72 protein-coding genes, 1 tRNA gene and 2 riboswitches (2 of these 75 running past the window's edge) are annotated in these 115,343 nt (G+C 39.8%); of the genes, 53 read left to right on the forward strand and 20 right to left on the reverse strand.

Features of this window, described 5'->3' with window-relative positions:
• The 24 genes from J7E57_RS23035 to J7E57_RS23150 all read left to right on the forward strand — a co-directional run.
• On the forward strand, positions 1-218 hold the 3' portion of the coding sequence (locus tag J7E57_RS23035; RefSeq protein WP_215125689.1) for a FecR family protein. 895 nt of this gene lie to the left of the window's left edge; the window shows 218 of its 1,113 coding nt (coding positions 896-1,113); its start codon lies off the left edge, out of view; it ends in the stop codon at positions 216-218.
• Between the two features lie 209 nt (positions 219-427).
• The gene (locus J7E57_RS23040; protein ID WP_215125688.1) at positions 428-3,748 is read left to right on the forward strand and encodes a SusC/RagA family TonB-linked outer membrane protein; all 3,321 of its coding nucleotides are present in this window, start codon (positions 428-430) and stop codon (positions 3,746-3,748) included.
• Between the two features lie 25 nt (positions 3,749-3,773).
• Positions 3,774-5,207 (forward strand): RagB/SusD family nutrient uptake outer membrane protein, encoded by a 1,434-nt coding sequence (locus J7E57_RS23045; protein WP_215125687.1) that lies wholly within the window; start codon positions 3,774-3,776, stop codon positions 5,205-5,207.
• A gap of 13 nt (positions 5,208-5,220) precedes the next feature.
• Entirely contained in the window at positions 5,221-5,961 is a 741-nt protein-coding gene (locus tag J7E57_RS23050; protein WP_215125686.1) for a DUF4843 domain-containing protein, read from the forward strand.
• An 11-nt stretch (positions 5,962-5,972) separates the two neighbouring features.
• Entirely contained in the window at positions 5,973-7,397 is a 1,425-nt protein-coding gene (locus J7E57_RS23055; RefSeq protein WP_215125685.1) for a PKD-like family lipoprotein, read from the forward strand.
• A 41-nt stretch (positions 7,398-7,438) separates the two neighbouring features.
• A complete protein-coding gene (locus J7E57_RS23060) occupies positions 7,439-8,614 on the forward strand; it encodes a redoxin domain-containing protein (RefSeq protein WP_215125684.1) in 1,176 nt (391 codons plus the stop codon).
• Positions 8,615-8,653: 39 nt separating this feature from the next.
• Positions 8,654-9,871 (forward strand): thioredoxin family protein, encoded by a 1,218-nt coding sequence (locus tag J7E57_RS23065; protein ID WP_215125683.1) that lies wholly within the window; start codon positions 8,654-8,656, stop codon positions 9,869-9,871.
• A 433-nt stretch (positions 9,872-10,304) separates the two neighbouring features.
• Positions 10,305-18,545 (forward strand): LamG-like jellyroll fold domain-containing protein, encoded by an 8,241-nt coding sequence (locus J7E57_RS23070; protein ID WP_215125682.1) that lies wholly within the window; start codon positions 10,305-10,307, stop codon positions 18,543-18,545.
• 199 nt (positions 18,546-18,744) lie between these two features.
• Positions 18,745-19,920, forward strand: coding sequence for a type IX secretion system outer membrane channel protein PorV (porV, locus tag J7E57_RS23075; RefSeq protein ID WP_215125681.1), 1,176 nt, complete (start codon positions 18,745-18,747; stop codon positions 19,918-19,920).
• A 341-nt stretch (positions 19,921-20,261) separates the two neighbouring features.
• On the forward strand, positions 20,262-22,892 hold the full coding sequence (locus J7E57_RS23080; protein WP_215125680.1) for a helix-turn-helix domain-containing protein: 2,631 nt from the start codon (positions 20,262-20,264) through the stop codon (positions 22,890-22,892).
• 83 nt (positions 22,893-22,975) lie between these two features.
• Complete coding sequence (locus tag J7E57_RS23085; RefSeq protein WP_251030015.1) at positions 22,976-25,327, forward strand: TIM-barrel domain-containing protein; 2,352 nt, start codon at positions 22,976-22,978, stop codon at positions 25,325-25,327.
• Positions 25,328-25,684: 357 nt separating this feature from the next.
• Positions 25,685-27,244, forward strand: a complete 1,560-nt coding sequence (locus tag J7E57_RS23090; protein ID WP_215125679.1) for a glycoside hydrolase 43 family protein — start codon at positions 25,685-25,687, stop codon at positions 27,242-27,244.
• Between the two features lie 631 nt (positions 27,245-27,875).
• A complete protein-coding gene (locus J7E57_RS23095) occupies positions 27,876-28,985 on the forward strand; it encodes a family 43 glycosylhydrolase (protein ID WP_215125678.1) in 1,110 nt (369 codons plus the stop codon).
• Positions 28,986-29,156: 171 nt separating this feature from the next.
• Entirely contained in the window at positions 29,157-31,160 is a 2,004-nt protein-coding gene (locus tag J7E57_RS23100; protein WP_215166286.1) for an alpha-L-arabinofuranosidase C-terminal domain-containing protein, read from the forward strand.
• Between the two features lie 705 nt (positions 31,161-31,865).
• Complete coding sequence (locus J7E57_RS23105; protein WP_215125675.1) at positions 31,866-34,829, forward strand: SusC/RagA family TonB-linked outer membrane protein; 2,964 nt, start codon at positions 31,866-31,868, stop codon at positions 34,827-34,829.
• 34 nt (positions 34,830-34,863) lie between these two features.
• A complete protein-coding gene (locus tag J7E57_RS23110; protein ID WP_251030016.1) occupies positions 34,864-36,432 on the forward strand; it encodes a RagB/SusD family nutrient uptake outer membrane protein in 1,569 nt (522 codons plus the stop codon).
• 9 nt (positions 36,433-36,441) lie between these two features.
• Positions 36,442-37,659: a carbohydrate-binding protein gene (locus J7E57_RS23115; RefSeq protein ID WP_215125674.1), complete on the forward strand. Its 1,218-nt coding sequence runs from the start codon at positions 36,442-36,444 to the stop codon at positions 37,657-37,659.
• An 11-nt stretch (positions 37,660-37,670) separates the two neighbouring features.
• Positions 37,671-38,714, forward strand: a complete 1,044-nt coding sequence (locus tag J7E57_RS23120) for a DUF5007 domain-containing protein (protein WP_215125673.1) — start codon at positions 37,671-37,673, stop codon at positions 38,712-38,714.
• Between the two features lie 23 nt (positions 38,715-38,737).
• Entirely contained in the window at positions 38,738-41,893 is a 3,156-nt protein-coding gene (locus J7E57_RS23125; RefSeq protein ID WP_251030017.1) for a SusC/RagA family TonB-linked outer membrane protein, read from the forward strand.
• 25 nt (positions 41,894-41,918) lie between these two features.
• Positions 41,919-43,451 carry a RagB/SusD family nutrient uptake outer membrane protein gene (locus J7E57_RS23130; RefSeq protein WP_215125672.1) on the forward strand — a complete coding sequence of 511 codons (1,533 nt, stop codon included), beginning with the start codon at positions 41,919-41,921 and terminating at the stop codon, positions 43,449-43,451.
• A gap of 15 nt (positions 43,452-43,466) precedes the next feature.
• On the forward strand, positions 43,467-44,171 hold the full coding sequence (locus J7E57_RS23135) for a fasciclin domain-containing protein (RefSeq protein ID WP_215125671.1): 705 nt from the start codon (positions 43,467-43,469) through the stop codon (positions 44,169-44,171).
• Between the two features lie 46 nt (positions 44,172-44,217).
• Positions 44,218-45,879, forward strand: a complete 1,662-nt coding sequence (locus J7E57_RS23140) for a DUF5008 domain-containing protein (protein WP_215125670.1) — start codon at positions 44,218-44,220, stop codon at positions 45,877-45,879.
• Between the two features lie 28 nt (positions 45,880-45,907).
• Positions 45,908-47,656, forward strand: coding sequence for a LamG-like jellyroll fold domain-containing protein (locus J7E57_RS23145; protein ID WP_215125669.1), 1,749 nt, complete (start codon positions 45,908-45,910; stop codon positions 47,654-47,656).
• Positions 47,657-47,776: 120 nt separating this feature from the next.
• Positions 47,777-50,242, forward strand: coding sequence for a glycosyl hydrolase family 95 catalytic domain-containing protein (locus J7E57_RS23150; protein ID WP_215125668.1), 2,466 nt, complete (start codon positions 47,777-47,779; stop codon positions 50,240-50,242).
• A 148-nt stretch (positions 50,243-50,390) separates the two neighbouring features.
• Here J7E57_RS23150 and J7E57_RS23155 read toward each other — a convergent pair whose 3' ends face one another.
• A complete protein-coding gene (locus J7E57_RS23155; RefSeq protein ID WP_215125667.1) occupies positions 50,391-51,365 on the reverse strand; it encodes a helix-turn-helix domain-containing protein in 975 nt (324 codons plus the stop codon).
• Between the two features lie 293 nt (positions 51,366-51,658).
• Here J7E57_RS23155 and J7E57_RS23160 point away from each other — a divergent pair, with 293 nt between their 5' ends.
• Positions 51,659-52,156 carry a transposase gene (locus J7E57_RS23160; RefSeq protein ID WP_215125666.1) on the forward strand — a complete coding sequence of 166 codons (498 nt, stop codon included), beginning with the start codon at positions 51,659-51,661 and terminating at the stop codon, positions 52,154-52,156.
• On the forward strand, positions 52,149-53,321 hold the full coding sequence (locus tag J7E57_RS23165; RefSeq protein ID WP_215125665.1) for an FAD-dependent oxidoreductase: 1,173 nt from the start codon (positions 52,149-52,151) through the stop codon (positions 53,319-53,321). The genes J7E57_RS23160 and J7E57_RS23165 overlap by 8 nt, the downstream gene beginning before the upstream one ends.
• Before the next feature lie 142 nt (positions 53,322-53,463).
• Here J7E57_RS23165 and J7E57_RS23170 read toward each other — a convergent pair whose 3' ends face one another.
• The 4 genes from J7E57_RS23170 to J7E57_RS23185 all read right to left on the reverse strand — a co-directional run bounded on the left by J7E57_RS23170 (position 53,464) and on the right by J7E57_RS23185 (position 57,383).
• On the reverse strand, positions 53,464-54,354 hold the full coding sequence (locus tag J7E57_RS23170; RefSeq protein ID WP_215125664.1) for a winged helix-turn-helix domain-containing protein: 891 nt from the start codon (positions 54,352-54,354) through the stop codon (positions 53,464-53,466).
• Positions 54,355-54,809: 455 nt separating this feature from the next.
• Positions 54,810-55,742 carry a hypothetical protein gene (locus tag J7E57_RS23175; protein ID WP_215125663.1) on the reverse strand — a complete coding sequence of 311 codons (933 nt, stop codon included), beginning with the start codon at positions 55,740-55,742 and terminating at the stop codon, positions 54,810-54,812.
• 26 nt (positions 55,743-55,768) lie between these two features.
• Positions 55,769-56,716 carry a hypothetical protein gene (locus tag J7E57_RS23180; RefSeq protein WP_215125662.1) on the reverse strand — a complete coding sequence of 316 codons (948 nt, stop codon included), beginning with the start codon at positions 56,714-56,716 and terminating at the stop codon, positions 55,769-55,771.
• A gap of 4 nt (positions 56,717-56,720) precedes the next feature.
• A complete protein-coding gene (locus J7E57_RS23185) occupies positions 56,721-57,383 on the reverse strand; it encodes a hypothetical protein (RefSeq protein WP_215125661.1) in 663 nt (220 codons plus the stop codon).
• Between the two features lie 211 nt (positions 57,384-57,594).
• Between J7E57_RS23185 and J7E57_RS23190 the strand changes: the two genes are divergently transcribed.
• From J7E57_RS23190 to J7E57_RS23200, 3 genes are all read left to right on the forward strand, one after another.
• Positions 57,595-58,443 carry an AraC family transcriptional regulator gene (locus J7E57_RS23190; protein ID WP_215125660.1) on the forward strand — a complete coding sequence of 283 codons (849 nt, stop codon included), beginning with the start codon at positions 57,595-57,597 and terminating at the stop codon, positions 58,441-58,443.
• A 128-nt stretch (positions 58,444-58,571) separates the two neighbouring features.
• The gene (locus tag J7E57_RS23195) at positions 58,572-59,897 is read left to right on the forward strand and encodes an amidohydrolase (RefSeq protein WP_215125659.1); all 1,326 of its coding nucleotides are present in this window, start codon (positions 58,572-58,574) and stop codon (positions 59,895-59,897) included.
• Between the two features lie 105 nt (positions 59,898-60,002).
• Complete coding sequence (locus J7E57_RS23200) at positions 60,003-60,278, forward strand: hypothetical protein (RefSeq protein WP_215125658.1); 276 nt, start codon at positions 60,003-60,005, stop codon at positions 60,276-60,278.
• Positions 60,279-60,426: 148 nt separating this feature from the next.
• Here J7E57_RS23200 and J7E57_RS23205 read toward each other — a convergent pair whose 3' ends face one another.
• From J7E57_RS23205 to J7E57_RS23255, 11 genes are all read right to left on the reverse strand, one after another.
• Entirely contained in the window at positions 60,427-60,861 is a 435-nt protein-coding gene (locus J7E57_RS23205; RefSeq protein WP_251030018.1) for a DUF4833 domain-containing protein, read from the reverse strand.
• 197 nt (positions 60,862-61,058) lie between these two features.
• A complete protein-coding gene (locus tag J7E57_RS23210) occupies positions 61,059-61,238 on the reverse strand; it encodes a hypothetical protein (RefSeq protein ID WP_215125656.1) in 180 nt (59 codons plus the stop codon).
• Between the two features lie 80 nt (positions 61,239-61,318).
• Positions 61,319-61,419, reverse strand: a riboswitch (SAM riboswitch).
• Between the two features lie 4 nt (positions 61,420-61,423).
• Positions 61,424-61,494 (reverse strand) — tRNA-Cys (locus tag J7E57_RS23215).
• A gap of 1,029 nt (positions 61,495-62,523) precedes the next feature.
• A riboswitch (SAM riboswitch) is annotated at positions 62,524-62,621 on the forward strand.
• Between the two features lie 326 nt (positions 62,622-62,947).
• Positions 62,948-64,588 carry a TldD/PmbA family protein gene (locus J7E57_RS23220; RefSeq protein ID WP_215125655.1) on the reverse strand — a complete coding sequence of 547 codons (1,641 nt, stop codon included), beginning with the start codon at positions 64,586-64,588 and terminating at the stop codon, positions 62,948-62,950.
• A gap of 130 nt (positions 64,589-64,718) precedes the next feature.
• Positions 64,719-66,035, reverse strand: coding sequence for a TldD/PmbA family protein (locus tag J7E57_RS23225; protein WP_215125654.1), 1,317 nt, complete (start codon positions 66,033-66,035; stop codon positions 64,719-64,721).
• A gap of 2 nt (positions 66,036-66,037) precedes the next feature.
• On the reverse strand, positions 66,038-67,672 hold the full coding sequence (locus tag J7E57_RS23230) for a TldD/PmbA family protein (protein ID WP_215125653.1): 1,635 nt from the start codon (positions 67,670-67,672) through the stop codon (positions 66,038-66,040).
• 413 nt (positions 67,673-68,085) lie between these two features.
• On the reverse strand, positions 68,086-69,873 hold the full coding sequence (locus J7E57_RS23235; protein WP_215125652.1) for a hypothetical protein: 1,788 nt from the start codon (positions 69,871-69,873) through the stop codon (positions 68,086-68,088).
• A gap of 2 nt (positions 69,874-69,875) precedes the next feature.
• Complete coding sequence (locus J7E57_RS23240) at positions 69,876-72,008, reverse strand: DUF4175 family protein (RefSeq protein WP_215125651.1); 2,133 nt, start codon at positions 72,006-72,008, stop codon at positions 69,876-69,878.
• Positions 71,995-73,362, reverse strand: coding sequence for a BatA domain-containing protein (locus J7E57_RS23245; protein ID WP_215125650.1), 1,368 nt, complete (start codon positions 73,360-73,362; stop codon positions 71,995-71,997). Before J7E57_RS23245 ends, J7E57_RS23240 begins: the two co-directional genes overlap by 14 nt.
• 3 nt (positions 73,363-73,365) lie before the next feature.
• Positions 73,366-74,253 (reverse strand): DUF58 domain-containing protein, encoded by an 888-nt coding sequence (locus J7E57_RS23250; protein ID WP_251030019.1) that lies wholly within the window; start codon positions 74,251-74,253, stop codon positions 73,366-73,368.
• A complete protein-coding gene (locus J7E57_RS23255; protein ID WP_215125649.1) occupies positions 74,253-75,299 on the reverse strand; it encodes an AAA family ATPase in 1,047 nt (348 codons plus the stop codon). Before J7E57_RS23255 ends, J7E57_RS23250 begins: the two co-directional genes overlap by 1 nt.
• Positions 75,300-75,402: 103 nt before the next feature.
• Between J7E57_RS23255 and J7E57_RS23260 the strand changes: the two genes are divergently transcribed.
• The gene (locus J7E57_RS23260) at positions 75,403-76,032 is read left to right on the forward strand and encodes a DUF4159 domain-containing protein (RefSeq protein WP_215125648.1); all 630 of its coding nucleotides are present in this window, start codon (positions 75,403-75,405) and stop codon (positions 76,030-76,032) included.
• 138 nt (positions 76,033-76,170) lie between these two features.
• Here J7E57_RS23260 and J7E57_RS23265 read toward each other — a convergent pair whose 3' ends face one another.
• On the reverse strand, positions 76,171-76,638 hold the full coding sequence (locus tag J7E57_RS23265) for an Lrp/AsnC family transcriptional regulator (protein ID WP_215125647.1): 468 nt from the start codon (positions 76,636-76,638) through the stop codon (positions 76,171-76,173).
• A gap of 323 nt (positions 76,639-76,961) precedes the next feature.
• Between J7E57_RS23265 and serC the strand changes: the two genes are divergently transcribed.
• The 4 genes from serC (at position 76,962) to J7E57_RS23285 (ending at position 80,337) form a co-directional block, all read left to right on the forward strand.
• Positions 76,962-78,059, forward strand: a complete 1,098-nt coding sequence (gene serC / locus J7E57_RS23270) for a 3-phosphoserine/phosphohydroxythreonine transaminase (RefSeq protein ID WP_215125646.1) — start codon at positions 76,962-76,964, stop codon at positions 78,057-78,059.
• Positions 78,060-78,070: 11 nt separating this feature from the next.
• Positions 78,071-79,192: a DUF1015 family protein gene (locus tag J7E57_RS23275; protein ID WP_215125645.1), complete on the forward strand. Its 1,122-nt coding sequence runs from the start codon at positions 78,071-78,073 to the stop codon at positions 79,190-79,192.
• Positions 79,193-79,217: 25 nt separating this feature from the next.
• The gene (locus tag J7E57_RS23280) at positions 79,218-79,364 is read left to right on the forward strand and encodes a hypothetical protein (RefSeq protein WP_165456383.1); all 147 of its coding nucleotides are present in this window, start codon (positions 79,218-79,220) and stop codon (positions 79,362-79,364) included.
• A gap of 181 nt (positions 79,365-79,545) precedes the next feature.
• Entirely contained in the window at positions 79,546-80,337 is a 792-nt protein-coding gene (locus tag J7E57_RS23285) for a lacto-N-biose phosphorylase central domain-containing protein (protein WP_215125644.1), read from the forward strand.
• A 5-nt stretch (positions 80,338-80,342) separates the two neighbouring features.
• Here the strand turns inward: J7E57_RS23285 and J7E57_RS23290 are convergent, their stop codons facing one another.
• A complete protein-coding gene (locus J7E57_RS23290; protein ID WP_215125643.1) occupies positions 80,343-80,912 on the reverse strand; it encodes a DUF1543 domain-containing protein in 570 nt (189 codons plus the stop codon).
• A gap of 472 nt (positions 80,913-81,384) precedes the next feature.
• Between J7E57_RS23290 and J7E57_RS23295 the strand changes: the two genes are divergently transcribed.
• The 16 genes from J7E57_RS23295 to J7E57_RS23370 all read left to right on the forward strand — a co-directional run bounded on the left by J7E57_RS23295 (position 81,385) and on the right by J7E57_RS23370 (position 106,293).
• On the forward strand, positions 81,385-83,103 hold the full coding sequence (locus J7E57_RS23295; protein WP_215125642.1) for an FAD/NAD(P)-binding protein: 1,719 nt from the start codon (positions 81,385-81,387) through the stop codon (positions 83,101-83,103).
• A 960-nt stretch (positions 83,104-84,063) separates the two neighbouring features.
• The gene (locus J7E57_RS23300) at positions 84,064-87,054 is read left to right on the forward strand and encodes a SusC/RagA family TonB-linked outer membrane protein (protein WP_215125641.1); all 2,991 of its coding nucleotides are present in this window, start codon (positions 84,064-84,066) and stop codon (positions 87,052-87,054) included.
• Positions 87,055-87,072: 18 nt separating this feature from the next.
• Positions 87,073-88,668 carry a RagB/SusD family nutrient uptake outer membrane protein gene (locus J7E57_RS23305; RefSeq protein WP_251030020.1) on the forward strand — a complete coding sequence of 532 codons (1,596 nt, stop codon included), beginning with the start codon at positions 87,073-87,075 and terminating at the stop codon, positions 88,666-88,668.
• Between the two features lie 20 nt (positions 88,669-88,688).
• On the forward strand, positions 88,689-89,366 hold the full coding sequence (locus tag J7E57_RS23310; protein WP_215125640.1) for a hypothetical protein: 678 nt from the start codon (positions 88,689-88,691) through the stop codon (positions 89,364-89,366).
• Positions 89,367-89,372: 6 nt separating this feature from the next.
• Complete coding sequence (locus J7E57_RS23315; protein WP_215125639.1) at positions 89,373-90,398, forward strand: DUF5007 domain-containing protein; 1,026 nt, start codon at positions 89,373-89,375, stop codon at positions 90,396-90,398.
• A 35-nt stretch (positions 90,399-90,433) separates the two neighbouring features.
• Positions 90,434-93,589, forward strand: coding sequence for a SusC/RagA family TonB-linked outer membrane protein (locus tag J7E57_RS23320; protein WP_215125638.1), 3,156 nt, complete (start codon positions 90,434-90,436; stop codon positions 93,587-93,589).
• 18 nt (positions 93,590-93,607) lie between these two features.
• Positions 93,608-95,125 carry a RagB/SusD family nutrient uptake outer membrane protein gene (locus J7E57_RS23325; RefSeq protein ID WP_215125637.1) on the forward strand — a complete coding sequence of 506 codons (1,518 nt, stop codon included), beginning with the start codon at positions 93,608-93,610 and terminating at the stop codon, positions 95,123-95,125.
• Between the two features lie 4 nt (positions 95,126-95,129).
• Positions 95,130-95,849, forward strand: a complete 720-nt coding sequence (locus J7E57_RS23330; protein ID WP_215125636.1) for a fasciclin domain-containing protein — start codon at positions 95,130-95,132, stop codon at positions 95,847-95,849.
• Positions 95,850-95,881: 32 nt separating this feature from the next.
• On the forward strand, positions 95,882-97,585 hold the full coding sequence (locus J7E57_RS23335) for a DUF5008 domain-containing protein (RefSeq protein WP_215125635.1): 1,704 nt from the start codon (positions 95,882-95,884) through the stop codon (positions 97,583-97,585).
• Between the two features lie 24 nt (positions 97,586-97,609).
• Complete coding sequence (locus J7E57_RS23340; protein WP_215125634.1) at positions 97,610-99,376, forward strand: LamG domain-containing protein; 1,767 nt, start codon at positions 97,610-97,612, stop codon at positions 99,374-99,376.
• 15 nt (positions 99,377-99,391) lie between these two features.
• Entirely contained in the window at positions 99,392-101,317 is a 1,926-nt protein-coding gene (locus J7E57_RS23345; RefSeq protein ID WP_215125633.1) for a M60 family metallopeptidase, read from the forward strand.
• An 18-nt stretch (positions 101,318-101,335) separates the two neighbouring features.
• A complete protein-coding gene (locus tag J7E57_RS23350) occupies positions 101,336-103,033 on the forward strand; it encodes an alkaline phosphatase family protein (RefSeq protein WP_215125632.1) in 1,698 nt (565 codons plus the stop codon).
• Positions 103,034-103,221: 188 nt separating this feature from the next.
• The gene (locus J7E57_RS23355; RefSeq protein ID WP_215125631.1) at positions 103,222-103,686 is read left to right on the forward strand and encodes a hypothetical protein; all 465 of its coding nucleotides are present in this window, start codon (positions 103,222-103,224) and stop codon (positions 103,684-103,686) included.
• Positions 103,687-103,741: 55 nt separating this feature from the next.
• Positions 103,742-104,164: a hypothetical protein gene (locus J7E57_RS23360; RefSeq protein ID WP_215125630.1), complete on the forward strand. Its 423-nt coding sequence runs from the start codon at positions 103,742-103,744 to the stop codon at positions 104,162-104,164.
• Between the two features lie 9 nt (positions 104,165-104,173).
• A complete protein-coding gene (locus J7E57_RS23365; RefSeq protein ID WP_215125629.1) occupies positions 104,174-105,061 on the forward strand; it encodes a hypothetical protein in 888 nt (295 codons plus the stop codon).
• Positions 105,058-106,293 (forward strand): glycosyltransferase family 4 protein, encoded by a 1,236-nt coding sequence (locus J7E57_RS23370; protein WP_215125628.1) that lies wholly within the window; start codon positions 105,058-105,060, stop codon positions 106,291-106,293. The genes J7E57_RS23365 and J7E57_RS23370 overlap by 4 nt, the downstream gene beginning before the upstream one ends.
• 3 nt (positions 106,294-106,296) lie before the next feature.
• Here J7E57_RS23370 and J7E57_RS23375 read toward each other — a convergent pair whose 3' ends face one another.
• Both J7E57_RS23375 and J7E57_RS23380 read right to left on the reverse strand, forming a co-directional pair.
• A complete protein-coding gene (locus tag J7E57_RS23375; protein ID WP_215125627.1) occupies positions 106,297-107,616 on the reverse strand; it encodes an HlyD family secretion protein in 1,320 nt (439 codons plus the stop codon).
• A 19-nt stretch (positions 107,617-107,635) separates the two neighbouring features.
• Positions 107,636-109,879: a peptidase domain-containing ABC transporter gene (locus J7E57_RS23380; protein WP_215125626.1), complete on the reverse strand. Its 2,244-nt coding sequence runs from the start codon at positions 109,877-109,879 to the stop codon at positions 107,636-107,638.
• Between the two features lie 525 nt (positions 109,880-110,404).
• On the opposite strand from J7E57_RS23380, the gene J7E57_RS23385 reads away from it, so the two are divergent.
• The 3 genes from J7E57_RS23385 to J7E57_RS23395 all read left to right on the forward strand — a co-directional run.
• Positions 110,405-113,569 carry a glycoside hydrolase family 2 TIM barrel-domain containing protein gene (locus J7E57_RS23385; protein WP_215125625.1) on the forward strand — a complete coding sequence of 1,055 codons (3,165 nt, stop codon included), beginning with the start codon at positions 110,405-110,407 and terminating at the stop codon, positions 113,567-113,569.
• Positions 113,570-113,704: 135 nt separating this feature from the next.
• Positions 113,705-114,907, forward strand: coding sequence for a glycoside hydrolase family 27 protein (locus tag J7E57_RS23390; RefSeq protein ID WP_215125624.1), 1,203 nt, complete (start codon positions 113,705-113,707; stop codon positions 114,905-114,907).
• A gap of 282 nt (positions 114,908-115,189) precedes the next feature.
• Positions 115,190-115,343, forward strand: partial view of a M60 family metallopeptidase gene (locus tag J7E57_RS23395; protein WP_215125623.1) — the beginning only. It continues 1,109 nt past the right edge of the window; 154 of the gene's 1,263 nt are visible here — the first part of the coding sequence; the start codon lies at positions 115,190-115,192; its stop codon lies beyond the right edge, outside the window.

Here is a 115,343-nt window from a genome sequence, read left to right on the forward strand (position 1 = left end):
ATGAATTTGTAATCGAAAGTGAAAACATCGAAACAATCATGAAAATGATTAGTCGCTGGTATAATTTGGAGGTTGTTTACATCGGTGAAAAAACCACCCAGCGTTTCAGCGGCAAAGTTTCAAGATTTGATAAACTGTCAAAAGTACTTGAAATCGTGGAATCAACAGGGGAAGCTCATTTCGATTTAAAAGGGCGAACAGTCTATGTCTCAAAATAAACAAACTAAACTATTAATAGAATACTAACCTTAAACCAACAAATGAAAAAAAGATTACACTAACTCAAGACATGTTAAACGAAACCAGGCCCCGATTAGCCATCAGGACCTGGCAAAAGTTTGGAACATTCAATTAAAAATCAAACTAATAACCGCAGTCCTCCGTACGGTCCAACGCAAAAGAGGCTGCTTAACCAAACCGACTACTAATGTATCAAAATTCAAGGAAATTTGGTATGCCTAAACGGCTGTACCTTAAATTATTGCTAACTATGCGCTTAACCATCGTAATTATAATAGCGTGCTTTTTGCAGGTGAGTGCGTCGAGCTTTGCCCAAAAAGTGACTTTAACCAAGTCGAATGCTTCACTCCGATCTGTCTTCAAAGAGCTTAACCAACAGACGGGTTACAATTTTTTTTATACGGACAATTTGTTGGAAAATTCGTCGCCAGTGACCATCAACGTTAAAGATGCAGAATTGTCTGCTGTACTTAACCAGATTTTTGCAGCGCAAAACCTGGATTTTGTTATCCGTAACAAAACTGTGGTCATCAAAGCAAGTGAACTGACCAGGCAGGAAGTTATTTCGGGTTTTGTAGGCGATGCCAAAGAACACAAACCGATCCCGGGCGTTACCGTGTCGATTAAGGGAACAAAGTCTGCCGTTCAGACGGATAAAAATGGAAAATTTACCATCAGTATATCAGCAGGCGCAACCTCTTTGGAGTTCAGATTTATAGGTTATAAAACCGTTGATGTGCCCATTTCACCTAATTCGAATTATACCATTTACATGGAGGAAAATCAGGTTACGCTAAATGAGACGGTGATTACAGGGATGGTTGACCGGAAAGTTAATACCTACACCGGAGCTGCCAAAACCATAACTGCTGCCGAGCTTAAGGCGGTGAGTCCGGTAAATATTTTTGCCGGCATTGCTGCCCTTGATCCTTCTTTCAGAATGATTCCCAACAACAAGATAGGCGGGAATATCAACGCGCTTCCGGAAGTGACCATGCGTGGGCAAACGTCTTATCCAACCCTGGGTTCGGAGCTTGTTGGAAACCCCAATACACCATTATTCATTCTTGATGGATTTCAGGTTTCTTTACAGGCAATCGTAGACCTGGATATGAATCAGATTGCCTCGGTAACTTTATTAAAGGATGCTTCGGCCACTGCAATGTATGGCTCTCGTGGAGGCAACGGTGTGATGGTTGTTACAACAATTCTCCCACCGAGAGGAAAAGTAGAAGTTTCCATAACCAATAACTTCACTTTATCATCTCCTGATCTTTCTGTTTACCATATGCTGAATGCGGAAGAAAAGTTGGACTTTGAACGTCGTGTCGGTTTTCTTAACAGTTATAGAGGGCAAGCCATTAATGCCGAACGGTATAAAGCAGTGGTGAGCGGTGTTAATACAGACTGGAAATCTATTCCCGTTCAAACAGGAATCAACAACAGAACCAACCTTTCATTACGTGGGGGCGACCAGTCTTTAACTTTCAACCTTACTTTTAGTGGGAATTTTTTACAGGGCGTAATGAAAGAACAGGACAGGAAAAATTATTCGGGAAGTTTTACCCTGAGTTATAAAACCAATAAATTAACATTCCAAAACAATACGATTGCAACCCAGGTCATCTCTAATGATTCGCCTTATGGGGAATTTAGTCAGTACCTGGATCTGAATCCGTACTGGAAACCTTACGATGAAAACGGTAATGTAAACAAGTACCTGGAAAACATCGATTTGGGCTTCGGTGTAGGAAGTTCTGTGGTCTTAAACCCACTGATGGATATTAATTATAATACCATTAACAACAGAAATAAGAACTTTAATTTAAGAAACAATACCACAGTACGTTACGACTTTAGTAAATCACTATGGTTCAATGGCGCATTGGGAATCACAAAAGTAAACGGAACAATAGATAATTTCTATTCCGCTTTAGATAGCCGTTTCAATGGTATCGCAGATTTAAGTGCAAGAGGTACCTATTCGAAAGACAACAGTGATGCCTTTACCATGGACGGAACAGGTTCTGTGAACTACAACAAGAATTTTGGAAAGCACGGCATTACTGTATATGCAGGATTCAGGCTTGCCAGCACAAGCTTAAATTCATATAACGTATCAACACAGGGTTTCCCTTTCGACCGTCTGGACAACATCCTGTTTGCTGCGCAGTATTTAAACAGCAGGCCTACCGGAACTGAAAGCACAATTAACAATCTTTCCTATACAGGAAGTGCAAACTACTCTTATGATAACCGGTATTTTACCGATTTTACCTATACCAGAGATGGCTCTTCTGCTTATGGTGAAAATAATAAATTTGGTAATTTTTGGTCTGCAGGTTTAGGATGGAACATCAATAATGAACAATTCCTTAAGGATAGCAGAATAATTAACTTGTTGAGGATTCGCGGTAGTTACGGTTCTACAGGTACATCTGTACAAGATCCTTACGCCGCACAGTTCAGGTACAACCTGGGTACATCGACTGGTTATTTCGGCGAAGTAGGGGCTTTTCCCGGCGCACTTGGCAATCCCAACCTGAGCTGGCAGCAAGTACTGAAGTCGAACATTGGTATTGCTTCATCATTTCTAGATAACCGTTTGACTTTTAATGCAGAATTTTATAATGAAGTAACTCAGAATGCGCTGACTACAGTTTCGCTGGCACCTAGTACAGGTTTCCCTTCGTATACCGAAAATTTAGGTAAAATTCAAAATAGGGGATTGCAATTTGACCTCGGTTATACCATACTATCTGAACCTCGTAAAGGCTTAAAGTGGAATGTTTCTGTAAACGCCGCCACTAACAAATCTGTATTGAAAGAACTTTCTGGTAAACTTAAAGCCTTCAACGCCGCATTAAATACGAATAACGCCGATCAGACTTCCGAAAATGCACAGTTCATTGAGGGGCAGTCTACCACGGCCATTTATGCAGTGAGGTCACTAGGCATTGATCCGGTTACCGGCCAGGAAGTTTACCTGAAAGCAGATGGTACCCCAACATTTGTGTGGGACGTTAATGATAAGACCTATGTTGGTGATACCCGCCCCAAGTGGACAGGTGCCATCAATTCAAACTTCCTATATGCAGGTTTTGCTTTAAATTTTAGCTTCAATTATAATTATGGTGCTGATCTGTATAACAGTACGTTATTAAACCGGGTAGAGGCCGTTGATGCACGCAACAACGTAGACCGAAGAGCGTACGACCTGGGTTGGACTGGACCTGGAAGTTTGAGCCCATACCGTAGAATTACAACCTTCCCGACACCAACAAAGCTTACTTCACGCTTTGTTCAACGCGATAATAACATTCAGCTTAGCTCAATTAATTTGAGTTATCAGTTCAAAACCGCATTGGTAAAAAAGTTAGGCTTGCAGAACCTTAGTGTTAGTGCCACTACGAACAACCTGGGCACCTTTAGCTCCATTGAAATTGAACGTGGTACAGATAATCCTTTTGCCAGAGAATATACATTCGGCTTAAGTGCAAGATTTTAAATTCAAAAGATAAATTCATATCCCAATGAAAAGAACAATATTAATTATAGGAATTCTGGCAATAGGTGCGATGTTTTCCGGCTGTAAGAAATTTTTGGATGTACAGCCCAAAACGAGTCTGTCTGAAGAACAGCTGTTTACTTCAGAAGTTGGTTTTCAACAGGCTTTATCAGGTGTATACGGCCAGTTGGCTGGTAGCAATCTTTACGGAGATAACCTTTCTATGGGCTTCGTTTCTGCCCTGGCACAAAATTATTCAACACTCAATACCAACGCAGATGTTTCGCTGCAACAAACACAACTCCTGAACTATGCTTCAACGGAAGTAGCAGGATATACCAACGCCATCTGGTCTTCCAGTTACAGTGCAATTGCTGCAGCAAATAAAATAATTGCAAATTCAGAAACAAACCGTTCTGTACTAAGCAATAATTCATATGCACAGCTGCGCGGTGAAGCCTTAGCCTTAAGGGCGTTTATACATTTTGATTTATTACGTATGTTCGGCCCTGAATATACTGCAGGTGCTAGCTTAAAAGCCATCCCTTACAAAAAAGATGTAAACGAAAACGCAATTATGCCCGCTACAACCGCTGACGTGGTCAAATTTGCATTAGCCGATCTGAAAGAGGCTGCAGATTTGTTGCTGGCCGTTGACCCGATCGTGACCAGCGATTTGAGGAACAGACGGAATAAATTGAATTATTACGGCGTAAAAGCACTGGAAGCAAGAATAAAGCTATATAGTGGCGATAAATCAGGTGCGGCTACTGCTGCAAATGTAGTAATCGGCTCGGGTAAGTACGCATTCGTAACCCAGGCTGCGGCCGGTGCCATTAGCTCAGGATTGGTGGTACGCGACCGCCTATATTTCAATGAGCAGGTATTTATGATCAGGGTTAGAGATATATTGCCTACCGTACAACGTTATTTCAGGTTTAGAGGTGCTTTGGGTCAAACCCTTACACGTATTCCTGCTAATTTTGCTACGCTATATGAAACTTCATCGGGCGGTGGTACAGACATCAGGTTCGTTTACCGTTTAGAGCAGGATGGCGGAAACTTGTTTCCCTCTAAATTCTGGCAAGCCTCTACCGCTACCACTACAATTACCGATAATTTATTGGATCAGTACGTACCGGGCATACGTCTTTCAGAAATGTACTACATCCTGGCTGAAACTGCAGAAACACCAGCTGCAGGTGTGGGGTATTTAAATACGGTGCGCCAAAACAGGGGGCTTTCCAATCTGGCAACAACGCTCACAGCTACCGATCTTACGGCTGCAATCACCAAGGAATACCAGAAGGAATTTTATGCAGAAGGCCAGTTGTTTTTTTACTATAAGCGTATTAAAGCACTAAGAATGCAATTCCGTAACATCAACATGACCCCAGCGGACTACAAACTCCCAATTCCAGATGCTGAACTTCAATTTAATCCGAATTATGGAAACTAATCAAACTCGTATTATGAAATACTTATCATATATATTGATAGTAGCCTGTCTTTTTTCCTGCAAGAAAGAAGCAGTCGAGACCTATCAGGGAAAGGATGGCATCAGTTTCTTTGCCTACACTTACGAACTTTTGCATACCACCACAGTAAGAAGCTACTCTTTTGCCTTACAAGCTACTCAAAAGCAAAAGGACACACTATTTATACCCTTGCGCATTACCGGTAAGCTATCCGATCAGCCACGTACGGTATTGCTGAAAACGGCTCAGGGAACTACCGCAACTGCAGGCGTAGATTTTGAGCTGAAAGAATTTACCATTCCAGCAGGAGCATCGAAATTTAATTATCCGTTGATATTGCTCAATTCTGCCGGAATGGCCAGCAATGTGTACAGGATTGTGCTGGAGCCCGCAGAAACTAAAGACTTTACTTTGGGTACTTTCGGACAGACACCTGCTACGACCCTCAATCTTGGTACAGAAGAAAACTTCAGATATCTGAAGGTTGATGTAACCAGTCAGTATATCGAACCTGCTTATTGGAGCATCTATCTCCTTGCAGATTTTGGGGAATTCAGTGCCGTAAAATACAAGTTCATGGTGAAGACTTTGGGTATAACCGATTTTTCTTACGACAAGATTGGTTCTGACGGTTTACTGAACTTTCCGGTTACCTTAAGGAATGCACTGGCCGCTTACGAGGCTGCAAATGGTCCATTGTTAGATGAGAACGGTCAACAGATATCGTTCCCTTAATTTAAAATATTATGCATTTAAAATACTTTTTAAAACTCAGCCTGGTTTTTATTGTAATCATGATGGCATTTGCTGCCTGCAAAAAAGACAATCAACTGTATAAATATGATCAAATCAACGACATTAAGATTACAGATGCAATAACTGCTTTTACGGTTCCTCAATTGGATTCGCTGATCATCACACCAACATTGGCCCAAACAATGCCCGAAGGTGATTCATTTACGTATAGCTGGACAATTGATTCGACAACGATTGCCAAAACTAAAAATTTACGCATTAAAGTAACCCTGAGCCCCGGCACTTATTCCATAATTTACAGAGTAACGAGTAATAAAAATGGTATTTACACGCTGAAGCGTTATACCATCACAGTAAATGGTGTTTATCCGGATGGCTGGTATGTTCTCAACAGCAAGGATGGAAAAGGCAAAGCTTCTTTGATCCGCACGGATGATGTGATTTTTGACAACCCTATGGAAGTAGCCAACAATAAAACCTATCCGGGAAAACCATTGGCTTTATACAATTTTGGAAAAGGCGGTTTCTTTTATTATTTCACTGATCAAAATGTATATCGCTTTAACATGAACGATTGGTTAGAGCTTGGTGATAAAAGCTCGATACTGCCCGGTTTGGCAACACCGCTTCCATTTAAAACTGCGCCGGCATTTATAATGAATACCTCAAAATTTGAGCAGTATATCGTTGCAGACGGGAGTTTGTATGTTGGCGTTTCAGGAACAAATTCTGAGAATCTGAAACCCCTCTCACAACGCATTCCAGGCAATTATGATTTATTCCCGGGTGTTTTTCCTGGCAATTTTAATACCACCTATTTTTACGATAATGCAACAATGAGTTTTATGCAGATGGGAATTTTGTCAAGAGTCCTGGAGCCATCGCCTGCAACACCATCGAGATCTTTCGATATGGCAAATGTAGGTAAGAAAATGATTGCCTATGATCGCGGCGTAACTACGTTATCCCAGGAAGGTATTGAGTGGTATTACATCATGGAAGACAATAATGGTCGTTACCTGATGTCGTTAACAGGCGACTCAGACAACAGTTTCCCTGGCGTTAACCAAAAAATGACGAACAGTCCGGAAATAGGAAGCGCAACTAACTTCGCAACCTCATCAATTTTAAAACAACTTTACTACACTGTTGGCAACAAGGTTTATTTGTACGATATGCTTGCAAACGCCGCACGTCTGATTTACACTTTCCCATCAGGATACGTAATTAAAGACATTGAAATGTTGCGTAGCACCAGTAAACAATTGGTAATCGGTGTTAATAATGGTGCAACGGGTGAAGTTTATTATTTCAGTATTAATGGCCAGGGGGAATTTAATAATGGTACCTATACCAAGAAATTTACCGGTTTTGGTGAAATTATACAAATTGCCCCTGCCAGAGACAACCTATAGACACTCAAATGAATTATATTAATTATTTAACAAATACGATCATGAAAAAAATAGTCCTGCTCATTGCAATCCTGGTTATGGGAAAATCTGCATTTACTCAGCAGGCACAGCCTGCTTATAAGGCAAGTCTCGATTCTCTGAAGATCTTTATTGATCTTTCAAAAAAAGAAGCCATTCTTAACCGTTTGGTCAAAGCCCATCGGAACGACAATTTTGACCAATACAGAGCTAAATTGGCCGAAAACTTTGTGATCGCAAAAAACTCAGCCAAGGCCTTACACTATTTCAACCAGATTGAACAAACCGCAAGGATCATGTACGTTGAAACAGTTGCGACAGGTATTATGACCTACGATTTGAAAGCTGCTGAAACATTGGTTGGACAAGAATTGAATAACCCAAAAAATGCGAAAGAAGAACGTTTATTTTTGTTACAGCTATATAGTCAGGTGGCAGATAAAATGGGCAGCCATGACAAAGCTTTCGCTGCCATTAAGGAGTGCTATGAGCAGGCTACCAGAAAAAGTGCAGGATTAACTGCGCAATATTATTATTTGATGAGCAAAACAGGCAGGTACCAGGAAGCACTCCCAGAGCTGGAAAAAGCAGTTTTGTTAGGCTTGGCCGACGATGATTTTAAGAATGAACTGAAAAAGGCCTATATAAATGTGCATCCGGGAAAAGATTCAAATGTTTACCTGGCTACTTTAACCAAGCAGTTTGACGACAAATATAAAGCAGAAATAGCAGTCAAAATGATAACGGAACAGGCACCTGAATTTAAAGTCAAAGACATAAATGGTAAAGAAGTATCCTTGTCAGACTTTAAGGGAAAGACCATTGTTCTTGACTTTTGGGCAACCTGGTGCGGACCTTGTAAAAAGTCGCTTCCAGCGATGCAAATGATGGTTAATAAATATAAAAACGACCCGACTGTAAAGTTTTTGTTTATACACACCTGGGAAACGGTTCCAAACCCCAAACCTGATGCGGTGAACTATTTGCTAACCCACAACCTGGATTTGCCCTTGTATATGGATACTAAAGATTCCGTTACAAAAAAGAATCCTGCAGTATCGTCATTTGGCGTCTCAGGAATCCCTGCAAAGTTTATTATTGATGGCAATGGTAAAATTCGTTTCAAGGAGCTGGGATTGCTTTGGCCAAATGAGGTTGCCGTCAGGCAACTTTCAACCATGATAGAAATGTCCCGTTAAAATGTAATCACCCAAAGAAACTCATAGAAAACAAACTGTATGAAAAAATTATTTTTAATATTCCTGCTGCTACCTTTTATTGGTACGGCACAGGTTAAAGGCACACATTTTGAACATGGACTTTCCTGGCAGCAGGTAAAAGATAAAGCTAAAAAAGAGAACAAATACCTTTTGGTAGATTGCTTTACAACCTGGTGCGGCCCTTGCAAATACATGGCCAGTACCATTTTTCCTCAGGAAAAGGTCGGCGAATTCTTCAACAAAAACTTTGTAAATGTTAAGATACAGTTCGATCAAACCAAAAATGATAGCGAAGAAGTTAAAAGCTGGTATGCGGATGCCCAATCAATGAGCAAAGAGTTCAAGATAAATGCCTATCCTACCTTTCTGATCTTTTCTCCGCAGGGCAAGCTCGTACACCGTATTGTAGGCGGTGGTGAGGCAGATGAATTTATCGCCAAAGCGAAGATGGCACTGAACCCAGAAACCCAATATTACACGCTCCTGAAAAAAAGCGAGTCTGGAAATGCTGCTCCTGAGACCCTGAAACAGTTGGCAGTTAGTGCCGAGGCCGCCTATGATGAGGAAAACTCCGAAAAGTTTGCCAGTGCTTACATGGCTACACAAAAAGACCTGTATACCAAAGAGAACCTGGAATTTGTGAGCAAATACACCAAAAGCAGCCAAAGCAAGGGATTTGAGCTGATGCTAAAAGATCCTGAAAAAGTAGATGTCATTCTGGGAAAAGGAAAATCAAATGAAATACTGAGTGCCGTTGTTCTGGAGGAAAACATTTATCCCGGACTTCGAAAATCCAATGCTAATATAGATTCACTGGTTGCTGCTACACAGGCGAAATACCCAACAGTAGACATCAGTAAAGCCACCGAACTGATAAAGATTCAGGTTTTCCATGCCGAAAAAAAATGGGATAAATTTCAGCCGGCAATACTAAGCTATATGAAAAAATATGGTGCCGAAGTAACCGCTGATAGGTTGAATTTCTTTGCATGGGCGGTTTTTGAAAACTGTAAAGATATTGACTGTATTACTGAGGCGCTGAGCTGGAGTAAACGAAGCGTGGATGAGACCCAAACCAAGGAGCCTGCCTACCTGGATACCTATGCCAACCTGCTCTATAAGCTGGGCAAAAAAGACCAGGCGATTGCCATGCAGCAGAAAGCGGTAGACCTGGTTGCAGCCGAAAATAAAGCGAAATACCAGGTTACGCTGGAGAAAATGAAAAAAGGCGAATAAACCTTTAAGATTAAGTAAAAGGGATGCAGTTCATGATACTGCATCCCTTTTTTATTGTGTCCTGATATAAGCCTCAGCAATAAGGTTGTGCTGTAAGCAAGCATCTCCATGCCGAAATAACGCGGCCAATTTACCATATATAGAATAATGCTACATGTATAAATAGTGCGCTGTTACCGAGGCATAATATGTCTGGCCACAGTAGTAGGTGCAGCAGTCGTTAGTTTTATGCATTGCCGTAAGTATTGTCTGCTATTTCCTATATATTCGTCGGATAATAAATACAAAGCCCTCATGCGTCACAAATAGAGTACTTGATACAGTTATTTCTAAAAATATTTTTTAAATACCTAAGTATCAAAGTTGATATCATGTGTCCTTATGGAAATCAGCGCTCAAAAATCTGATTAATAACCAACTAAATTACATCCTTATGAAAAAACTTTTACTTTATCAGCTAAAACTGATGGCAAAAAAGAACCTGTTTTTTTTCTTTTTTGCCGTTCTGACGTTTATCGGCGCTCAGAAATCAAAAGCCCAGGTTCAGACCTTAGTCCACCCGGGTATTGCCCTAAACCAGGCTGACCTGAATCAGTTGAAAGTCAACATTACCCAGGAACCCTGGTTGTCGGCCTACAATGCATTTAAAAATGACGGCAAGTCTAAGTTGAGCTACGTAATGGCTGGGCCATATGCTACGGTAAGCCGTGCCCCGCACCTAAATAACAATGCATGGATAAACGATATGGTTGCTATCCGCAACCTGACCTTTATGTATGTTTTTACCGCGGATAGTGCCTATGCCCGAAAAGCAACCAACATGCTGGATTCCTGGGCAGTTACCAATACCTATTGGGGCGGCATTGAAAATAATCTGGACATTGGCGACCATGCCCAGGATTGGGGCGTAGCGGCTGAAATACTCCGCTATACGTTTCCCGGTTGGACCGCAGCCAATACACAACATGTGGAAAACTATTTCGCTAATATCTTATTTCCGACATCCTTTGTACCTAATCCCTTACGCGACCAGAATAAAGGCGCTATTCAGCTAAAAACAGCGCTGGCTGCATCGATTTTCTGTAATGATGTAACTCGGTTTAACCAGGCGCTTGAAGTGTACAGGATGGATGCCGGCGGAGGCATGCGCAACTCGCTGCCCAATGGCGAAACAGGTGATACCGGCCGAGATGATCACTGGGGAGTGCAGGCTACTGCCCTGGTATGGGGTGCAGAAGTTGCCTGGAAGCAAAGGGTAGATATGTTTTCCGAGTTAAACAACCGGGTATTGGCTATCGCCGAGCTATATCATAAATTTGCTTTTGACGGGGATACCATGACCTATATTCCCTTTGGGGGCTATGCCAGTTATTGGACCAACTGGGGAATTAAACCTGGAGGAAGACCATGGGGGATGACCAATATTATTCATAACGCTTATAACAGGCGTAAGGGAATACCTACTCCTCAAACAGACAGGATGCGGGCCGCATTGGGGGGTACCCAAGGGGAGTTCTTATATCTAAAATCATCTGATACTTCTACTGCGGTTAGTTTGCCACCTGTATTTTATCCTTCCGAGCACGTGCAGCCAGTAAGTAACCTGACCAATATTGATATCGGCAACCCCGGACTGGCAGGCAGTGCATCCTTCAATAACGGAATTTGGACCCTTAAAGGTGCCGGAAATTCCACGAGTAATGCTTTCAGTTTCAACTTTAAAAAAATTAGTGGTGATGCTGGCCTTGTAGTGAAAATTGAAAATATGTCGCTTACTACCGGAAGCTCAGGTGTTATGTTGCGCGAATCATTAGCGCCCGGTTCCCGTTTTTGGGATCTTGCTCTCGGGGCAAATGGCGGTGTCGGAAGGCATGGACAGCCGAAAGCCCCGTGGTGGTTAAAAATTGAACGTGTAAACACCCGCATATTTGCGTACCACTCACAGGATGGCGTTAACTGGACGAATCTTAGTTGCTGGTATTCAGCAACCGGTTTCCCGGCAGAACTGTACCTCGGTTTTTATACCATCTCTAATAATACATCGTTACATAATACAACCACGTTCAGTAATGTAGGCTATAGCCAATCTGCACCGGCGGGATCTCCGGAGATTAGTAGTGCTACCACTGCTACAACTACCATTGGCCAACCTTTTAGTTATAACATCAGTGCCAGTGCCAGTCCTACTGCTTATAGTGCCAGCGGTTTGCCTACAGGGCTTAGCCTGAATACGGCTACCGGTATTATTTCCGGCACGCCTACCGGATTAGGACAAAGCGAAGTAACACTAACAGCTACCAATACCATCGGCAGCGGCACCGCAACTTTGATTCTGAAAGTGCTCAACAACCAGGCTCCTGTAGCGATCGCTTCGGTTGTGGCATCGGTTATTAATAATACACAGATCAAATTGAGCTGGCCAGTTTCAGCAACCGCTACCGCTTATTCGGTAAAACGTTCGCTAACAGCGGGAGGCCCATATACCACTATTCAGGCAGCTATTACCCTCAACAGTTTTACAGATCCCGCTCCTGTACCTGAAGTAAATAACTATTATGTTATTACGGCATTTACAGGCGATATGGAAAGTGCTAATTCGAACGTAGTTTTTGCTAACGTTCCTCCAGGTATTCCGGGTCGCCCTGTAGTAACCAATCAAAGCGACCGGATTAGTCTTCTATGGGATGCTGCCAACGGTGCTTCTTCGTATAAAGTTAAACGGGGTACTGTAAGTGGCGGACCATATACTACGGTAGCAACGGTTAGTACGACCAGCTATACTGACACAAATGTTACCGGTGGCAATCCATACTTCTATGTACTTTCGTCAGTAGGGGCTACAAAGGAAAGTGCTAATTCGTTAGAAGCCTTTGGCTCACCAGGTGCGAATTCGGCAATATGGAGTCCAACACCGCTTACCGATTCATTGAATCTGGCAGCTAACTGGACGGGAAATGTCCTTCCTGCGAATCCGGCCATATTAACGTTTGGTTCGACCACAGATTCGTTATTAACTAATGACCTAACCGGCCTGGTAGCCTCAAGGATTCAATTTGCATCTGATGCAAATTCTTATACTATTGCAGGTAATGGGTTAACACTGAAAAATGACCTGGTTAACAACTCATCAGGAATTCAGACATTTACAACTCCCTTACAATTGACTGATCAGGTAAGTGTGAGTACAGGAGGCGGCGTTGTTTTGAACGGGGCAATAAGCGGTACGGGTTCTTTAAGGATGAACTCTTGGGGAAATTTTTATATTAAAGGAAACAATAGTACCTATTCAGGAAATACGACGATTATTAGTGGTAAGGTAATTGCATCGGGGGTAGGAACCGGAACGCCCAGCCACCCTACAGCAGGGCCATTGGGCACAGGTAAGATCATAATGAATGGGGGGCTGCTGCAGGCTCCGCCCGATGCGGGACTATCTTTATATAACGACATAGAAGTATTGCCCGGAACCAGGAGTAATTTGTATGAAGATTACGCTGCAATAAATCTTTACGGAAAACTAACAGGTTCAGGTAACATAGCACATGATGGAAATTACTATGCCGGTTTGAATTTGTACGGAGATAATAGTGAGTTTACCGGGACCTTTGTCTCGATATTTAGAAGTGGGGCCCAGCGGATCCGCTTCATGGTTCCCGAATCGGGAAGTGCAAAGGCCAATTGGTTGCTGGATGCCAATGCGCCTGATTGCCAGAATTTAAGTTTTAAAACCGGAACGATACATTTCGGATCCCTTAGTGGACGTGGTTATATCCGTACCGCCGGGAGTAATTCGCCGGTTATCAGTATTGGTGCCCTGAATTCAAATTCCGACTATGGAGGAACTATTGACGCTCTTGGTGGTAACCTGACCGTTGAAAAAGTAGGTACAGGTACTTTTCGAATGTGGGGAAATCAGCTCTACGGCGGAACGACTACCGTAAAAAAGGGAAAATTATTCATAGCTAATGATGCAGCCAGTGGAGTTTTTAATAGTCCGATAATTGTACAAGAAGGTACTTTGGGGGGCTCGGGAGTCATTCAATCATCGGCTACCATTGGAACCGGAAGCGGACCGGGTGCGATATTGGAACCTGGAGTGTCAGCAATCGGTACGCTTAAAGTAGGAGCACTTACCATGAAGGCTGATGCCACTTACACTGCAGAAATTAACCTGGGTACTGCAGAAAGTGATAAAGTTACAGCAACAAGTGTTACGTTGTTAAACAGTACAAAGCTTAAGTTAATTCCGATTGCTGGCGTCCTTCCATCGGGAACTTCATACACCATCGTTAACAATACAGGAACTAATCCAATTAACGGTACTTTTAAAGATCTGCCTGAATTATCTCTGATTTCGGCAGGAGCTTATAAGTTCCGCATTACCTATAAAGGTGGCGATGGCAATGATGTGGTCATTTCCGACAATCGTAGCGTAGTTACCTTAACAGCAACTAAAGACAGTCCGTTTAACTATACGCTTTCTGCCGGAAACAATCCGACAAGCTTTAGTCTGACTGGCCTTCCACAAGGCTTAAGCTTAAATGCCACTACCGGAGCGATTACGGGCACACCTACCCAGTCGGGCATTTTTATGCTTTATGCGAAAGCAACGGGTTCGGCAAGTACGGTAACAATCATAGCAGAACTTACAGTGAAGCCTAATGCCGTGCCACCTGCAACGGTTTTACAGGGACGCGCATTCAGCGCCTTCCAGGCAGATCTTAGCTGGAATACCCTACCAGCCTCCTGGTTTGTAAGTGGTTATACCGTTAAACGCTCAGAAACAGCCGGAGGTCCTTATGTAAAAATAGCCGAAAGCATTAAGGATAGTGTTTATTCAGATAAAGGCTTAAACGCAGAAACTTCATATTACTATGTGCTTTCAGCAAGTAACGAAGTTGGGGAGAGTGCCAATTCGGCGGAAGTAAGCATAACTATGCCTGCTCCGTCCATATCTCCAATGGTAAGAGTCCTCGTTGCAGTAGGCGGCAATGCCAAAGTAAGCCTTAACTGGCGGGGAGCTTATGAAGCCCTTACCTATAATGTAAAACGATCTCTTACCGCAACAGGTCCGTTCAGTACCATCACCAATCAGCCTGATACCACCTATACCGATACCGGTGTAAGCAATGGTACAAAGTATTATTACGTCGTTACTGCGGTAAACCCGGCAGGAGAAAGCGTGCCTTCAACGGTTGCCACTGCTGCCCCGGAAACGGCAACATTTGCCTATTGGCCGTTTAATGAAGCTATGGGGTCTTCCGCCACTGATATATGGAATAATAAACAGGTGGTTCTGGAAGGCACGGATGCCGGATGGGACAAGGGTATTTCTGGTTCAGGATTGAAACTGGGCGGAAATTCTTACGCCACTCTGCCTGCTGGAGCAGTTAGTACACTCACCAACTTTACCATTGCTACCTGGGTAAAACTCGATGAAACCAAAGCCTGGGAGCGTGTATTCGACTTCGGTACAGGTACCACTAATTATATGTTCCTGACCACGAATGTTAGTGGAGGGCTGCGCTTTACAACCAAAGTAAATGGAGGTGCGGAACAAATAATGGGAGCACCATATGCGATGCCGTTAGCACAATGGGTACACCTGGCCGTGACCCTTAACGGGACAACTGCTGTACTATACGCCAATGGCAATGAAATTGCAAGGAATAACAATTATACCTTAAAGCCTTCCATGCTGGGTAACACTACTCAAACCTGGATTGGTAAATCTCAATTTGCTGACCCTCTTCTGAAAGGGATGGTCGATGATTTCCGTATTTACAGCCGTGCTTTAAGTGCCGTAGAAATTGCTGCAATGCAAGAAAACAAACCAGATGGCATTCCTGAAATTACCAGTGCAACTACTGCTACAGGTATTTTAGGCAGAGACTTTGAATATGCGATCACGGCAACGCATTCTCCTTATTCCTATAAAGCCAGCGTACTTCCTGCAGGTTTAAGCCTGAATACAACAACCGGTGTAATTTCTGGTAAACCAACTCAGGCAGGTAATTTTATCGTGAACCTTACTGCTTCCAATACCAACAATGGTACAGCTTCGCTGAACCTGAATATCCAGAGTAACATTGTTAGCAATATCCGTGCAACAGCAGGTGATGCTCAAATCATCCTTCAATGGGACTCGGTTATGAACGCTAATTATTCGTATCGTATCAAACGTTCTCAAACACCAGGTGGCCCTTATACAACCGTTGCAACCATCAAAGGTTCAGAATATTTTAATGCGGGTTTAACCAATGGTGTTACCTATTATTATACAATCGCAACAATAGATGGTATAATTGAAAATCCCAATAGTGCAGAGATCAGTGCAAAACCATTTGTAAGTAAATACAGTTACTGGCCTTTTGACGAAGCCAATGGCATAACCGCTACAGATGTTTGGAGTAGCCGTACAGGTACACTGAAAACCGCAGCGACCTGGACTGCGGGAAAGATTAACAATGGACTTCGTCTTGATGGCACGGCCAATGGTTATGCGACACTTCCTACATCTGTTGTAAGCACCTTAAATGATTTTACTATTGCTACCTGGGTTAAAATGGATGGTACATCTAACTGGGCACGTATTTTTGACTTTGGTACAGGAACAACGAATTATATGTTCCTTACACCGAAAAGCAGCGCCGGGAACCCTCGTTATGCCATTAAAGCCGGTGGTGGAGAGCTGATTTTAAACAGTAGTATAGCCATAAAAACCGGTGAATGGACACACATCGCCGTAACGCAATCCGGTAGTGAGGCTATTATGTATATTAATGGGGTGGAAGTTGGGCGCAACAGCGCGATGACATTAAAGCCTTCCAGTTTGGGAAATACTACCCTGAACTATCTTGGCAAGTCTCAATGGCCTGACCCTATGTTAAATGGAACCCTGGATGATTTCAGGATCTACAGCAAAGCACTGACGGCAACGGAAATAAAGATGCTGAACGCAGTGCTTAGTCAAACCATCACGTTTAATGCCTTGGCTCAAAAAACGGTTGGTGATGCTGATTTTGATGCAGGCGCAACAGCAAGCTCGGGTTTAACCGTAAGCTATAGCAGCTCAGACCCTAATGTTGCAACAATAATTAACGGACAACTTCACATTCTAACCGCGGGTACTACAACAATCACAGCTTCACAGGCCGGAAATGCCCAGTACCTGACTGCAACCCCGGTATCGCAGGTATTAACCGTTAAAAATGTACAAACCATAAACTTCGCTGCCATTGCTCCGAAAGTTCTTGGCGATGCAGATTTTACCCTTGAGGCCTCTGCTTCTTCTGGTATTCCTGTAAGTTTTAGCAGTTCTGACGAGAGTGTAGCTACGGTTATAAATGGTGTGGCGCGCATCTTAAAAGCTGGAACCACAGTATTTACAGCTAGTCAGCCTGGAAATGAAACATACAATTCTGCCAGTGTTACTCAAAACCTAACTATACTGCCTTTAAATTTAAAGGTTTTATCGGCTGATGGTGATAACGGACAGCAATCGAACAATGTAATCAGGCCAAAGCTAAAGATCGTAAACGGGGATACCACTTCAACCAGTTACAGCATACTTACAGCCCGTTATTGGCTTACGGCAGAAAATTTTGCAGGAATTAATACCTGGATAGATTATGCGCAGATGGGCAACAGCAAGGTTAAAACCAAATATGTTGCGTTACCTCAGCCAAGAAACGATGCATATGGCTATATCGAATACAGTTTTGATGTTACAGCAGGAACTCTTAGCGCTGGTGCCAGTTCGGGCATTATCGAATCGGGCCTTGCCAACTCAAACTGGGCAAACTTAACCGAAAGTAACGACTTTTCTTATCGTACAGGTTCTACCTATACTGACAATAGCAAAATTACCTTATACCGTAACGGAACCCTGATCTGGGGAAATGAGCCAGCGCCCATAACCGAAACCAAAAGCGTTAAAGTACTTACAGAGGGTAAAAGTGCCGGAAGCAGCACAATCAGTACCTATTTAAAGCTAGAGAACACAGGCAATACTCCGGTAGATTACAAAGATATTTCCATCAGGTATTTCTTTACCCCTGAAAGCGCAGCGGGCCTGAACTTCTGGGCAGACTATGCCAATTTGGGCGCGTCTAAAATCCAGGGGCAGTTTGTGGCTATAAATCCGTCACTAAGCACTAATGGTGGTGCATACCTGGAACTGAAAGTAGATTCGAGTGCCGGTAAGCTGCATCCCTTAAGTGGAACAGGAAACATTCAGTACCGGATTGCCAAGTCAGACTGGTCAGCGTTTAACCAGTTAAATGATCATTCTTACCAACCTGGTAGTTTTGCTGAAAATAACCATGTGTGTGTGTACTACAGGGGAGAATTGATTTATGGCACAGTGCCTAACGGTACAAATAGCCAGTTGGCCATTGCAGCACCAAAAGAATCCAGCATTAATATAGCCAGCAGTATCGTAATTTATCCAAACCCGGTAACAAACAACAGGTTTAATATTACCACAACTGCAAACCTGTTAAAGAAGGATGTAGAAGTGAAGCTAGTAGATTTAACCGGACGCACCGTGTATTCAAAATCTGCCGTTAACAATTCAGGCGATATAGAAGTGCAGTTACAGCGGCAGGTATCTGCGGGGCTTTATATTCTGCTTCTCAATAAACAGTATGCAGGCAAAGTGCTTATCAATTAGTCTTTGATTTAATTTATATCCGTTCAGGAAGGGCGTTTTTAATTGATGCCCTTCCTGTTTTTAAATATGGTTAATGAGTGTCTTAACTTATCTATTAAACCCGGATTGATAGAGAGAATCCAGTAAAAAATGCTTTAACGATAATAAACGCTCATCGAAACTTAATGTGCAATCGATCCACATTTATATATCTAACACTATGAAAATACGATCAAACCAGGTGTCTACGAAAAAGTGGACTTTATTAATTCTGATTCTTTTGCATCAAACAGTCTCTGCGCAGTCCATAAACGGTATCCAGACAGATGCCAGCGCGAGGAACAATATTTACACTGCGGTACCATTCCTGTTGATTACGCCACAGCCAAGATCAGGAGCAATGGGAAATGCCGGTGTGGCCCTTGATCCTGATGCCAATTCCACTGTGATGAATACCTCTGCACTGGCATTTCTCACAGAGGGAGATTTCGGTATCTCCTGCTCTTATAGCCCTTGGCTCAAGCAGCTGGCCCCTGATATGAGTATTTCATACCTTAGCGGGTACTATAGGGTGAACCAAAAGAATACAATATCTGCATCCATTAGGTATTTTTCTATGGGGGATATTAATTTCAGCGACGATAATTTTCAGAATCTGGGTGTTTATAGTCCCAGTGAAGCAGCATTCGATCTTGGCTATTCACTCAGGCTTGGTCCGGATTTCGCCCTTGGCGGAAATATACGGTATATCAGCAGTAACCTTTTTGGCGGAGGAACAGTTAATGGAAACAGAGGCTCGGGAAAAGCCCTGGCTGCAGATGTTTCTGCTTTTCAGAAATCGGATATAATGCTGGCAGGCACTCCTGCGGTTTTAAGCTTTGGTCTTAACCTGTCCAACATAGGCACAAAAATGACCTATCGCAATACCGCTCAGTCTTACTTCCTCCCCGCCAATATGAGGATAGGATCTGCACTTAAAATAGGCGAAGGCCAGAACAAGCTTACATTATTGCTTGATTTTAATAAACTGATGGCTCCAACGCAACCGATTTACGGTGCGGATGGGAATATCGTAAGGGGACGGGATCCCGACCGTTCGGTACCATCGGGTATTTTAGGCTCATTCAGTGATGCCCCGGGAGGCTTTCGAGAAGAATTAAAAGAAGTTGGCATATCAACGGGCGCAGAGATGAGCTTCAAAGAGACGCTGTACCTCAGGGCAGGCTACTTGTACCAGCACCCCGAAAAAGCCAATACCTCTTACCTTACCCTCGGCCTTGGCGTCCATTATAGCAGTCTTTCCCTCGATTTTTCATACCTCGTAGGATCGGGTTATAACCCACTTCGAAATACCCTGCGGTTTGGTATACAAACAAAGTTCAGGAAGTTTAAGTAAACCTAAAGTCTTTAAGGGGATTTTCGGGATTCCCATATCTTGGAAATGTTACGGCCTGTTGGTTGGATAACCAAAAGCTAATTGGGAGACTGTCTATTGGCTTTGGACATGGGTAGAGCTAACTAAAATATTTTAGCGCAATCGATTGCTTAAATCGATTATTTTACGAAATTCGTGTAACCAAATATTAATTTTTAATTCACCCAAATATGTGGGGCATTAAAGAAATCAATTGCGCTGGTGAAGATGATGCAAAGATTAGTGAACACTTCGTAAATACCATTTTTTGTCTCTTATTTTGCTGATCGCCAGAGGTAAATTATTTTCTTATTCAACTAAAATTGTTCATAATTACACCGATATTTCATGAGAACTTTGAAGCCAGAATGAAGCGAACGATCTTCCTCATTTCAATCTTTCTTTTCTTGTTTTCTTGCGCTAAATCACAAGAATTTGTATTTACACCACTTAATGTTCTTCACGGGCTGAGTGACAACCAGGTTCGTTACATGCTTCAGTTGCCTGACGGACGTATGGTTTTCAAAACGACCGGTAATATCAATATCTATGATGGGGCGGGGTTTAAGTATATTCACCGGGATTCTCAGCGCAAATATCCGTTAAAAACATATGATGGTTTTTACAGGATTTATCTGAGTGGCGATTCCATACTTTGGATAAAGGACTATAAGGAACTTTTGCGGGTTGATCTGCGCAAGGAGAAGTATACACAAGATTTAGCGGGCTATTTCAAAAAGATAGGTTTTCCAAAGCCAATAGATAATTTCTTCATGGATACAAAGCAACGGCTGTGGTTGCTAATTGGTGATAAACTTGTGCTTAGCGATCATACTCAAGAATTCGATCTCTCTCAGAATCAGGGTAGACTGCAGGATGTGAGCGCTGATGAAGAAAAGCTATATCTTTTCTACAGTACAGGAAAGGTGATCTGCTACGATCTGAATTCGAAACGTAGGTTGTACAGTGCAGCTGCATATCCCGATATGCATTACGCTAGGTTTGGCAATACTTCCCTGGTGGTCAAAGGACGCAATGGTTTTTATCAGTTGAGAAATGGGACTCACGGCGGATTCTTTTTCTTTGACCTTCAAAAACAGGCCTGGAGAAAAATCCTTGAGACAGCATATACCTTAAATACCTTAGTGGTGGATGCTAAGGGCAAAGCATCTATCAGTTGTGCTAAGGGGATTTGGATAATTGATTGTTTTAGTAGTGAAAAACGGTATTGGCCGCTGCTAAACAAAACCGATGGAAGTAAACTTAATACAGAGATCAGCACACTGCTTTATGATAAACAGGGAGGCTTCTGGCTGGGGACCGTAAATCAAGGAATCCTCTATGATCATCCCGAAAGGTATATTTTTAAGCATATCGGCGCAACTTATTTTCCAGGTGCCTTATTAGGCGATATCATGGTGAAAGCATTTTCGGAGGACGTATCGGGCAACATTTACCTGAAATGTAAATCGGGCTTTTATCGTTACAAAGCCGCTTTAAGTAATGGTAATGGACTTGAGAAAGTTGATGTTTTTTCGATCCCGTTACCGGCACGCCGTAAATTGGAATACCCTCAGATATTGATCGATTATAACATTGACCATACTGCAGAACTTATCGATTCGAGAGGCTGGAAATGGACAGGAACCGGAGACGGGCTGAGATTATTAAAACCTTCCGGGGAACAGCATGTGTTTTATACTAAAGATGGGCTGTCAAACAATTTTATACAGGCGATATTACAAGACAGCCACAACAACATCTGGATCACCACCAGTTATGGCATTAACAAGTTGCAGATTGATTCAATCAGTGGAAATGTTCATTTTACGAGTTTCGATTCAAGTGCTGGCACGTTAGACGGTGAATATACAAATCAGGCTGTTTACGAAAGTTTGAGTGGCGACCTTTATTTTGGAGGGATAAATGGATTTAGCATTTTGAAACCCAGTCGCCTTTTGCAACGTAAGCTGCCCTTTAAACCTGTTTTTACCAACCTGTTCTTAAAGGGAGAAAAGGTTGAACCGGGCAAAAGCTACGGTGATCGTGTAATTTTAATTAATAGTGCACCCTATGTTAAGAAGATACAGCTTGATTATGACCAAAACTTTCTCACTTTTCAGTTTTCAGCGCTTAACTATCAGAATCCATCCCAAACCTTTTATCGATATCAGTTGATGGGGATAGACAAGTCTTGGCGAGAAACCTTCAGCCGCAGGGAAGATGGCGTAAACGGGCATGGCGTTCTCGAAATATCGTATACCAATCTGCCTCACGGTAATTATAAGCTAAGGGTGATGGCTTCTAATAACAATAAAGAATGGAATGGACCGGTTGCTGAAATTGATCTAACTATTGATGCACCCTGGTGGCAGACTTTGCCCGCAATTATCTGTTTCTTAGTATTGGCTTCAGTCTTGATATCAGCAGCAATATTTGCTTATATTTCTCACACCAGAAAATCACTGGAACGCACTCATCGGGAAGAGCTTTTATTACTCAGGATTCGTAACTTAATTGATCAGCAAAATGTTCTTCTCGCAGAAAAAGAAAACCTCCCTGCAACAGCTGAGGAGCGTAGCGATGCTTCAGAATCCAAAACCGGTCTCAACCAGGCCGAATCTGAATTTTTAGAAAGGGCGATGAAACTCGTAGAAATGAATATTGAGGTTACAGATTATTCAGTAGAGCAGCTCAGCCGTGATCTTAATATGGACCGTACCGGACTTTACCGAAAACTTATCACACTCCTTGATAAATCGCCATCACTGTTTATTCGCAATGTTCGCCTGGAAAAAGCGGCGCAATTAATTTTAGAAGGCAAACTCAATATTTCAGAGATTACTGAAAGGGTGGGGTTCAGCAGTTCAAGCTATCTGGGTAAATGTTTTTTTGAACAGTATGGCTGCAGACCTTCGGAGTATGCACGCAAGGTGAAAAATCAACGCCATTGATACTTTTTGCAACATAGTTGTTGTCTCAACATCACCGCTCAGCAGTATGTTTGTTACGATCAAATAAAAACTTTATGATGCTTATGAAATTTTACAACAAAGCCGGTGGTTTGTTTATGCTTTTTACATTTTTGCTAACCATGAATGGTTGGGCACAATCCATACAAAAGACTACACAAGGCCTGAAGTTTGCAGCCGGGCAAATGGATATCTCTGTTGAGTTCTATTCAGAAAATACGGTAAGGGTTTACAAAACACCCATTGGCAAACCTTATCTTAAAACCAGTCTTTCGGTTGTTGCGGTACCCAATAAAGTAGCTGTACGGTATGCAAAAAAAGGGCAGAATGCGATAGTAAAAAGCAGCAAAATTCAGGTAGAGGTAAATGTAGAGACCGGAGGGGTTTATTTCTATGATGCTTCGGGCAAGGAACTCCTGCAGGATAAGGACGGAGGCACGCTGTTTTCGCCTGTAATTGATGCCGGAACCCCATCATTCAAGATCAGGAATGCTTTTTCGCTGGATAAAGATGAAGCTATATATGGTGTAGGCCAGATCATGGATAATAAATTTAACCGTCGCAATTCCTCTCACCTGATGAAAAATGAAAATATGTCAACTTATTCGCCATATTTTCTTTCTGTAAAAGGTTATGCGGTATTCTGGGACAATTACTCGATTTCTAAGTTTGAGGATAAACCAGAGGAGCTATCTTTTGAAAGCCTTGGTCACTGCGCTGACTATTATTTCATGTTTGGTGCCAATACGGATGGAGTAATTTCAGAACTGCGTGGACTAACTGGTAAAGCCCCAATGCTTCCGCTATGGGCTTATGGATTCTTTCAGAGCAAGGAACGTTATCATACACAGGATGAAAGTCTGAATGTGGTTAAAAAGTACCGTGACCTGAAAGTTCCATTGGATGTAATCATTCAGGATTGGCGCTATTGGCCGGAGTATAATAAAACGGATAGCGCCTGGAATTCACAAACCTTTGATAAAGAACGTTTCCCAGATCCAAAAAAATGGGTTGATGAGATTCATAGTTTGAATGCGAAGCTCCTGATTGTAACATGGCCGGGCTTTGGTCCGAAAACACCTCAGCGCAAGGAGTTCGACAGTGAGAATATGATCATTAATTTTGATACCTGGCCCCCGAAAAGTGGCGCAAGACCTTATGATGTATTCAATCCAAAAGCACTTGATATCTATTGGAAATACCTCAATAAAGGAATATTCAGCTATATTGGTAACGATGGTTGGTGGCTTGATTCAACAGAACCTGATCACATAAACGTTAAAGAATCTGATTTTGACCTCCCTACCCATCTAGGCAGCTACAGAAGTGTAAAAAACGGGTTCAGTTTGATGCATAATAAAGGGATTGCAAGTAATCAGCGCGCTTCAAATCATGATAAGCGTGTGGTGATCCTTACCAGATCTGGCTTCATCGGCCAGCAGCGTTTTGGATCCAACACCTGGAGTGGAGATGTTACATCTAGCTGGGAGATGCTTCAAAAGCAGGTACCGGCAGCTTTAAACTATACCTTGATGGGAATCCCTAACTGGAATAGCGATATCGGTGGCTTTTTTGCCGGGCGCTGGCGAGATAATGGTGGTAATAAAAACCCTGAATTTCAGGAATTATATGTTCGCTGGATGCAATTCGGGGCTTTCAGTCCAATGATGCGTTCTCATGGAACCGATCTGCCACGGGAGATCTGGAATTTCGGTGAACGTGGTTCATGGTGTTTTGATGCCCAGGAGAAATCCATAAAACTCCGTTATAAGTTATTGCCTTACATATATGGTACATCATGGGATGTAAGCGAAAATAACGGAACCTTTATGCGCCCATTGATCATGGATTTTATCGCCGATCAGCGTACGCATGAGATTGGCACTGAATATATGTTTGGCCGCTCCATCCTGGTTGCGCCGGTAACAAAATATCAGGTAAGAAAATCTCCGGTTTATTTACCTAAAGGAAGTGGCTGGTATAACTTCTGGACGAATGAGTACAGCCTGGGAGGACAGACTGTTGAAACAGACGCTCCTGTTGACATCATTCCATTATATGTGAAGGCTGGCGCTATCATTCCATTCGGTCCTGATGTACAGTATTCTACCGAGAAAAAATGGGAAAATCTTGATATTCGGGTTTATGAAGGTGCAAATGGAAATTTTACACTTTATGAGGATGAAAATGATAATTATAACTATGAAAAAGGGGCCTACACTGCCATTGTATTGAAATGGGATCAAAAATCAAGGACATTAAATATTTCCGATCGAAAAGGAAATTTTACCGGAATGTTGGCAAAGAGAAACTTCAATGTTGAGCTTATCACTTTGAACGCTAATGCAAACGGCGCCAAAACAAAAAATGCCAGATCAGTTGAATATAAAGGAGAAAGGATTTCTATTAAATTTTAATCGAATCTTATCCGAAGTACACAAGCAGTAGAAAGCCGTTGTTATTGTTAACACGGCTTTACTTCCAATTTTCTCTTTTTAAATTTAAAGAGTATATCTATTGGTATTTATTGTCAATAAGCTATACACATTACCTTGAAATATCGTCATTTCGACCGTAGTGGAGAAATCTTTTAAATTTGATCTCAATAATTTGGTACAAAGATCTCTCTCCCGAAAGTTCGGGACTGCGCTACAGATGACGACCATTCTATTGGGGTCTGTCGAATGTATGATACTGATTTTACAAGGCTATGTTAACCCGAAATATAATAAATGAGAGAACTGTTAAGAATACTGAATTTTTGGATAATTATAATGTTGGTTTCACTATGTGCTCTTGCACAGGATGGACCTGAAAAAGTAAAATGGGGAGCATGGGATAAATGGGGGGATATGGGAGATGGAACTTATAGAAACCCCTTGCTGCCCGGTGATTATAGCGATATTGACTGTATTAGGGTTGGAGCTGATTATTATGCCATTTCTTCTACTTTTCAATTTTCTCCGGGCGTGGTCATTCTCCATTCAAAAGATCTGGTAAACTGGACGATAGCCGGCCATGCTGTAAATGATCTTACACAGATCTCTGCCAAACTCGGATGGGAGCGGATGGACAGTTATGGAAAAGGGATCTGGGCAGGGGCCATCAGGCATCACTTAGGAAAATTCTGGATCTATTTCGGAACACCTGATGATGGATATTTCATGACCTCCGCTAAAAGTATAAATGGACCTTGGTCACCCTTGGTAAAGGTTTTGGCAGCAAAAGGCTGGGATGACTGCTGTCCCTTTTGGGATGATAACGGCCAAGGTTATCTGGTAGGAACAAACTTCGCAGATGGTTATAAGATACACCTGTTTAAACTATCTGCTGACGGAAAAGAAATTATTACCGGATCAGATCAGGTAATCTATCAATCAAAAGGGAGCGAGGCAAGTAAACTTTATAAAATCAACGGTATGTACTACCACTTTTTTAGTGAGGTAAAGGATGATGGGCGGGTAGTGATGATCAGGAAGGCGAAAACCATAACAGGACCATACGGACCCGCGAAACAGATCGGGCATGCACAAAAGGATTTTCACGAACCCAACCAGGGCGGTATAATAGATGCTCCTGGCGGGAAATGGTATTTTCTAACCCACCACGGTTCAGGCGACTGGTCTGGCCGGAATATGAGTCTCTTACCCGTTAACTGGGTTGGTGGCTGGCCTATACTTGACAAAGTAGGTACCGATACCATTGGCAGTATGATATGGGCTGATAAAAAGCCCGTTCGATCTTCAAATAAAATTTTGCCGCAATCAAGCGATGAATTTAATCAGGGTAAAATTCAGCCCCAATGGGAATGGAACTATCAGCCACGCATAGAAAAAATATCGCTAACAGAAAGGAAGGGCTGGTTAAGGTTAAAGGCTTTCAGGCCTATCGAAAAAGATAATTTACTTAAGGCCGGAAATACCCTTACCCAACGTTCCATGCGTACCGTTAAAAACGAATCAGCTGTTAAACTAGATCTGAGCGGGATGAGTAATGGCCAAAAGTGCGGCTTAACCCATTTTGGATCTCCCTTGTATGCTGCATTTGGTGTAGCTCAAAAAAACGGTAAGAAGGTGCTCGAACTGAATTTAAAAAAGAATATTTCTACCGGCCCCGAAATTAAGGGCAATATACTTTGGCTAAAATCTACCTGGGGCCTGGATGGGTTAAGCCAATATTACTATAGTACAGATGGGCTGCAGTTTATCGCCTTTGGTGCACCATACCAGTTAAGCTGGGGGAGTTATAGGGGCGACCGTATCGGTTTGTTTAACTACAATAACGATAGCGACTCGGGATATGTTGATATCGATTATTTCAGATATACATACTAATCTTATCTCTTGGTTGGTAATCCAGGTCTGATTGGAACAGAATAAGGAGGCTGTATCATAAATATAGAATTGTCATCTTGAGGGATAATTTATTGTATAAAAATCAATATTAATGACATATGGATAAAGTAGGTGAATGGTTTTGAAGTATCGTCATTTCGACCGCAGTGTTCCAAAGGAACTCCTTTGGAGGAGAAATCTTTTAAATTTGATTTCAATAACTTGGTACAACGATCTCTCCATTTCACTGCGCTACATCCGATAGCTATCGGATCGAGATGACGACCATTCTTTTGGAATCTGTCAATGCTAGCCTTGCCGAAGAACCTGCCATAACACCGTCGTCTAAGTCGTTTCGACACGCTCTCCGAAGGAGTCCTTTGGGCAACGTGACAAACTTAGATAGAAATTTGTTTTATGATACAACCTCATCGTATAATAGGATTATAGTCCACTAACTCACAATCATGACTCTTGCAAAATTATATTTTTTGCCACAGGGAGTATGCTCCCACTTTTATTTTGTCGTTTCCATACTTACAATTAACTAATGAAGTTTGGCAACAGGGGAGATGGTTTTCTGTTCTGTAGCTTAAACAAAAAATAAAATTAGTGGCAGACAATTAAGCTTATGACTATTAAATTTACACTTATACTCACTACGCTGGTGTTATCGCTATCGGCACTGCGAAGTAATGCACAGCAAACTTCAGCGGTTATTAAAAAGAGGCAGGAAAATAAATCGCATAAAGGTGTACTTGCACCAAAGCCTCTTTTTCGCGATCCTATTTATGACGGTGCTGCTGATCCCATAGTGATCTGGAATCCGAAGGTGTCTAGGTGGTGGATGTATTATACCAACCGCCGTGCTACTCAGATGGATCTTCCAGGGGTAAGTTGGGTTCATGGGACACAGATAGGAATGGCCGAATCCCGTGATGGTGCCAATTGGAAATACATTGGCACGGCTGGTTTTCCAGATCTTCCTGCAGAGGCCGGAGGAAAGGATGCAACTTTATGGGCACCTGATATCGTTCTTGGTGAGGATGGTAAATGGCATATGTACCTGACAGTTGTTCCGGGCATATCCAATAAGTGGGGGCTACCAGGCTTTATCGCTCATCTAACCAGTACTAATATGAGAGAATGGAAATACATCTCTAAACTTGGGCAGCTTGGTGTTAAGGCAATCGATGCCGACATCCTCAAAATGGACAACGGAAAATGGAGGATGTATTACAAACATCAGTTGGAAAGTTCTTTCATCAGAATGACTGAAAGTAACGACCTTTATACCTGGTACGATCCGGTAGATGTACTCAAAATAAATGGAGAGGGGCCTATAGCGTTTAAATGGAAAGACTACTATTACCTAATGATCGATACCTGGAACGGGCAGACAGTCCACCGCTCAAAAGATGGCGAAAAATGGGAAAAACAGCCTGGTCCTCCTTTGCTTGAAGATAATACTGGTACGGGAAAAGATGATGGAACAAATGGCCTACATGCAAATATCGTAATCAATAATGACCGTGCATATCTTTTTTATTTTACGCATCCTGGAAAAATCGGGGCGGATAGGAAAAAAGACGGATTTGAGCAAAGGCGGTCTTCAATCCAGGTTGTGGAACTAGAAGTAACCAAGGAAGGATGGCTTATGGCTGACCGTAACGCTCCCACCTACATAAAGTTGGCGCCAGCTAAAGCACAAACGGCCAAACCGAATTCAACAGATAAATAAAAACGATGAGTTATGAAGGTATAAATTGGATTTTCGTGTTCATAAAATGGAGTTTACAGAGTATTATATGAAGATTTGTATGTCTATAAAATATAATAAAACTACCCCTGCTAAAAGAACAAATGTTGTGACGATATTTATTATGATGTATACCCTTACAAATTAAACCATATGAAATTAAATTACCCTGTAAAAAGTGTGTTTTCGGCATGCCTGGTGTATGCAGCAATTGCAATCGGGTACACTTCCGAAGTACAGGCACAAACTGCAAAAGTGATCAAAGTTAAAACAGACCATTCCATTGCCAAGGTTCAACCCAATATGTGGGGCGTTTTTTTTGAAGACATCAACTTTGGCGCCGATGGCGGCATTTACGCCGAACTGATCAAAAACCGCTCTTTCGAATTTGCAAAACCGCTGATGGGCTGGACTTTCCAACCTAAAAAACCACAGGAAGGCGAGATATTGGTGGTGAACCGAAAAGAGGTGAACACCGCCAATCCACGATATTTACAGGTAAAAAAACAAACCGACGATTTTGAACTCGTAAACGAAGGTTTTAAAGGCATTGGTGTAAAAAAGGGCCTGCGTTACGATTTTTCAGTGATGTACCGTCAATCGAAGCCAGGTATTAAACTTGTGCTATTACTAAAAGATGCGAACAATAAAGTTATCGGACAGGGAAGATTAACCCCAGATCAGACCGGTGGCGATTGGAAAAAGCAATCAGCAAGTTTTACCGCAACAGCAACCGATCCAAAAGCCAGATTTTCGATTGTGTTTCAGGGAAATGGCAATATTGATCTGGATATGATTTCTCTATTTCCAGGCGACACCTGGAAAAACCGCCCACAGGGCTTAAGGGCCGATATGGTACAGTTACTTGCCGATATGAAACCCGGTTTTATCCGTTTCCCGGGTGGCTGTATTGTAGAAGGCACCGACCTGGCCAACCGTTATCAATGGAAGAAAACCATCGGCCCGATCGAAAACAGGCAATTGATTATGAACCGCTGGAATATTGAATTTGCTCACCGCCCCGCACCTGATTATTACCAGAGTTTTGGTTTGGGTTTTTTTGAATATTTCCAGCTGGCAGAAGATATAGGCTCTGATGCGCTACCAATACTAAATTGCGGCATGGCCTGTCAGTATAATTCAGCCGAAGTAGCGAGCCTTGATGAACTCGATCCCTATGTTCAGGATGCTTTAGACCTGATCGAATTTGCCAATGGCGATGTAACAACCAAATGGGGGAAAATGAGGGCAGATCTTGGCCATCCAAAACCTTTCAATTTAAAAATGATGGGGGTTGGAAACGAAAACTGGGGGCCACAGTATTTGGAAAGGCTAGCAATTTTCACCAAGGCCATAAAAGCCAAATATCCGGATTTTAAACTGATCAACAGTTCTGGTACCGGTCCGGATGGCGACCGTTTTGACTTATTGAATATTACTTTAAGAAGCAATAATGCCGATTTTATTGATGAACACTACTACCGCCCTGCTGATTGGTTTTTGAAAAATGCCGGCCGTTACGATAACTACCCAAGAAACGGATCGAAGGTTTTTGTTGGCGAATATGCGGTCCACGCAGACAATAGTATAATTGGAAGCAACCGCAACAACTGGCAAAGTGCTTTAGCTTCGGCATCGTTAATGACAGGCTTAGAGCGCAATGCCGATGTGGTACAGATGGCCTCATATGCCCCGCTTTTCGCTCATATCGATGCCTGGCAATGGGCACCCGATATGATCTGGGTAGATAACCTAAAATCGTACGGAACACCTGATTATTATGTACAGAAACAGTTTTCTACGAATAAAGGAACCGATGTAGTTTCGGTTACGCTTGATGAAAAGAATATTATCGGCCAGGATGGCCTTTACGCATCTGCGGTAACCGATCAGGCAAAAAAAGAACTGATCATTAAAATTGCGAACAACTCCGATCAGGCACAAAATATTGATTTCGACCTGGAGGGGAAAATGAAACTAAAAAGTAAGGCCACCAACGAGGAAATAGCGAACAGTAACCTAAATCAACTCAACTCTTTCGAAAATCCTGAAGCGGTTAGCCCACAAAAAAGTACTATTAATCTAAAAGGCAAAAAGCTCAACATCACTTTAAAACCTTATTCTTTTAACGTTATCAAAATTCCATTTAACCAATAGATTTAACGAGACTGTCTCAGAATTGATTTTGGAGATTTTTGACAGAATAATATTTTGAAAGGTCGTCATTCCCGTGAAAACGGGAATCTTAATACGATAGAACGGCAAAAAATAAGTCCCTACCAAAGCATTAAGATGCCCAGTCAAGCTGAGCATGACGACACCGCCAAATTTAATTCTTTTGCTATTTCTGAATCTGTTATTTTGAGACAGGCTCTGATCAGATCTTTGGAAAGATTGTACAAAAGAAAATAAACCCATTCATACCAGGTTAGTATTTAGTTAGCAAAGGGATATCCCGGATGAGGATATCCCTTTATGTTAATTGCCCTTTCTCCTCTAACCAAATTACAATGTGCTAAGCCATAACTGAGCACATATTCATCCTGAAATACTAGACAGAAATAAATTTTCAGAAATAACCGGTTCAGGAGAGTATAAGTTAGACCGCATTGTGTCTTACTACTAACCAACCAACTATAAACCAAATTTTATGAAGTCTTTATACCTAAAGAATCCTAAATCCGTGCCTTTAAATGTCTCTGTGACGTTTAATTTTTTTCTGGTTCAGGCAGAAATCCATCGACGTTTTGAACTGTACTTTTCAAAATCGATGTGGCTTCTTCCCAAGATTTTCTGATCGACCCCAACTGTTCCATTAAAGGAACATTCATTTGAATCAATTGCACTTATAACACATTTATTATGCGTTTTGTATTTTTTTTATGCCTTTGTATTTCTTCAGTTTCAGTGTCTGCAATGGGGATTAATCATTACGAGTGGATCAGGCAGGATACCACAGTAATCCAGAGGAGCTCAGCCCATATTTCCGCTAAAGATTCGCTCCAAAAGAAGGTAGCCAATATTGGCGGACTAAATAAGAGTGTGGTGAAATCTGTCCGGATATCTTCATTTCCTGGGGTTTCCCTACAACAATATTTAAAAGGACAGGCTGCCGGGGTAACTATTCAGGAACCAAGCGGTGAACCTGGAACAGAACAGCATATTTTTATACATGGCACACCTGTTCCACTCTTTTCGGCGAAAGATATTTCTTCATCGCAACCTTTGATTGTGTTGGATGGAGTACCATTGATTTCCAAGGACCATCCTTTTGCTTACGATATCCAACAGTATGATTACAACCGCATCGGTCCTGCTACTAATCTGCTTGCCGGTGTTGATCCAGAGAATATCGAATCTATAGAAGTGATTAAAGACCTGAGCGAGGTAGCCAGATATGGCCCAAGGGCAGCTAATGGCGTTATTCTTATCCGTTCTAAAAAACCGCAGGCGAAGAAGACCATTAGCTTCAACTCCTATATTGGCCTGGCAACGCGTGATGGGGTTAATACCCTTAACGGAGCATCCGAGAGTAATTTCAGAAAACCGGTTTATAGCCAATATGCTACAGAAGAGCAAAAGCAGAATACTCCGGCTTATTTGCGCGATTCTCTGTATAGCATTTATTACGGGCCAGCCAACTGGACGGATCTATATTATAAAAATGCCTTAATATATTCGGCAAATGCAAGTCTTGCCGGAGGCTCTGATAAAACTAATTTTAGGGCATCACTGGGAAATCAAAGGAATAACGGGGTGGCAGACGGAACCGGACTGAGCCGTTATAGCATTGCCTTTGTAATCAGTATGAAACCCCTGTCATGGTTAAATATAACCACTTCAATTAACGGCAGTCAATTGGTACGCGATAGAAACAGGTACCAACGTGACCGTTTCGCCGAAGAAAGGTATCTCCCGAATTTAACCAATCCAATTTCACCGAACAAAGATTTCTATGCCAACTACTTAAGTGAGTATGATAAATCATTTGACAAGAACAAAACCAATATTTTTGATGGTTATACAGAATTTGATTTCAGTTTTGGTAAACTAAATATCACTTCCAGGTTTTCGGCCGACTATAATGAGGGGTATAGGGATATATTTTATCCCAGTACACTGCTTGAAACGAATAGTTATGTATCCAATTACTTTGGATATAACCAGCGCCTGACAGCAGAAAATACAATAAGCTATTCATTTGATTGGAATAACGTTCACAAGCTAGATTTACAGGCAGGCCAGACATTGCAATGGGATACTTACCATTACAACTATGGATACGCTTACAGAGGTTCCAGTGATTACATTAAGATCAATTTACTTAATGACCCTAAAAATCCGCTTACCGCTTTCTTTTCATATAACCCCAACACCGGATTTCTTAATACGTTAATGTACAGGTTTTTGGATAACATTCAAAACAACCTGATATCCTTTTATGGAAAAGGGACTTATAGTTTTAAAGATAAATATAGCCTATCATTAATGCTTAGAACTGATGGCTCTTCGGCAGCTCAACCTACAAGCCGCTGGCTCTTTTCGCCGGTGGTTTCTGCCGGATGGAACCTGAAGAATGATCTGTCACTTCAGGGCAGCAAAATATCCGAACTGAAATTACACGCAAGTTATGGCCGTATAGGCAGGATGCAACAGGATGATCGTTATGCCGCAGGCCCTCAATATACCGTGGATATCGGTTATACTGGTGAACCCCGTTTAGGAACATACTCTGGTGTGGCAACGCTAAACAGGCCTTATAGTTCAGGATGGGTTGGATATAACATTCCATGGGCATACAGCGAACAAATCAATATTGGAGCAAACATTGGTTTTTGGGACAATAGGTTAATGATTGCTGCCGATGTATACAGTAAAACAGATAAAGATCAGCTGATCGGTGTGCCTGCCTTTGCAGAATATGGTTATACGCAATCTTACCAGGCTGGAATGAATATCAACAATGCTGGCATTGATGCTACCATCAACGCCAATATATTCCCCATTTCCAAAAAAATTCAATGGAACTCATCATTAAATATCAATTATAACAGGAACAGGCTAAAATCATTACCTGGCGGACTTCGTGAACTTGTAGTGGGAAACCGCTTGCTACAGGTGGGAAAAGCTGTAGATCAATATTGGCTGCTGGATAATGGTGGCATTTACAAGAGTAATGCTGAAGTTCCTGTAAATCCTAAAACCGGTCTGCCCCTTAATTTTCAAGGGATTCCGCTTAAGGCTGGCGATGCCATATGGAACGATCGCAATGGCGATTATACCATTGATGATGCGGACCGTATACTCACAGGACATTCTCTTCCATTAGTGTCGGGTGGGTTTAACAATGATTTTAAATATGGTAACTGGACACTTGGGCTGAACCTTTACTATAATCTTGGCCGGAATATCATCAACCAGGACATGGCAAAAAGATTCGATTTCATCAATCAGGAAAGTGCCAACGACATAAATTCGGTCAAAGAAGTTACATTTTGGGAAAAACGGGGCGATTATAACAAATACCCGGCTTACAATCCCTGGAGTAGCGCAGTACCATACCGAAGCGATCAGAATCTCTTCCTCGAAAACGCGGCTTTCCTCAAACTACGCTCAGTATCTGTAGGCTATGATCTAAAGGATCTGCTAAAAGCTAAACGCTCTAAAATTGACAGGCTATATGTTTATGCTACGGCCAATAACCTATTCACCCTTACCCCTTATACAGGGCGCGATCCCGAACTGACAGATTATGCAGGCTACGATACTGGCTACGGACTGCCTATTCCAAGAACCTTTACACTTGGAGTGAAAATGGAATTATAGCAATTGGAACTAATAAAGACTTAAAATTAAAGAAATGAAAATTCGCATTTTAATGGTATTGATTGCCACCTTAACTATATTCGGTGCCTGTAAAAAGATGCTTGATGTTCAATCGAGCAGATTGGTCGACGAGGCCAATATGTACAGGACGGTTGAGGATGCCCGTGCAGGCCTGATGGGCGCATACGGACTGGCCAGGGCAGCGTTGTGTGACAATGACAGGCACTGGATTTACGGCGATCTTAGGGCTGTAAACGGAGCTGGAGGTGATTTTAGGAGTGCTAACCGTTTGGATATGAAGTCTATAGCTGATAATAATCTTCAGGCGACTTTTCCGGTCGTACAGGCCTTGTCAAACTGGAGAAGATTTTATGCTGTAATCAATGCTGCCAATATATTTCTTGAAAGGGCGCCGGGAATCGTTGAGTCGGATAAACGCTATCTGCCGCAGGATCTTAAACTAGATGTAGCCCATGCAAGATTTCTCAGGGCTTTCATGTATTTCTACATGGTCAGGATCTGGGGAGATGTACCTTTCATCATCAGTTCGCATGATGGACAATTTGAAAACAAACCCAGAGAAAACCAACAGAAAATACTTGCTTTTGCAGAATCAGAACTGTTGCTTTCGGCACCAGATTTACCCGTAGCCTACAACAAGAACCAACCCGAGCAGACCCGGACTCCCTACTATACTATTGAGGAAGAGATGGCTAAAAAGCATACAGTTTATGCTGTTCTGGCACATGTATATGCCTGGCAGGGTAAATACGCAGAGTCAGCCAAATGGGCTAAATGGGTATTGGATAATATGGGCCTTGCAGAGATGGGAAATGAAAGGATGTTCTTTATGAATGTAGATCAGACCCGACAGATGTTTAGGGGTGAATTTGGTAATAATCAATACAATATTATTGCCGGATTTAGCCATATGTTTCTAAATGCGGAGAGTGGTACTTCAGGTTTTATGGAAGAGCTTACGCTTGCTGCCCCTTATGTCATCAACAAAAGCTTACCTGCAATTTACGTTCCCAAAGATTCGATCCTATCCATATTCAGCCAGGAAAACGACGCGCGGTTCGGTATTGATAAGATTACCTCTACACCAACTTCCGACCGTTATTTTGGCGTTTTTGATAGACCTTTCCCTGTTTTTACCAAAGTATTTATCATCCGTGATAATAATCCGCCTTTAAATACCATAAACGGTGCCGGATCTGACGGCTCGATGACCCAATATGCAAGTTCTCTTGTTTTTACCAGACCAGAAGAAGTTGCGCTCTTACTTGCCGAAGCCAAAGCAGTGCTCGGAGATGTTTCTGGTGCAATCGATCTGTTAAATGCAAGGCGGATCAATCGTGGCCTTCTCGCATTTGATCAGACTAAAGATGGGAGCCTGATCGATGCTATATTCCTCGAGCGGAGAAAAGAACTTATGGGAGAGGGATGGAGATGGTACGACCTGATCAGGTATAAAAAAATTAAAAATAACGATCCGGCGTTCAATGCGCTCATTCAAAACGGAGGTATTTATTGGCCCATAGCAAAATCTCTGCTTACCCAGAATTCATTATTAACTCAAACGACGTATTGGAACAGATAATTTATGGTTATGAAACGTATACAAATGATATCTAAATACATGAGCGTGCTCCTTCTGGGATCAATGCTTGTTGCCGGGTGTTCAAAGGATAAAGGGGACTATAATTACATCAATAGTACAGTAGCCTTTCCGGGAACTACATACGATTATTTGAAAAGTAAGAAAGGGATCTTTGATTCGCTCTTATTTGTGATCGATCGCCTAAAATTAACCGATACGCTAAGGAACAACAATGTAACCTTATTTGCAGTTACCAATCAGAGCTTTCAGCAGGTAGTCGATAAACTGAATACCACCAGGAAATTACGGGGAAAAGCTCCGGTTTACCTTAAAGATATGGCAGATGAGTCGCTCGACAGTATGATCTGCAGGTATGTAATCAGGGGAAGTTATACAGCAGATTCGCTGACACAGACTGATGGAAAAATGCTTAAGGCCGTTAGGTATGCTTATCCCATGAATGGTAAACTGGCCACTGCTAATGCGAGTGGATACAAGGGTGGTGGGCCAGCGGTAATTAAATATTTCTTTACCAAAAAAAGCAGTTTCGTTAAAGACTGGGTTTTAGCTACTGCTGATGCAATTAACATCCGTACCTCCAACGGTATTGTGCACGTACTGGAAACTACCCATCCCTTTGGATTCGGAGAATATACCAAGCCTAAGGCCGAACCCTATGATAAAAGTACATTCAGACCAGCAGGTTACAATGGGCCGTTCATTTTGCCTTCGGTGGTCGGCGAAACTGTGTTGATCGAAGCGGAAGACTATGACCTGGGAGGAGAAGGTGTTGCCTATCACGATGACTTAACTAAAAACGGGGGCAATTACAGGCCAGCTGAATATGTGGATATTGATGTTGCATTCGGGAGCCTTGGTCAGATGTATACCGATGCCGCTGGTACTTATACAGCCAGTTATTCCCTGGGATGGACAGTTGCCGGCGAATGGACTGTTTACTCTGTAAATGTACCGGTAGAAGGAGATTATAAAATTACTTCAAGGCTCGGCAATGGCAATGCTTCAACTCCTTTAAAGTTTCACATAGAATTTGATTATAAAGACGTAACAGGATCCCTGACTTTTCCAAACAATAAAGGCTGGTGGGTTTGGCAGTTGGTCGAGAGCCCTGTATTTCACTTGAAGGCAGGTAATCATGTTATGCGGTTTTTTCATGAAACCAAAGACATACAGGTGAACAATTTTGTCATCAAACGGGTCAACTAAACTATACGGATATGAAATTTAGAACAATATATATATATCTTGCTTTTGCAGCGGTTATAATAAGTACAGCAACGGGTTGTAAAAAATGGCTGGATATCCCGGCTGATGTAGATTATTTCAGCGAGAAAGTAGATTATACCACGAAAACTTTTTCGCCAGTATTGGGGCGTACAACCGTAATAACCAATATTTTTAACTACGACAATTCAAGTTTGCCCTTAACTTTTCAGCTGCTGAACGTCAGAAAAGCAGATGGAACCCCTGCCGATAACCTCACAAAAGTACAGCCGGTCTGGGTATGGTCTACCGCTTATGATGGCAAAGAAGCCAGTCTGCAGCAAATTCTCGATAAAAGAAAAAAAGAGGACCACCCCTTGTGGGAACTGAGAAAATCGGGTGATCTGATTCTCTGGCAGAGTGCAACCAATGCATCGGTGCCTGCGTATCAGGGTTCTACTAATCCCGGTGGCTATCTTTTCGATGTCAAAGTTTCCAATTCCGGAGGAGAGAAAACCATTAAGGATCTGTTACTTAATCCACTTAGGGAAATGCCCTATGAGCCTACCAACATGGACGTGGTTTCAAGTCTGCCAAAAGATTCTATACTACCTTCTGAACTAAGTGGAATGATCGGCCAAAATACCAGAAAACCACTTTCTAACGATAATAAAGATGTTTACATCTATTTTAAAAGAACGGGTAACGGCAATTCTTTAACCTTTAAGTTTCTGGACAAAAATAAAAACCCGATGAATGTAGATGCTTTTAAAGATACGAAATGGGCCGGATTGATACACGGCTTTAACATGCAAAAAACGGGTGATTATGTCCGGTATGATGTGGCTTATCCTATTCCCCTGGTTAAACTTCCAACAAAATATACCAATGGCGATGGTTCCAGGGCCATGGTAGAGTTTAGCTACAGCCGGATCGGGTTTAATGGGATAAGGGAAACCGGAAAGCTGAAATTTAATTTCAGCATCTTCCGCGAGGGGGATTGGGAAATAGATTTTCACTTCCGTAATGACACACCCAGGTTTCAGGACGAATATTAATGTGTAGGCTTAATATGATACAAATGACAAAGAGAATATTATTGCTCGCGGTTTTTATAACTGGCCTGTTGGTTCCGGGCTACCTGGCAGCACAGGTGCAAAAAGTAATTGTTAAAGGAACTGTTATGGACAAGGAAACCAGACAGGGCATACCAGATGTAACCATTTTATTAGACGGTAAGCCACCAAAACCGACTTCTTTTACAGATCGTGATGGCAGATACACCATTGCAGTAGCTCCAGAATCAACCCTTATTTTTAGGTATATCGGCTATAACGAGAACCGGGTTAAAGTTAAATCCGGACAGACTTTGTTGAACATTACCTTAAGCGCAAGTTCTTCTGATATGGAAGAGGTGGTTGTTCGGGGTTATCAGAAACGGTTAAAAGAAACCAGTACGGGATCTTCCTATGTGATCAGCGGAAAAGAAATCCAGGATATTCCTGTTTCCAATGCAGAGCAGCTGCTACAGGGTAAAGTTCCCGGCCTTAATATACAGGTAAATACCGGGGCACCCGGTTATCGTGGATCTGTAGCAATACGCGGTGTATCCGGAATTGATATTTCGGGTTCGGGAACCAGTTCGTTTTTAACGCCTACTTCTCCACTTTATGTAATAGATGGCGTACCAGTAGAGGCTGATGCAAATTTCGAATACGGCTTCAATTCTGCAGGACCGGGCGTTAGTCCGCTCTCGCTGATCCCTCCTGAGGATATTGGCAGTATTGAAGTGTTGAAAGATGCTCAGGCTACCTCACTTTATGGTTCAAGGGGCGCTTTCGGTGTTATCCTGATTACCACAAGGCGTGGTAATTCTAAAGTGCCAAGAATCCGCTATACCGCTAATTTTTTCGTTAACAAAAGTCCAAAACTCCGTGAAACCCTTGGGGGCAAATCTGAACGGGATGCCAAGATCAATGAAATTTTAACCATGGGGAATTATGTAGATGTGATGAAAATTTCCACTACACCCATCCTGGCAGACAGTTTAAATCCATATTATAACAATTCTACCGATTGGCAGGCGGTATTTTACCGGACAACCTATAATACCACACAGAATCTGAACATCGATGGAGGTAATGATAAATTCAATTACAAAACCAACTTTGGATATTATGGAGAAAAGGGAATTATAGAAAATACAGGTTATAAACGCTACAACCTGACTACAAACATGAACTATAAGCCAAATGATAAGTTTGGTGTATTTATAAATCTTGCCGGCGGTTTGGGGAAAAAAAATAAAGGCGATGGACAGGGGCTTTTTCAAACAGGCGTAGCAACCAATGCTTCGGTCTCCTCCTTGCTTCCTGGCCCATCTTTATTTCAGACAACTAGCGGGGTATTATCAGCGCTTACCATCAAAAATGACAATGTTGCCAAAAACCTGCGCTCCAATGTTGATGTGAACTTTCTGGTGTTTCCTGGCTTTAGGGTTTCTTCAAGCGGTAGTTACGATTACGCGGTAGGAACAGAAGAAACATTTACACCAGCTGCTGCCAATTATTTGTACTCAGGTATTTATTCCTATAACGAACGGAATTCGACCTTGTATAACAGGAGCGGGTTCACTTATTCTAAGAGTTTAAAAGACGGTACGCATAATTTCTTTGTAAACTCGTTTGGCGAGGTTTACCTCAAAGATTATCAGGCGTCGTTTATTATACAGCAGCGTACACCCAATGATCAGTTTCAGGGGCCGTTGGGTGCAAGTAGTTTCGCTTCCAGGGGAGGAGGAGTGCTCGGAAATTATAAAAACGAACATGTGGTATCTTTCGCCAGTGCTTTTTCTTACGATTATAAGAAAAAGTATGTGCTCGATCTTACCTACCGGCTTGATGCGTCATCTGTTTCCGGTTTTGATAATCCTTTTGCTAAAAATCCTTCTATTGGATTTAGATGGAATTTTAACAGAGAAAACTTTTTGGCTAACTCCAAATGGTTGTCATCCGGTGATATCCGCATGAGCTGGGGCAGGAATATCCAGCCTACCGGAAATATTTATTCCCTGTACGGAACCTACGCCCCAAACGGCAATTATGTAGGCGTTCCCCGTATCGGTATAAACTATGGCAGTTTACCCAATAGTGTTTTACAGCCATCGACCAATACTACGTATAACTTTGGTGTAGATATGGGCTTCTTCGATAGTAAAGTAGAATTTATGTTCGATGCTTACTATAAAAAAGTAACCAATCTCAAACGTGACATGGCCCTTTCGAGTATGACCGGTTTTGGACAGGTATCCAGCAATGATGCCGGTCTGATCGATTATGGTTATGAGCTGTCAGTAGTGTTGCGGCCTCTGCCTAAAAATAGTCCTGTAAATTGGAGTATTTCTGTAAATGGCGCCATAAACCATGATGTGTTAACCCGCCTGCCCGGTAATATAAACCAGATCGTGATCGATGGAGACCCGACAAAGAACAACCCTGCAACCGTGCTGCGTGTTGGTCGGAATACCCTGTCAAATTTTCTGTTGAACAATCAGGGGGTTTATGGCAGCAATACTGCGGTTCCTGTTGATCCGGCCACGGGGCTCCTATACCGCACCGATAACAGCTCTACTGCATTTTTTAGGGCCGGAGACCCGATCTGGCAAGATTTGGACGGAGATTATGTATTAACGAACAAAGACCGGATGGTGTTGGGTAACTCACAGCCGATTGTAACGGGAGGATTAAATACCTATCTGTCCTACAAAAATTTCTCGCTGAATGTGAATGGTTCATTTACCTTAAAAAGAGATATCATTAACGATGCATTGGCCTCCAGGTTAAGGTTGGTTAGCAATCCTTTTGGATCGAGTGTATACTTGCCACTTTCGGATGTCAATTACTATGGTTCCTCAGGCGCAGCGGCGGCTTATCCAAATCCGTTTGATTATACCAGATCGGGCATAATAAATCCTTTCCGGTCTAACCAGTCACTTTTCCAGGAGGATGGCAGTTATTTTAAGTTGAACAATGTAACCTTTGGTTATACCCTGGGAAAACAACTTGCAAAGAGAATGGGGCTTAATATGGCCAGGGTTTACCTCTCGGCAAATAATGTGGTTACTTTTTCTTCATATTCAGGGCCAAATCCGGAGAATGTTACCGCTTTAGGTTATGATTCTTCTGCAGGTTACCCCGTTTCCCGCACCTATAACCTGGGTGTCAATGTAGAATTTTAATGATTTAACCCACAATCCAAAGAAAATGAAAACACACTCCTTTTATATACTACTTCTCGCAGTTTGCATCTCAAATTCTGCCTGCAAGAAATTTCTGGATGTAAAGCCCCTGGATAAATTAAGCGGTAATGTCTTTTGGCAATCACGGTCTGATGTCGAATCATTTACCAGCGATCAATACGCAAACCTGAGAAACAAATTTACCAGCACTTCTTTTATTCCCGCTACAGGCGAACTGCGTTCGGGATACATCCTGCCTACTATATTAAATAATTCCAATTCTGTAGGGGAAAAAAATATCCGCCTGGTTTATACACAGTTTGCAACGAATAACCTGAAAACAAATACAGGTGTACTGTCATCTACCCAGCCCTGGAACGGGCTTAGCTTTGACTCGATCACCAAGTGGTATGAGTTTTATTCTGTTATACAGGGAGCCAACATCCTGTACGAACGGGTTAATAATGGCGTTCCCGGCCTTTCAGGTGATGATAAGAAAAGGTATCAGGCAGAGGCTGTGTTTCTGCGCTGCCTGACTTATTTTTTCATGGTCAGGCTATATGGCGATGTGCCATATTATACCAAAGCTTATCAGCAGGCTCCGTTGCCCAGGGAAAAAGCTGTATCTGTGATCAACCAATGTATTGCTGATCTTAAGGCAAACCTGGATAATTTACCATTGGTTTACCCTGATCCCGCATTAAGGGCTGTTAGGGCAACAAAAGGGGCAGCGCTTGATCTGCTGATGAATATGAACATGTGGAATGCAGGCTTTGATAGTGGTAATAAGTTGAAATATTATCAACAGACAGCAGATTTGGGCAGTGAATTAATAGGCAGCAACGTATACCAGTTACTTCCCCTTGATAACTTTAGTGAGGTAATGAAAGGCAGGAGCAACGAAGGGATCTTTGAATTTAACCAAAGTATAAATTATGAGTCCGCACCTAATTTCAGGGCTTTTTTTGGAGAGATCATGCTTAGATATCCGAATAAAAATAGCGGAACAGACAACAGCTCAAGCCATGCTTATTTTAGGGCAGATTACCTGCTGCGTTTGTATCCGGCAGGTATAGCAGATAAGCGTAAGGATCTTTGGTTTGACAACAGTATGCTCAGCCAGGATGGGAATTTTCAACTGCTCAAATTTAAAGGCAACCTAGCATCTAACCAGAGTAGCCCGGAATGGGGCCTGATCATTTTTAGATTCGCCGAAGCAATTTTGCTCAGGGCTGAAGCGCTTGCAGAGCTGGGTGGACAGGATGAAGAAGCGATAAAAATGCTGAATATGATAAGACGCAGGGCCGTTGCACCTGAGTATATAGGAATTGGTGGACAAGACCTGAAAAATGCAATCTTCAATGAGCGCTGTAAGGAACTGATGGGTGAAGGACACCTGTATTTCGACCTGATCAGGACCGGACGGATCTTAAACCCGCAATGGACACTCAACCCGCTTTCAGCTGATCAGTTTGCCAGGGGCGGATGGACCTGGCCGATAGACGTTTCCGCACTATACAACAATCCATACATGAAATTAAACGAGTACTGGCAATAATAAATGCTAAGCGATATGAGAAATTATTTTAAAAAAATAAGATGGGGGCTGGGATTATTTTCTTTGATCCTGTTATTATTGGCTTCCTGTAAAAAAGATAAATATTATTTTGACGGTGGTAAATCTGATCCCAATTTCAAAGGGACCATGCTTCAATACCTGCAGTCAAAGCCCCTACAATTCGATACAATTGCACAGATTATAAAAATTGCTGGTCTTGAAAAGGAGTTTCAGCAGGATGAACTGACATTTTTTGCGCCAACAGATCTGTCGGTCAGGTCGGTTCTAAAAAATGTCAATAACTACCTCTACCAAAGCGGTAAAGACACGCTTAAAGTGCTGACTGACATTCAGCCACAGATCTGGCGTAAGTACCTGATGATGTATATGTTCAAAGGTGCAAACAGGATGAAAGATTATTACCAGCTGGATATCAATCTTAAATCGGTTTATCCCGGACAGAACTATTACTCTTATAACAATGTGATTTTTAACATCGGGGTGATATTTGAAGATATCAATGGGATCAAATATGCAGGGTACAGGCATCTTACGATTGGTTATATCACAGATCTCAATAAACCTACTGATAGCTGGGTTAGTGCCGATATTTCATCATCAGATATTAAACCGCTTAATGGGGTGGTACATACATTGAACACCAATCATATTTTCGGATTTGATTACGGATTTGTTTATGATGTTTATGCCGGTAAATGATGAGGATATTAAAATTTTATAAAACGGATTATTTAAAATTAAGATAATGAATTCAAAATATATCAGTTTAACACTGGCTTTTTTAACCATACTTTTTATTACGGCCTGTAAGAAAAGTGAAGTTTATGAAAATCCCTATGAGGGTGGAAAGCAACCCTTGGGGATTAGCCTCAGTCTCAGCACGGCTCCAGTGCCTCAGGAAGCAACTGGCGGAAGTACGGTTACATTTGCGGCAACAGGTTTATTGCCGTATAAAGACCTGGCTGTATTTTCCTTCAATGGGCAGAAGGCTGAAATACTCAGCATTACGGCAACGGGCATTACCGTCAAAGTGCCTGAAGATGCCAGTACGGGCGTTGCTACCTTATCTATAAACGATCAGGTGTTTTTTGGACCAAGGTTTAAGGTCGGTGGAAAGATTAGTATCGATCCGGAGTTTAGGGTTAGCGGTGGCGCAAACAGGGACATTTTTGCTTATTATCCATTAACAGATGACCGCTTTATTTTTCTTGGAGCATTTACCGATTATGATGGCAAAGGCATCATTACTCCGATAAACCGCATTGTACGTGCATTTAAAAATGGGGGCGCCGATATTTCTTTCCGTTCAGGCGGTGCAGACGGTTCATTGTACGGCATTGCTCCCCTGGGGGATAAATATATAACCGCAGGCAGTTTTTCGGGCTTTTATTTTAATGCCGGAAGATCCATTTTGACAAATATTAACAATATTACCCAGCTTAGCGCCAGTGGCGAAGTAGATTCGGTGCTTGTAGATACTTATAGTACCAACCATAGCCTGGCTCCGGGTATTCCGGCTACAGGAAAGAAAAAGGCCGTTCCTGCTTTTAATGGAGGGACTAATTCTACCATTGGAAAAATTTATAATTACCAGAATAAATTAACAGCAACCGGTAATTTCAAGTATTACATCAGCAAACGATATGATATTTCCAGGAAGCCTGTAGTAATCTCCGGTGTAACCCTTTATGCCGATAGTATTGTTATCGACAGTATGGAGACCCCTCAGGTTGTGCGTTTCAATGCCGATGGATCACTGGACAAAACGTTCCGGTTCAATAGTGCAAATAACATGGGCCTGCCTGCCGGAAACGGGTTTGTATCCAGCTCCTATATGCAGGCTGACGGAAAACTGATTGTGGTTGGATCTTTCAATAAGTTTGATGAGCTTCCTGCCGGCCGGATTGTCCGGTTAAATTTAAATGGAACAGTAGATCCCGTTTTTAATTCGGGCACAGGCGCAGATCAATCCATTGGTTCGATAACCTACAATCCGCTTAACCGGAAGTATTTAATTACTGGTTCTTTTACCACCTACAACGGCATGCCAGCCAAAGGAATCGCCCTGCTTAATGAAGATGGTTCCATCGATCAGTCATTTGTATCAAAAGGATTTTCTTCGGATGGCGGTGCCACTTTTGCCAAACAGCTCTCAAACGGTATGATCGTAGTGAGCGGTGTCTTTTCCACTTATAATGGGATCAGGCGATCAGGCTTTATGGTGTTAACACCTACGGGAGATCTGGCTAGGGGGTACAATGCGATCGGAAGCATCAAGGGATATGTGAATGATCTTTATGAAACAACCAATTCAACCGGGCAGATGGCTGTTATGCTTATCGGATCTTTTAGCCAGATCGATGGTACGGGAGCAAACAATATTACCCGCTTAGTATTTGAAAAATAGACCTGAAAATCTTTTAATAGTTAAGAAAATGAAGAATTATAGATTGACAACAGGCATGATGGCACTTTTTACCCTGGGTATTGTGGTATTATCATGCAATAGTGGATTTGATAAGCTGCTGCCTTCAAAGGAGTACAGCGATTCGACAACGGCGGTAGCAAAAAGCAGGAAAGTTTTATACCTGATTGTGGATGGGGCAAGAGGCTGGTCGGTACGGGATGCGCAGGCTCCTAATATTACTGCATTGACTAAAAATGCGACCTATTCGTGGAATTCGCTAAGCGATAGTCTGTCAAATAATGGCAATGGCTGGGCAGATTTACTTACGGGTGTTAATAAAGCAAAACACAAAATTATTGACGATTCTTTTACCGGAAATAAACTGGATCAGTATCCGGAAATCTTTCAGCGGATTAAATCTATAAAACCAGATACAAGAACAGCCGCATTCGCTGCCTCGGCATTGTTTAAAGATAAATTAACTACAGGTGCCGATATCAGTCAAGCCTACAACACTGATGCAGAAGTTAAAACCGCAATTATTTCTGAACTTGGAAACGATGCCTCTGCTTTGATAGTAGGGCAGTTTGGAGCGGTTAACGCAGCCGGAATCCAATTTGGGTACGACAATTCCTTTCCGGCTTATAAAAGTGCCATTTTGCAATTTGATCAATATCTTGGAGAAATCCTCATGGCATTAAAATCCAGAAAGAACTACGCAAAAGAAGACTGGCTGATTGTGCTGACTTCCAATCACGGCGGACAAGCAGTAATCCCGGTCGAGCAAGATGACAAAACCATTTTTAGCTATCCTAAAGCCAATACATTTACAGTTATATCCAACATCAGTTATAAGCCGTATCTGCTTGATAAACCGTTCACCGGTAATAAGTATACGGGTAAATTTTTGCGCTTGTATTCCAATCCCGCCAGTTCAGCTGCAACTCCGGCGACCTCGGTCCGGGCTGAAGTCAAGAACAACAATAACATTTATAATTTTGGAGATACCATATCTTTTACGATCGAATTAAAGGTCAAAAAAAATATTCGCGGTACCAGTTATCGATATGAATGGCCGGTATTTTTCTCTAAAAGATTTGATAAGACCAAAAAGGTCGGAAATGGATGGGCATTTGGTTGGGAGTCGGATAGATGGCGGTTTTTTATGGGAACACCCGGCCAAGATCATCAAGCGGCTGACGATCCAACGAATCTTATCGATGGAAATTGGCATAGTCTTGCTGTTGTGATCTTGAACCGCGATTTTAAAAGAGTAATCCGCTATTTCCGCGATGGCAAATATGTGGCAGAGAAAATATTGCCAGACAATTTCGGAACAATGAATAACTCCGCACCCTTGCAAATGGGCCTCATTCCAGTTGATCTTAATAATCCTTTTGATGGTTACCTTAGTGATATCCGCATCTGGAAAGCTGCACTACCGGATGCTGTGATTTCCCAATTTTCCTGCGATACGAGAGTCAATCAATCACACCCGTACTGGAACCGCCTAATTGGTTATTGGCCGGCAAATGATGGCAGTGGCTTAATTATTAAAGATGAAAGCCCGGCCAAAAACGATTTTCATATTTCCGTCGGTACCGGTACTACTTTACAGTGGGATACTTTAAATGATATCATCTGTCCACCCCCCACAGGCGATTTGGCCTTACTGGTTCCAAAAACAACAGATCTTACACGCCAGATCCTGAGCTGGCTGGCCGTTGCGCCGCCTGATAGCTGGAAACTGGATGGCAGGGTCTGGTTAAATCAATAGGATCTTTATCCGCTTTGATGAGAACGAAGAAATTCCGTTCATCATCAAAGCAGATTTTAAACGCATTTAAAATCAACTTGGCCAGTCCTGATAATGGCCGCGCATTAATTTAATCACAATATGAAGTATTTATTGACCTGCTTTTTGTCTTTTTTCTCTCTCTATGGTTTTTCTCAGCATAACAATAGTTTAAAATTGTGGTATAACAAACCTGCAGAGAAATGGGTAGAGGCTTTGCCGGTTGGGAATGGAAGAATCGGGGCCATGGTTTTTGGAGGAATAGAACAAGAACTTTTGCAGCTTAATGAAAGCACATTGTGGAGCGGTGGCCCCGTAAAAAAGGACGTAAACCCCGAAGCTAAAAATTACCTTCCCAAATTACGCGAAGCATTATTGAAAAATGAAGATTATACACAGGCAAACCGACTTTCAAAAAAAATGCAGGGACTGTATTCAGCGTTCTATTTGCCAATGGGCGATATAATGATCAAACACGATTTTGGAAGCTCGAAAGCCGATAATTATTACCGGGATTTGAATCTGACAAACGGACTGTCTACTACACAGTTTACTGTTAATGGTGTAGAATATACGCGGGAGATTTTTACTTCTGCCCCAGATAACATAATGGTAGTCAGAATCAGGGCAAATCAGGTTGGTAAACTCAAATTTACGGTAGCTGTAAATAGCTTGCTTAATTACCGGTTATCCACGCAGCTTAATAACGAACTAATTGTAAGCGGCAAGGCTCCGGTCAATGTAAATCCGTCTAATCCTAAAGGTGTAGAGCCGCTTATTTACGGAGATACGGGCGGATGCAACGGGATGCGGTTTCAATATCGGATAAAAGCGATAAGCAAAGATGGAAGTGTGAATACGCAAAACGATCGTTTGCTCATATCTGGTGCTACAGAAGTATGGTTATATGTAGCTGCGGCGACAAGCTATAATGGCTTTGATAAATGTCCGGATAAAGAGGGGGAAGATGAAAATAAACTGGTTTCCGATTTGATTGATAAAGCCTCCAAAAAGACTTATCTAAATGTTTTTAATGCACATGTTGCCGATTTTAAAAAATATTTTGATCGGGTGTCTTTCCATGTTAAAGATACGCTGGTTAATAATCCTAATGCTAATCTGCCCTCCAATGAAAGGTTGAAGGGGTATGCTTCGGGAATTTATGATCCAGGCCTGGAAACATTATATTTTCAATATGGAAGGTACCTGCTGATGTCCTCATCCCGCCCCGGTGGACCGCCGGCTAATCTTCAGGGAATCTGGAACAAGGAACTGCGGGCACCATGGAGATCAAATTATACCATTAATATCAATACCGAGATGAATTACTGGCCTGCAGAAATAACCAATCTTTCAGAAATGCATATGCCGCTTTTGAACTGGATACAAAGTTTGTCAAAAACAGGAAAGGTAACTGCAAGGGAATTTTACAACGCAAACGGTTGGGTTGCACACCACAATTCAGATTTATGGGCTTTAAGCAATCCTGTAGGAGACAAAGGTGCCGGCGATCCCTCTTGGGCAAACTGGGCAATGGGTGGAAACTGGCTTTGCCAGCATTTGTATGAACATTACCGGTACACAGGAGATAAGAAATTCCTTGCAGAAAAAGCCTACCCCGTGATGAAGGAAGCTGCACTTTTTACATTAGACTGGCTGGTTGAAGACAAGGATGGTTATCTGGTTACAGCGCCTGCAACCTCTCCTGAAAATAAGTTTAAAGACATGGCAGGAAATCAACAGTCGGTGTCTGTAGCATCCACAATGGATATGTCCATCATCAGGGATCTTTTTGCAAATGTGATTGACGCTGCAAATGTTATAGGTACTGATAATACTTTCCGTGATTTACTGATTTCAAAACAGAAGAAACTCTATCCATTAAAGATCGGAAGTAAAGGACAGATCCAGGAATGGTATAAGGATTTTACTGAAACAGATATCCATCACAGGCATGTTTCTCACCTTTTTGGTTTATATCCAGGCCGCGAGATCTCACCCTTAACACCAGAGTATTTTGCGGCAGCACGAAAATCCCTCGAAATACGGGGAGACGACGGGACTGGCTGGAGTAAGGGCTGGAAGATTAACTGGTGGGCAAGACTACAGGATGGAGACCATGCTTATAGCCTGATCCGGCAATTGTTAAACTATGTTGAAACCACTGGAGGCAGTGTTAAGGGCGGTGGTACCTATCCGAATTTTTTTGATGCACATCCGCCGTTTCAGATTGATGGCAATTTTGCTGGTACTGCCGGAATGGCTGAAATGCTGATGCAGAGTCACCTTGGCTTTATTCATTTATTGCCAGCATTACCAAAAGCCTGGAATGAAGGTGAAATAAAAGGCCTTAAAGCCCGAGGAGGATTTGAGATATCGATTACCTGGAAAAATATGAAGTTGCAGGCCGGGTCAATAAAATCAATAAATGGAAACGAATGTATTTTGCAGACAGATCTGCCAATAAGGATAAATGGAGTGAAGACCAGTTCCAAAAAAAATACCGGAGGTTACGAGACTAAGTTTAAAACCAGTAAAAATAAAACCTATCAATTTACCGCTTTATAGCAAAAAAAATGCGATAGGTGAGGCCTTACCTTTAATTTGAAGACTAGCGCAAGAGACCACTGACTAAATTAGGCCATTTGCCATATCGTTTTTTCGAATTTAACTGCGTATTTTATTTAGAACATTTTTATCCGATAGTTCTTTGTCTTTAACGTCTCACCTGACTTGGAGGAATACCAAACTTTCTCTTGAATGCACTACTAAAGTGCTGCAATGAACAGTAGCCTAATTCAAAAGCAATTTCGGTAGCTTGTTTTTTACCTTCGAGCAGATCATTTTTTGAAAGGTCTAAACGTAAGTCGGATAAATAAGAAAAAGCCGTCTGATTAAACATTTCTTTAAACCCCCGCTTGAGTTTATATTCATTTATTCCCACTATTTTTGCCAATTCTACCAGCGTTGGTGGCGATTCAATGTTTTTAACCAAATAATCGCGGGCATATACAATCCGTTCTTTGTCGTAATCATGTTTTATATATTCAGATTTTGAATTTTGAAAGTTATTAAACGATTCGGCTTGCAAAACAAGTAGTTCAATCGTTTTCGAAAGAAGAAATAACCGCTTTAACCCATTTGTATAATCACAATTCAAAATTGAATTAATACAGGTTTGTAAGGGTAGATCAATATTTAGATTAGCATTTGAAAAAGCTACAGGTGTTCCCGAAACTATTTTCTCGGCAAACTGCTTAAGGGAATCATTCCCATCTTTTGACATCGTTAAAAAAGAATCCTTTGCAAATTGAATCATAAATGATTTCATCCGCAACTCATCAAACTTCATTTTACCTTCAGCACTGGTACCATAGAATAAATTATGCTGATTCCCATTCAACTCAAAAGAATTGCTCATCCCATCCTGTTTTATTGAAGTCCTTCCCTGCAAATTAAAGTGCATGGTTACCAATTCCGTATCTCCCCTCCAATCCAGTTCGGTTGGTCTATCCAGATCGGTTTCGGAATATAGAATCTTGATACCATCAAAAAGCCACTGTTTTGCCGTTAATTGTCCAAAAGGGATGTTTATTTTAAAGGTATCTTCTTTAAAACCGTGATTATTAAAGTCATTTTCATCAAAGACCGTTTTGAATGTCTTTTTATCATTTCTTAATTCAAATCCCATTGCTCCCTAATATATCAGTTTAACTCCTTTTTTTACAAGCTCATCTTTTGATCGTGCGATAATTTTGCATTATAAGGTATGTACGGAATATACAAAATCGAAGTTAGAAAAATTACATAACCTGATGATGGCCCAAATGATAAAATGGAAATATAAGTACATGCCAACAAAACAATTGAAATTAATCAATTGGGAGATGGGCCTATTTATTACTCCGGAAATGCTGTGCTGTGTGATATAAATAAAAGAGGAAAGGTGAAGTCGAACACATTTAGCAACGATAATTTTTAAACATGGAAAATACACACCAATACTCGAAAGCCACCCAATGGCTATTTTATTCCATCTGTGCTTACTTTATAATGAACGGAGCTCAGGTGTGGGAAACCGCGCTAATGGTTCCTGCGTGGACAGCAGCCCCGCCTTCCTCATTAATTTTTTTTCAAAAACCCTATGGCTTGGATTTTAAAGTGTTCTGGATAATAACACATGGGATACATGAAATAATATTTATTACAGCTTTAATTTTTAACTGGAAGATAAAGAAACGCAGAAGATTGATTGTATTGGTTCTTGTCGGACATATTGCAGTCAGGGTATGGACATTGATGTATTTCGCGCCAACTATCATGGCATTTCAGCGAGTGCCCTATAGTGATACTGTTAATATATTCCTGCAAGAAAAAGCAGTACAATGGCGCAATTTAAATTATTTGAGAGTGGCGATATTTTTTGTATTAAACTTTTTACTGATACCAGGATTAAAAATAAAAGGGAAAAACAATGAATAAAAAAGCAATAATAATTGGTGCAGGTGTTGCAGGACCAATACTGGCTTTACAACTGAAAAAAATAGGTTTTGATGCTGAAATATTTGAATCGAGACCAGAAGACAATACAAAAGAGGGGGCCTTTTTGGGACTTACTCCCAATGGCTTGAATGTATTGAAAGAATTTGTTGATTTGAGGATGCTCGAAGATGACTATACGCCTGGCTACATGAAATTTTTCAATTCAAAAGGAAAACAGGTAGCAGAACTGGGTACAGCTTATCAGAAACAGCAATACGGTGTAGAAACATTACAGTTAAAACGGACAAATCTTAATAAATATGCCCGGATAGCAGCAGCAGACGCTGGCATAAAAATAGGATATGATAAGAAATTTGTCCGTTTTGATGAAACAAATGACAAGATAACAGCATATTTTGCTGATGGAACTACGGCGACTGGTGATATTATGATTGGCTGTGATGGAATGTTTTCCGAGGTTAGAAACCAGTTGTTTCCGGAAGTTTCTGCAATCAAATACACAAAGCTTATCTCTACTGGTGGTTATGCCAAGATACCCGAACTTTCAGCACCCCTGGATTCAATACGAATGACCTTTGGGGAAAGGGGATTTTTTGCCTATTCGGTTTCTGATAAAGGGGAAGTCTGGTGGTTCAATAATTATTTTAGAGAGCAGCAGCCAAAGCCACAGGAAATAGAGAAAACATTAAAAACTGAAATTCAGGACCATTTAATAAATGTTCATAAAAATGATGATCCTTTATTCTCCAAAATAATCAGAAACAGCCACGAGATTATTGCCTATCCTATTTATGATTTACCCAAACTTTCGCATTGGTATAAAGGTAGAGTCTGCCTTATTGGAGATGCTGCACATGGTATTTCTCCACATATTGGTCAAGGAGCATCACTGGCATTAGAAGATACTGTTGTAATTGCGGAGCTGTTAAAATTACATGAAGACTATAGGACTGTATTTCAGATTTTCCAATCCAAACGCCAGCCCAGGGTAGAAAAAGTGATAAAAAGCGCCAGAAAAGTAGGCGATACTAAAACAAAAACTAACCCGATAGCAGCGTGGTTCCGCGACCGCTTAATTGGGTTCTTTATTGGCAAACAAATTCAACAGCTTGATTGGATTTATGGCTGGACTTATTCAGATTGATTTTTATACAATAAATTATTCCTCAGGATGATAATTCTATCCGACATGTATGATTTTTTAATGATAAATCATATTAGTAGTTCCCGATAAAGTTTAAAAATGCCAAATTGAATGCTAAAATATCACATCAGGAAGATTCTTCTTAAGCGTTAATTTCAAGCTTATATCCTTTAGCCCTTATAACAACAATGTTGATCTTGGGATCGAGCTCCAGTTTTTTTCTAAGTTTTGATATGAACATATCCAAGCTTCGGCCCACAATAACACCCTCGTCTTCCCATATCTCTTTTTGTAACCGGCTTCTGTCTATAGTTTCATTGGGTGACAATGCGAAAATAAGCAATACACGGGTTTCCGTTCCGGTTAGTTCTATTGTTTTTCCATGTATTGTAAGCTTCCGATTTTTCGCATCGAACAATACCGAGCCCAAAGTGAACAGGTCAGTGTACTCCCCTTTAGGTAAAGTTTTTCGCCGCTTAACAGCGCTCAAAAAAATAAATCCAACAAAGGCTAAAAGTGGCAGGCCAGCCAGAAGATATCTATTTTTGGCTGTATTTATGCCCGTTGGTTTGAATTTAATGTTGATCATGTAACATGCCTTAGGCTGTTTTCTTCCTCTGCAGGTTACAATATCATCTTTTTTGTTTTTGGATATGGCATATCCATAAGCTACACTGGCATTGCCACAGTTTAGTACGTTAACAACATAATCACTTGTGAGCGGATCTTTGGTAAACAAACGCTGAGTGGTATTCACCAGGGAGTCGGGTTGAAAAGTTAGCTCATCCTCAAATGTGATCTGGTATTCATTTTCAGCGATCTTTTTTACCGGAAGAACCCTTGATATACTGTCGCCCGACTGTAGGAGTAGTTCATGCCCGATCCGGCGGAGCAAAACTTCTCTTCTGGAGATATCAAAGTCGTCACTGCCAGTCATACTGAAAGCCACGCAGATTACAGAAATAAACGAAAGTAATATTAATCCGAACAGGTATTTGTGCTTCCCATAGACGAGATTTCGAATAAGATCCATTTGTCGAGTTTTTATTTACAAAGTTTACATTTTTATTTGCAATCCTGGTTCTTCAGACGGAAAGAAATCAAAGTAATTTCGATGAATCAATTTTATAGGATATGAACAGTCAAAGAAACGTTTTTTTGCAGCCTGCCAGAGGGTCAGGGAAATACCATTACCAGCTTTAATGGTAAAGAGGGGAAGAAGTAAAGTGTTGCAATTCGAATCCATCCAACTTTCCTCAACATGCTTTAGAATCACTTAAAACAGCAATTTTATTTTTAAATCTTCAATAAAATATTTCTGCATTAGTACAACTCCAGGGATCTTAGGAATCTCAACCAGGATCCCTATTTCTTTTAGATCAACAATGACATACTAACCTAATCTAAATTTAATAGTATCTCATTTTACAGCTGCATGATAATGTTTTTTAAGCCAGATATGCGGATATTAAAGAGTCTTAACTATATCTATTTACCGCTTTTTCCTATTTCCTTAAATAAATCTTTTATATCTCCTGATTTAAGATTATAAGATAATGATTTTGACGTCGAATAAATTGTCTCACCGGTTTTCGAATTAATCACACAAATAATCTTACTTGAACTGTCTTTAACAAAAATTAAATAGTACGCAGTTTGATCTGAATCGATAATCAACTTGTCAAGATCAGTTTTACTGATTACCTTGTAAGGAAATTTATAATCTTCGAACAAGCGCTCTTCATCAGCTGCTTTCTCTAATCTTCCAGCAAAGGGGCTAAATCTCAATAGGTTAAAGTCTGGTATGTATAGTGTCTCTTTTGTAAGTTTTGCCAATTCAGCTTTGTTCGTGATATCATCTCGTACACTAATGTTTTTTCCAGCTTTAAGTAAACTGGTCATTTGATCAAGGTAGTTTTTTAACATACCTGGGCTCCAGTTGTAGAGAAGGCCACCACCGTCAAAGTCATATTTCTTAAAAAATGCATCCGTATTAAAGGCTTTTTCATCAACAGATAATGCCACTTCAGCTACGGGTTCATGATCAGATTTTCTAAGTAGTCGGTTGCTCGTGAAATATTTTTCCTTGCAAGTCCAAAGAGACAGCGCATAGTAGATATTGTATGTATTGCCACTTCTCATGGTTATTGCCTGAAGACTTAAAAAACTGTCGTTTGGCCTCAATGTGCTTTCATGATCTGGTGATAGATAATCGATCGCTTTTGATAAAGTCCAGTTTTTTCTAGCCTGTTCAAGGTACTGTGCTGCACCTGGAAATTCGATGCTTTGAACCATAATATAGGTCCTCCCTTCCTTGATCTTGCTTAGTTTCTTGGCGTCAAGAATACTAACCTGTGCATGAACATTAAAGGCTACAATTAGTAGCGCTATAAGCATAAAGAGTTTTAATTTGATAGTCATGAATTATTTTTTTTTGATTAATGCAGTTACTTCCAATCGGTATATAATACGTCACCATCAGAAGTATATGTTTCACCAATTATCTTTCTTTCAGCTTGCTTATTAAAACCGATTGCTAAAGGGTAGATCTTTACTGGCGTACCTGATGCATAAGCCGTTACTGCAAAAGATTTGCTCTCATTGAATAGTGGAGTAATCATGCCAGCATCACTACCAAAATCATAGTCTCCACTTCTCTTAAAGTTCGTAAAAACATAGGCTTGATTGATATGATTAGGTTTTGTACTGTTTGTAATATACCCAAGAACCAGATCTCTTTTATTATTCGAAAATGCAACATATTGCATTTTCGGGTAGGTCGAATTATCTTCAAATACAACATCAGCAGTTTTGTCTGCTGGTTTTATAATCATTTTGTACTTATCTCCAACCAGATAATTATATCCATGGATAACGTAGGCAAGATCACCCTGAATGGAAATCGATGCCGATAAAACCTCCATGCTCATCCCTGAAACTAATCCATTATAGGTAATTTCAGGCAGTTTCATATCAGGGCCGTAATAAACGATTTTATTGCCATTTAATATATAAAGCGTTTTATCATCAGCGCTCCAATCAAATGATTTAATGTCAGTATACTGATTAATCCTAGCGGTTACCTCACCATTTAAATCCGTTATAGCGATGCTCCCTGAGTAATACTCCAAATAAGCAAACTTTTTGTGATCATGAGACATTTTGATCAATCGCTTGGTAATATTCGGTGTATTGGTTATCCTCTTCCCTGGCTTAGAAAGATTCTCCAGGTAATAAACATCGTTTTTATAAATTATGGCAACATGTTCAATATCTGGGTTCTTAAGTTTGATCAATTCCTCAATAACGTTTTTGTCAACATATGGGTTTATAGCTTTTTTACAGGAAGAAAATAGCGTAATCAATAAGCATAATAGTAAAAATATAGGTCTCATATACTTAAAATTTATAAGAAATTCCCGTACCTGCTGACAAGGTTGTATACACAGTGCCTAAATCCTTGTTGAATACCGCAGGAGCCAAATTGTCATTATTTCCGGTGGGAGAAAAAAGATTGTATTTTACCAATACATTCCAGGCTATAGATTCTGTAATGTTAAATGAGAGCCCCAGCTTTGGGCCTATATATACATTTCTATCAGCTACTCCAGATATTGACGACTGTTGACGATCGTTTGAAGTTGTTTCATAATCTGTCTTGTAAATGCCAAAATTTAAACCAGCAAGTCCTTTAATGGTTTCGGTAAAAGGGATATGGTACAAAAAGCCTAAGTAAGCTGATTTAACTTTGTATTCGCTAAAAGTATCAACACCGTAATTTTCGCCATCATCGATCAAGTAATAAAATTCTGCTGCTTTAGGCTGGTAAACGTGATAACCTACTGTGATATTAATGGAAAACCTTTCACTTTTCGAAAGCAACAAACTAACGTTAGGAGAGATTGCAGGCTTGTAAGTAAAACCGAGTTTCCCCAAAGGGAAATCATAATCAGCACCAATTTGGACACCAAAGCTAAGTCGGTCATCCTCATAATAAGGGTACTGAGCTTTCACAATATTGCATAGCAATATCATGAAAAAGAATAAGAGCGTTTTTTTCATTTTTGTTTGGTCTGCGAAAATACATTTTTTTTATATCCTTGCAAGCCTACTCATTATTTTTTGTTCAAATTATTTACAGGCAATTAAACGTGACAGGTTCGAATGGAATCACAAATATGATACAGCCTGGCAGCCTGCGTAATAATATTCCTTCATTCACTTTCTATGTTCTTTTTTCGTAACTTTTATACAAAAATGGTATTTTTCGCCGATGGATGTAATTGCAAATTTTCCTATACTCGATATCAGTGAATTCTGGCCCGAGCAAGATTCGGGAAATAACTTGCTGTATCATGAAATAATTGGAAAAAGGCATATCGAAAAACCACATAAACATGATTTTTTCCTTTTTATGCTTTTTGAGGAGGGAAGCGGTATACATACCATCGATTTTATAGATCGCCAGGTCACCGGGAGCCAGTTGCACTTATTGTTTCCCGAGCAGATCCATAAATGGGAGCTCGGCGAAGAAACCCACGCCCATCAACTTATGATTAGTAGGAGCATATTCGAAACGCTGGCCAATTCTTTACGCTTTTCATTAATCTTATACCAAAATTATCCGGTAATAAACTTAAGTGCCGAAGCTTATGGAAAAATCCTGTACGAATTTCAGCGCATCAGATCTGAGCTCCCAAAGCCTGCCATACTTTGGGAAATTATCAATGCCAGGATCAGGCTTATTGCGCTGATGGTTAGTGAAGAGGCAGAAACATTGTTCAATAACCAAACGGTTTACCAAACCAAACCGATGCTTTTTAAATACCGCTCGCTGATCGATATGCATTATAAGAAGGAAAAACTTGTTGGGTTTTATGCCGATCAGTTAAGTATTTCCGCAAACTATCTGAACATGCTCTGTAAAAAACATTTTCATGTATCAGCCACAGCACTCATTCACGAACGTTTAGTCCTCGAAGCAAAACGGATTTTACTGACTACCGAAAGGCCCATTAAAGCGATTGCCTTCGATCTTGGGTTTTATGACGTAGCTTATTTCTCTAAATTCTTTAAAAATCAAACCCGAATTACCCCACGTGCATTTCGCGAACAGTTATGAATTGAGCAGGATATAGGCTGTAAATTCGATAAATAAGTATAGATAGTTATAAATGATACAATTTTTAATATAAATCCTACTATTCATAAACATAACAGAAGGTTATTTTTGTAGTAAAGAATCCTGTTATGATAAACCCAAATTCGATCTCGAGAAAAGATTTTATTAAAAGCTCATCTATTTTGCTTGCAAGTACCTGTTTACTGTCAGCAGAACAGGCCATTGCAAATGAAAATGCAAGCCATTTCTCAGGAAAAACTTTGACGTTAAAAAATGTTAGGCTAGAAACGGGATTCGAATATGATCAGGATGAGGTAATCAAAACAAAAACCGAACTTTTCATTATTGAGATTGAAGACGGTAAGGTGAAGCGTGTTCTTCCTAATAATCCTGATGCAAAAGCAATCGATGCAAAGGGATTGTTAATGCTCCCGGCTTTCAGGGATATGCACATCCATCTGGATAAAACCTATTATGGATTGCCGTGGCAGGCGCATTTGAAGAAGAATAGATCTGTAAAGGATATGATTGCTTTCGAACAACAGATAATTCCTGAGCTGTTAAAAACTTCTATACCACGTAGTGAAAAATTAATTGAGTTACTTCAATCTTACGGAACAAGTTATGCAAGGTCGCATGTAAATATCGATCCTACCTCTGGATTAGACTCGCTGAAGCATTTAGAAACGGCATTATTGCATAAAAATAAATCTTTTCAGGCAGAGCTGGTGGCTTTCCCACAGCATGGTATATATTATACTAAATCTGCGGAACTGCTGAAAGAAGCAGCCAAAATGGATATAGACTTTATTGGTGGCCTTGATCCAACTTCAATTGATGGCGGTATTGAAAAACACATGGATTTTGTGGTACAACTGGCATTGGACAATGGAAAGGGGATTGATATCCACCTCCACGAATCAGGCGAATCTGGTTTGAAAACAATCGAATACCTGATTGATAAAGTAATGGAAAACCCAGTGTTGAAAGGAAAAACCTATGTGAGCCATGCTTTTGCATTGCGGTATCTCGATAAAACAAAAACCGAAGAAATTGCTGAAAAACTCGGCGCTGCAAAAATGGGAATAGCTTCAACCATTCCGCTTTCTGGTAACCCAATGCCCATCCCTGCACTGTACAAGTATGGCGTAGAAGTGGTAGCGGGTAATGATTGTATCGTTGACCATTGGAATACTTTTGGCACAGGAAGCATTTTGCAAAAGGCCAATATAGCTGCTCAAATTTATGGCTATCGTACAGAATTTGAACTTTCAAGGATATTGAAACTGGCTACGGGTAATATCGTTCCGTTAGATGATAATGGAAAAAGACAATGGCCCAACACAGGCGATAAAGCCAATCTGGTACTTGTTGACGCCAGTTGCTCCGCAGAAGCCGTATCAAGGGTATCACCTGTTAAATTACTCATCCATGCTGGAAACCTGGTTTTCTGATTAAATGAAAATGAATTGAAATATTTCTGATAGAATAAGCTTATGACCTGTGTTTTTTGTGAAAAAATCTTATCTTGATTTTACACACAAATAAATCTTAAGGATATGAAAATCACATTAGACACAAAATCCCTTTTATTGGGGTTTTTGGGCGCAGGCTTAATGTTTACGGCCATCAGTTTTAAAAACGGACAGGATCAAACCGGTGGAAGGTACCGCACCGAAGTAAACGCCAACAATCTTGTCGTTATCCTCGATACTGAAACTGGAAATTATATCATTGGCCCGGGCATGCAGTCGTTTGGAAAAGTGCAATGGATAAAGGGAGAGTTTGACAAAACATTTAGTACCGCAGTAGACAATAAAAAAGAGCCGAAATAATCAACTGTATCATAAACGAGGTGAATCCATGGTCTGTGTCTCACAGACCATATTTTTGTTTTTTACCGAAGGAAAAGTCTCATGAAGTTGTCATCCTGAGTGGAGTCGAAGGACCTTATTACAATTAACTAAAGATAATGAAGAATAGTTACTTCACACTTATCCGTTCCACTACTGGTTTACCTGTCGATTCTTCGGTGCCTTCCACTTCCGCATATTTTACATTCGGAAGCCAGAAACTGCCACCCTGTATCCTGATAAACAAGCGCGTAACCCTGATGGTTTTGTTGTTTAGGGTTACCGAAACGTGATAGCTTTTATCACTATACCTCTGCAGATAAAAAGCTAGTTTTTTATGCGATACAAACCTGAATTCATATTTATCTGTTCCCAGTTCCTTCGTATCGATACCATATGCAAACTTCCGTTGGATATAGCCCAGGTCTTTTTTCTGTCCTTTTTCACCATAGCGGATCCAATAAACCTGAATAGGAGCACTAGCATTGATGCTGCCATTTTCTTTTAGGTTTAGTGCATAGATCAGGGTGTTGGTATTCGGGTCACGTTGAAGATAAAATAACATATGATCTACATTTTTAGGCGTGGGAAAACTGATAGGGGATGGATCTTTCGATTGTGCCCATGTTTCGGATGAAAAGAGGAAAAAGGTTAAAACTATAGTGAATAAGGCTTTGAATATAATGGGTAGTCTGGGTGGTGTTGAATACATTTTAGGCTTATTATTTAAAAGAGCGTTTAAACTAAAGGTTTGAATAATTTTTACGTGTCGGTTTTGGGTTGATGATGTGGAATTTCTTCATTGATCTTATTAAGTTGTTCATTATAAAGCCGGTCTGATTCTGCCTTACAATGTTCATAATCATCTAATTTTTCGCAAGAAGTGTTTCCGTGGATCTCGAAAAAATCCCTGATGGATGGATAATCAAAATAAACTGACATATTATTAAATTTAGGTTACCAATTTTTGGAAGGGATAGCCATTGATCGTTCGCCGAAAACAGTAAAGGGATCTGCTTTCAAACTCATCTTTTCTGCCATTGCAGAAGGAATTAGCACCTTGTTAATCAAACAGGTTGCTAAGACATCAAAGGGCCATTCCCTACGTCTTTCTTGATAAGTATTAGACGTCATGGACGGAATCGAACCGCCGTACTAGGTTTTGCAGACCTTTACCTAACCACTCGGCCACATGACTATATGATCTTTTCAAGCAGCTTTAGATTCACCTTTTGAAGAAGACTTAGCAAAAGTAAAAATTAATTACTATAATTTCTATAGAAATAGTAGTTTATTTTTGTTGGGTTTGTGATTCGTTAGCTTATTTGTAATTTAATTTGTTGATTTTTAGTTGTTTGTGTCTATAAAATAATTACGGATAGATGCTTAAACAAATCCGATAGCTATGGATCAGGATGACGATTATTCTCACAGGATGCCATCCAGAGAGACAATTTATTGCAAAAAATCAATATAATTGATTTGGTTTTAAGAGAATGATAGCCTCGGGGTATCGTCATTTCGACCGCAGTGTTCCAAAGGAACTCCTTCGGAGGAGAAATCTTTGAACCATGATAAAAGATTTCTCTCCCGAAGGTTCGGGACTGTGCTTCAGTCAAAATGACGATCCTTTTTATTAAAATTTGTCATTAAAAGCTAGTCAAATGATTAATTAGCGATGTCTTCGAGAGTCAATCACTAATGTAACTTAACTCTATAGGCCCTTCGACTACGCTCAGGGTGACACAGCTCGGTCTCCTACACCACGCGCTCTGCTCAAATCCCTTTGTCCCAAAAAGATATCTATCTTAATTGCAAACTATTCTTCTGTAAATCAGTTTTTTATAAATAAAGTATATAAAATCTATAGGAGTACTTGTTTAAATTAAGCGAAGTTTATACTTTTACAAAAAAATAAAATAATTCACTAGCAAATTTACGTTCAATATGAAACTCCGCAGACCACCTCAGCCATATTCCCTGATCAATTATTCAGATCAGTATAACTGCTGTTGCCGCTAATATAAGCTAAGATACGGATCACCTGTTAAAGGTTTTCATTCAGATATTCTTATTTGAAAATCCTGGTACCCCGGGGCCTTTTGATAGAATATTATGGTGGTCATGTATTTCAGTCAATAAGTTGCCGGGGTATCAGGAACGGCCTAACTAATCACCACCACTAGTTTAGGTCTTACTCTAATTAATTCACCACCATTAATTAGTTGATTTATACAGAAGAAGAGAGAGTCAGTACTCGTTGAACTTCTAGCAACTTTCCATAGGAAAAAGTGCTCAAACGGATCTAGCAATAGATTATAAATTAACCAATAACAAGTAAACTCACGTTTCCTGTTAGGGATTTCATTAAAGCATAACAGTTGTTTAAACAGCCTGTACCCATGCTATATGGTTTTCTGTGGGCTAGTGTTAACATGCATCATTAACATCGTCAAGATGTATAAAGAAACTCCTGGTTCATAACAGGTTTATATTTGGTTAGAAAAAGGGGCATGTCTGGATAGAATGCCCCTTTGTTTCTTAATAGTGGTCGTCATTTCGAGCGTAGTCGAGAAATCTATGAATTGAATATAGCTTATAGATCTCTCCATTTCGCTGCGCTTCAGTCGAGATGACGTTTCTCTAGAAGTTTACCCCAATTTCCTTCCTGTATTAATCACATTAACTCCGTTAAAACGGGTAGTGGCACTTCCGTGTGAAACGGCACTTGCTTGTCCTGGCTGACCTTTTCCATCCGAAAATGTCCCACCCAACCTGTAGTCGTTTTTATCGCAGCGTTGTGCACAGGAGTTCCAGAATTCTTGTGTATTGGCTTGGTAAGCAGCATCCTTAAACATGCCTACAATTTTGCCTTCCTTAATTTCGTAGGCCAACTGTGCGCTAAACTGGAAGTTATAACGCTGTTGATCGATAGAATAAGAATTCCGACCAAACATATAAATGCCTTTCTCTACATTTTTAACCATATCTGCCGCGCTTAAAGCAGCATTTCCTGGTGCTAATGAAACGTTTGGCATTCTTTGGAACTGAATACTATCCCAGCTATCAGCATAGCAACAACCCTGCGATGCTGCCAAACCTAAAATATGTGCCTGATCTCTTATTGTCTGATAATTCACCAAAATCCCATCTTTAATAATATCCCATTGGCCACATTTTACGCCTTCATCATCATAACCCACTGCGCCTAATGAACCCACTTCTAGTTTATCGCCAATGATGTTTACCTCTTTACTCCCGAAGTTGAATTTTTTGCTTTCCCATTTATCTAGTGTTAAGAAACTGGTTCCTGCATAATTGGCTTCGTAACCTAAAACGCGGTCTAACTCTGTCGGGTGACCAACAGACTCGTGGATGGTTAGGAATAGGTGAGAAGGATCTAAAACCAGGTCGTATTTGCCAGGGGCAATAGGTTTGGCTTTTAGTTTTTCATCAACATGTACAGCTGCTTCGCGTACATCCTCCAAAATATCGTATCGTTTTTTGTAAAGTGTTACTGGGCCACCTTTAATTTTTTCTTCGTCATTTGGTTTAAGATATTCAAAACCCATACCCATTGGTGCACTTAAGGCATTTCTGGTTTCGAACTTACCACTGGCCGCATCTGTTTTGGTTAGGGTAAAGGTTGGCCATATCCTGTGGATATCCTGATCGATATAAGAACCATCAGTTGACGCAAAATATTTCTGCTCATTGATCATAAACAGGTTGGAACTGATATATTTTGCACCGCCTTTCATCGCCTCGCTATTTACCTTTAAAAGTAGGTCAACTTTGTCGGCAATGGGTACCTCAAAAGCATTGATTTCGATTGGTGTTTTCCAACTTACCTCCCCATATCCTTTTTGCGCTGTTAATTGAACAGGTTCTTCCATGAGTTTAGAATTTCCTTTGGCAATGGCTACGGCAGTTTCTGCAGCTTTGGCGATGCTGGCATTATCCATGTTATTGGTAGCGGCAAAACCCCAGCTTCCATTGGCGATAACACGAACACCTAAACCATAAGATTCGGAATTGGAGATGTTTTCTACCCTGGTTTCTCTAGTAGCCACTACCTGATTTAAATACCGTCCAATGCGTACATCGGCATAAGTTGCACCTTTGCTTTTTGCAGCGTTGAGGGCAACATCGGCCATTTTTTTCTTTAGGGCAATATCGACAGGCGTTAAGGATTCTTCAATAAAAATAATTTTGCCAAAGGCAGGTATATTGGGCATCATGCTGGTACCAAGGCCAACACCTGTCATGTATAAAAAATCTCTTCTTCTCAATTTTTTGATTTTTATTAATAAAAAACGTCGTCATCTCGACTGAAACGCAGTGGAATGGAGAGATCTATCTAGACAGATCTCTCGACTTCGCTGCACTTCGCTCGAGATGACGGTATTTAGAGGGAATTCCTTAAATCGCATCCGATAAAGAAGTAAACGTAAAATCGCGAATTTTCATTGGCGGAATCAATCCACTCCCTGTTCTCACCGGTTTACCCAAAGCTTCAACATTGTTGAGCATAATTACCGGACTCTCGTTGAACCTGAAATTCTTGATCGGAAATTTAATCTCACCATTTTCGATGTAAAAAGTACCGTCACGCGTTAACCCGGTAAGTAATAATGTTTGAGGATCTACCGAACGGATATACCAGAAACGGGTAACCAATATGCCTTTTTCAGTACTTTTGATCAGATCTTCCAACGATTGTGTTCCACCTTCTATGACCATACTGCGGCTAAAAGGAAGCGGTTGAACATTTTTTTGAGCAGCCCAATATCTTGAATAAGACAGGTTTTTAACTACCCCTTTTTCAACCCATTGCGTTCTTTTTACTGGTAAACCTTCGCCTGTGAATGTAGAAGATGGGATTTCAGTATTCATTGGATCAGAGTAGATATTTACGTTTTCTGAGAACAATTGCTCTCCTAAACGGGTACCACCACCCTTTTTGCTCATAAAACTCCGGCCTTCGTCAGCACTTCTGGCATCAAAACCCCTAAACATATTGCCGATAATATCGCTGGCTGCAAGTGGTTCTAAAATAACAGTATATTTTCCTGGTTCGACGGCTTTTGCACCTGCAGAACCATTGGCTTTGCTTGCTGCAATTTTGCTAAGTGCCAGGGTATCCATTTTGTCGAGATCATTAAAGCCTTGCTCAACGTAGCCTGATCCTGTTCCTTGCTTGTTTCTAACAGTTACCGAAAAAGAAACATCGGTGCCTTTATTGTAGGCGAACAAACCTTTAGAGTTCATGATCGCGTTAAAACGGGTTGAGTTCTCTAAGAAACCGGCCGCATCTAAACCAGCTGCCTTTGATACACTTAAACTTTTTCCTACCATTTCGGCCCTGGTATCAGGAGTCATGGCAGCAGTTTTAGCATTGTATGTATTCGATTCTGGAAAAGTCTGTGGACCTAGTGGAGGCATAAACTCAGGGTTTTCTGGTGCCAGCATGGCCAGTTCTTCTGCTCTTTTTACCACCTTTTGTAAGGAAGCATCATCAAATTCATTTATCGTTGCCGAACCAGTTTTTTTACCAAAAGTGGAGCTTACACCTAAACTCATGGTACTGATCTGCCCTGCGGTAGAAACCGCATTGCGGGCATAACGGATATTCCCGCCATCAGAACCGTTTAAACCTACTTCGCAGAAATCGGCTTTCGAATAACTGATTACTTTTTTTAGTATCGCCTGGGCTTCTTCTTTACTTAATATGGCCATAATTATATTTTTCTTGCTGTATTGATAACATTAACTCCATTAAACCGGGTAGTGGCACTGCCATGCGATACGGCACTGCTTTGAGAAGGCTGTCCTTTTCCATCATTAAACGAACCGCCTAAACGGTAATCACTTTCATCGCAAATGGCATTGCACGAATTCCAGAACTCTTGCGTATTGGCCTGGTAGGCTACATCGTTAAGCATGCCTGCAATTTTACCTTCCTTAATTTCGTAGAATATCTGTCCGCCGAACTGAAAATTGTAACGTTGCTGATCGATAGAAAAACTTCCGTCGCCAATGATGTAAATGCCTTTTTCAACATTTTTGATCATATCATCAACACTCAGTTTTTCTTTTCCTGGCTGTAGCGAAACATTTGGCATACGCTGAAACTGAACATCATCCCAGCCCTGCGAATAACAACAGCCATTTGATTCTGTTAAACCGATAATGTGTGCCTGATCACGGATGGCCTGGTAGCTTGTGAGTATCCCATTTTTGATCAGATCCCATTTTTTGCATTTTACGCCTTCATCATCGTAGCCAACAGCACCTAACGAACCTACCTGGGTTTTATCAGCTACAATATTTACTTTATCACTGCCAAATTTGAAATTTTTTGATTCCCATTTATCTAAGGTAAGGAAGCTGGTGCCTGCATAATTGGCTTCGTAGCCTAAAACACGGTCTAATTCTGTAGGGTGGCCAACAGATTCATGGATGGTTAGCCAAAGGTGTGAAGGATCTAAAACCAGATCGTATTTACCTGGCTCAACCGATTTTGCTTTTACTTTTTCTGTTGCTACACGGGCTGCTTCTTTAACATCTTCCAGCATATCATAACGGCCTTTATAACGGGTTACAACACCAGTAACTTTATCTTCAGGGCGGGCATGCATGTATTCATAACCTTTACCCGAAGGTGCACTCAATGCATTACGTGTTTTAAATTTACCCGATTCGCGGTCTACTTTGGTTACATTGAAAGTCGGGTAAATGCGGTGGACATCCTGATCGATGTAAGAACCATCAGTAGATGCGAAGTATTTCTGCTCATTAACCGCGAAAATAACGGAATTTACAAAATTGGCTCCATTCTGCATGGCCACGTCGTTTACATTCAAAAGCAGGTCTACTTTCTCCTTTACCGGAACTTCGAAGGCATTAATTTCGATTGGTGTTTTCCAGCTTACCTCGCCGTAACCTTTTTGCGGAGCCAGTTGAACCGGTTCGCCCTGTATTTTGGCATTGGCTTTTGCAACGGCAACCGCTTGTTCGGCTGCTTTGGCAATGGCATCTTTGGTTACATTGTTTGTGGCAGCAAAGCCCCAGCAGCCATTGGCTAAAACACGAATGCCTACACCATACGATTCGGTATTGGCTACGCCTTGAACACGTTTTTCGCGGGTGGCTACAAACTGGTTTAAATAACGCCCGATGCGGATATCGGCATATGTTGCACCTTTTGATTTTGCCGCATTTAGTGCAACATCAGCCAGTTCCTTTTTAATTTTAACATCTACTCCATCTAAGGCCTGTAATGGGTCTATAGGAGTTCCGAATGCAGAAAGGTCGGGAAGGAGTAGGGCACCCATACCCATTCCGGATAAGTAGAGGAAGTCTTTTCTTTTCAATTGGTTGAATTTAGTTAGTTTACGTTCTCAATATAGCCAATTGTGAAGCGAAAATTGGAAATTGATTATAACATTTTAGTTTCAATGCTGAAAAAAGAATAATTTTTTGTCTAATGGTGTTTTTAACTAAGGATGAACATAGGTAAACATAGATTCTGGATGTTCTGGGAAGTTTTAGCCATACCTGCAAAGATGTTTTGCTACAGAAAAATACGGAAAGCACGCAATATTTACTCAATTGTCATCCTGAGCGAAGTCGAAGGATCTTTCAGTCGTGATTACTATAGTTCTTAATGAGCGTTAGCATTAATGGGGTTTGTCATTCTGAACGCAGTGAAGAATCTTTATCAGATTGCACTGTTTCATTGGAGGAGGATTCTTCACTGCGTTCAGAATGACAGTAAGCGCGCGACTTATTTAACGGCCAATATCCTCGATTCGTACCATAAAAAGCCGGCTGCAAGCAGAAACCCTGCAAAAAACCACCAGAGTGATACTTCTTCCTCTACAATAGTATCTGTTAATTTATTTTTGGCTTTAGTAGTACCCAGGTTTTTGATAAACTGATGGGTTCCATCTAGCTTTTGTTGGTTTTTGAGTGCTTCCCAATCTGTTTTTTTGTAGATATATACTGGCTCAATGGCTTGATTTACTTCTAAATTAGTCCAGCCTGATTTTTGAGGCCAGTATAAAGCATCCCATTGGAAAGGAAGCTCCATGTTTTGTCGTGGACTGAGTAAAATACTATCGATTTTTAATTGTGGGATCCTGTCTGATGCTACCAGATCTGCAATAATCCTCATTTTTTGGTGGATAACAGGGAATTGAGGAATGATGTTTACAGACTGAATATCGTTTCTTTTCCTGGCTGCATTGGCCAAAATTTTAGACCAATAAGTAGCATAATCAGTTTTTTGCCCTGAAAGTAACCAATTATAGGTGGCGGAAAGTGTAGAGACTAATACTTTGCCATAACCGCTGATGCTGCTATTAACTACTGTTTTACCGCTGGCATCGGCAACAATGGGCTGGTCAGTTTGGTTAGACTTTAAAAATACAGCTTGTTCAAGTGGTAACGGATTAAATTTGTGATGATCTTCTGTCACGATTAAATTTAAGGGTTTTCCTTTTAAAACAGGAGATTCAAAACGGCCAAATTTACCACCGAGTGTTGTCAAAGCTTTTGTATTTGTAACCCTGATCAATAATCCCATTCCGTTATTAACCCCAAGCGCTATTGATGACCTTTCGTTGGGGCTAATAGCTGCTAATTCTTCTTCATCGATGATCAGGATATCGAATTTTTTTAAGGATGATGTATTAATTCGATTAAGGTTTATGCTATCTATGTTAAGGAAATCGAAAGCAAATTTATTTTTACTGATCTGACTTCTGAAAGCCAATGGATATTGATTTTCATATAGCCAGTTTTTTAAAAATTTATATTCGAAGTCGGGAAAAGAGGCTAAAATCAGCACTTTCATGGGTGTCTGATCGCTAACCTGAACCGGCACGGGTTCTTTGGCCAGGGTATCATTTTTTTGTAACGCAATTAATTCGTAAATGGCTTTTCCTGTTTGTTTGGGATTCGTTTTAAATGAAAAAGATTTATTCGATTTTGCCCCGATAGCGATCGAATCTACTGCTTTACCTAAGCCCTTGAACAAAAGTTTAACCATTTCGCTCCCTGAGTTTTGATAAGTTCCCTGAACTTGAAGCGGTTCACTGGTTTTTAATTTGGCTGGCCAGTTGGCAGAAATGATCCCGCCAGGATTTGCCGAAGGATGAAAGGTGATCTGGTATCCTTTGAGGTTTTTCAGTTCAGCTGCACTTAAGCCATAACCGTAAATATTCAGTTTTCGGATATTTGGATTCGATTTTAAGAAATAGGAGAGATCGGAAAGGGTTGTGGCCTTCGTATTTTTTAAATTTACTGATGGAAATGCATATTTTTTCCTCTTTAGTTTTGCAACAGAATCGGTGTTTGTGCCGTCGGTGAGTAAAATAATTTCATCAGGATTTTGTTTTACATGTGTTTCGTATCTGATCGGTACAATTAACAGAATAAAACAGCCCACGGCAACGATATTCGCTAAAATTCGCCATACCAATCGCGCTCGATTTGTCCGGGTTACCTCTTTGTAGAGCAAAAAGGCCAATAAAACCAAGCTAACCAGAATAGCGATGTATTTAAATTCCATATCTACTTGCCGGTTTTGTTGAGGTTGTTAAAATAGTTTTGATACAATGCAGAAGCTGGACCAGTACTTTGTGTCTGCGGTTTTGCTGCTTCGGTATTGATCATTTTTTGTATAGCCTGTTCAACCAGATCAATATCGCTCATTATCAATTTATTGCCTGTGCTTAATTTTCTTAAACTGCTTAAGGCATTTAAATAGGTAGAAGGATGATCGGCTGCGGCTCCGATCATGTATTTCTCTGTTTTGCCAAGTAAGAATTGATCTTGTTCGATGAACTTTTTCCCTGTTTTTCTGCTCTCCAGTAAGGCGAGCGCTGCTTTTAAAAAGGCCGTTCTTTTTTCTTTTTGCTCAAACGACATTTTCTGAACCGGCTGTGTAATCTTATCCAGTTCCCCGGTTAAACGTTTCTCAGGTTTTAATGCTGCCGTTTTTACAGTAGTTTTAGCCACATAAGCCCGCGACTTTTGTTGCAGATCTTTCAGTAACCTCAGCGCTTTATATTCGTAAGGTAATGCTTCCTGGGGTTTATAAGTTCTTAAACGGAGTTCGGCATTCCACATTTCAGTTAAAACGGCCTTTAGCTGTGCCTTCATTTCTGGTTCGAAGAAGGTGGCGTCCTCTGCGATATCATGTTTATGGGCATATTTGTCCATAATGGTGCTCACATCACCAAACTTTTCGCCCTCATTCTTATGTTCCGCATGCTCGTCGTGATCATCATGATCGCCTCCTATTTCATTTTCGTTTTCTTCTCCCAAAAACTGTCCGTAACGTAATCTCAATAACTTTTGATCGATACCTAGGTCATTACTTCTGGTTTTAAATGTCTGCACAGGTATTGATGATTGATCTTTTATTAATTTCTCGGTATCGATAATGATCTGCCTTTCGCTCCTGAAATATTCTGGAACCAGGTTAACGCCATTGGTCATTCCTGCTAAACTCATTAACTCGGCAGTATCTACAATTGAAACGAAATAGACATCCGAACGGCTCGATTGACCATGATTATCCATCGCTTTGATGAAAAAGTAAAGTTCATCGCCTGGTTTCATGCCAAGGCTTTTTAAGTCAATCTGTTTACTTAACGTGAAGTTCCTTTTATTATCAAACCCGGTATTAAACGATAGTTTTTTCTCGGTGAAACTCACCCCTTCACCTTTACCACTGGCCATGGTTGCCGATATATAGGCGTCGTTGATGCCATAGTCATCTGTAAGTGATACGTTCAGGTTAATCTTTTGCGGCTGACCGATATCAATCGTGGTATGCTGTTTGGGTTGCGTAATTTTAATCGTAACGGGTAAATCAGGAATGATCTCGATCTGGTAGAGATCTGATTTTTTACCGTCCAGATCCAGTTGATAAAAGCCTGATTTGTTGACGGTTTTGCTATATGTCCATTGCGTATGTGATGCATTTAAGGCTTTTAGTGGGGCAATTTCGTTATCGTTAAAGATGATTTTCAGTTTTTTAATACCAATGTTTGTTTCGATTTTCCAGTTTGTTTTGGCGCCTGTTTCGGCAGTAATAGTAAACTGCTTTTGTTTACGCTCAGCTTTTTGAGTGTAGGCAGGCGGAATGATGGTAGCGCTGAAATCGGAAATTTCTGCGGGAATATTTTCTTTGATTGCCGGAATTTGACTTGCTTTTTCGTGAAAATTTAAAGGTTCACTTTTATGTAAAGAGATTTGGCTAATGCCGATGCTGATGAGCAATCCTACAAGAAGGATAATCAAGCCTAAATATAATTTCTTCACAGGCTCTTTTGGCTGCGATAGGTTGGGGATTATATTTTCGATTTTGTTGCGCTGCAGTTGTTGCAGTATAGTCAATTCATCTTGATTTTGCAGCAGGAGATCAGCACTCTCTTCCAGTTCGGGATACTGGTTGTTTACAAAACGCGAAACATCCTGATCGGTGGTTTTCCAAATGGGTTTTATGAATAAGAAGATGCCCAGAATAACAGGAAAAACAACTGCAAAAAGCCATGGAGAAAAATGCAGCAAGTAAACGCTCATAACCGATAAAACCAAAGAAATGGCCAAAGCAATTGCAATAATGCTAATCAGATAAAAGTTAATCCACTTTTTCCTTAGGTTACGGATCCAATTTTGTCCTTCAGCTTTTAACATAATTCGGTTTTTTTCTGAATGATAAAATACGTTCGGTAACAAAAATCAAAAGGGCAGTTATCCAAAATAAAGTTACAAGTTCTTCATTTTGAGTAATTTGTGTAGATTCTGCTTTGGTAATCTCGGTAACTTCTTTTTGCTGAACTGATAAGCTCCGCTGATCGGCAGGATTGTCTTCGAAACCGAAGTCTGTTGAGTTTTCCGCTCTGATCACAATCGGCATCAACGCTTTTACAAATAAGCCATCCCAAACCAGTTCGTTCCATTGCGGGTTAAAACGGCTGTAAAAGTGAAAGATATGTAAGGAATCAGCCTTTTCATTTGTCAATACTGCATTTCCAAAACCATCGGTCCATATTTTTTCAGCTTGGCTGGTTGAGGCAATTCTTTTACTCAATTTAATATGACGACCATAAATGTTAATAGTAGATGGTGTGGCAACTACTTTTCCTTTTTCGTATTGAAATAATGCTCCATCCAATGCAATTGATGATTTGAAATCTGATGAAACCGGATTATCAGATAACCAAAAACCAATGGTTGCTTTTCCTGCAACTGCATTGATGATAATTTTCCGTTTGGTGAAACTTTCAATGGCTTTTAAGGCCGCAATGAGATATTTACTGTCTGTAATACCCGAAGTTTCGTGTATGGCGACGTTTATTGGCGATTCGTCTGCCGAATTTAAAGCCTGATAAGTGGTGCTTGAGGGATTGGACTTTGCTTCATATTTCTTACCTGCATATCCGGCAATCCAGCTGCTAAGCGTATCGGTTTGGTTTAGCGGAATGTATTTCAGTTTATAGCTAACAGTTGGCAGTTCGTTACCAAAACGGTTTAAGCGCCGATCGGCAAAAAAATAAACTTCAGCTCCAGGAGGAACAAATTGATTAGCTGCACTCAATAAGACTGTATAACTTAAATTATCGTCCTGTTTTGTTTCATTAAGAACGGTATCTTTTAAGATTAATGGTTTAAAACCCACATTAAAATCGTGGATTTCGTAACCCTTTTTCAGTAATGAATCTATCGTTTTTTTATTAGAATTGAAAACCTGTTGGAAAATAGTTTTATCAACCAAAATCCATCCGGCTTTATTTTTGCCCGAGATTATTTTTTTAAGATAAGGTTGTGCCAGAAGAAATGCCAGCAGCACCAAAATCAAGCAGCGTAAAACCAATAAAAGCCAATCGTTAATTTTAAAGCTTTTTGAGCTTGCCCTCGAACTTTCGCCAAGCAGCGCAATGCTGCCGATCTTAAGGGTTTTACCCTGTTTAACATTCCACAGGTGTATAATGAGCGGGATAATTAAGCCTGCAAGCGTCAGTAAACCTATGGGATATAAAAAATGCACGGCTTAAATTCTAAGTTTACTTCTTTGTTTTAAAAAATCCCTCAATGCCTGGTCTAAAGGTTCATCGGTTGTAATTGTCCGGTAAAAAATCCTTCTATCAAGCAGCTTTATCCTGGTTTCTTCCAGGTAAGCATTAAGCTTGTTTTGATAATTGGTCTTCGCTTTGGTTTGATCAATCTGAATGGTTTCTCCTGTTTCCAGGTCTTCGAAAGTGCTGTAACCTTTAAAATCAAGATTCAGTTCGTTTCTTGATAACACGTGAAAAACCACGATCTCGTGCCTTAAAGTATTCAACGTATCCAATAACTTGATAATTTCATCTTCTTTTTGATAAAGATCGGTGACGAAAATCAGCAATTCGCGTTTTTGGGCTCCGGCAAACAATTCTTTATAATGAATGGGTTTAGTGAATGCTCCATTGGGATTGATCTGCTCTAACTGGTAAAACAATCGGGCCAAATGCTGGTAATCCTGCTTTGGGGTCATGGAAAAGATCCCTGAATTTTTCAGCACGTATAAACCAATGGCGTCGCCCTGTAAATTAGCGAGGTAAGCTAAAGATGCACCAAGATATTTTGCATAATCTATTTTGGTAAAATCGCCATCACTGTGGTTCATCGAGGCACTGGCATCTATTAATATCCGCACGGCAATATTCGTTTCCACCTCCGATTCGCGGATATAATAACGGTCGGAGCGGGCAAACATTTTCCAGTCGAGCGACCGTAAATCGTCGCCAGGTTGATAACTTCTGTATTGACTAAACTCCAATCCTGGTCCCTTTACGGTACTTTTATTAATGCCGTTCATAAAACCATCAATCGTCATTTTTGCCGATAATGAAAGGTCTTTAATGGCCATTAATACTTTTGGATCGAGCAGTTTACTCATTAAATATTGGCTTTTGGTTTCGAAATGGCTTTAATCAGTTCGTCTGTAACTTTATCGGATGAAACATTTTCGGCTTCTGCCTTAAAATTCATCAATACCCGATGGCGAAGTACCGGATAAGCCATAGCCTGTAAATCTTCCGTTATCACAGCATACCTGCCCTTAAATAAGGCTCTTGCTTTTGCTGTTAAAATCAGTGCCTGTCCGGCCCTTGGTCCTGCGCCCCAACGCACCCATTCTTTTACGAAATTTACAGTCGTGGTATCAGGTCGGGTGGCGCGGATGATTTCACTTACATAAGTAATTAAATCATCGCTGATGCTTACTTCGCGGGTAATGGCTTGCAGTGCTGCAATTTCTTCAGCGCCAATAATCGGGTTGATCACTGCTTTTTTGCTTCCAGTTGTGCTGCTTAAAATCTGAGTTTCTTCGGCTGCCGTTGGGTAACCGATTTTGATGTATAAAAGAAAACGGTCTAATTGTGCTTCTGGCAGAGGATAAGTTCCGGCCTGTTCAATCGGGTTTTGTGTAGCCAGAATGAAAAATGGCCGATCTAAAGGATAAGTTTGTCCGCCATAAGTTACTTCAAATTCCTGCATGGCCTCTAATAGTGCCGATTGGGTTTTTGGGGGCGTCCTGTTCACCTCATCTGCCAGGATAATGTTGGCAAACAAAGGGCCTTTGTTAAATTTAAAAAAACGTTTTCCCGTTACGTGGTCTTCTTCCAATATTTCGGTACCCACAATATCGGTAGGCATTAAATCGGGCGTAAACTGAATTCTTCTAAAAGAAAGATCTAAAGCCTGCGACATCGTTCTTACCATTAAAGTTTTAGCCAAACCCGGTACACCTTCCAGTAAACAATGTCCGCCGGCCATTAAAGCAATCAGCATTTCTTCAATGATCACATCCTGACCCACAATTACTTTTTGTATTTCGCTTTTTAAAAGGGAGATCTTATCGATCAATATTTTTAGGTTGCTTTCTGAACGCTCCAAAACGGTTGATTTTTTAGTATAACGATATTGTGTTTCAATATAGGGCATATTGATAGATAGTTTTAGCCTAATGGAAAAGAATATCAAAAAATTTACACGATAATTAGGATAAAAAAGCAGAATAATAAAAAATGGAGGTAATTTTAGGGTGATGCAGAGAGCTAAATTTACATTTGCGAGGTTAAAATATAATTCAGGCGATTGGGATACTGATCAGCGCATGCCATCCAACCTCTTAAATTCCCTTCTCGAGTATACAACCATTCCTTTGGATGAAGAAGAGAAAATTGTAGAGCTGAGCAGCCGCGATTTATTTAAATATCCTTTCTGTTATTTAAGTGGGCATAAATTGGTTCAATTTAGTCAGCAAGAAGCAGTAAATTTTAAAACCTATGTGCATAACGGAGGTTTCGTTTTTGTAGATGATTGCAATCATGATATTGATGGTTTATTTGCCCGTTCATTCGAAACACAGATGAACAACCTTTTTGGTTCTCAGGCTTTGAAGAAAATCCCTAATAACCATGGTATTTATAGTTCTTTCTTTAAGTTTGACAAAGGACCGCCAACCACTTCTTTCGAGTTAAACGGTTGGGGTGATGATATTGTGCACGATTACCTGAAAGCAATTACCATTAACAACAGGATAGGAGTGCTTTATAGCAATAAAGATTATGGCTGCGAGTGGGATTACGATTTCAGGAACAAACGTTTTTTAGCTGAAGACAATACCAAGTTCGGGGTAAATATTATTCTGTACGCCATGGGGATCAATAGTTAACAGTTGACAATTTTCAATTGGCTGTTTTTTCGTGCTGTCAGATGTTACCGTCTGACAGGTTTAGAAATTCATTGATTAAGTTTTAATCGCAGCAGATGGTAACACCTGCCGCCACACTTAAATTGCTGGTTAACCAATCTACAAAGCATACGCGGTTTCGGCTTTAGATTGATTAAGCACCAAAAAGCTCTGAATATTTCCAACATAAGCCAGTGCACCTATATTATCTCGCAGAAAATTGTTGTAAGACACCATATCGGGCATGGCCACTTTAAGCATAAAATCGAAATGCCCGGTAAGGTGATAACATTCCATCACTTCTGGGTATTTTTCCATTTCGGTCTTAAATGCCCTTACAATATCTTCCGAATGTGTGGTAAGCTGAATGTGCGGAAAGGCTATAAAATGCGACCTCAGTTTATCGATGTCTACAATGGCAACTGTTGATTTGATGTAGCCATTTGCCCGCAGTTTTTTAATGCGGTCTACAATGTGGGTCATGCTTTTTCTAAGCTTTCCCGAAACTTCTTTATAGGTTAATAATCCATCACGTTGTAAAAGATTTAGGATTTCGATATCAGTCTGATCAACTTTTTGAGGTTGCATGTAAATACTTAGTGTATAATTGTTTCTTTTTTGTTCGCTTTTGTGAAGACTAAAAATAGTTAAAATAAGGTATATTTATTTAATTTATTGTCGTTATTTAAAAATGTACTTAGTGTATATATTACAATAATGGTAAAAATTATGGAGTGCAAATAAAAATTATATTCTGTCAGCTTATTTTCCTGCTATGCTAAACCAAACTTTTAGGATGTTTAGGGTTTGATAAAAAATAATTTTTACCAAAAAAATAAGTTGTTGCAGTATAATTTGCTTAACTACTGATCTTTACGCTGTAATTAATTTAACCGAATATTATTTTTCTCATGCATAAAAAACACAATTTTGGTGCCGGCCCATGCATATTGCCGTCATCTGTAATGGAGCAAGCTGCTCAGGCCGTAATCAATTGGGGAGGGATGGGTTTATCTATTTTAGAAGTTTCTCATCGATCGCCAGAATTTGAAGATGTGGTACTTAAAACCCAGCTTTTGGTGCGCGAGTTATTGTCTGTTCCCGATCACTATTCTGTACTTTTTTTACAGGGTGGGGCCAGTACACAATTTGCTATGGTTCCGATGAATTTTTTGAGTGAAGGAAAAAAAGCTGCTTATCTTGATACAGGATATTTTGCACAAAAAGCCATTAAAGAGGCCAAATTGTTTGGCGAAGTAGCGATCGTGGCTTCTTCGAAAGATAAAGATTATGCCTATATCCCGGTTGATTTTAATAATGATAAGCAAGCTGCGTATCTGCACTGTACTTCAAATAATACGATTGAGGGGACAGAAATATTTGATTTCTCTACTGCGGGTGCGCCGTTGATATGCGATATGTCATCAGATATTTTTTCCAGAAAAATTAACATCACCGATTTTGATCTTATTTATGCTGGTGCCCAAAAGAATATGGGGCCAGCTGGGATGACCTTGGTCATTGCTAAAAATGAATTCCTTAACCAGGCAAAAAAAGAAATCCCATCAATGTTGGATTATCGGGTATTCCGCGATAATATGAGCATGTACAATACACCACCAGTTTTTTCTATTTATGTGGCCATGCTTAATTTATTGTGGCTGAAAGACCAGGGTGGTGTAAGTGGGATGGAGCAAAGAAATATAGAAAAGGCAAAATTATTATATGCCGAAATAGACCGTAATCCGCTTTTTTACGGTACGGCCGATGTTGAGCATCGTTCTCGAATGAATGTTACTTTCTTGGCCATAAATAAAGAGGTAGAAAGCGAGTTTTTAAAGTTTACAGCAGATCAGGGAATTGTAGGTATAAAAGGCTATAGAACAGTTGGTGGATTTAGGGCTTCACTTTACAATGCGCTTCCATTATCGAGCGTTGAAGTATTGGTAAATGCAATGGCCAGTTTTGAAAAAATTTACAGTGATAAAACAGTTCTTGAACTCGAATAATCCGTTAAACGATGATAAAAATCTCTCCATTAAATGCATTACAGCCAGGTAAAGACATCTTTGATCTGATGATTTCTGATCAGGTAAACGGTAAGGTGCATAAAAATGAGCAGCTTTCGTTTGAAGACCTGCTTAATCTATTCGGATGTCCTTTGGATGATCGGCCTGCTATTTATGTTTACGAGTTCCGTAGCGAATTTGGTATGATGCGGGGGATTTGGGCAGCTACCGATCTCTCTCAAACACCGGTAAATGCAATTAAAAGGCACGAAGAAACAGTATCGTCGAAAGTAGAATCACTTAAAATAGATCGTAAAAATAAAGCAACGCAAAAATCGCCGATCTTATTGGTCCATAAAAAAGATAAAACTTTAGATGCGCTTATTGATTTTGTGGTGCGTACGCGTAAACCTTTAGCAAGTGAATGGTCGCAAATGGGGCATTTCCTTTATCAGGTATTGGAAGAAGATGTTATTGAAAAATTTGTAGAAGCGTTTATGAAACTTCATGCGGTTTACCTTGCCGATGGTCATCATCGCTTGGAAGCAGCCTGTTCGTTGCAAAAAAACACAGCTCAGCAGATCAGTTCGCTATTTGTTTCTGCCGATGTAATTTCGATAGGTGCCTTTCACAGAATGGTTTCGGGTGTAGATATTTCTTATTCGCTGCTCATGGAAAAACTGAAGGCGTATTATTATATCTCAAAAATTCCCAATAACAAAGCTTATAAACCTGATCAGAAGAACAGGTTAGGCCTTTGTTTTAAAGGTGAATGGTACCAACTGGATTTAAATAAAGCTTCTATTGCATTGTCAGAAGTGCCAGATACGGTGATTTTACAAGATAAAATCCTGTCGGCCGTGCTGGGTATCAATAAACCAAAGGAAGACGAAAGACTAGTCTGCTTTCCGGATTGCAAATGGTCTCAATTTCTTGAAGCGCTGAATCACGATGAAACGTCAATTGGTTTTTCTCTTTTTCCGATGACAGCGGATGCATTTATTACTGCAGCAGAAAAGGGTGAGTTTTTGCCGCCCAAATCTACCTGGATAGCGCCTAAGATCCCTCAGGGATTTATGGCGAGTAGCCCGGTGGCCATAACGGCGAAAGGAGAACAGGTAAGGGTAAATTAATAGATAAACCTATAAAACAAACGATATGTTCGATCTCGATTTAGAAAGTATAGCGCAGATAGGCGCTACCTTTCTGATAATTGCTTTCTTTTTAGTGGCTTTGTACAAAAAGCGCCTTAAAGTAAACAAGAAAAAGAATGATGGAGAGCAAGATTACCTGCATTGGCTCTAAACCTGTTATATTGATTTTAACGGTGGCACGGTATTTTTTTTGTTGTGGTAAATCAATTTAGCTTTACGTTGAGTAAATTTTATAGTTAATTATGCTATAGCGGTTGATTATAGCAATTTGATTATAGTTAAATTTTATACTTTTGGGTTATTGATATTTACAATTTAACCTGATATATTTTATGAAAATGCTTTTTAGAGTTTGCACATTTGCTATTTTAATCTGCTCATCTGTTCTGGCGAGTGCACAAACCGTTACTTTAGATTATTTTTTTAATCGCGAAACCCGAAAAAATAAAGCTGGAGACGTAGAGCGTTTTCATTATTTATGGGGCAAAAGCGATTATGGGAATTTCTTTATTTTAGGAAACATCTTTAAGAAACAAGGCTTTAAGTTAGATTCTTTAGAAACGGCTCCTACTACAGCCAAGTTAAAAGGAACTGATGTATATCTAATTGTAGATCCTGATCGACCAAAAGAAAATCCAAAACCAAATTATATACAGGCGGCAGATATCACTGAAATTTCTGCATGGGTAAAACAAGGAGGTATATTGGTAATGTTTGCTAACGATAGCGCAAACGTAGAGTTGCCACACTTTAACAAACTAGCGAATGTATTTGGTATGCACTTTAGCAATGAGATGCAAAACCATGTTATTGATGATAAACATTTTGAAGATGGTGCCATTTCTACCAAAAACAATCCTGTATTTAAAACGGCGCAAAAAATATTTATGAAAGATGTTTGCGCTATTGAAACCAAGAATGGTGCAAAACCTGTTTTGAAAAATGCAGCTAATGCAACAGTTATTGCTTCGGCTAAATATGGTAAAGGAACAGTAATTGCCATTGCCGACCCATGGTTGTATGACGAATATGTTAACGGACGTTTACCAAAAGAAATGGGTTTCGAAAATGATAAAGCAGCTGCTGATGTAGTGGCATGGTTAAAAAAACTCTCGAAAAAATAAAGCTATTAAAGTTTATCTAGTTTAAGATAACCCAAATGAATTTCATCTTCAGGTAAATCGCCTGAAGATGTTTTTATTTCAATATGGTATTTTTTTTTTGATTCTTCGCTTAAAATATCTTCAATTTTATAAATATCATCTACATCAATGCCATACTTTTCATCAATATGGGCATTGGCGCCTTTTATCGAATTGGTTTTAAAGAATACCGTTTTCTTTGCTTCTTGTATAGCCTTCGCCCTTTCATCATGTACAGATAAAACAATATAATGTTGTTCGTATAGTTGGTTCGATTGGTAGCCACCAAGGTTAATGAAAAATAGTTTATTAGCAGAAAGGGTAGTATGGTTCTCTCTTAATTTGATGTTAATTTCATAATTATCGACCTTATTCACTTCCCGCCAGCCATCTATATGTATACTGGTTCCAGCTTCGGGCCAAAAAGCTTTAATTTCGGGAACAAGTGCTTTAAGCGAATGGGCAATGCCAAAGAAATAATCGTGCTGTTCTACATTTCTTTTTGGTGCTTTCGATCCCAATAAAAGCATGTATAGTTTAGGTTGTTGTTCGTCCATATTTAATTGATTGCCTTTTCTTTTAACAGCGTTAATCAGAATTGGTTTGTGATTTTACATCTTCTTTTAACCACAGAGAACACAAAGGGGACGGCGCAGAGAACACATAGCAGGAGATTATGCAGCACAAACCTTTCATTATAAACCCCTGCCCGTTGCAGGCGGGCGATAGCAGTGGATACCGATTCTTTACCGATAAATCGGCACTAATTGGCATCGGCTGGAACGAATAGCGGGACTACCAAATCCCATGGAATACTGACATTCATTTCCGAAAACTAAAAGCACGATAGACTTCAGTAGAAAAGTCGTCGTCTCGACCGATGCAACGAGGAGTGGAGAGATCTTTTCAATTCCATCATCCTCCTTACATTTTCCATCGATTTAAAACAATTTCGCTTTTTTAAGATTATATCACCTACAGGTTATCACCTGCTATTTTCGCCAACTAAAGAAAACGCGTCAAGAATAAATGAATACAGCTACTGCAAACAAAAGAATTGCCATTATAGGTGGAGGACCCAGTGGTCTGTTCATGTACAAAAGATTAGTTGAGTCTAACGCCATCAACTTCGAAATAGAGATCTTCGAACGCAAAGACTATTTAGGAGCTGGCATGCCTTATAGTGCTGAGGGCGCAAATGTAGAGCACATTACTAATGTATCAGATAATGAAATTCCCATCATTTTTAATTCTATAGAAGATTGGGTTAAAATAGCACCTAAAGCGGTTTTAAAAAAGTTTAACATCAACGAAGCGAAATTTAATGAGTATAAAGTATTGCCCAGATTATTTTTTGGAGAATACTTATCTGCGCAGTTTAATCTGCTGAAAGATGCAGCGGCGAAAAAAGGGATAAAAACCAATGTGCATTTAAAATGTGTGGTAGAAGATATTATCGATTCTTCTAAAGATAATCAAGTGACTGTTTGCGTTAAAGATCATCACAAGGCCTATTTCGACCAGGTTATTATTTGTACCGGGCACAATTGGCCTAAAAAATATGAAGGCAAGATTCCCAATTATTTTGATTCTCCGTACCCGCCTAAAAAAATATCGTTAAAACTTGACCATGCTGTTGGCATTATGGGTTCATCATTAACGGCGATTGATGCTTTAAGAACACTTGCCAGACAAAATGGTAAGTTTGAAGACAATGAGGATGGAACCTATCGTTATCATTTAGAAAGCAAAGGCTTTAAAATTGTAATGCATTCCCGTAGCGGTTTGTTACCCGCTATTCGCTTTCATTTGGAAGATTCGCATTTAGGAAAGGAAGAAACGCTAAGCAAAGCCGAAATTCAGGCGAGTATAGCCAAGAACGGAGGGTTTTTACCCTTGGACTTTGTATTTGAAAAGAATTTCAAGGAAATGTTTGTAGAAAAAGATCCCGCTTTTTATAAGCAGATTAAAAACATGAATCTCGAGGAATTTGTAGAGGCCATGATGGGCTATAGAGAAAAAATGGAACCATTTGATCTTTTTAAAAAAGAATACGATGAAGCCGAAAAATCTATAGAAAAGCGAAAATCTATTTATTGGAAAGAAGCTTTAGCAGTTTTAAGCTTTGCGATGAATTATCCTGCTAAGTACCTTTCCGCTGAAGATATGGAACGGCTCCAAAAGGTACTAATGCCCTTAATTTCTATTGTAATTGCATTTGTACCCCAAAGTTCGTGCAGAGAATTATTAGCACTTCATCAGGCTGGTGTGTTAAGCATTGTCGCCGTTGGGGATAATGCTGAAGTAGAACCGTTAAAAACGGGCGGGGCCGATTATCATTATAAGGTAGATGATCAAGAGATAACCGTTCACTTTGATACCTTTATCGATTGTGTTGGTCAGCCACATCTTTCTTTCGATGATTTTCCATTTAAAAGTTTAATCAAGAATGGAACGGTTAGTCCGGCCATGTTACAATTCCAGTCTGCTGAGAGCGGAAAAGCAGACATGAAGCATAATGATTTAGTGATAAGGAAAGGCAATACTTACTTTTTAACTGTGCCTGGTATTACCATCAATGATCATTTTCAGGTGGTTAATGAAGCGGGGGAGGTGAATGAAAGAATCTATATTATGGCCGTTCCGTACATTGGTGGTTATAACCCCGATTATTCCGGAATCGACTTTTGTGAGGCTGCATCTGAAGCGGTATTGAAGCGTGTTTTAGAAGAGAACAGGCTCACTTAATAAAATCCACTACTTAGAATTATTACTACATACATTTTTTGCCGACACGAATGCTGCAGCTAAGAGAAAGCTTGATTTATGAAATCAATTAGTGTTGCTTCTACAAAATACAGCTATTAAAATGGATTATTTATTATTTTTCAAGGTTATAAATAGTAGCTTTTTTTAACGTAGCTTATTATGTTGATGTTTGATTTATTTGATAATTAAGAACAGAAATTACTTAAAAATAGTATACCTTATTTAATTGCTTTTAGAGAAAAAACTGCCTATCTGAGTGCTGGAGCTTGTTTTGTGTAAAAAAACAAACGTTTGCGCTTAATTTGCGAAATGTCTTTTTAGAATTACAAAATTTATAAAAATGATATAGCATTTATGGACATAAGCGAGCCTGAATATGATTCTTTAAGCCTAATTTCAGTAACCAATCAAACTATCATTTAAAGCTTTTTCCTTAACAGTTATTCATTATTAGAATATCGTTTATAAAAATTATAAAAATTAGTTGATTAATACCGCCGTTCAATGTGTATAGCCATTTATGGCTTAGCTTATTACGCATTTTTTAAGCAAACGTTTGCGTTAAGAAAAAATAAAAAACAACTTTCTTAATATATACCTTGCATTAACAAATCATAACTAGCCGATATTTTATTTTAGTATTACGAACAAAAAATCTTGTCAACTAGCAGGAAAACAAATAATAAGTAAAATAACCAAAGAACCCCTAACCAAGGTATATAACAAACAAGCAAACAAAAACTAATCATTCTTATGCACTATAGGTTGCATTAAGAATTAATATTAATCAATCTTAAACCACATTCCATGATCAAAAATTTTACTTTTTGTCTTCAGGCATTGCTTTGCCCAAAATCTCAAATAGAGATCATTTCTTAATTGCATTTTAACAATCGAGTTTCTTCTTTAAACACTTAAACTTTTAATTAAACTAATAAAATGGTTAAAATTTATACAAGCGTTTGTATTGCCTTGTTTTTATCTGTTTTTGGATCCCAATCTTTACATGCCCACGGGGCATGGCTTAAAACGGCTAATAGCGGTTATTTTGTTTTTCAGCAAGATACCACTAAAGCTAAAAAAGATTCGTCCGCTTATTCCATTAAAACCGATACAATTGGCCAAATGGTTAGAGCATTACAGAAATTTAAAACGGTACGCGATACGGTTAACATCCGTTCCTCAACCCCTGTTCCGAATTTATCGTTACAGCAAATTATTAAAGGCAATTTAGCTGGGGTTTATGTACAAGAACCAAATGGCGAGCCTGGAACTGAGCAGAGCATGATTATACAGGGTGCATCAGGCCAATTATTTACAAAAAAGGATATTTATGCATTACAGCCTGCTATCTATTTAAATGGCGTGCCTTTAGTAGCTGATAACCCCTTTGCTTTTGATGTACAGAAATATGATTTTAACAGGATTGGCCCGGCTACTAATTTACTTTCTCAGATCAGTATAGACAATATACAGTCTATCTCGGTAATTAAAGACCCGTTTGAGCTGGCAAAACTAGGGCCAAATGCGGCGAATGGTGCCATTTATATCACCACCAAAAATGCAAGGGCCGGCTTGAGAGATATTAGTTTAAACTCTTATTTTGGTTATGTAACGCCGCCAAGCGTAAACACAGTAAACGGAGTTTACGAAAATAATTTCCGTAAAGCTTTTTACCAGAAATATGCAACTGCCGAAAATTACGCTGGTTATGCATCTTATTTAAGAGACTCGACTAATACTGCTTATTACGGTCCTTCAAACTGGAATGATGTTTATTATAATACTACACCAACTTATTCGGCCGATTTAGGTATTACCGGTGGTGGTGATCGGGCAAATTTCAGGTTTTATGGTTCAGGTACGAAAAATGCGGGCAATGCCGATGCTACCAATATCAATAGGTACAACCTGTTTTTTGGTATTAATATGGCGCCGTTTAAATGGTTAACCGTTTCAAGTAACGTAAACGCAGCTCGTTTAGACCGTAACCGGAACAGGAGTTTGAGAGATCGTTTTGCTGAAACAAGGTATATTCCTGATTTAACAAGCCCTTTATCTCCAAATGCGGCGATTTACGAAGGTTTTCTGGAGGAAAATGATAAAAGTGTAGACAATAACCGTACGAATACTTTAAATGGTAATCTAAGTCTAACCGCTAAAATTAACAAGCTTAGCCTTTCATCAAGCTTAATTTTCGATTATAATGAAGGCGTAAGGGATTATTTTACACCTTCTACTTTAATGGATGGGGTGAGTTATGTATCAAATTATTTTGGTTACAGCCAACGTTTAATGATTAACAACACGGCGTCTTATAAATATGAGATTAATAAAAAACATACTGTCAATTTCGAAATTGGTCAGAGTTTTCAAGGTGATACCCATAAATATAACTATGCCAGGGCTTATAACGGACCAAACGACTACGTGAAATTAAACCTGGTTGACGGCAACTCAGGAGATGACGATTATTTAAATACGCTGGCCGCAGGAGGTTTTTATGTATTCAGATACATTGATAAAGAGCGTAATAATTTGATGTCTTTTTATGGTGCCGCGAAATACAGTTATAAAAATTTACTGGATGTGAATGTTTTGCTACGTAGAGATGGCGCATCAAATGGTCAGCCAGATAGCCGTTGGGTGACTACGCCAGCTTTTAATGCAACTTTTAACCTTAAAGAGCAATTTTTAAAAAACAATACTTTTTTCAACAGCTTACACCTGAGTGCGGGATGGGGGAGAAATATAAGGATCTTTTTGGATGACAGATATGCTGCGGGTCCGCAATACCGTTCAGAAAACGGATGGTTTGAAGAACCTACCATTCCAGGTTATGGAGGTAAGTTAGGTATTAACAGACCTTACGACAGCGGTTTTATCGGTTACGGAATAAAATTGCCATATGCCGACAGGACCAACATTACCTTAGATGGTTCAATTTTGAACAACAGGATTAATGCAGCCATTACAGCTTATAACCGCGACAATAAAAATCAGGTTATTGGTGTACCGGTACCTTTCGAAACTGGTTACAGCCTTAACTACCAGTCGGGCATGGATATCAATAACAAAGGCCTTGAGCTGATGTTAAACGCTTTGGTAATCACTAATCCTAAAGGACTTAGCTGGAATACCACAGTGAACTTTAACTATAATAAAAATAAGCTTACCGCATTACCAAATGGATTAACCGAATTAATTAGTGGTAATGATAAATTGGTTGTAGGTAAACCAGTTGGTAGTTTCTGGTTATACACTAATAACGGCATTTACAATACCAATGCTGAAGTACCTGCAGGCAGAACATTTAACGGTATTCCTTTAAAAGCAGGCGATCCGAACTGGGCAGACTACAATGGCGATAACCGTGTCGATAATAAAGATAAGGTGTTAAGTGGTGATAGGTTACCAAAATTTATAGGTGGATGGAACAATACAATCGCTTATAAAAGTTTCGACCTGAATTTCAACTTTATATTTGCGCTTGGACAAAAAGCAATTAACCAATACGAAGCTACCCGTTATGGTTTTATTAACCGTGAGGCCGGTAACGATATCAATTCTGTTAAAGAGGTTTCTTCTTGGCAGATATTCGATAACGAAAGAACTTATCCTATTTACAACCCCTGGAGTGATGTAGATGCTTATAGAACAGATCAGGATCTTTTCCTTGAAGATGCTTCTTACTTAAAATTGAGGTCTGTAACGCTCGGCTATGATTTAGGTAAAACTTCACTTTTCAAAAAATCAGGCTCAGGCTCAGCTGTAAGAAGAGCCTACTTATATGCTACAGCGATGAATCTCTTTACCATTACTAAATTTTCTGGTGTAGATCCAGAGCTGGTAAACTACAACGGATATTATGATGGCGCCAATTTAACCATCCCGAGAACATTTGTACTGGGCTTTAAATTGGATTTATAAAATAATTATAGCATTAACATGAATTACACAATCAATAAAGAGAACATGTTTTACAAAACGGCTATCGCAGTTTTTGTACTACTGATTACTTTTGGGAATTTTTCTTGTAAAAAGATTGATGATGTACAGTCAACAAGATTAGCAACAGAAGAAACCAACTGGAAAACGCTCGAAGATGCCAAAGCCAATTTGCTATCAATATACGGGCTGCTGCGTTCGGCTACCGTTGCTGACAATGCACACTGGTTAATGGGCGATTTAAGACAGGGCGATTTTACCATTACCAACCGGGCAGATTTAAAGGCCATTGTAAACGGACAATTAAATGCCTCTTATCCTGTAATTAACAGGATCACCAACTGGCGACCTTATTATGCAGCGATTAATGCCGCAAGCCTTTTTATCGAAAGATCGAAAGAAATACAGGCGCTCGATCCGCGTTACACCAAAATTAATAACGATGTGGATGTTGCGCAAGCCAGGATGCTAAGGGCTTTTGCTTATTTTTACATGACCAGAATCTGGGGTGATGTGCCTTTACTTACCTCATCGCACGACGGGGAGTTTGTAAAACTGGGCCGTTCACCACAACAAAAGGTACTTGCATTTGCAACCAACGAGTTGTTGGCAGCTGCAAAAGTAGTGCCGTTCAGATATGGCGGTACCGATCCAATTATGCCAGGCTTGTACTATGGTGGTAACTGGCCAAGCTGGAACGGAATTATTTTTACCCGCTTATCAGCTTATATTTTGTTAGCACATATTGCCGCATGGCAAGGCAACTATATCGATGCAGCCAACTATTCTAAATTCGTTTTGGATAATCAATCTACCCAATATTTTGTAGATGGGGCCAACCCATTAGATTATATTGATATGAATGCACTAACCGAAAATCAGAATAACTATAGTCCATTTGCTTATAAAAGAGCAAATCTGATGGTGGGTTTTCCATTTGAAGCAGGTAACGGTTTAGCAACAGCTAACGGACACCTGGAGCAGTTAACCCTGGCCGAGCCGTTTATACCGAAATCGCGGCCTGAAATGTTTGTATCAAAAGATACCATCCTTAAAGCATTTACAAATCCATTTGATTTACGTTTTAGTGTAGATCCGGTAAAAGGTCTTTACAGAACTAATTATTTCTATGGTGTAGAATCAGAACTGCCAATTTTCAATAAAGTAAAGGTAATTTATCCATCCAATACCTCGGGAAATGTGACTTTGTTCAGTTCATCAATGGTATTTAGCCGCATGGAAGAAATTACCTTATTAAGGGCTGAGGCGCTGGCTGTTTTAGGCCTGAAAGATGACGCGCTTAATGCCTTGAACCGCGCTTGTTTGTTGAGGGGAATTAGTTTTTCAACATCTACGCCAGATTTAATTGCCGCGATTTTTCAGGAACGCAGAAGAGAATTAATGGGCGAGGGCTGGAGATGGTATGATATTATCAGGTATAACAGGATCAAAAACCCACAGCGTGTTTTTACAACGAAAAATGGTACCGCAATGACCTTTAAACAGTTTGAAGCTGCAGGAGGCATTTACTGGCCGGTATCTCAGGATGTAATTAATGCAAATTCATCAATTACCCAAAACCCATACTGGCAATAATCAACCTAATCAGATTTAGAATGAAAAATTTATTATATAAAAAGAGCACATATTTTCTTTTAGGGCTTATTACCCTGTGCTTTACGGCTTGTAAAAAAGACGATTCGCCTTATCATGATTATGTAAATACACAGCAAACCTTTAGAGGTTCGGCTATGGATTATTTAAAGGCACAACCAAAAGGGACTTTTGACTCTTTACTGTTGGTTTTAAACCGATATCCTTTCTTGATCGATTCGCTAACCAATCAAAAATTAACACTTTTTGCACCCGTAAACAAAAACTTTGAGGCTGCGGTAAAGTATTTAAACATCACGCGTAAAAATGAAGGTAAGGTGCCGGTTTATTTATCAAACGCAGACTGGGATGAGTTGGGATTTATGCTGTGCAAATACATTGTGAGGGATAATAAAACTACTGATGCTTACATTGATAATGTTGATGGAATGTTGGTCAAAAACATCGTAATTGATTACCAGATGCATGTAAAATATGTAAAACTGAGTTCTGCCGGTTATGTTGATGGGGGAGCTGCTACGCTTAATTTTAGTGATACTTATGGCTCTATTTTTACCGATTACTGGGTAACAACAACAACAAATGCGGTAAATATTAAAACCAATAATGCCTCAATTAATATCCTAACGCCAATACACAATTTTGGTTTCGATGAATTTACATACAGATTGAATAAATAGACAGGAATGATGAAAAATATTCAATATATACTAAAAGTTAGCTTAACCTTATTGTTAGGTGGAATCGTATTATATTCGTGCAAGAAAAACCTGCCCGATGAAAGGTTATCAATAGCCAACGATTCTCAATATACCCAATACGTGTATCAACCGGTTTTGGGAAGAAATACCCTGTTTGCAAATAATTTTCAATACGGTAACTCAAGCCGTCCGTTGGATTTTAAAATTGTTAACATGCGTACGTTTAATGGCGAGCCTGCTCCAGAACTCACTAATAATTATCCGGTAACCGTTTGGAAAACCGCTTACGATGGAACAGAGAAGTCTATTGCCGAGATCGAAGCTAAACGAACTACTGAAAATCATCCCTTATTCGAAGTACGGCCACACTCAGGGGAGTTTATGATGTGGGCGGCTGCTAACTCAAATATGGTAAAGGCACAGCCCGATTCGGGTTATGTTTTCGATGTAGAAATGTCGAACTCTGGTGGTAGGAAATACTTTCAGAATTTCCGCTTACGCCCTTTACGTGAACGTCCGTACGAGCCTTCAAATTTAGATCCGGTAACCGGGCAGGGTACTTCAGTATCAGTTAATCCAACCAGCTTAAATATTACTGGCCTGCGTGGACAGCCACTTAATACCAGAGATGATGTACAGGTTTTATTTAAAAAAGCAGGAAATGGTAACAGCATCACTTTCAAATTTGTAGATACCTTATCCAATCCTATCGATCCGAATAAGTTTGCGGCTACCGATTGGCCTAATTTGGTACATGGTTTCAATATGGTTAAAGATGCTACCAAGGTAAAATATGAAGTTGCCTACCCAATTCCTTGTAGTGCTTACCCAACCAAATATACTACGCTATCCGGCGATCAGGCCAGGGTGGTGTTCAGGTTTAACAGACAGGCTTTTGGCAATGTGTTGCAACAATGCTTCCTGGCGTTCAACTTTAATATTTACCAAAAAGGAGACTGGGAGATAACTTTCTGGTTTAAGCGCGATAAACCAAAATTTGATAATGATTAATGGAACAATATAAACTAAAACAAAACATATTTCCAATGAAGTATTTTTACACCATAGTTATTTTATTGATTTTTGGTTTCCAAAATCTGGCAAGCGCCCAGCAACGTATTGTTGTTACTGGTGTGGTAACAGATGGCTCATCAAAATCAAAAGAAACCATACCTGGCGTGAGTGTTACAAGTGCTGGCAGCTCGCTGGGTATTACCGATATGAATGGTAAATTCAGGGTTACAGTAGCTAGTAATGCCAGCTTAACATTCAGCTATGTAGGTTACGAAACCACAACGATAAAGGTAAACAACCGCACCACTATCTCGGTTAGCTTAAGTACTGATAGTAAAACCTTAAATGAAGTGAAGGTTACAGCGGGTTACCAGACCAAGAGCAGAACCTTAACTACCGGCTCGGTAGTAACCATTTCGGGCAAGGATATTCAGGGACAACCTGCTGGGGATGTAATCTCATTATTACAGGGAAAAGTAGCTGGTTTAAACATCCAGAACAATACAGGTGCTCCGGGTTTCAGGGGTAGCGTAACCTTGCGTGGTATTTCTAATATCAATGTATCGGGTTCAGGAAATGCCTCTTTCTTAACACCAACTTCTCCACTGTATGTAATTGATGGGGTACCGGTTGATGACAATACCAATTACTCTTACGGATTCCAGCAAGCAGGGCCGGGTATTTCGCCAGCCTCACAAATTCCACCCGAAGATATTGAAGATATCTCGGTTTTAAAAGATGCTGCAGCAACTTCGCTGTACGGATCGAGAGGTGCCTATGGGGTAATTTTGATTACCACCAAACGCGGTAACTCTAAAGTGCCTGTTGTACGTTATAACGGTGCAGCTTTTATGTCAACCGTGCCGCAGTTGCGTTCGGTAATTGGTGGTAAAGACGAGCGTTTATTAAGAATCGACCAGATTTTGCGCTATGATACGGCTTATAATCATGCTATCGATTTAATCAACTCTACACCATTTTTATCTGATAGTTTAAATGCTTATTACAATAACTCTACCAACTGGCAGTCTTATTTTTACCGTCCTACCTTTAATCAGACACATACAGTGAATGTTTCAGGAGGCGATCAGCAGTTTAACTATAAGGTAGCTTTAACAGCCTATGATGAAAAGGGTGTTCAGGAAAATACGGGCTTGTCGCGTTACAACCTTAACATGAACATGATCTATTTCCCAGGCCGTAAGTTTAAACTCACCGGGCAGTTTAACAACTCCATACAGAAAGTACAAACAGGAAGTGGAAACGGGCTTCAGAATGCCGGTGTAGCTACAGGAGGTAGTTCATCCTCGCTATTACCAGCACCCTCTTTATACTCTTCCGTTAACTCTGTATTAGGTGCCCTAACTACTGATAACGACAATAAAATTCTGAATACTACTGCAAATTTAAATGTAGACTATGAGATTCTGCCTAATTTTAAAATAGGTACTGTGTTAAACTACACCGGCGTATCGAGCACTAAAGATAATTTTTCGCCAGCTGCACTGAACTCAAATCAGTCACAGTATTATACCTATACCGATAGGGCTACTACCTTATATAACCGTAACCAGTTATCTTATGTATACGCAATTAAAGAAGCAGGAGAAGATGCACACAACTTCAATATATTTGCCTTCTCTGAGTTAAGGGCTTCGTTTTTTAAAGCCGATGCCATATTGAACAATAGGGGAGTGAACGATCAGTTAAGAGGTCCTTTAACCAATATGAGTGATTACCTAACCTCTTTAGGTGGAACAATCGATTATACCGATTTAAGAACCATTGCTTTCGCAGCTGCATTTTCTTATAACTACAAACAAAAGTATGTGCTGGATTTCAATTACCGTGTAGATGGACTTTCTACTAATGGTCCGAATGCTGGTTACAAGAAAAACCCGGCTGTTGCTGTTAAATGGAATTTTAACAAAGAATATTTTTTAGAAGGTCTTAAATGGCTCGATTATGGTGATTTCCGTTTAAGTTATGGATCGAACATTACACCAAACGGTAATATTTATCAGGCCTATGGTAAATATTTTGGTGGCGACCGTTACAACAACAGCAATACCGTAATTGCCGATTTAAGTTTCTTACCAAACTTAAGTTTAGAGCCAACTAAAGCCACTACTTACAACGCTGGTTTTGATATTGGAATCCTTAACGGCAAGTTCTCTTTAGCAATGGATGCCTATTATAAACAGAACGATAACATTTTCAGGGAGAAACCGATATCGAGTTCAAATTCCTTCAGCAAAATTGGATCGACTGAAATCAGTAACGTAAACTATGGTTGGGAATTCCAGGCTACTGCCCGTCCTTTAAACACCAGCAGTCCTTTTAAGTTAACATTAAGCGGTACACTGGCCATCAATCGTGAGGTGCTTGCTGCATTACCCGATGGATTGCGCGAACAGATATACACTGATGCTGCGTTGGGTCAGGACATTTATTATCGTTTAGGTATTAACTCTTTATCCAATTATCTGTTCAATACCAAAGGTGTTTACAGTACTAATGCGCAGGTTCCAGTAGATCCGCTTACCGGTTTACCTTACCGTGTGGGCGCAAATTCTAAATTGAATTATTTCAAAGCCGGCGATCCGGTATTTACTGATTTAGATGGTAATTATGTATTGAATGATTATGACAGGGTAATAGCAGGTAATTCACAACCCCAGGTTACTGGTGGTTTCACTTCCCTTTTACAATACAAAAACTGGAGTTTAGAAGTAAATACTTCATTTACCTTTCAGAGAGATATTTTAAACAACAGTTTGGCTTCGCAATTTGCCTCTTTTGGTACCCCTACAGCCTTAGGAAACATTGTGCCGCTATCGCAATATAGCTATTGGGCAGCATCTGGTGACGTGGCTAAATATGGGAACCCTCTAGATTTTGTAAGGTCTACTATATTAAACCCTTACAGGTTTAATCAAACGTTATTCCAGGAAGACGGTTCATACTTTAAGCTAAACTCAATAAAAGTATACTACATGTTTAATCAGAAATTTACACAACATTTCGGGATGAACAGGGTAAGTATTAATGCTACTGCTTCTAACCTGGGCTTTATTACCCGTTATTCAGGTCCAAACCCTGAAAACGTAACCGCTTTAGGTAGGGATTATGCTGGTGGATATCCGATTTCTAAACAGTTTGCTTTGGGCTTAAACATAGAATTTTAATTTCTTGACAGGATGAAAATGAAAAATATAAAATATTTACTCGTGGCCATGGGGCTGTTGTTTATCGGCACGGGCTGTAAAAAATTCCTCAATGTAGTACCAATAGATGCGCTATCGGGAAATAATTTCTGGCAGACCAGAAAAGATGTAGAAGGTTTTACCAATGGTATTTATGCCAGACTTAGGGATAAAGTTGGCGGGGGAGTATTGATGCCTGCGCTTGATGTTAGGGGTAACTTTGTTAAAACAGTGGGCACCATTGATAATAGTGGAAATAATGTTTTTAATAATTTAATTAACAATAATTTAAAATCTGTTACAACTGCCAGCACTACCTACGATAACAGGCTAAAGAATATTATGGACTGGAAAGCCTGGTACGATATTATTGCGGCAAGCAACATCTTGTATTATGAGGTAGATAATGTACCATCGGGAAATTTATCAGATGCTGATAAAAAAAGATACAAAGCAGAAGCCGTTTTTATGCGTAACCTAAGTTATATGTTTATTTGTAAGTTATTTGGGGATGCCATTTACTATACTGAAGCATATAATAGTAAATCTTTAGCACGTACGCCACAGGTAGAAGTAATGAAAAAATGTATTGCTGATATGAGTGCTGCAAAAAATGATTTGCCAACAACCTATACCGATGTTTCCCTTACTGGTTTTAGACCAACCAGGGCAAGTGCAGTGGCTTTGTTAATGCATTTAAATATGTGGGCAGCTGCATGGGATAATGGCGATAAAAGCGGTTATTATAAAGCAGTGGTAGCATTAGGAACAGAAATGGCTACTTATACTAACTATTCGCTTCTGCCAATTAACGAACAAAATACCATGCGGATTTTTAAAGGCCGTACCAGCGAAAATCTTTTTGGTGTTTTACAGGATTATAACTACGGCGAAACATTTGCAGCATATGCCAATTATTCGTATTTCTTTTCGCATTATCCATACCGCGGTGCTATAAGTAAAACAACCAGTTTTATGGCTTATGATAAAGATTATATCGGTAAGTTGTTTCCGGCCGGAGTGCCGGATGCGCGGTTCACAACCTGGTTCGAAAACGCCAATTCGGATAATAACACTTTTCAGTTTAAAAAGTTTATTAACGTTTATTCAACTGGTTCAGGATCGAGTTTAAACGTAAATAACGATGATAGTGCTATTATTTTCCGTTTACCAGATGCTTTATTACTAGCAGCAGAAGCTGCTGCGGAGCTTAGCGATGATGCTACCGCCAGAGACTATGTAAACCAGGTTAGATTGGCAGCTGCTGCCCCTGCGCTTATCTCATCAGGAAGTGAGTTGAAAGATGATATTTACAGGGAGCGTTGCAGGGAACTCATTGGTGAAGGACAGTTTTTCTTCGACCTTGTGAGAACAAAAAGAGCCATTAATACCGAATTTTCAAAAGCAGTAATCAGTGTAAGCAATTTTAATGCTGGTGCCTGGACCTGGCCTTTAATCATCAGCGCAACAGAGCGTACTGCAAATCCTAATTTAGTGGGCAATAACTTTTGGAATTAAGAATATGAAAATACAGAACAAAAATAAATCACTTTTACTCCTGTTGACAACTGCTTTGTTGCTTCTCGGTAGCTGTAAAAAATATTATTTCGATACAGGTGTGCACGATCCAAAGTATAGCGGAAGCACACTCGCTTACATGAAAGACAAAAAGCCTTTTTTTGATAGCACTCTTACTGTAATCAATCTGGCGGGTATGAATGATGTATTGGATAAAGAAAATGTAACATTTTTTGCTCCACCAAGTGGTTCGGTTTTTAAAAGCATTAAAAGATTGAACCAGTATTTAAAAAATAATGGAAAAGATACGGTGTCCCAGCTGAGCCAGATTAAACCAGAAGTTTGGAAAAATACACTCTCTCAATATATTTTTAAAGGTGCTAATTTGTTAAAAGATTACCCACAGCGAGATACATTAGCTTATATCGCTTATCCGGGCCAGAACTATACTTCGTATGCCGGTCGTATTATGAATGTGGGAGCAGTTTTTAACGACGCGGGGGGGGTAAAATACGCAGGCTACCGTCAGCTATACCTGGCTTTCATTCCTGATTTGTCAAATCCGCAGGTGGCTTTACAGAATAATCCTGTGGCAACATCTGATATTCAGACCAACAACGGGGTAATCCACGTGCTAACCAAAATTAAACATAACCTTGGTTTTAATACCGATACGTTTATAGATCAGGTAGTAGCATCTGGTATTTTGCCGCCAACACCATAGCAAATTATTTATTAATATAAATGAACTGATAAATGTTAACAAACATAAAATATAAAATAAGCTTATTGGTTGCAACGGCGGTTTGCCTTGCCAGCTTAATGGTTGCTTGCAAAAAAAGTGAGGGACTGGCCGATGATCCTTATGCAGGTGGTAAACAGGTTTTAGGTATTACTTTTATCTCTAAATCAACCGACCCTGATATTGTAACTGCGGGCACAACATTAAATCTTCAGATAAAAGGCTTAATGAAATACAAGGATAATTTTAAACTGTATGTAAATGAGATCGAAGCTGAAGTATTAAATTATACCGATAGTACGATACAGTTTAAAGTACCTTTAGTGGCCAGTACAGGTAGCGTTTGGATTACCTCTCAAGGGCAAAGTTTTTTTGGCCCGATTGTTAAAATTGGCGGTAAGGTGTCTGTTGATCCTTCATTTAAGATTGTAAACGGAGCAGGATCTGTTTCGGGCTCAGGAGGTACAACGGTTTACGATGCGGAGAAGCTCCCGACGGGTCTGTTCTGGTTAACAGGCAGCTTTAGCAACTTTGAACAAAAAGGTACAGCAGCACTTCCAAATGGCGGTATAGCACAGATAGATGCCGATGGAGCTTATAGTACCTCAGGTGTGAGTTTTGGTAAAGGTGCTGTTGGTGCTGGCCAAACCATTTATTCCATTAACCGCATTACTACGGGTTCTCAAAATGGTAAATACATTGTTGCCGGTAGTTTTACAGCCTACAATTCTACGCGTACCAATCGCCAAACACTGAACAACATTGTGAGATTAAATTCCAATGGTAGTTTAGATACCATAAAAACTGCCGATAAAGATGCCCTGGGTAACTCTTTGGTGCCAATTGTTAATCCTAAACCAGAACAACTATGGAAAAACGGCGATACCGTTGCGGCATTTAATGCTGGGGTTGACGGTATAGTTAGAAAAACCTTTGTATTTGGAGAACAGATCTACATCATCGGTAATTTCCAGAATTTTAAGCGAATGTATTATCCTAACTCTACTTACGATGATAAGGTGTATGATGTAACCAGAATGAAGCAGATGGTTCGCGTGAACGCAGATGGATCAATGGACTCAACCTTCCATTATAATAAAAACACACGCCAAAGTGCTGCTGGAGGTAATGGAGCAATTATCGATGCCATGATGCAGACTGATGGTAAACTGATTCTGGTAGGTAGCTTTAGCTCGTTTAATGGCGTTACGGCAAACCGGATTGTACGTTTAAATTTAGATGGTTCTGTAGATCAGAGTTTTAATGCTGGTGCCGGAGCTGATGGTGATGTTTATTCCATCCGTTACAATACAACCACTAATAAAATTGTGGTTTGTGGAAACTTTACAAGTTTTAATGGAAAGGCATCTTCTGGTCTTGCACTGCTTAATCCTGATGGTTCTACTGTGAGTACATTTACAGGGGCGCTGATTACAGGGGGCTTAGCAACTTTTGCGTCACAATTAAACAACGGAAAAATTCTCGTAACGGGCTCATTTAATAAATATGGAGATTATTTACGCCAGGGTTTTATGATACTGGAGGCAAATGGACAACTGGCGGCAGGGTACAACAATACTGGTGGTTTTCAGGGCAGGATATATGATATGATCGAAACACCAGTATCAAATGGTTCCCAGGTTGTTTTGGTGGGAGATATTAGCAGGTTTAATTCCGTATTGCCACATAATGTACTCAGATTAATCATTTCTAATTAACTGTACACTTTTAATTATATAGATATGAAAAGAAATATAATATCAGTTTTTAACATAAAAACTATGGGTGCTGCGCTCGTTTTGGGTTTTGTTTTACTTCATTCGGCCTGCAACAAAAATTTTGATAGTGTACTGCCTACCTCATTCAAAAATGATACACTTGGTTTAGGTACCAATGCTAAAAAAGTATTGTACATTATATTAGATGGCGTTAAAGGTTCGGTGGTTAGCACTTTAGCTCCGACTAATCTTACTCAAATTACTAATAATGCAATTTATTCTTATGATGGTGTAGCCGATTACCAGAGAAATGCAATAACCAATGCCGCATCCTGGACTACTATGCTTACCGGAGTAGATTATACCAAACATAATGTTACCACAGAAGCTTTTACAGGTTTAAATCTGCAAACTGCCCCGACATTATTTACTGGAATTAAATCAACTATACCAACCGCAAGAACAGTTTCTTTCGGATCAACAGCAGCATTTAATGATAACCTGGCAGCTGATGCCAGTGTTAAACAAACCCTGTCTGATGATGCAGGTGTTAAAACTGCTGTTATTACGGAGTTAACAACCAGCAACCCATCATTACTGGTGGCACAATTTCATAGCGCCGAAACGGCTGGTGCCGCTAATGGATATACTGCCACAACAGCAGCATATGCCACTGCCATTAATACTTTAGATGGTTATGTAGGAGAGATCTTAGCTGCATTACGCACCAGGAAAACCTATGCTAGCGAAAATTGGTTAGTGGTAATCGCGTCCAACAAAGGTGGCGGCCCTACTTCAGGTGGTAATGCAGGGTCAAATATCTATGCTGATGATTCCCGTAATACTTTCGTGGCTTTTTACAACCCTAAATTTAAACCAAATGCAGTAACTAAACCTGATGTAAGTAACCTGCCGTATGCCGGAATTGGGCCAAAGGTTAATGCAACCAATGGTGCGGTACAAAGTGATCCTAATTTCTTAAATTTAGGTACAAATACCGAGGCAACCATCCGCTTTAACATCCGTTGGGATGGAAGTGCCGGGAATTCAGGTTACTGTGCAATCCTCCAAAAAAGAGGCCTGACTAGTGGAATAACCGGAGGAATGCCAGGCTGGGCCTTTATAAAAGACGATGGTGGTATCATTAGTTTTAATGCGAGTTTCACCGGGACTACTTCTAACTACCAGGCAAAAGGGCCGACATCTCAAAAATTAGATGATGGAAAGTGGCACTCTGTTGCGGTAAGGTTTTTTAATAATGGTACTACTCATACAGCCAGTATGTTTGTTGATGGTATAGCTGCGCAAACGGCTAATTTAGCCCTAGCCGTAAGTGGAGTCAATGGAAATTTAAATACCACAGCACCACTGCAGTTTGGAAAATATACAAATGTGGATTGTTTTATTACCGAATTTGCGGTTTATAATATAGCCATTCCGAATGCCGATATTATAGCGGCAAGTAAAAAAACACCTTTAACTCCCATAACAGATCCATATTACAATAATTTAATAGCCTATTTTAAAGGTGACGAAGGTGTTGGAAGTGTAATAAATGATGTGACTGGAAAAGCGCCTAAAATGAATTTAGTAGGAACGCCTAACTGGACGAGTTTTGCTGATATCTCCCCAAATCTATCTCCGGCAATATCTGAAGCTGCTTTTAAAGCTGTGCCTAACGGTGTTGATATTCCGGTATTAATCTACAATTGGATGAATATTGCTGTACCGGCCCAATGGAGTTTAATGGGTAAATTTTATAACCCTTCAGTTACTTTTCCAACAAACTAATTAAATACTAGAAATATGAAACTTAATCATTTCACTATATCATGTGCTGTTACGTTGTTGTTAGGGGTAACAGCCTGTAAAAAATACGGTTACAACATTCCGGATGGTTACCCAGACGATTCTCAGAATGTTGCTGCAGGCAATATTGACACCAATATGAAGGTGATCGATAAGTCGATGTATGCAAAAGCAAGGGTATTCCCGGGCTTGGTCGACCAATCGGAGCCCCGTGTACAAAATGCCAAGTTTACCTTAGATTTAAATTTTACAGATCAAACAGCCGATAATCTGCGTATTTCGATAGCGCCAGAGCCACAGTACAGTACAGGTTACTACGCTGCACCAGGCGAATTGGTTAAAATAGAGGTTCCGACAGGGATTGAAGGTTTAACTGTTCAGGTTGGAGGGCATACCGATAATCTCGCAGGGAAATCTCCATTATTAAGAGATCCGGTAGTTTATATGCGTCAGCAATTGTATGCTGGTGCTAATTATGTACGTAATCTGTATGGTGGTACCATTTATATCCGCGCGGGTAGGGCTTATCCTAACCCTGTAGAATTTACCATTACAAACGCTTGTGTTTCTCCCGATTTTATTCTGGGTCAAACTGTAGATGCAGACTGGGTAAATAAAGTAAAAGCTTCGCAGGTACCTTGGTTAGAGTTGCGTAGCAAAAGGGTAATTTTTCTGGTTCCGAGAGATAAAATTGTAGCTACCTTTTCATCATCTGAGCCTTATACCAACCCAACAGTAGCTTTCGGCAAATGGAACGATGTATTCGATCTGGATTACAATGCCTGGATGGGTTTATCAGATAATGCGGCAGATGTAAAAGATAGAAGCCCGCAGGGGCCGTGGAGAGGGGTATTAGATATTCAGTTATCAGCAGGTTATGGTCACAGTGGTTTCCCTTTTGTGGGTTTAAATGACAGTGAGTGGTTTAAAGGTTTTACAAGTCTAACAAACATTACAACCAGTAATGGAATGTGGGGGAGCTATCACGAATTCGGTCACAATTGTCAGCAAGGTAAAGTATGGAGCTGGAGTACGTTAGGCGAAACAACCAACAACCTCTTCAGTTTTAAAGTGGCTAATAGGATAGGAGCTAATTATAATATTCTTCATCCATCAGTGTCAAGCGGTTTTCCGCAAGCTATTGCTTATGCCTCTGGTGCCGGCGTTAAAAATTTCGATACTGATGTGGCAATGAACGATCCCTTTAAAAGAATGACTCCTTTTGTTCAGATTTTTGAAAAATATGGTTACGGTGCCATGACTTATTTGTATTCAGAAGCCAGACATGCACCACGCTTAAATACCAGTGATATCACCATGCATAATTTTGTTTACGAGAAATTATCTGATTATACGCAAATAGATTTAGGGCCATTTTTTGATGCCTGGGGTATTTTAACCAGTCCAACTGTAAGAGATAAAGTTGCTGCAAAATATCCGCAATTAAATACACAAATATGGACTTATAACCCGCTTAATAAAACAGGAGGTACGGCTGCTATAGTACCGGTAATCGTTTCGGTAAGCTCAAACCAATCAAATGAAGGCGCTCCGGCAAATATGTTAGATGGTAACAATACAACTTATTGGCACTCACAGTATTCGCCTGCGCCAACAGCAGCACAAACTTATCCTTTTACAATTGTGATGAGCCAAGGTAACAGAGCGTCGGCAAAAGGTATGTACTTCTTCCCAAGAAATTCTACGGCTCAACGTCCGAAAGATATAGAGGTTTTTGTGAGCAATGATAACGTAACTTATACCAGCGTAGGTACCACTCAAATACCAAATGCATTTGCCAGATACGACTTCTTATTCCCGGCAGGAGCGGTTAATGCTCAGTATTTTAGGGTAATTCTTAAGAATAGCTGGACAGCCAACAATACGTTAGCATCATTATCAGAAATAGGTGTAATTAAATAAACAGTAAGCGCTAAGAAAATGAGAACAAACAATAAAACTTCAATATTCATAGCCGGTACCTTCGCCTTGTTGGCGGGTGTTTTAGGCTGTAAAAAATACGATAACCCTCCACCTGTGTATGAAGAGTTAAAACCATTGAACGATGTTCAGCGTAAAGTAATCGTAATTAGTATTGATGGCGTTACCGGGGGCGAGCTAAGAACAATTGCTGCACCTAACCTTGCCGAATTGCAGAAAACAGGCAAATATACTTTCGAAATACAAAAAAGTGGTATCGGTAACGACGCCTCTTCTTGGGTAACCATGGCTACCGGAGTAAGTTTTGCCAAGCATTCTATCGGTACTGATAATTTTGAAAGAATACAGGACCCGAACGGCGATGACCATGCCGAAATTAAATCGTACAGAAATGTGCTCGATTATATTACCCAATATAAAGCCACTAAAACAGCGGTAATAACGCCCTGGAGTAATTTACGTTACTACTTAAGAAATGCCGATTTTTCACCTGTAGTGAGTACCGATGTTGCCGTAAAAGACAGTACTATAAACGTGTTGAATAAACAGGGTAATGTGGGCGCTGTAATGGTTAACTTCAGAGATGTTGAAGTAGCCGGCGCCAGCGGTGGTTTCGTGGCAACAAACGACAATTATAAAAATGCCATCTTAAAAGCCGATGAGTATGTTGGTAATATTCTTACCGCATTAAAAGCAAGAAAGAATTATGCAAAAGAAGATTGGCTGGTAATTGTAACCACCAACCACGGTGGTAGTAATACAAACCCACAATCAGGCTTTTTAATCGCCTCAAATAAAAACTTTAAACAAGAGGAGATTAAGAAACGTGGCTTTAATACACCCTTGTTTAACAGTACCAGTATTGGGGCTGTGGTGAATAATGATAACGGATTATACGACTCCGGATCAACCAAAGATTTTACAGTACAGATGCAGGCCAAATTTAATACCGAAAATTACTATGTGGGCTTTTTATCAAAAAGCACCCTCATTAGCGGTACTACTCAAACCGGTTGGATGTGGTTTCAAACTGATTCGAAGAAGTGGAATGTATCTTTTGGCGGTACAAATAACGGTTCAGGCACTGATAGGAAAGAAGTTAATGGCGGGGGTATCGTTTTCGATGGAGGCTGGCATACCTTAACCATGACGGTAAAATATGTAAATACCACCACCAGAACGGCTACTTTGTACACCGATGGAGTACTAAACACAAGTCTAAATATCAGTGCTCATAAAAGTTTATCAACTTCAGAAAAGTTAACCCTGGGTTACAAACAGTTTTCGGGTGGTACTGGTTTAAATTTTCTGGGTGCAGAATTGGCATATTTCAATACTGCACTTGATGCTGCAACGGTTCAGGCAAACGTGGCCTTAAAAGATATTACCAAACATCCAAATTATGCCAATTTAATTGGTTATTGGCAAAATAACGAAGGTACAGATGCCTATATTGCTAATAAGGCACCGGGTGGTTATGATATGTCGCTTTCAGGTCCATTTACCTGGAAAGCCATGGGAACAGATGTACCACCATCAGTTACACCTGATGCAAATGCCACGGGTAAATCAATAGCGCTTACACCAGCAACTGTTAGTGCAAATATGTTGTACTGGATGAACATTAAAATCTTATCTGATTTTGGTATTGATGGTAATCCTTTCTTAAATCAGTATGAAATAGAATTCTTAAAATAGTAGTTAATTTTTTAGTGAAACCCTTGCCTCCGGAGGAGGCAAAGGGGTTTTTTGTTTATTCTTATTAAATACCGACATCAAATAAGCTTTAATGAACCACGCTTTTTGATTGATTGCCAATATATCGTCGCAAAATAATTAGCCTATAAGGAAGTAACTATAATTAATTAACACTTAAAATTTAAACTATGAAAATTAAAACATTAAAAGAAGTAGAAAGCAATTTTGAAACTTTGACCCGTACAGAGAAGGCAGCTATGCTTGGTGGAACAGGAATTTACAGTCCGACAGACCCTACACAGTATTTAGGAGATATGGATTTTACAAATGCTGGTTATATAACCTATTTTTATGATGATGATTATTGGAATTCAGGGGGCTATGTGGTTGCTTATGAGCCAGGAATAGATGGTGGTGGCTTTACAAGCGGCTACGGAGATTGGAACAATAACAGATTCCAGATTATGTTCGTTACTGAAGATTACAAGGCATATTATGTAGATAACCTTACCGGAGGATATTTTTTAGATACAAATAATGAAGCATTTGCCCATACTTATGATATGCCTTCAGAAGATCCCAATTTGCCTGTAATACACGAATATTATGACCAGTTTACAGGCGGCTATGTTCGTTTTTATTCAATTTACTAGTGTTTTTAAATAAATTTTATAAATCAATAAAATAATTAACCTAAATCTGTAAACTATGAAAATTAAAACATTAAACGACTTAAAAAATAACTTTGAAACATTAACTCAAAATGAGCAACTGTCAGTTGCAGGAGGAATAGGGATATACAATCCTTCGAATCTATCAGAATATCTTGGAGATTTCACAATAGGAGGATACATAACATCCTTTTACGACGGTGATGTTCATACGAAAGGCGCGTATGTGGGCATAAATGGCTCAACTCCAGAATTTGTAGGTGATTACGATGATAATACGCCCGAGAGATTATATTTTCAGGGAGTTACTGAAGATCGAAAGGCAGTTTATTATGACTATGTGACCTCAGGCTATATAATAGATCAGTTCAATCAATCTTTTGCTGCTCTTCCTTTTGATGCAACGATGTACGCAGATCAGTTTTCTGGTGGTTACGTATTTTATACATCCGCTTATTAATTAGCCTTCATGCAAAATAAGTCAATTTTAGATGCTTTAAACAAAACTGTTTTAACAGATAATAATTATTCATTAACGCATAAAGGTTTAGATTTACGAAAACACGTTAAATCCATCTTTTATATTTTTAGATATGCTGAAAGTAATCAGGATGAATATTATAATCATTTAGGTTTTGCCCTGGTAGAGGAGTTAATAACATATTGTGGCGGTCTAAAAAAAAACTTACCCATTACTATTTACCCAATGATTGGACTTTATTTATTAAAGTTCAATCATTGGGGTTTTATGAATCTGTCGCTAGATAAATTACTGGCAGAAATAGATCATCATTGTATTAAGCTGGTTACTGCACCACAAACAAGATTTAGCCTGGTTTTAATAGCGATGCTCTATATGGAGCAAAGAAATCTTCAACAAACATTACCAAAAGAACTTTATAACCGTTTAAAAATAGCTTTTTCAAAGAGGGCTACGCTAAACTTAGACAAAGATGAAAATATAAGCAACGTTATTTTTTGTCTTCATTTATTAATAGCCTTTGATAAGAACTATGTAAAGACCTATAATTTTTTCTTTCAGGAATTTAAAAAGCAACTGGCCTTAAATGTTATTCCGTTTAATAGTGATTTAGCATTCGTGTTAAACGCAATAGGCGAAACTGAATGCCTGGGCGGAATACATGATAAAATTACACCTAAGGATTTTTTGGAAGAGATATCAATGAAAAACCTTAAAAAAGAAAGCTTGCCAAAGTTGGAAAAGACCCTACTGGAGCAAAATTTAAAGGGGGTAACTTATTACCAGAAAATAGACCTAGGCATAGAAATGTTATTTGCACTCAAAAGAGATTTTAAAGAGCAATATGATTATTACAAATTGCTCAATTACCTATGAAAAAAATTTTCTTATTCGAAACCCCGTCCGACGCCGTTGGGCACGGTATTGGTACCTATGCCAATCAACTGATAGAAGCACTCGCTGAAAAAGAAAGTTTTTTCAAATTATATTTTGTGAAAATTGTATTCAATGAAACTGATGACTTCTCGATAAAGCCAATAAATGCAAATGCGGATGAAATAAAGATTTCTTTTAATGATAAGCTTGTTAAGCCAAACGTTGAAGTTCCCATTAAGCCTATTTTAGCGAGAAAAATTTTCTGTTTGTTGGGGGAATTTTTTAACGATCCGGCTGATGTTGTTTTTCACTTAAATTTTGTTTTGCAGTACGAGCTGGGAAAGTTAGCCAAGGAATATGATTTTAAATTAATTTACACCAATCATGTTTCGCTATGGCGGGTTTTTTATGAAAATGATTATGAAAAGTTCTTAAAAGAATGGAGCAGTGCAGCGCCTAAGGACGATAAGGAGAAGATGCGGGTAACCTCTATCCAGTTCGAAAAAAAAATGTATCAAATAGCCGATCATGTAATTTGTTTAAATGAGGATAGTAAATCTTTTATGAAAAAACACTACAGTGAAAATGCTATTGAAAAAACTTCAGTAATTGCAAATGGTTTGAATTTGAAAAATCCTGTTAAGAAGCTTAACACCGCAGCCCAAAAGAGAAAAATGGGATTTGATGAAGATGATTTCATCTTTCTGTTTGCTGGCAGAATGAATAAACAAAAGGGACTCGATCTATTAGTTAAGACATTTGGTAAACTTTTGAAAAATATTCCAAATGCTAAGTTGCTAATTGTTGGGGCAGGAGATTTTGGGGTATATACCAAAATGTGCGCTGATTTTTGTGCCAGGGTGGTGTTTGCCGGCTATGTGGATAAATCGAAAATCAATAATTACTATACAATTGCCAATGTGGGCCTGGTACCTTCCTTTACCGAACAGAGCAGTTATGTGGTATTGGAAATGCTTTCTAATCAACTTCCAATAATAGTTTCAGATATCCCGGCATTCGAAAAACCTTTTGAGGATAAAATAAATGTGATTAAAGCAGAAACAGATACTTTAGGAAGAGTTAACGAAAAAAATCTTGCCGCTCAAATGTTAAGTCTTTACAAAAACCCCGAATTGAGAAATAGACTGAGCAAAAACGGTAGGACTTTATTTGAAGGGCATTTTACAGCTAAACATATGGCAGAAAAAACCATTCAACTTTACCTAAGTTAATTTTTATTTAGTCACTACGTATTTGAGGTTATCAAATAATCTTTGAATCAATTTCCGGTCATTGGTTATAATCTCAGCACTGCCCTTAGCTTCGGCTTTAAAGTCGAGCCTTTTCCCATAATTGGTTTTAAGGCCATCATCAAACTTAACTAAAGCCAGGTAGGTTTCCACATCTCCTTTTTCTGTTTTTTCCGTGTTGCTGGTTAGCGAAATAGAGGTAACATGACCTTTTATACTTCCATACTCCATGTAAGGATAATTATCCAGTTTCACGATTACCTCCTGGCCAATCTTAACCTTTCCTGATCCATTTGCAGGTAAAACAACCTGGCCAAGAGGCTCTTCATCATTAGGTATAATGGTAAATACTTGTTCGCCACTTTGTAAAAATTGATTTTCGTTGTAAAATTTTAAAAACTGTACTTTCCCTCCAAAGGGCGCCCTAAAGACATAACGTTGTTCCCAGCTTTTAATATTATCAACAAGATCGTTATAAGCAGAAATAAGTTTAATATTCAATTCACTGTTCTTTTCAGGCTTTTGAATGTCGAGCTCTTGTATTTTTCCTTCAGTTTGCCGGCTACCTTGTTTGGTTTGCACCAGGTTATTAATAGCACCCTGTAATGCATCCTTGTTAGCGAGGTAACTCATCTCCGTTTTATCAAGCTCCGATTCACTGATTACCTTGTTTTTAAAAAGTGTAGAGTCTCTTTGATAAAACTTATGGGCATAGGTTAATGATTTTTTAGCCATGTCGACTCTGTTTTTGGCACTCTCCATGGCTTTTTCCTGTTCTACCAATAAATCTGCCAAATTTTGCCCTTGTTTATCAAATAGTTTATCATATTTATAATTGGTGTATTCTTGCAGGCTGTTTACAAAAGCATAATATTTGCTGTTTAACTCACCTAATGATAGAGTACTTGGTAACCGGTTTTTAAGGATAAGAATAGACTCTTTTGAAGGATTAAAGCCCTTAAGCATGCTATCTACATAGAAAACAATAGCTGGATTTGTGGGGTTTTCTATATACGCAATAATTTGCCCTTCTTTAACCACATCCATTGATTTAATTCCATTGAGTTTTAATTTGCCACTGCCATTTGCAACTAACTTAATAGGCGAAACATTTGAATTGACCACAATTTGCCCGGGCACAACATCCGGATAGCGTACAAGCCATCCAAATACAAAAAGTAATATAAAAATAAAGCCTACAATTACACTTACCCATAAACCAAACTTAGTGGGCATTCTTTCTATAATATGTTGTACCTGCTCTGTACGCTGTTTATGGTGATAGATTTCAGAATCCTTGTGCATTTTGTTAGTATAAGATATGTTAATTTAAAGGTTCTACCGTTTCAGCAATCTCTATTTGCGATTGCACCAATTGGAAATATTTCCCCTTTTGGGTCATTAATGATTGATGATTACCCATTTCTACAATAGTTCCTCCTTGCATTACCACAATCTGATCGGCTTTACGTATCGTACTCAAACGGTGTGCAATAACGATAACTGTTTTCTCTTTAAAAACCTGGTCCAGGGCATCAACAATTTTCTTCTCGTTTAGCGTATCTAAACTATTGGTTGCTTCATCGAAAAATAAATAATCGGGATTTTTGTATAAGGCTCTTGCAATTAAAACCCGCTGCTTTTGACCTCCGCTTAAGCCTCGCCCTTGTTCACCCATCATGGTTTGATAACCCAAAGGCAAGGCCTCAATTTCAGATGCAATATTTGCCGTATCCAAGGCCTTTTTAAGTCTTTCGTAATCTATTTTTTCATCATCTAGCACTACATTATTTAAAATTGTATCGTTAAAAATTTTTCCATCCTGCATTACCGCTCCACATTTATCCCGCCATTGTTTAAGACTAATATTATTGACATTCATGTTGCCAATTTTAATATCACCATAACTGGGTTTGTATAAGCGCAGCAACAATTTCAATAAGGTCGATTTTCCACTTCCACTATCTCCAACAATAGCCGTTACTTTACCTTCTGGTATAATCAGTCGTACGCCTCTTAATACAGGATTAGAGGTGGGCGTGTATTGAAAGCCCAGATTATTAATAACCAGGCTTTTGTCTTGTGGCAGGTCAATTGGGTTTGTCCCAACATTTTCTGTTTCATCTTCAAGCTGATGGATTTCATTTAAACGCAAAAATGAAATTTGGGCAAACTGAAAGGAAATAATGAATTGAATAAACTGTACCACAGGTGCATTTAACATCCCGATGATGAACTGTGTAGAAATCATTACCCCAAATGTCATTTCGCCACTAATTACTGCTTTAGCACAGAAAAAAGTAATAAACAGATTTTTTAAATTATCTATAAACTGAGCACCTAAATTTTGGGTGTTGGTAACGCTTAAAACCCTTAAATTAACCTGATATAACCTCGCCTGGATATCTTCCCATTTCCATCTCTTCGGTTTTTCGTAATTATTGATTTTGATATCCTGTATACTCGCAATAGTCTCCACCCAATAACTTTGATTTTTACTAACCAGTTCAAAATACTCCCAGTCTAACTTTTTTCTTAGCTTTAAAAAGGCCATAACCCAGGCAATATATATGATGCTACCGATCAGGAAGATCCAAAAAATGACCGTATTATAAATGAGCATAATCACCCCAAATACAATGAACGTAAGGGTAGAAAAAACCATGTTCAGTGAGTTGTTCATAATAAAACTCCTGATACGTTCGTGGTCCTGGGCCCTTTGCAAAATATCACCAGTCATTTTGTTCTCAAAAAACGTAATGGGCAACACCATTAATTTGATTAGGTAATCAGAAATCAACGCTATATTTACCCTTGAGGTAACGTGAAGCAGAATCCAGTCTCTTGCCATATTACTCAGCAGTATGCTTAAATAAATAGCAATGTTTGCAATAAGAACTACATTGATAAAGTTGAGGTCGTGTGTTTGTATCCCTACATCTATTACCGCCTTACTGATGAATGGTAAAAAGCCTTGTAGTATGGTTACCAGTAACATTACCACGAACAGATTGATAAAGCTTTTTTTGTAGGGTCTGAAATAATTTAAGAAATTATAAAAAGTCTTGCGTCGATCTATTTTTTCATTAGCCTGCCTTTCGTAGAAATCTGCCTGAGGCTCGATAGCCATTAAAACGAGTTTTTCCTGCTCTTCAGCATAGCCTTTTTTTATGGTTTTTGAATCGAATTCGTCGGATTTGTAGCTTACATAACCTCTTGCTGGGTCGGCAACATAAATAGTGCCCTGACTTAAATCTAAACCTTTCTTTGCCTTCGTTTTATAAACAATAACAAAATGGCTGTTATCCCAATGAACAATGGCTGGTAAAGGAATTTTATGCAGCAGGTCTTCAACAGTACATTTTATGGAAAGGGTACGAAGTCCGATGGCCTCACCGGCATGACTTAGGTCTAAAAAAGATACCCCTTCTTTAGTAATACCACATTTATCCCGCATATATTGCAAAGAATAAAATTTACCGTAGTATTTGGCAATCATTTTCAAACATGCAGGACCACAGTCCATCATGTCCATTTGTCTGTCCAGCGGAAATCTTGAGATTGGCATTAATTTGGTTCTATAATTTTGGTTTAGCTTACTAACATAATCAAAAAAGACATTAAAGCTTCTTTATATCTTAGCGCAAACGTTTGTGTATTTTAACTACAGAGCAGGCATTTTTGCTTCTAAATTTCATAACCCTAAGTTATTTAAGTCGTTTTCGTCTTAAATGGTCAATCCAGCGATTCTGGTTAGTATTAGTCTGCTGAAACTGATTTCAGTCTATAATAATCTCTGTTTATCTTTTATGTTGCGATGGATATTTTATTCTTCATTAAGCATAACAAAAGGATCTTTTAAGGCTAAATAATTGAGATTTACTCTTATTATATCATAATAAGCATTATTTATGCTTTTGTTCATGCTAATCGTAAGTAAGTTTTGAAGTTTTATCGAAAAAAGAGTAAGTGTAAACTGAAATTTTGTAAACAGTAACATATTTAAAACTCAAACGTTTGCGCTAAAACATTTTCATCATTATCAGTTAATCATCAGTAATTTGGATCAACAAACCAAAATTATACACACAAAATGAAGAGAAAATTAACCATTTTATTTACATCATTATTTATTGCCGGGCAAATCAGCGCGCAAGATCTGCCCTCCGAACTGCAAACCCCCGAAGTGGTTTCAGTAAACCGCTTGCCTATGCGGGTATCAGCTTTTGCTTTCGAAAATCAAGATTTAGCAACTAAAAGAGCTAAAGAAAAATCAGCATATTTTTTATCATTAAATGGTGCCTGGAAGTTTAACTGGGTAAAAGACCCACGTAAAAGACCTGCAGATTTTTATAAAGTAGATTTTGATGATAAGGGCTGGGATAATTTTAAAGTACCTGCCAACTGGGAAACCAATGGTTATGGTACTCCAATTTATGTAAACCAACCATACGAATTTGCAGGCAGGCAATTAACGGGAGCCAAAATGAACCCTCCTTTCGATATTCCTGCTGATAATAATCCGGTAGGTTCGTACCGGAAGAAAATCAATATCCCTGCAAATTGGGACGGTAGGCAGGTGTTTATCAGTTTAGGTGCCGTTAAATCGGCCTTTTATATCTGGGTAAACGGTAAAAAAGTTGGTTATAGTGAAGATAGCAAACTGGCTGCAGAGTTCGATATTACCAAATATGTTAAACCTGGTGAAAATACCATTGCACTGCAGGTTTACAGGTGGAGCGATGGCAGTTATTTAGAATGCCAGGATATGTGGCGCATTTCGGGGATAGAACGCGAAGTTTATCTTTATTCGACTCCAAAATTAGATATCCGCGATTTTAAAGTTATTGGAAATTTGGACGCCACTTATACCAACGGATTGCTAAATGTAGATTTAGCGGTAGAAAATTATAAAATCGATCAGCGCACTAACCATAGCCGTCCCGATAGTTTTTTTGTAGCACTGGATCTGGTTGATGCTAAGGGAAATAACGTTTGGAAAGATGCGACCACAATCCAAAAGGTGCTGGGCAATTATAAAACCGATCTTTCTTTTAAAACACAGATCAGTAATGTGAAAAACTGGTCGGCAGAGATTCCCTATTTATATACGCTTTACATCACTTTAAAAGATAAAAACAATAAAATAATAGAGGTAATTCCACAACGTGTGGGTTTCCGTTCAGTAGAAATTAAAGGCAGTGATCTACTCGTTAATGGTAAACGTGTGTTTTTAAAAGGAGTAAACAGGCACGAACATAATGCTACACAAGGCCATACTTTAACTCATGCCGATATGGAAAAAGATATGGAAATGATGAAAAAACTGAATGTAAATGCAGTTCGTCATTCTCATTATCCGCCCGATCCTTATTGGATGGAACTTTGTGATGAATATGGTTTATATGTAATTGATGAAGCCAATATCGAATCGCATGGCCGCTATTATAGTTTAGAAACCTCATTTGCCAACGATAAACAATGGCGTATTCCACATCTCGAACGCATTACCAGAATGTACGAAAGAGATAAAAACCATGCTTCGGTAATTACCTGGTCGTTAGGTAATGAAGCTGGTAATGGTGTTAATTTTTACGAAGCTTACCAATGGCTTAAAGGCAAAGATTTCCGTCCTGTACAGTACGAAAGAGCCGAGAGCGACTTCAATACAGATATGATTGTTCCGCAATATCCTTCACCAAATTATCTGCCGCGCTATTCCAAACAGGATAAAGAAACGCGTCCGTTTATTATGAGCGAGTATGCTCATATTATGGGTAACAGTTTGGGTAATTTTAAAGAATATTGGGATGCCATAGAAAACAACCCTAAACTACAGGGCGGTTTTGTTTGGGAGTGGATAGACCAGGCAATTGATACCGTTAAAAATGGTAAACGCATTATGGCTTATGGCGGCGATTTCCCGCTAAGTGGACCAGTTGATGAAAACTTTAGCGATAACGATTTCTGCGTAAAGGGTGTGGTTACCGCCTACCGTGGTATGACGCCAATGGCAGTAGAATTGAAAAAAGTGCACCAATATATCAAAACTACCTTTAACGGTACCAACCAGATTAATGTAAACAACAGCTATTTCTTTAAAGATATCAGCAATGTGCAGTTAAATTGGGAATTGGTAGAAGATGGAAAAGTGATTCAAACTGGTGTGGTAAGTAACCTGAATGTTGGTGCACGTCAAACGCAAATGTTAAGCTTGCCATTTAAAACCAATTATACCACGGGTAAAGAATATTTCTTAAACGTTCGCTATCGCTTAAAAACTGCTGAACCATTTTTAGAAAAAGGTTATGAGATTGCGTATGAGCAGATTGCATTGGCTGGAGCACCAAAACCCAATGTTTATAACAGCAACAAGAAATCTTTAAAGATTGAGCAAACTACAGAAAAAGCAGTGGTTAAAGGAAGTGATTTTACCATCACTTTCGATTTAACTAAGGGAATGTTAACAAGTTATGTTTCTAAAGGACAAGAATTATTGGCTTCAGGCTTACAACCAGGATTTTACCGTGCACCAACCGACAACGATATCGGTGCAGGCTTAAATACGAAATTACGTATGTGGCGTAATGTGTATCAGGATAACAGTGCAGGCAATATTAAATCAACTGTAAATTCAACCGCTGATGGCTTTACCCTAACCATTAAATCGTCTCTACTTAAAGGTGATGCAGAAAACATACAAGAATTTAATGTATCTGCTGATGGCACTGTAAAAGTAAATAATCAATTTAAAGCTGTAACAGGCAACTACAAAAGTTTAATGCGTATCGGTAACGATCTGCAGCTTAAAAATGATTACAGCAATATCCAGTGGTATGGCCGTGGTCCGGGCGAAAATTATGTAGATAGAAAAACGGCTTCCTTAATTGGTACTTATAAATCAACGGTTGCAGATCAGTATTTCCCTTATGCACGTCCACAGGAAAGTGGTAATAAAACCGATGTACGTTGGGTAACTTTTACCAATAAAGCAGGTAAGGGCTTACGTTTCGAATTTGCCGATCAGTTATTGAGTTTTAATGCATTGCCATATTCGGTAGAAGATTTAGATCCAGAGGCAGAGAAAAAACAATATCACTCCGGCGAACTGGTAAAACGCAACCAGATTTATGTGCACATGGATATGCAGCAATTGGGTGTTCAAGGGATTGATAGCTGGGGTTCTATGCCATTAATTCAATACCAGATCCCATTTAAAGATTACCAGTACAGCTATTATATCAAGCCAATTAAATAATATAGGCGGTTCGTCATTCCCACTCCGATAGCTATCGGAGTGGGAATCTTAAAACAGGAGCATTAAGATTCCCGCCTGCGCGGGAATGACGACCATTTCCTAAAGAATTGAAGAACTTTCTAATCAAAGAATAATATGAAATTTATCAAAATCTGTTTACCCCTATTGTTATTTGCTCAAATCAGCTTTGCACAGGAATCAAAACTAGCTGCTACACCACCAATGGGCTGGATGAGCTGGAACATCATGTCCGAAAATCCGAACGAAAAAGATATTAAAGAAATGGCCGATGCAATGGTTGCCAGTGGGATGGTGAAAGCAGGCTATCAGTATATTTTTTTAGATGATTGTTGGCAAGGTGGCCGCGATAATAAAAACAAGATTATTGCCGATCCAAAGAAATTTCCTTCAGGCATTAAAGCCCTGGCTGATTACTTGCATAACAAAGGGATGAAATTGGGCATCTATTCTGATGCTGCTCCTTTAACCTGTGGTGGTTATACCGCAAGTTTAAATTTTGAAGACCAGGATGCCAAAACTTTTGCTTCGTGGGGGATAGATTATTTAAAATATGACTATTGCAACGCACCAGAGGATGTTGAAACAGCTAAAGCCCGTTATGGTAAAATAGCGCAGGCGCTACGCAAATCGGGTAGAGAAATTGTGTTGGGCATCTGCGAGTGGGGTCCGCGCGAACCTTGGAACTGGGGTGCGCAGGTTGGCGGACAAAGCTGGCGTACTACTTACGATATCAGAGACAAATGGAATGATGTAGAAGGTAAGGGAGGAGTAGGTATTTACAACGTTATAGATAAAACAGCAGGATTGGCCAGCTTTTCAGGCCCTGGTAGATGGAACGATGGAGATATGTTAGTGGCGGGTTTACACGGCACAAAAGGCCCTTCATCAGCTTTTAATGGCAAAGGTTGTACCCAAGCTGAATATCAAAGCCAAATGAGTTTATACAGCATGCTTAATTCGCCATTATATGCAAGTTGCGATATCCGTAAAATGGATAATGAAGCAAAAACCATTTTCACAAACCAAGAAGTAATTGCATTAAACCAAGATGTTTTGGGCAAACAGGCCGAAAGAAAAATCAAAACCGATATCTGGGATGTTTTTGTTCGTCCTTTAGCCAATGGAGATTTCGCGATAGCGATTTTAAATAAATCGACAGCTGCTCAAAATGCAAAAATAAATTTTGCCGAATTAGGCCTGACTGGTAAATATGAGATCAAAGATTTATGGCAACATAAAGTAATTGGCAAAAATACTAAGTGGAATGGTGAAGTAACTGCTCATGAAACGAAGGTTTTCCGCTTAAAAAAAGTATAACACCTAAATAACAACAAACCAAACACACAAACAAAAATGAAATCACTATTATCCCTTGCATTAGTAGCAACAGGCTTAAGTACCTTTGCCTAAGATGCAGCAAAAGATCCGGCAACAGTTGTCATTACACCACAACACACCCTTTCAAAAAACGATACTGCTTTTAGAAAAGCCATTGCCAAATGGAGCGATGAAACTTTAAAAAGTACCGACTATAAGAATATCAAAGCACAGCCATCAGCTGAGGTTTTTCCAGGTACAGTAAAGACTGGTTTTCAGTTTATGAATAAAACGGTAAGCATCGAGCATAAAAAAATGGCCGATAGTTTAGTGTCTATCGTATCAACCTTGGGGTATTCTGGTTACGATAATGCGACCATGTACAGTACAGGTTTATATGCAAAAGCTGGTGACTATATAGAAATTGATGTGCCCA

It is taken from the genome of Pedobacter sp. ISL-64, from assembly GCF_018613605.1.
Classification (GTDB): Bacteria; Bacteroidota; Bacteroidia; order Sphingobacteriales; family Sphingobacteriaceae; genus Pedobacter.

Bases quoted from the DNA above. Each gene is read 5' to 3' on its own strand.
- J7E57_RS23040 (WP_215125688.1), top strand. From the start codon at position 428: ATGTATCAAAATTCAAGGAAATTTGGTATGCCTAAACGGCTGTACCTT.
- J7E57_RS23045 (WP_215125687.1), top strand. From the start codon at position 3,774: ATGAAAAGAACAATATTAATTATAGGAATTCTGGCAATAGGTGCGATG.
- J7E57_RS23050 (WP_215125686.1), top strand. From the start codon at position 5,221: ATGAAATACTTATCATATATATTGATAGTAGCCTGTCTTTTTTCCTGC.
- J7E57_RS23055 (WP_215125685.1), top strand. From the start codon at position 5,973: ATGCATTTAAAATACTTTTTAAAACTCAGCCTGGTTTTTATTGTAATC.
- J7E57_RS23060 (WP_215125684.1), top strand. From the start codon at position 7,439: ATGAAAAAAATAGTCCTGCTCATTGCAATCCTGGTTATGGGAAAATCT.
- J7E57_RS23065 (WP_215125683.1), top strand. From the start codon at position 8,654: ATGAAAAAATTATTTTTAATATTCCTGCTGCTACCTTTTATTGGTACG.
- J7E57_RS23070 (WP_215125682.1), top strand. From the start codon at position 10,305: ATGAAAAAACTTTTACTTTATCAGCTAAAACTGATGGCAAAAAAGAAC.
- porV (WP_215125681.1), top strand. From the start codon at position 18,745: ATGAAAATACGATCAAACCAGGTGTCTACGAAAAAGTGGACTTTATTA.
- J7E57_RS23085 (WP_251030015.1), top strand. From the start codon at position 22,976: ATGAAATTTTACAACAAAGCCGGTGGTTTGTTTATGCTTTTTACATTT.
- J7E57_RS23090 (WP_215125679.1), top strand. From the start codon at position 25,685: ATGTTGGTTTCACTATGTGCTCTTGCACAGGATGGACCTGAAAAAGTA.
- J7E57_RS23095 (WP_215125678.1), top strand. From the start codon at position 27,876: ATGACTATTAAATTTACACTTATACTCACTACGCTGGTGTTATCGCTA.
- J7E57_RS23100 (WP_215166286.1), top strand. From the start codon at position 29,157: ATGAAATTAAATTACCCTGTAAAAAGTGTGTTTTCGGCATGCCTGGTG.
- J7E57_RS23105 (WP_215125675.1), top strand. From the start codon at position 31,866: ATGCGTTTTGTATTTTTTTTATGCCTTTGTATTTCTTCAGTTTCAGTG.
- J7E57_RS23110 (WP_251030016.1), top strand. From the start codon at position 34,864: ATGAAAATTCGCATTTTAATGGTATTGATTGCCACCTTAACTATATTC.
- J7E57_RS23115 (WP_215125674.1), top strand. From the start codon at position 36,442: ATGAAACGTATACAAATGATATCTAAATACATGAGCGTGCTCCTTCTG.
- J7E57_RS23120 (WP_215125673.1), top strand. From the start codon at position 37,671: ATGAAATTTAGAACAATATATATATATCTTGCTTTTGCAGCGGTTATA.
- J7E57_RS23125 (WP_251030017.1), top strand. From the start codon at position 38,738: ATGACAAAGAGAATATTATTGCTCGCGGTTTTTATAACTGGCCTGTTG.
- J7E57_RS23130 (WP_215125672.1), top strand. From the start codon at position 41,919: ATGAAAACACACTCCTTTTATATACTACTTCTCGCAGTTTGCATCTCA.
- J7E57_RS23135 (WP_215125671.1), top strand. From the start codon at position 43,467: ATGAGAAATTATTTTAAAAAAATAAGATGGGGGCTGGGATTATTTTCT.
- J7E57_RS23140 (WP_215125670.1), top strand. From the start codon at position 44,218: ATGAATTCAAAATATATCAGTTTAACACTGGCTTTTTTAACCATACTT.
- J7E57_RS23145 (WP_215125669.1), top strand. From the start codon at position 45,908: ATGAAGAATTATAGATTGACAACAGGCATGATGGCACTTTTTACCCTG.
- J7E57_RS23150 (WP_215125668.1), top strand. From the start codon at position 47,777: ATGAAGTATTTATTGACCTGCTTTTTGTCTTTTTTCTCTCTCTATGGT.
- J7E57_RS23155 (WP_215125667.1), bottom strand. From the start codon at position 51,365: ATGGGATTTGAATTAAGAAATGATAAAAAGACATTCAAAACGGTCTTT.
- J7E57_RS23160 (WP_215125666.1), top strand. From the start codon at position 51,659: ATGGAAAATACACACCAATACTCGAAAGCCACCCAATGGCTATTTTAT.
- J7E57_RS23165 (WP_215125665.1), top strand. From the start codon at position 52,149: ATGAATAAAAAAGCAATAATAATTGGTGCAGGTGTTGCAGGACCAATA.
- J7E57_RS23170 (WP_215125664.1), bottom strand. From the start codon at position 54,354: ATGGATCTTATTCGAAATCTCGTCTATGGGAAGCACAAATACCTGTTC.
- J7E57_RS23175 (WP_215125663.1), bottom strand. From the start codon at position 55,742: ATGACTATCAAATTAAAACTCTTTATGCTTATAGCGCTACTAATTGTA.
- J7E57_RS23180 (WP_215125662.1), bottom strand. From the start codon at position 56,716: ATGAGACCTATATTTTTACTATTATGCTTATTGATTACGCTATTTTCT.
- J7E57_RS23185 (WP_215125661.1), bottom strand. From the start codon at position 57,383: ATGAAAAAAACGCTCTTATTCTTTTTCATGATATTGCTATGCAATATT.
- J7E57_RS23190 (WP_215125660.1), top strand. From the start codon at position 57,595: ATGGATGTAATTGCAAATTTTCCTATACTCGATATCAGTGAATTCTGG.
- J7E57_RS23195 (WP_215125659.1), top strand. From the start codon at position 58,572: ATGATAAACCCAAATTCGATCTCGAGAAAAGATTTTATTAAAAGCTCA.
- J7E57_RS23200 (WP_215125658.1), top strand. From the start codon at position 60,003: ATGAAAATCACATTAGACACAAAATCCCTTTTATTGGGGTTTTTGGGC.
- J7E57_RS23205 (WP_251030018.1), bottom strand. From the start codon at position 60,861: ATGTTATTTTATCTTCAACGTGACCCGAATACCAACACCCTGATCTAT.
- J7E57_RS23210 (WP_215125656.1), bottom strand. From the start codon at position 61,238: ATGTCAGTTTATTTTGATTATCCATCCATCAGGGATTTTTTCGAGATC.
- J7E57_RS23225 (WP_215125654.1), bottom strand. From the start codon at position 66,035: ATGGCCATATTAAGTAAAGAAGAAGCCCAGGCGATACTAAAAAAAGTA.
- J7E57_RS23235 (WP_215125652.1), bottom strand. From the start codon at position 69,873: ATGGAATTTAAATACATCGCTATTCTGGTTAGCTTGGTTTTATTGGCC.
- J7E57_RS23240 (WP_215125651.1), bottom strand. From the start codon at position 72,008: ATGTTAAAAGCTGAAGGACAAAATTGGATCCGTAACCTAAGGAAAAAG.
- J7E57_RS23250 (WP_251030019.1), bottom strand. From the start codon at position 74,253: ATGAGTAAACTGCTCGATCCAAAAGTATTAATGGCCATTAAAGACCTT.
- J7E57_RS23255 (WP_215125649.1), bottom strand. From the start codon at position 75,299: ATGCCCTATATTGAAACACAATATCGTTATACTAAAAAATCAACCGTT.
- J7E57_RS23260 (WP_215125648.1), top strand. From the start codon at position 75,403: ATGCAGAGAGCTAAATTTACATTTGCGAGGTTAAAATATAATTCAGGC.
- J7E57_RS23265 (WP_215125647.1), bottom strand. From the start codon at position 76,638: ATGCAACCTCAAAAAGTTGATCAGACTGATATCGAAATCCTAAATCTT.
- serC (WP_215125646.1), top strand. From the start codon at position 76,962: ATGCATAAAAAACACAATTTTGGTGCCGGCCCATGCATATTGCCGTCA.
- J7E57_RS23275 (WP_215125645.1), top strand. From the start codon at position 78,071: ATGATAAAAATCTCTCCATTAAATGCATTACAGCCAGGTAAAGACATC.
- J7E57_RS23280 (WP_165456383.1), top strand. From the start codon at position 79,218: ATGTTCGATCTCGATTTAGAAAGTATAGCGCAGATAGGCGCTACCTTT.
- J7E57_RS23285 (WP_215125644.1), top strand. From the start codon at position 79,546: ATGAAAATGCTTTTTAGAGTTTGCACATTTGCTATTTTAATCTGCTCA.
- J7E57_RS23290 (WP_215125643.1), bottom strand. From the start codon at position 80,912: ATGGACGAACAACAACCTAAACTATACATGCTTTTATTGGGATCGAAA.
- J7E57_RS23295 (WP_215125642.1), top strand. From the start codon at position 81,385: ATGAATACAGCTACTGCAAACAAAAGAATTGCCATTATAGGTGGAGGA.
- J7E57_RS23300 (WP_215125641.1), top strand. From the start codon at position 84,064: ATGGTTAAAATTTATACAAGCGTTTGTATTGCCTTGTTTTTATCTGTT.
- J7E57_RS23305 (WP_251030020.1), top strand. From the start codon at position 87,073: ATGAATTACACAATCAATAAAGAGAACATGTTTTACAAAACGGCTATC.
- J7E57_RS23310 (WP_215125640.1), top strand. From the start codon at position 88,689: ATGAAAAATTTATTATATAAAAAGAGCACATATTTTCTTTTAGGGCTT.
- J7E57_RS23315 (WP_215125639.1), top strand. From the start codon at position 89,373: ATGATGAAAAATATTCAATATATACTAAAAGTTAGCTTAACCTTATTG.
- J7E57_RS23320 (WP_215125638.1), top strand. From the start codon at position 90,434: ATGAAGTATTTTTACACCATAGTTATTTTATTGATTTTTGGTTTCCAA.
- J7E57_RS23325 (WP_215125637.1), top strand. From the start codon at position 93,608: ATGAAAAATATAAAATATTTACTCGTGGCCATGGGGCTGTTGTTTATC.
- J7E57_RS23330 (WP_215125636.1), top strand. From the start codon at position 95,130: ATGAAAATACAGAACAAAAATAAATCACTTTTACTCCTGTTGACAACT.
- J7E57_RS23335 (WP_215125635.1), top strand. From the start codon at position 95,882: ATGTTAACAAACATAAAATATAAAATAAGCTTATTGGTTGCAACGGCG.
- J7E57_RS23340 (WP_215125634.1), top strand. From the start codon at position 97,610: ATGAAAAGAAATATAATATCAGTTTTTAACATAAAAACTATGGGTGCT.
- J7E57_RS23345 (WP_215125633.1), top strand. From the start codon at position 99,392: ATGAAACTTAATCATTTCACTATATCATGTGCTGTTACGTTGTTGTTA.
- J7E57_RS23350 (WP_215125632.1), top strand. From the start codon at position 101,336: ATGAGAACAAACAATAAAACTTCAATATTCATAGCCGGTACCTTCGCC.
- J7E57_RS23355 (WP_215125631.1), top strand. From the start codon at position 103,222: ATGAAAATTAAAACATTAAAAGAAGTAGAAAGCAATTTTGAAACTTTG.
- J7E57_RS23360 (WP_215125630.1), top strand. From the start codon at position 103,742: ATGAAAATTAAAACATTAAACGACTTAAAAAATAACTTTGAAACATTA.
- J7E57_RS23365 (WP_215125629.1), top strand. From the start codon at position 104,174: ATGCAAAATAAGTCAATTTTAGATGCTTTAAACAAAACTGTTTTAACA.
- J7E57_RS23370 (WP_215125628.1), top strand. From the start codon at position 105,058: ATGAAAAAAATTTTCTTATTCGAAACCCCGTCCGACGCCGTTGGGCAC.
- J7E57_RS23375 (WP_215125627.1), bottom strand. From the start codon at position 107,616: ATGCACAAGGATTCTGAAATCTATCACCATAAACAGCGTACAGAGCAG.
- J7E57_RS23380 (WP_215125626.1), bottom strand. From the start codon at position 109,879: ATGCCAATCTCAAGATTTCCGCTGGACAGACAAATGGACATGATGGAC.
- J7E57_RS23385 (WP_215125625.1), top strand. From the start codon at position 110,405: ATGAAGAGAAAATTAACCATTTTATTTACATCATTATTTATTGCCGGG.
- J7E57_RS23390 (WP_215125624.1), top strand. From the start codon at position 113,705: ATGAAATTTATCAAAATCTGTTTACCCCTATTGTTATTTGCTCAAATC.